The organism is Micromonospora sp. NPDC005367 (assembly GCF_040606825.1).
Lineage (GTDB): Bacteria > Actinomycetota > Actinomycetes > Mycobacteriales > Micromonosporaceae > Micromonospora.
In genome coordinates this window covers 111980-227322 of sequence record NZ_JBEXFP010000005.1, presented here as the reverse complement: position 1 = coordinate 227322, position 115343 = coordinate 111980, and the positions used below count along the sequence as shown (strand labels likewise).

The window sequence follows — 115343 nt, the reverse complement described above, 5'->3', positions numbered from 1 at the left end:
CCAGGTGCTGACCGGCCCAGCGCAGGTCGGCCGTCCGGGCGGCCAGCCACGGCGTCGGTTCCGGGTGCGGCGGGACCAGGAGCCACTCCTCGTCGCAGCCCACGCCGAGCGCGTCGAGCACCTGGCCGGCGACCCGCCGGTGCCCCGCCGGTGAAAGGTGCAGTCGGTCGGTGCCCCACAGCATCGGATGCAGGTACGTGTCGTCGGCGTAGAGGTCGACCATGATCGCACCGTGCCGTTCGGCGGTCTCGCCGACCGCCCGGTTGAGCACTTCCACCCTGGGCTTGACCAGACGCTGCCCGGGCAGCCGGGCCATCACGTCGGCGAACCGGAAGATCAGCACGTCCGCCCCGATCGCCCGGAACTGCCCCACGATCTCGTCGAAGTGGGCGACGAGCCGCTCCCCGTCGAAGGTGCGGCGCAGCACGTCGTTGCCACCGGCGGCGAAGCTGACCAGGTCCGGCTTCATGGCGAGCGCCTCGGGCACCTGGTTCGCCACGATGTTCGGGAAGAGCCGGCCGCGGATGGCGAGGTTCGCGTAGCGGAAATCGGGCCCGGCCTCGGCGGCCAACCGGGTGGCCACCAGATCGGCCCAGCCGCGGAAGGTGCCGTCCGGGTACGGGTCGTCCATTCCCTCGGTGAAGCTGTCGCCCACCGCCACGAAGCTGCGCCAGCGCACTGCCGCCCCCTCACGCTTCTCGTTGCCTGCGGCGACCAGTTTTGCACCGTGCCCCGCGGCGGCGTTGCCCCCAGGGGTGAACGTGGCAGACGTCCCTGAAGTCGGGTGGCTGGGCACGGGCACGCCGGGGCTCGCGAAGCGGTGTTCATTGATTCCTCTCAGATCCGAAACCCGTCGCCCGGTCGACGGCACCGGACGTACGCTGCGCCAATGCTGCTGCGCATGTCGACCCTGCTGCTCCGGACCCTGCGCGAGGACCCGGCGGACGCGGAGGTGCCGAGCCACCGGCTCCTACTGCGTGCCGGCTACATCCGCCGCGCCGCACCGGGCGGCTACACGTGGCTGCCGCTGGGCAAGCTGGTGCTGGACCGAATCAGCGAGGTGGTCCGGTCGGAGATGGCGGCCATCGGCGGCCAGGAGGTGCACTTCCCGGCGCTGCTGCCGGCGGAGCCGTACCGGGCGAGCGGCCGGTGGACGGAGTACGGGGACGACATCTTCACCTTCGCCGACCGGAAGGGTGCCGAGCATCTGCTCGCCCCGACCCACGAGGAGATGGCGGCGCTGCTGGTCAAGGACCTTTTCACGTCGTACCGGGACTTCCCGGTGACGCTCTTCCAGATCCAGACGAAGTTCCGGGACGAGGCCCGTCCCCGGGCCGGACTGCTGCGCGGGCGCGAGTTCCTGATGAAGGACGCCTACTCGTTCGACCTGGACGAGGCGGGCCTCCAGGCCGCGTACGAGCGGCAGCGAGCGGCGTACCGGCGAATCTTCGACCGGCTCGGCCTGGACTACACGGTGGTGCACGCGATGTCCGGTGCGATGGGCGGCTCGGCGTCGGAGGAGTTCCTCGCCGCCACGCCGGTGGGTGAGGACACCTTCGTGGGCTGCACGTCCTGCGACTACGCGGCGAACACCGAGGCCGTCACGACGCGCGCCCCGGCGTCCGGCGACCCGCACGCCCACCCGCCCGTCGAGGTGCACGACACCCCGGAGACGCCCACCATCGCCGGCCTGGTCGAGATGGCCAACACCCGACGGCTCGGCGGCCGCGACGACTGGACCGCTGCCGACACGCTGAAGAACATCGTGCTGACCGTACGACGGCCGGGCGTGGACGAGGCCGAACTGTTGGTGATCGGCGTACCGGGCGACCGGGAGGTCGACCTGAAGCGGGTCGCTGCCGCGCTGCACCCGGCCACGGTAACCGTCTTCGACGACTGGGCGGGGCACCCCGAACTGGTCCGCGGCTACCTCGGCCCGCAGATCCTCGACAAGCTCGACCTGCGCTACCTGGTCGATCCGCGAATCGCGCCCGGCACCGCCTGGTTGACGGGGGCCAACGAACCGGGCCGGCACGCCACCGGAGTCGCCAACGGCCGGGACTTCACCCCGGACGGCACGATCGAGGCGGCCGAGGTGCGCCCCGGCGACCCCTGCCCGGTGTGCGAAGCCGGTGCGCTGACCATCCGGCGCGGCATCGAGGTGGGGCACATCTTCCAGCTCGGCCGCAGGTTCACCGACGCGTTCGCCGTCGACGTGCTCGGCCCGGAGGGCAAGCCTGTCCGGCCGACCATGGGCTGCTACGGGATCGGAGTGTCCCGGGCGGTCGCCGCCGTCGCCGAACAGCATCACGACGAGCGGGGGCTGGTCTGGCCGGCGGCGGTCGCACCGTGTGACGTACACCTCGTGGCCGCCGGTAAGGGGCCGCAGCTGGAGGCGGCGCTCGACCTCGGTGCGCGGCTCTCCGCGGCGGGCCTGCGGGTGCTGGTCGACGACCGGTCCGGCGTCTCCGCGGGGGTGAAGTTCACCGACGCCGAGCTGATCGGCGTCCCGCGCGCCGTCGTGGTCGGCCGCCGGCTCGCCGACGGGTACGTCGAACTGCGCGACCGGGCCACCGGCGAGCGGGCCGAGCTGCCGCTCGACGGGTTGGTTGAGCGGCTCGTCGACTCGGTACACCCCGCACACCGGGTATAACCAAACCGTGACGGGGTACGGAATCCGGATCGGCGTATGCGTTTGTGGAGGACTCCCATGACCGGTTACCGGGTCAGCGATGTGATGACCAAGCGGATCGTCTACCTGCCGGCGGAGACCACCCTGGACGAAGCGGCAACGGTGATGCGGGAGGCCGACATCGGAGACGTCGTCGTCACCGACGGCGCCAGCCTCGCCGGGATGCTCACCGACCGGGACATCGTGGTCCGCGCGGTGGCCGAACGCGCGAACCCGTCCAGCACCACGATCGGCTCGATCACCACCCGGGAGGTCGTGATGATCGAGCAGCACGCGACGGCCGGGGAGGCGGCGGCGTTGATGCGCGAGCGCGGAATCAGGCGGGTGCTGGTCTGTGACAGCGATCGCAAGCTGGTCGGCATCGTCTCCCTCGGCGACCTGGCGATGCAGCTCGACCCGCAGTCCGCCCTCAGCGAGATCAGCGAGCAGTCGCCCACGGTGTGAGGAGGGGCCCCTTCACAGCGGAGGGCCCCTCTGCACCGGGGTAGCCTCGACCGCATGTCCGCCATGCCGGCCAGGTTGGCCGAGATCGTCGACGAGTTCGCCGCCGCACCCCGCGACGTGGTGCTGGAGATGCTGCTCGAGTACGCCGATGTCATTCCACAGCTCCCGCCGGACGCGCCGGAGCGGGAGGGCATGGAGCAGGTACCGGAGTGTCAGACCGCGTTCTTCCTGCGCGCCCGGGTGACACCGGAGAAGACGGTGGAGACGATCTTCGACTGCCCGCCCGAGGCCCCCACCACCCGCGCCTTCGCCGGCATCCTCGCCGAAGGGCTCACCGGGGCGACGGCGGAGGAGGTTCTCGCCGTTCCGGACGACCTCTACCAGCGGATGGGCCTGGCCCAGGCGATCAGCCCACTGCGGGTACGCGGCGGCACGGCGATCCTGGCGCGGCTGAAGCGCCAGGTGCGGGAACAACTGGGCTGACCTCGGAGTTGCCACCGATCATGGAGATCGAGATCTACGGCGATGTGGTGTGCCCCTGGTGCTACATCGGCAAGCACCGGCTGGAGCAGGCCCTCGCGTCGTACGACGGCGAGGTGACCGTGCGCTACCGGCCGTTCCAGCTGGATCCGTCGCCGGTGCCCGAGCCGGTGCCCCTGGTCGAGGCGCTCAGCGCCAAGTTCGGCGGCCCCGCCAACGCCCGGCAGATGGTCGCGCGGGTCACCGAGGCGGCGGCCGGGGCCGGGCTGCGGCTCGACTACGACCGGGCGATCGCCGCGAACACCTTCGACGCGCACCGGCTCATCGCGTACGCCACCGAACGCGGCCGGGCCAGCGAGATGGTGGACGCGCTCTACCAGGCGCACTTCGTGGGCGGGATCGACATCGGCTCACGGGACGCGCTCGCGGAGCTCGCCGTTCAGGTCGGACTGGACGGCGCCGACGCACGCCGGTACCTCGACTCGGACGAGGGCACGAAGACGGTCGCCGCCGAGCTGGCCAAGGCCCGGGATCTCGGCATCAGCAGCGTGCCGACGTTCGTGCTCGCCGGCAAGTACGGGATCAGCGGCGCGCAGGAGCCGCAGACGCTGCTCGCCGCGCTGGCCGAGGTCGAACGCCTCGAGTCGGGCAAGGACTGAACCCACGCCGCCGCGGCCGGCGGCCGGCTCGCGCAACCGGCAGGCATCGACACCGTTGATGTTTCACGTGCAACGATATCGACACCGATGAGCGCGCGGCTTCGCGACCGATCAGCCGCCCGGACCGCCGGCCGGGTCAGGCCGGGCCGGACCGCCGGTCAGGCGGGCCGCGCCAGATCCTCGACCACTCGTGCGTTGGGCAGCGCGCCGAGCGCCGGACCAGGCAGCGCGATCTTGCTGTGCCGTACGCCGGAGCCGATGATGACGTGCGGCGTGGCGATCACCCGGGAGTCGACCAGGATCGGCCACGCGGCCGGCAGGCCGATCGGGGTGATCCCGCCGTACTCCATGCCGGTCAGCTCGACCGCGTCCGCCATCGGCGCGAAGCTCGCCTTGCGTACGTCGAGCGCCCTCCGGGCCACCCCGTTCACGTCGGCCCGAGTGGTGGCAAGGATGATGCAGGCCGCGTAGCGGACCACGCCCTCCCGTTTACCGGCCACCACCACGCAGTTGGCCGAGACGTCCGGCCCCACGTCGTACGCCGCGCAGAACGCCGCGGTGTCGGCGAGTTCGGCGTCGATCGGCGCGACCAGCACCTCGTCCACGTCCACCGGCGCGTCGACGGGCCACTCTGCGAGCGCCGCGGCGACCGGCGGGGCCAGCAGGTCGGGGCGGGTGCGGGCCGGTTCGGTCTTCGGCGTCCCCATCACGGGTGTGATCCTTCCACCCACGGCACCGAGGCGGCCAGCCGGTCGCCGGCTGCGGCCGTCCGCGGTGCCACTCAGCCTCCGGCGAGGAAGGCGTTCTCCTTGAGGAACGTGCGGTCCCGATTGGCCGCGAGCTCTTCCGCCCGCAGCGCCTGGGCACGGCGGACCTCGAGGTCTTCCAACGCCTGGCGTACGGCGAGCCGGATCACGCCGTAGAGGAAGACGAATCCGAAGCAGTAGAGGATGACAGCAACGACGACAGCGAACATGGTGGTCACGCTAGGTCGAATGTGAACCAGACAGGTTCTCATCTCCACCCCGTTCCCCCGTACGTGTCTGCGTGCTGACCGCCCCCGGGGCGGGGCTGTGGTGACGGGTCCACCGCCTGGCCGATCGACCCGGAAGGCGTACCGGCAGCGGCGGTCGACCTGCCCGCCGAACGGCCCGCCCGCAGTCTCAGCTCAGCAGATCGAGCACCGTCACCAGCACGTAGAACACGATCACGATCTCACTGATCACCCAGGAGTTCCGGTCGGACCAGGTGCGGACGCGGGGCAGCGCCGTGGCGGCGCGCCGGCCGGCAATCAGCAGGGCGAGCAGCGGCAGGGCCAGCAGTCCGACCGTCAGCGCGACGAACGGCAACAGGTGCCACCACGACAGGTCGTGCCGGGCGACGCTCGCGCCGACGGCCGCCATGGTCAGGTCGTCCGACGGCGAGGTGGCGACGAGCACCGCGCCGAGCCGGGCGGCCCCACCCGGGCCGGCGTGCTGGAGGGTGGTCAACCAGCGTGGCGTGCCGGTCTGGTGGCGGCGCAGGTAGACGACCACCGCGAGTACGGCCAGCAGCACCAGCACCGCCCAGTCGACCCGGTGGGCGGTGCGCTCCAGGTGGCCGACGTCGGTCTCCGCCCGGTCGGCGAAGCCCCGCAACGCCCGGGTGACCAGCCAGCTGACCGTCACCCCGACGGTGACCACACCTCCCACCGCGGCCAGATATCCGAGGAGCGCGGCGCGCGGACGATCGGCCGAGGGAAGCAGCACCGCCGCGACGAACTGCGTCCCGGCGACCATCACCACGGCCAGCGGCAGCACGGTCAGGAAGTTCATCCTCCGCCCATCCTCGCGGCCCAGACCACGCATCGGGCCGGGTTCGCTCCACCCCGAGCTTGGATCAGGAAGTTGTCGCCGCTCGCGGTCCACCGCGCCGGCGGCAGCTTCACGGTCGACGGAGCGCGCTGGGGGTCACCCGGGTGGCGAGGAGGGTGCCGCTCAGGGCCAGGGCGGTCGAGATCGCGAGGGCGACCAGGAAGCTGCCCGAAGCGGGACCCGAGCCACTGGCGAGTACGGCGCCGGTCAGCGCCAGCACGGTCGCCGCGCCGAGCGAATCGCACAGTTGCAGCGACGAGCTGCTGCGGCCCTGCTCTCCGGGCGCGGACAGCTCCAGGGTGAGAGCGGACAGCGACGGGTAGAGCAGCCCCATGCCCAGCCCGGCGACGGCCCAGCCGAGCACGGCCACGGCGATCGGTGTACCGGGCAGGAGGGTGAGCGCCACCGTGCCGATGCCGGCGGTCACGCAGGCCAGCCCGGCACGCGGGAGGCTGGCCCGGGAGGCCGGTGCCCGCATTCGCCCCTGTATCCAGGAGCCCGCCGACCAGAACAACGCACCAGTCGTCAGCACCAGCCCCGCCGCCGTCGGCGAGAGTCCACGTTCCCGGGAGAGCATCAGCGGGACGACCACCTCGGCACCGACGAACGCCGCCGAGGCGAGCCCGCGCAGCCCGATCACGGCGGGCAGTCCCCGGGCGGCCCGCAGCGAGCCCGGCGGCAGCAGGCGCGGCGCGCAGAACAGCAGGCCACCGATCGCGACCGCCGAAAGCGCCAGGGCGTACACGCCGTGCTGCTGACCCCCGATGTGCAACAGAGCGGCGCTCACCCCCGCCCCACACGCCCAGCCGATCCGCGCCACCGCGCCCACCGACGGGCGGGTCACCACCGTCGCCGCGACCGATCGCAGACCGGGGCGCATGAGCAACGCCGCCGGCACGGCCACCGTCGGCACCGCTAGGAAGACGAAGCGCCAGTGCAGATGCTCCACGACCAGCCCGGCCACCGCCGGCCCGACCAGCGACGGTACGACCCACGCGGCGGCGAAGGCCGCGAAGATCCGCCGGTGCAGCTCCTCCGGGTACGCCTGGCCCACGATCACGTACAGCGCCACGGAGAGCAGCCCGGAGCCGAACCCCTGCACCACCCGTCCGACGACCAGCACTTCCATCGTCGGCGCGGTGCCGGCGACCACCAGACCCGCCACGAACCAGAGCAGCCCGTGCCACATCGGGGAGCCCGGTCCGCGCGTGTCGCACCAGATGCCGGAGAGCACCATGGCGAGCACGCCCGTGGCGAACGGGCCGCCGAAGGCCAACCCGTACAGGGCGAGCCCGTCCAGGTTGCGGGCGACCGTCGGCATCGCCGTGCCGACCGCCAACGCCTCGAAGGCGAGCAGTGAGATGAGTGCGACGCTGCCCACCGTCATCGCGCGCAGCCGGGGGGCGAACAGTCCCGGTGCCGGCGCGAGGGTGGCGGTCACTTCCGACCCGGACGGTGGAACCTGAGCGCTTCGAGCGACATGCGCTCAGCCTGCGACCTCAACCCCGATTGAGGTCAACCCACCCGTGACGGATCCCGCGTCACGCAAGCTCCAGCGCCTGGCCGACCCCCTTCGCGAGTCCCGAAAAATGCTGGTCGGCCAGGAGATGACCGGCGGTGATCACCAACGCCACCGGCCACTCGATGATCTGGAGTGCGGCGAGCACGCCGAGCCCCCCGTAGTAGGCGATCTTGTCGGCGGGCGGAACCGCCACCTCGCCCAGCAGCGGCAACTGCACCCGCCGGTTGTACATCTGCACCGTTTCGCGGACCCCGTTGAGATGCCGGGTCAGTGTGCTCATTCCAGCCTCCCCGTTGACTTCTGCCGCCGTGTGATTTCCACGGGCGATGCCTCCCATGCGCCGTCGCCAGCGGAAACTTCCCCTGCTCAGGGGGCATAACGGACGGCACTCCGGGAAGCCAGGCCGCCGGAAGCGACGCGTGGGGGGCGAAATGGCGTACGGCAGGGACAGCTGCGCATTGGAGTCACGCCGGCACCAGTCCGGCCGTACGCCTCGATGACGCCGCCGGGCCACGCCGCCGCCCGCCTCTTAGCGCCGGCCGGTGTGCCGAAGCTCGTCGGCGAGGCGTCGCGGACGGTGGGCTCCGCCGCGGCACGGATGGCCCGGATGGTCGGCCTGAGCAGCAGGCGGGTGTGGTCCCGGCCGGGACGGCACCACATCGAGGTGCACGGGGTCTGCCAGGAGGGCGGCGATTCCCTGGCCCGGCAGGTCGAGTCGGCGCTGGAACGGATGCCCGGAGTGGCCTGGGCGCGGGTGAACGCGCCGTCCGGGCGGGTGGTGGTGGCCGTCGAGTCGCCCGAACCGAAGCTGCGCGACCTGACCGCCACGATCGCCCGAGCCGAACGCGCCTGCCCGTACGAGCCGGACCCGGAGTTACCACCGCCGCATCCGCCCGAGGAGGGACCGCGCACCCCGCGTACCCTCGGCGCGCTCGCCTCCGACGCGTTGGGCCTGACCATCTCCGCGGCCACCCGCATCCTGCCGTTCACGCCCGTGCCGGGCGAGGTCGCCGGGCTGCTCGGCGCGGTGGACCTGCACCCACGGCTCCACGCGCTGGCCGGTCGTGGGCTGCGTGCCGATCCTCGGACGGACCTGATCTTCCCGCTCGCCGAGGCGGTGGTGCAGGGCCTCACCGGCGGCTGGGCCGGCATCGTGCTCGACGGCGCTCAACGGATCCTCCAGTGGGGTGAGGATCGCGCTCAGCTGAGCGTCTGGGAGAAGGCCGAACCGCGGCTGACCGGCGACCCGGAACGGGCTGCCGCCCGGTGGTCGGCCGTCGACCGGCCCCGGCCGAAGCCGGACGGCCCGCTGGAGCGGTACGCGATCCGGATGCTGAGCGCCGGAGCGGCGGCAGCGCTGGGCGCCGCCCCGGTCGTCGGCCGGAAGCGGGCCTCGGCGCTCGGGCTCGCCGCGCTGCCCAAGGCGCCCGGGAGCGGCCGCGAGGGGTACGGTGCCCAGCTGGGCCGGCTCCTGGCCCGCCGTGGCGTGATCGCGATGGACCGCAGCGTGCTGCGCGAACTCGACCGGATCGACACGCTCGTGCTGGATTCCGCAGTGCTCGGCTCCGACCGTGGCGTCCTGGCCGACCTGGCCCCGCTACCCGGCGCGGACACCGGACAGGTGGCCGAGCGGGCGTTCGCGCTCTTCGACCCGGCGGACCCGGAACGCCGGCACGAGGTCGACGGCTGGCGGATCGGTCCGCTGGACCGGCTGGACGCCGAGGACCCGGGTGACACCGAGGAGAGCGCCCGGCTGCGCTCCGCAGGCGGTCGGCTGCTCGGCCTCGCCGCGGGAAACACCCTCGCCGCGTTGCTCCGGGTGGACGCCGAGCCCGCGCCGGGCGTCGACGGGCTGCCCGCCGCGGCCCGCGACGCGGGTCTGCGGCTCGTGGTGGCAGGCGACGACGAGCACCGGTACGGCTTCGCCGACGCCGTCCTGCCCGGTGGCGACCGGCTGGCCGACTCGATTCGCTCGCTCCAGCGCGACGGCGCCACGGTGATGCTGGTCTCCGGGGACCGGACGGCGCTCGGCGCCGCCGACTGCGGGCTCGGCATGTACGGCCCGGACGACCTGCCGCCGTGGGGCGCTCACCTGCTGATCGGCACCGACCTGCGGGTGGCGGCGCTGCTCATCGAGGCGGCCGGGATGGCCCGCCGGATGACCCGGCAGAACATCCGGCTGGCCATGGCCGGTACCGGCATCGCCGCCTTGAACGCGTTCACCGCCCCACCCCAGCAGTTGCCCGGCAGGAGCCTGCTCGCGGTGAACGGCGCCGCGGCGTTGGCCTTCGGCAACGGCGCGTGGCGGGCCGGCCGGTTGCGCATGCCGGACGACTCCCCGACACCGACGGCCCCCGCCTGGCACCTCATGCCGGTACGTACCGTCCTCGACCGGCTCGGCACCACCCCCGACGGGTTGACCGCCACGGCAGCGGAGCAGCGGCACGGCGGTGCGCAAGGCGACGACGCGCCGGGGCCGGGCGGGCTGCTCCGAGCTTTCGTCGACGAACTGTCCAACCCGCTCACCCCGGTGCTGGCCGCCGGTGCGGTGCTCTCCGCGTCGTTCGGTTCGCTGGTCGACGCCGCCCTGGTGGGCGGGGTGGTCGGCGGGTCGGCGTTGATCGGCGCGGTGCACCAGCGCAACACCGAACGGTCCCTCGCGGAGTTGCTGTCCCGCTCGGCGGTCACCGCCCGGGTGCGGCGCGACGGCACCGACCGCGTGCTGGCGGCCGACGCGCTCGTGCCCGGCGACGTGATCCGGCTGGAACCCGGGGACGCGGTGCCCGCCGACTGCCGGGTGATCGAGGCGGTGGGCCTGGAAACGGACGAGTCCTCCCTGACCGGGGAGTCGCTACCGGTCGCCAAGAGCCCGCAACCGGTCGTGGCCGCCGCCGTCGCGGAGCGGCATTCCATGGTGTACGAGGGCACCACGATCGCCGCCGGGCACGGCACCGCCGTGGTGGTCGCCACCGGCGCCGACACCGAGGCCGGTCGCAGCCTCGCGTTGGCCCGGCAGGCGCCCCCGTCCGGCGGTGTGGAGGCCCGGCTCGGCCGGCTGACCCGGGCGGCGATCCCGCTCGCGGCCGGCTCGGCGGTCGCGGTGGCCGGGGCCGGCCTGCTCCGGGGCGTACCGCTGGCGCAGACCGCGGCGACCGCCGCGAACCTGGCGGTGGCGTCGGTGCCGGAGGGACTGCCGTTCCTCGTCAGTGCCGCACAGTTGGCTGCGGCCCGGCGGCTGGCCGAGCACGGCGCGCTGGTCCGCAATCCCCGCACCATCGAGGCGCTCGGCCGGGTGGACGTACTCTGCTTCGACAAGACCGGCACCCTCACCGAGGGGCAGCTGATGCTGGCCGGCATCGGTGACGGCGACGCCAGCCGGTACGCCCCGCTCGACCGGCTCGACGACCGGCTGCGGCTCACGCTGGGCGCGGCGCTGCGCGCCACCCCCGGAGCGGACGACCCGAAGAAGCTGACCCACCAGACCGACCGCGCGGTCCGGCACGGCGCCGAGGCCGGGGGCGTCGTCGAGCAGACCGGTGCGACCGGCTGGCGGGCGGTCGGTGGCCTGCCGTTCGAACCGTCCCGGGGTTACCACGCGACCGTCGGCGACACCGACCAGGGGCTGCTGCTCAGCGTCAAGGGAGCGCCGGAGTCGGTGCTGCCGCGTTGCGCTTCCCGCCGGGTCGACGGGCGGGAGGAGCCGTTGGACGATGCCGGGCGGGCCGAGCTGCACCGGCTGCTCTCCGACCGGGCAGGCGCCGGGCACCGGATCCTGGCGGTCGCCGAGTGCCGGGTGAACGACCGTACGGTCACCGACGAGCAGGTGCGGAACCTCAGCTTCGTGGGCTTCCTGGCCCTCGCCGACGGCGTACGCAAGAGCGCCGCTCCCGCCGTACGCCGGATCCGGCAGGCCGGCGTGCACACGATCATGATCACCGGTGACCATCCGGCGACGGCCGAGGCGATCGCCGCCACCATCACCGAACACGACGAGCAGCGCGTGGTGACGGCTACCGAGCTGGACCAGCTGGACGACGAGACCCTCGCCGAACGGCTGGCCCACACCGACGTCGTGGCCCGCTGCACGCCCGCCCACAAGGTACGGATCATCCAGGCGTTGCAGAAGTGCGGCCGTACCGTGGCGATGACCGGGGACGGCGCCAACGACGCGCCCGCGATCCGCCTGGCGGACGTGGGCATCGCGCTCGGCCAGCGGGGCACGCCCGCCGCCCGGGCCGCCGCAGACCTGGTGGTCACCGACGACCGGCTGGAGACCATCATCGCCACGCTGGTCGAGGGGCGGGCCATGTGGTCCTCGGTCCGGCACGCGCTGAGCATCCTGGTGGGCGGCAACCTCGGTGAGATCGCGTTCAGCGTCCTGAGCGCGGCGGCGACCGGCCGGTCCGCGATCAACGGTCGGCAGTTGCTGCTGGTCAACCTGCTCACCGATCTGGCGCCCGCGCTCGCCATCGCGGTCCGGCCGCCCGCCGCCGACCGTACCGAGAGTCTGCTGCGGGAGGGGCCGGACACCTCGCTGGGCGAGACGTTGAACCGGGAGATCGGCCTGCGCGCCGCCGCCACCACTCTCGGCGCCACGGCCGGGTGGACGCTGGCCCGCTACACCCCCGGTGGACCCGCGCGGTCCGGCACGGTCGCTCTGGTGTCCCTCGTCGGTACGCAGCTCGGGCAGACCGTGCTGGCCGGCGGTACGAGCCCGGCGGTACTCGCCTCCACGGCGGTGTCCGTCGGCACTCTCTTCGCCGTGGTGCAGACGCCCGGGCTCAGCCAGTTCTTCGGCTGCACGCCGCTCGGACCCGTCGCCTGGAGCATCGCGGCGGGTTCGGCGTTCGGCGCCACCTTCGCCAACGGCGCGCTGAGCCGGCTGGTGGAACGCCTGCCAACGGCGAAGGGCCCCGACGACGCCGAGCGTCCCGAGGCGGACCAGTCCGACGCGGGCTCGCAGGCCGGCCGTCCCGAAGACACACGGGCGGAGTGAGCGGTCCGCATGGCTCGGCCCTTCCCGGGTACCGAGGCCGTGGAGGTGGGCGCGTTGGCTGAGCAGGCGGAGGTCACGTTCATCGGTACGGCCACCACAGTGCTCCGGATCGGTGGGTTCACCCTGCTCACCGATCCGAACTTCCTGCACCGGGGGCAGCGGGCGTACCTCGGCAAGGGTCTGTGGTCGCGCCGACGCACGGATCCGGCGCTGCGGATCGCCCAGTTGCCGTTCCTGGACGCGGTGCTCCTCTCCCACCTGCACGGGGACCACTTCGACCGGGTGGCCCGGCGGGAACTCGACCGGCAGCTGCCGATCCTGACCACGCCGGCGGCGGAGAGGAAGCTTCGCCGCTGGGGCTTCCGCTCGGCCGAGGGGCTGCCCACCTGGCAGTCCCACGAGCTGCACGGCGACGGCGAGTTTCTGCGATTGACCTCGCTCCCCGGCCAGCACGGGCCCGGCCTGCTGGACCGGCTGCTTCCCGACGTGATGGGCACCATGATCGACCTGGTCCGCGGCGGCACCCGGGCGTTCCGCCTCTACGTCACCGGCGACACCCTCAACCGTCCGCAGCTCGCCCGGATCCCGGAGCGGTACCCGGAAATCGACGCGATGCTCATCCACCTCGGCGGCACGAAGGTCGCCGGCATCCTGCTCACCATGGACGCCCGGCAGGGCGCCGACCTGGTCGAGTTGATCAGGCCGCAGCTGACCGTGCCGATCCACTACGACGACTACCCGGTCTTCCGCTCGCCGCTGTCGCACTTCGTCGCGGAGGTGCGGCGGCGGGGCATCGTCCGGCAGGTACGCACCATCGAGCGTGGCGAGACGGTCCCGCTCACTCCGCCCGCCTGACCTCGCCCACCTGAGCGCCGGCCAGCCGGCCGGGTCCGTCACGCCGCCACCCGCACGGCCCACGGCCCCAGCACGGCCGGACCGTCACGAGCGACGCTGTACGAGTTCGATCGGGTTGTCGTCGAGATCAGCCACCCAGGCGACGCGCAGCGTTCCGAGCCAGTCGTGCGGTTCCGACAGCACCCGGGCCCCGGCCGCCACCAGCCGGGCGAAGGCGCCGTCCGTGTCATGCGTCCAGAGCGCGATCTCCATGCCTCGGCCCGAACCGGCCAGGTCGATGCCGAGGCCGTGGTCCGCGCGCGCCGACTCCACGGAGGCGATGCCGAGCTTGAATCCGTCCAGCTGCAACTCGACATGGATCGGGGGGCCCTCGTGGGGCGTACGGAAGGTTTCGGCGAAGCCCACGCTCCGGTAGAACTCGACCGCGCGGACGACGTCGGCCGAGTAGATGTTGACCTGCGGCGCGGAGAACATTCGCCGACGCTAGCAGCCGCGCCGCCCGGGTGACCCGTCCGCTCACCGCGATTGCGGGCGGTGTTTTCGGGGTAGCCGCCGCCGGTGAACGGAGGGCGGCAGGGAAGGGGTGGCCGACGCGGTTCGAGGCAGCGCGCGGGCCTCGACGAAGAGCGGTTCGACGAGGCGCTGGAGCGCGTGAACAAGCGTAGCCGCAGCGCGGGCCGAACCAGGATCCAGCAACTGCAGATCAAGTTCCTGCTCGCCATCCAAGCCGGTCTGGCGGCCGCGCTGGCCTGGGCTGCCGCGCGTTGGCTCACCGGCATGCCGAGTCCGATCTTCGCCCCGGCCGCCGCGGTAGCCGTGATCACCTCTTCCCTCGGGCAACGTCTGACCAACACCATCGAACTGCTCGCCGGGGTGACGCTGGGCATCTTCGTCTCGGACCTGCTGATCGAGGTCACCGGCGTGGGCGTGTGGCAGACCGGCGTGATCGTGGCGGCGGCCATCCTGGTGGCCCTTGCGCTCAGCCCGCGCGGTGGCGTGGTCGGCAATGCCAGCGGCACCGCGGTGCTCCTGGGTGCCCTCTCGTCGTCGCGGCACACCCTCGAGTTCCCCCGCTTCATCGACGCGGTCATCGGTGGCGGCGTCGGGCTGGCGGTGACCTTGCTGCTGTTGCCGATCAACCCGCTCCGGATCATGCGACGGGTGGCCGCGCCGACCCTGCGGGAACTCGCCGAACAGCTCAGGCGGACGGCGTCCGCGCTGCGTAGCCGCGATCACGAGCTGGCCAACCAAGCGCTGACAGAGTCGCAGGGAATCGGCGCCGAACTGGGAAGGTTCTGGGACGCTTTCGGAAGCGCGAAGGAGACGGTCAACTTCGCTCCGACCCGGTGGCCCTGGCGGCGTGCCGTCCGGCACTATCAACTGGGCGCACCCGAGGTGGATCAGACCGTCTGGAACACGAGGGTCCTGGCTCGGCGGGTGGTCGTGCTGATCGAGGACAAGGAGCCGATCCCGGAGGGCCTGCCGAACGCCGTCGAGGAACTCGGGGCGGCCGTGCACGCCCTGCAGAACGAGGTGCTCTCCGGCTGGGGCCCCGAAGCCACCCGACGGCACGCGATGCGGGCGGTGGCCGAGGCGACACAGGCCGAGATCGCCGGGACCCGGCTGTCCGGCACGGTGATCGTGGGGCAGGTCCGTACCGCCGCCAGCGACGTCTTGCAGGCGACCGGTATCGACCGGCCGGAGGCGTTGCGGAGGATCCGTGAGGTGGCGTCGGCGCAGTCGGACCCGTACGGACGCCAGCCGACCGAGTGAGACATCGCCGCCACATCCGGCTGGCACCTCGACATACTCGCCCAGCTCCGCGACCAACGGCACACCATGGCCGGGTCATCACTGGGACCCCACCCTCCCCGAATGCGGTGCGGGCAGCCAATCGTGTCCGGTCACGGCTGGCGTTCGACATCGGCGTCCCGCCTGATGTTTGGCATGATCCTGGGAACATCGACGTCATCAGTGGGACGGTGAAGGTGGCTCGCACGTTCTTGTACCTGGTCCGCCATGGTGAGCAGGATTCAACGCTCGGCCATGCGACAGATGGTGGCCTGTCCGAACGGGGCCGCTGGCAGGCGGATCGGCTCGGCCGACGGCTGAAGGGCGCGACGTTCGCGACCATGCATTACAGCCCACTGTCCCGGGCAGCCGAGACCGCTGAGATTCTTGCTGATTACCTGCCCGATGTCCCTCGACACGCGTGTGACTTCGCCATGGACCGAACGCCGGTGCCCTCTGCCGAACAGAGAAGCGAATACCCGGAGCGTTTCCTCTCCTGGCTGGACGGGATCCCGAGTCAAGAGCGCGACGAGGACGCTGTCGGTCTGCGGGCAGCAGTGGAGCACCTGGGTACGGCCGACGTCGAGGACCGGCGTGAACTCGTGGTTACGCACAACTTCGTGATCGGCTGGTTCGTCCGGCACGTCTTGGACGCTCCGACGTGGCGCTGGATGAGCCTCAACCAGGAGAACTGCGGGCTGACCGTCGTGCAGTGGGACACCGAGCGAGCTCCCGCCCTGGTCGCCTTCAACGACACCGGGCACCTCTGATCCACCTCGGCACAGGCCGGCAGCTCGTGGCGGTCCACTCGTCGGTCTGCTCGGCGCGTCGACATGACCGGACGTTGAAGCCTGCCATCGCCGGCAGCCGGCTGCCTGGTCTCGGGACCTACGTGACGTCGAAGGGCTACTGGCGCATGGGGACGGACGAGGCATCACCGAGCAAGCGGTTCAGTTGGTCGACCCAGTCATCATCGGCGAACCCCACGCCAACCAAGACATCGCGCCGATCCTGCTGTGCCAGGGCCGCGGCGGCGAGGCACTGTTGGCTATCTCTGCGGGACAGGAAGAGCACCGCAGCTTGAACGCGCTCGGCGCTTTCGGCGGTGCTGCCCGGGGTCACCGGCACGAGATATGTAGAAGACGCCGTCCCGGAACCCGCCGATGCTCAGCAGGCGGTGGTTCCGCCAGACGCCTCCACGGACTGCCCATAGCTTGGCGATTGCCCGCTGTGATCGTTCCTCGCTCCAGCGCTACGTCGCCAGATGCAGGAGCACCCACCGACCGAGGTCGGATTGATCGACGTCAATCAGGAAGTTCGATGCGCCGCCGGGTTCCACTGCTGTTCACCACCACCCATGAAAACCCGTTCATCGAACACACCTGGTCGGCCGAGTGGGTTGAGTGGCGGGAGAAGGCGGGCTGGCCAAAGGAAACGGCGGCCTCCATGCCATGCCAGAGGCGGTAAGAGTGGAGCCCGGGGGACTTGAACCCCAAAAACGCGATCATGGGACATCGGGAGCGTAGGCATGCTTTGACCTGCTATTACCTCGGATCGACTTCCGTTGCCTGACACCAGTTTGCGACCTCAGGTGGTCCCGATGTGGTCCCGATGATCTTGCCTGGCCTTGCGCCCTGAATCAGCGGCCGAGGGCCTGGGATTAGAAGAAGATCGCGAATGACTGGTCAGGTGATCGCGCTCCTGGGCAGCCTGCCCGTCGTTGTCGGGTAGCGTCGGCGTTGACAGGCAGGGTTGGCTGTACGGATGACTGTACGGGCTACGTAGGCCGGCTAGCTGCCTTCCCTGTCAGACTCGCCAGCGGTCGCCCGACGCATGATCTCGGCTACGACATCGCTCTTCGCGTCGGCGTATTGCTGGACGTACTTCCAGTCACGTCGGGCAAGTTCCCGCTTGGTGGCGGCATAGTGGTCACGATCGGTTGCATTTGACCGCAGCCAGTCGCGGAAGAGCAGCATTCGGTCGGTTTCCGGGCAGCCAGCGGAAAACGTGTGCAGGTTGATATTGGTGTCTCGGCCTTTGAAGAGGCGATGCTCGAACCATTCCGGCTCGCGGATGCGCAGCACGTAACCAGCCGCTTCCAGGGCTGGTACGTACGCCGACTCGTCGGCGGAGTCACGCACCTCCTGCACCAAATCGATGATGGGCTTGGCCGGGAGACCCGGAACCGAGGTAGAGCCGATGTGCTCCAAACGCACCACGCGGTCTCCGAGGATCTGTCGGATCCGGTCGGCCTCCCTGGCGTAGAGTTGCGGCCAGGTCGAATCGTAGTCGCGGATGTCGATAGGCGCGTTCAATGGCTGAAGATCGCCGATGACTACCTGCGCCAAGGCTTCGTCGTAGGCGGCCACGTTCTCTGGATCCCCGGACATGGGGGGGGGGAGGCTAGCGCACTTGACGCAGCCAGAGCCGCTGGTAGCTGACGATGAACAATCTATGGCCACGCAGGTAGCGGTAGGAAGTCTCGCTGTTCTAGCGGATCTCCTCGTCGGGCAGTCGTAGACCATCCAGCCTCCCCAGACGGGGACAAGGTGGAGCGCCCTACCGGATGGCCCGGCCGATCCGATCCCATGCACGGTAGCCTCGGCGACCCGAGTACGGGCCGGCCGGAGAGCGGGACTGCGCTTGGTCCTAGTGTCCGTGCATGAACCTGACGCAGTATTTCGTCGCCATGAGCATCGATGGGTACATCGCCGAACCCGCCGAACAGCTTGACTGGCTCTCCCAGTTCAGCAATCTGGAGGGTAAACGGCGGCGCTACGAGCGGTTCTTCGATCAGGTCGGTGCCATCGCGATGGGGGCGCGGTCGTACGAGTTCATCTATCGCCATAACGCCCCCTGGTTCTACGGCGACCGACCTACCTGAGTCTTCACCCATCGCAAACTGCCGCACCACGACGGCGCTGACCTACGCTTCACCGACAGCGACGTAACCGAGGTACACCCGCAGCTCGTCGAGGCGGCCAGGGGAAAAAACGTCTGGATCCTCGGCGGTGCGGAGCTTGCGACCCAGTTCGTGCAGGCCGACCTCGTCGACGAGCTTCACATCGGCGTCGCACCAGTCCTGGTCGGCTCCGGCACCCGACTGCTGCACGCAGAGGTGTACACGCCGTGGGCCTTGGCAGAGGCCGACCAGTACGGGTCATTCCTTGCGTTGCGCTACGTCGCGCCCGGCCGTAACTCCTGACCGCTGTCAACACCGGCTGAACTTTGACCCCTCTGTTCCGGCCGAATGTTGACCCCCTCGCTGGTTGTTGATGTTCAGTCGTTGGTCTTGGTGGCTGCGGGGACGCGGCCGAGGTCGCGGTCTTTGAGCCGGTAGCTGTCGCCCTTCATCGAGATGACCTCGGCGTGGTGGACGAGGCGGTCGATCATGGCTGCGGCGACAACGTCATCGCCGAACACTTCGCCCCAGCGGCCGAAGGGCTTGTTCGACGTGACGATCAGGCTGGCTCGTTCGTAGCGGTTGGAGACGAGCTGGAAGAACAGGTTCGCGGCTTCGGCTTCGAAAGGGATGTAGCCCACCTCGTCGACGATCAGCAGCGGGATCCGGCCGAGCTTGACGAGCTCGTGTTGCAGGCGGCCGGCGTGGTGGGCGTCGGCCAGGCGGGACACCCATTGGGCTGCGGTGGCGAACGCGACCCGGTGTCCGGCTTGGCAGGCCCGGATGCCGAGGCCGATGGACAGGTGAGTTTTGCCGGTGCCGGGCGGGCCGAGGAAGACGACGTTCTCTTTCGAGGCCACGAAGTCGAGGGTGCCGAGGTGGGCTATCGTTTCCCGCTTCAACGACCGCTGGTGGTCGAAGTCGAACTCCTCCAGGCTCTTGCGGGCCGGGAAGCGGGCGGCACGGATGCGTCCTTCACCGCCGTGGGCTTCGCGGGCGGCGACCTCGCGTTGCAGGCAGGCGGCGAGGAACTCCTCATGCGTCCAGGACTCGGCCCGGGCCCGATCCGCCAGGCGTTCGACCGATGCGGCCAGGGACGGCGCCTTGAGGGCACGGGTGAGGAACGCGATCTCGGATGCCACGTTGCGGCTGGTCTTGGCGGCCATCACGCAGCCACCTCAACATCCGGGCCGAACAGGCGGTCATAGTCGCTCAACGGCCGACGTTCGACCTGCTCGTCGACAGCGGTCGCTGGGGTGCGTTGGGCGGCGATGCGCAGGTCCGCGGCGGCCCGGCGGTGGGCGGGGTCGGTGATGCTCTGATGCTTGGCCCAGCACCGGTCGTGCCGGGCCGCCGGACGGCCGTCGCAGAACACTTGCACCTGGTCGCAGTCGGCGGTCACCTCGACCCGCCGGCCGACCACGGATGGGTGCACCGAGTAGTCGTTGCCGTCCAAGCGAACGTAATGATCGCGGGGCAGCCGGGTCGTCTGCCGCCAGCCGACCACCGGCGCAACCGGTGGCAGTGGCAGCATCGCCGCCCGGTCGGCGTCCCACCGCTCGACCGGGCGGCAGCCCAGCATCCGGTGCTGCCGCTGGTTCGCCCGCACCAGCCACTCGGTGAGTTGGGCGTTGAAGTCGCCGGGTGAGGCGAAGCGGCGGCCGGGCAGGAACGAGGTTTCCAGATAGCCGTTGGCCCGCTCCACCAGGCCTTTGGCCTCCGGGTCCGCGGGCCGGCATTGAATCACCTTGATCCCGAGAGTGCCACGGAAGGCGTTCATCGCCTCCGTCAGTTGCGGCCTGCCGGCCCGCCACTGCCCGACGGCGGACTCGTTGTCCCACACCAGAGCCTTAGGCACCCGCCCCCAGCCCGAGATCAGCGTCCAGTGCCCGACCAGCAGATCCGGTGACTGTCGGGACGGGATCATCACCGCTGACAGCCACCGCGAATACCCGGACACCATCACCAACACCGGCGGCCGGCCGACCTGCCCGAAGCCCAACGGCACGTCCGCCGGCGGGAACCACAGGTCACACTGCGCCAGCTCACCCGGCAGATACTCGGTGCGCTGAGACGGGTCCGGGCGGCGGAACAACGGCCGCAGCTGCTGCACCCGATCGGCGAACACCGTCTTGCCCCGGGTCCACCCGACCCGCTCCATGATCACCGTCGTCGGCATGTCCGGAAACTCCGCCAACAACGCCCTGATCTGCGGCTCAACCGCATCCACGATCGAACCCTTCGCCGCCCGCTGATAGCGAGGCGGCTCATGACTGGCCAATGCCTTCCGCACCGTGTTCCGCGAAACCCCCAGCCGGCGGCAGATGGCCTTGATCGCCATCTGCTCCGCCCGGTGCAACCGACGGATCTCCGCCCAGTCCTCCACGCTCAGCACCTCCCGATGCTTCCGGAAGGGGTCAAAATTCAGCCGGAACCATAGGGTCAGTTTTCAGGCGGAGCCGACAACCGCTCTGGTTCAGCCGCGTCGCGCAGTGGTCGGCCATTCGTCTCTCGGCGGAAGGTGGCCGCAAGTTTCCCCCATCCCCCGGATAGGTGCCAAAGACTGCGGCGCCCGGTCGGGGTCAAGGGTGGCCGCAGACCATCGGCGTGCCGACGCGCAGCGCCCTTGACGCCGTCCGGGTGGCGTAGAGGATCGAGCACCTGGAGGATGAATCACGCCCTGGTCCTCGTCGTCACCGAACCGCGGGCGGTACCCACGAAAGTCCGGGGGCAAGCAGCTCTGCTGCGCGGCAGCGATCGCCCCGCCCTCGATGGAGAGCAACCCCGATGGCGATCGTCCCGTCTCAGCCCTTCGCGCCTTTAGTCTCCGCCAATATGGCCGGCCGGCCCGGCCGATGCCGGCCGGAGGTCGCCAGCAGGCCGGGGCCGGGCCGGCGCGACCCGCTTGCGGGCCGCCTTGAATCGCTGTTCGTCCTGGCGCTGGCGACCGGGCTCCGGCGGGCTGAGCTGTTGGGCCTCCGCTGGTCGGATATCGACCTGTCCGGGCGGGCGCTGTTCGTTCGGCAGACGCTCCAGCGGACCGATCGCGGCCTGGAGTTCGTGCCGCCGAAGACGCACCGGTCTAGCCGGCCGGTGCCGCTGTCTGCGTTGGCTGTGGCGGCGTTGGAGTCGCAGCGGGTGCGCCAGGCCAGGGAACGGCTCGCGGCCGGGGAGGTGTGGTCGGATCTGGGCCTGGTCTTCGCCAGCACCATCGGTACCGCGATGCAGCCGCGGAACGTCAACCGGCGCTTCGAGCAGCTCCGCGCGGCGGCCGGCCTGGACTGGCTGCACCTGCACGACCTGCGGCACGCCTTCGCCACGTTCCTGCTCGACCAGGGCGAGGAGCTGCGGACCGTCATGGAGCTGCTTGGGCACTCCACGATCCGGATGACGGCCGACACCTACGGCCATGTCCTGCCGGCGCGAGCTCGTCAGGCTGCCTCGGCCATCGATCGGCTACTGGGCGAGGAGGTAACGGCGTGACCGCTTGGCTGTACGAATGGCTGTACTCGGACCGAGATCAGCCGATGAAAGTGCTGGTGGAGCCCAGGGGACTTGAACCCCTAACCCCTGCCTTGCAAAGGCAGTGCTCTGCCAGTTGAGCTAGGGCCCCGAGAGCGGACGAAGCCGCTGGTCAGTTGTGGCTGACGGCGTTCTCAGCGCAGGTCGGGCGCCGTCGTCGCCTCGTGCCAGAGGGCGCGCTCATCGTTGGAAGCCTTGATCTTGCGGGCCACAACTGCGGCCACGCCGACAACGCCGACCAGAATCAGAAGCTTCTTGACCATTGGGGCGACCCCTTGCGCTCGGCTGCCGTCGGAGGACGTGCGGTGGGGCTAGCTGGAATCGAACCAGCGACCTCAGAGTTATCAGCTCTGCGCTCTAACCGACTGAGCTATAGCCCCGCGTAGCGACGAGCAAGGTTAACCCATCAGCGCGCGCCGCCCCAAATCGGGGGGTGGCTCTGCGTGCCGCCCGTCGCCGTCGAACCTACCGGAGTACGGAACGCCGGGACGACCGCTTTCCGCGGCGCCCCGGCGTCCGGTGGATCTAGTCCCGCTCGGCGAGCGTCAGCTCGACCCCGCCGACCAGGTCGGCGCAGACGTTGTAGACGAACGCCCCGAGCGTGGCCAGCGCCGTGAAGAGCACGACGTTGACCAGGCCGATCAGCGCCGAGCTGAGGATCACGCCCTTGGCGGTGATCTGGAAACCGTCGGCGCTCTGGCCGCCGGCGTTCACCAGGTCGGTCAGGCTGTCGTTGACGCTCTGGAAGACACCCATGGCGTCCAGCGCGAGGTACAGCACCGAGGTGGCCACCACGACCACGATGAAGAGCACCACCGACACGGCGAATGCGAACTTCATCACGGACCAGGGGTCGATCCGCTTCAGGTTCAGCCGGGCCCGGCGCGGTCCACGCGACGCGGCCGAGCTCACGGACGAACGGGCGGCGCGCACGGCGTCACCGACCCGAGCGGCCCCGACAGCGGACGGGTTGCCGAGCCCTGCCGGGAGGCCACCGCCGTTGGGTGCCCGGCCGGCCCCCGACCGGGAGGCGTCCGGCGTCGCTGCACCGCTGACCCGAGGCTGCGTGCCGGTGGCGGACACGCCAGCGCGGACCGGAATCTGCTGGGTGCTGCTCGAAGACCGGGCGGCGCCGGCCGCCTTCGCCGCGGCGTCGGCCGACACCGCCTGTGTCTTCTCGCTGGCCCCCTCGTCTTCGGTCGGCTTCTCTGGAGGTGGTGTCATCCCGGGGGCCCGGGTGAATTTCGGGGCAGGCGCGTCTGCGGGGACCGTCGCCCGGCCCACGGCCGCTCGGCCGGTCGCCGATGCGCCGCCTCCGGCGGCCTCCTCGTCGACCGGGTTGGCCGAGGACCCCGCGTTCCCCGACTTCGCCTGTGTCTCCGTCATTCAACTAGTCCTGTTCGTCAGGCTCGTCGGCATTGCGAGCAATCGCCACGATAGTCACGCCGTCCGGAAGGTCCATCAGCTTGACCCCCATTGTGTTCCGGTCACGCGTACGGCGTACAGGCTTCACCGGAGTCCGGATGACACCACCGTTACTGGTGATCGCGAACAGCTCGTCGTCCGGATCGATCACCACCGCGCCGACCAGACCACCCCGGCGCTCTGTGATCTTCGCAGTCAGCACGCCTTTACCTCCCCGGCCCTGGACCGGGTATTCCTCGATGGGGGTACGTTTCGCGTATCCACCATTCGTCGCCACCAGTACGTCCAGGCCGGGCCGGACGACCTCCATGGCCAGCAGCACGTCGTCCTCGGCGAAGCGCATCCCGATCACTCCCGAGGTGGCCCGGCCCATCGGCCGCAGCGCCTCGTCGGTGGCGTTGAACCGGATCGCCTGTGCGTTCTTGGAGACCAGCAGCAGATCGTCCTCCGGCCCGGCCAGAGCAGCACCGACCAGCTCGTCCTCATCGCGCAGGTTGATCGCGATGATGCCGCCGGAACGGTTGGAGTCGAACTCCTCGAGCCGCGTCTTCTTCACCAGGCCGTTCTTCGTGGCCAGTACCAGGTAGGGAGCCACCTGGTAGTTCGGAATCTCGATGATCTGTGCGATCTGCTCGTCCGGTTGGAAGGCGAGCAGATTGGCCACGTGCTGACCCTTCGCCACCCTACTGGCTTCCGGAAGCTCGTACGCCTTCGCCCGGTACACCCTGCCCTTGTTGGTGAAGAACAGGATCCAGTCGTGCGTCGAGCAGACGAAGAAGTGGCTGACGATGTCGTCCTGGCGCAGGCTCGCGCCGCTGACGCCCTTCCCGCCTCGGCGCTGAGAGCGGTACAGGTCGACCTTGGTGCGCTTGGCGTACCCGGTGCGGGTGATAGTGACAACCACGTCCTCGCGGGCGATGAGGTCCTCCATCGAGACCTCGCCCTCGAACGGGATGATCTTCGTCCGCCGGTCGTCACCCCACTTGGCGACGATCTCGCCAAGCTCGTCCGAGACGATCTTCCGCTGCCGCTCGGGCTTGGCCAGGATGTCCTTGAGATCGGCGATCTCGACCTCGAGCTTCGCCAGGTCGTCGAGGATCCGCTGCCGCTCCAGGGCGGCGAGGCGGCGCAGCTGCATGTCCAGGATCGCGGTCGCCTGGATCTCGTCGATCTCCAGCAGCCGGATCAGGCCTTGCCGGGCGTCCTCGACCGTGGGCGAGCGCCGGATCAGGGCGATCACCTCGTCGAGGGCGTCCAACGCCTTGGACAGACCGCGCAGGATGTGCGCCCGCTCCTCCGCCTTGCGGAGCCGGAACGCGGTGCGCCGGCGGATGACCTCGATCTGGTGCTCGACGTAGTACCGGATGAACTGGGCGAGGTTGAGCGTGCGCGGCACCCCGTCGACCAGCGCCAGCATGTTGGCGCCGAAGGTCTCCTGGAGCTGGGTGTGCTTGTAGAGGTTGTTCAGCACGACCTTGGCCACCGCGTCGCGCTTGAGCACGAGCACGATCCGCATGCCGGTACGCCCGGAGGACTCGTCCCGGATGTCGGCGATGCCGCCGAGCTTGCCTTCCTTGATCAGCTCGGCGATCCGCTCGGCGAGGTTGTCCGGGTTGACCTGGTAGGGCAGTTCGCTGACGACCAGCGCGGGCCGGCCGCGCTTGTCCTCCTCGACCTCCACCACGGCCCGCATCCGGATCGAACCGCGACCGGTCCGGTACGCGTCCTGGATGCCCGCCTGGCCGACGATCAGGCCATGGGTCGGGAAGTCGGGGCCCTTGACGATCCCCAGCAGCGCCTCGAGGGTCGTCGCCTCGTCCGCGTCCGGGTTCTCCAGGCACCACTGCACCGCCGCGCCGATCTCGCGCAGGTTGTGCGGCGGGATCTTGGTGGCCATGCCGACCGCGATGCCTTCGGAGCCGTTGATCAGCAGGTTCGGGATCCGGGACGGCAGGATGGTGGGCTCCTTGGCCCGGCCGTCGTAGTTGTCCTGCAGGTCGACGGTGTCCTCGTCGATGTCCCGCAGCATCTCCATGGCCAGCGGATCGAGCTTGCACTCGGTGTACCGCATGGCCGCGGCGGGGTCGTTGCCCGGCGAGCCGAAGTTGCCGTTTCCGTCGACGAGCGGGTAGCGCAACGACCAGGGCTGGGCCATCCGCACCAGCGCGTCGTAGATCGCCGAGTCGCCGTGCGGGTGGAACTGACCCATCACGTCGCCGACGACGCGAGAGCACTTCACGTAGCCGCGGTCCGGCCGGTAGCCGGAGTCGAACATCGCGTAGAGGATCTTGCGGTGGACCGGCTTGAGCCCGTCCCGGACATCCGGCAGCGCACGCCCGACGATGACGCTCATCGCGTAGTCGAGGTAGGAGCGCTGCATCTCCACCTCGAGCCCGACCGGTTCGATCCGGTCGTGCGCGACCACGGCGCCGGCGGCCTCGGCGGCCTCGGGCTCGTTCGGTGTGGACTCGGGGGAATCGGTCACTGTTTACCCTTATCAGACTGAGAGTCGTTTTCGTGCTGTGGATAACCGCTGTGGATACCGGCCCGGCTGTGGATAACTCTGTGGATCGGCGGGTCGGCCGGTGGATGACCGGCCGACCCGCCGACCACCGTCAGATGTCCAGGAACCGAACGTCCTTGGCGTTTTGCTGGATGAACGACCGACGCGCCTCGACGTCCTCACCCATCAGAACGCTGAACAACTCGTCGGCGGTTGCCGCGTCGTCGAGCGTCACCTGACGCAGGGTGCGGGTCGCCGGGTTCATCGTCGTCTCCCACAGCTCGGGATAGTTCATCTCGCCGAGACCCTTGAACCGCTGGATGTCGTCCGGCTTCGCGTTGGGCTTCTGCTGCTGGCGCAGCGCGATCAGGCCGTCGCGCTCCCGGTCGGAGTACGCGTACTGCGCGTCGTCGCCCTTCTTGTTCCACTTGATCTTGTAGAGCGGCGGGGCCGCCAGGTAGACGTGACCCAGCTCGACCAACGGCCGCATGAAGCGGAAGAGCAGGGTGAGCAGCAACGTCTGGATGTGCTGGCCGTCGACGTCCGCGTCGGCCATCAGCACGATCTTGTGGTAGCGCAGCTTCTCGATGTCGAAGTCGTCGTGGATGCCGGTGCCCAGGGCGGTGATGAGCGCCTGGACCTCGTTGTTCTTCAGCACCCGGTCGATCCGGGCCTTCTCCACGTTGAGGATCTTGCCGCGGATCGGCAGGATCGCCTGGGTCCGCGGGTCGCGGCCCTGCTTCGCCGAGCCGCCCGCCGAGTCACCCTCGACGATGAAGACCTCGGACTCGCGCGGGTCGGTGGACTGGCAGTCGGCCAGCTTGCCGGGCATCGAGCCGGACTCCAGCAGCGACTTGCGCCGAGCCAGCTTGCGCGCCTGCTGGGCGGCGATCCGGGCGCGGGCCGCCTGGGACGCCTTCTGGATGATGGTCTTGGCCTCGGCGGGGTTGCGGTCGAACCAGTCGACCAGCCGGTCGTTGCAGACCCGCTGCACGAAGCTCTTGACCGGGGTGTTGCCGAGCTTGGTCTTGGTCTGGCCCTCGAACTGCGGGTTGGCCAGCTTCACCGAGATGATCGCGGCGAGCCCCTCGCGGATGTCCTCGCCGGAGAGCTTCTCGTCACCCTTGAGCAGCTTGCGGTCGGTGCCGTAGCGGTTGACGACGCTGGTCAGCGCGGCCCGGAAGCCCTCCTCGTGGGTACCGCCCTCGTGGGTGTTGATCGTGTTGGCGAAGGTGTAGACCGACTCGCCGTACGACTCGTTCCACTGCATGGCGATCTCGACCGACATGCCCTCCTCCTCGGCGCCGAACTCGACCACCGTCTTGTGGATCGGGTTCTTCGAGGCGTTGAGGTGCCGGACGAAGTCGGCGATGCCGCCCTTGTAGAGGAAGGTGACCTCGCGCGGCTTGCCCTCCTCGCCGTCGTCGACCCGCTCGTCGAGCAGGTGGATGGTGAGGCCACGGTTGAGGAAGGCCATCTCCTGCAACCGGCGGTAGATGGTCTGGAAGTCGAAGTCGACCGTCTCGAAGACCGCCGGGTCGGGCCAGAAGGACACCGCCGAGCCGGTGCTGTCGGTCGCCTCACCCTTCTCCAACGGGCTCGGCTTCGAGTTGGCGTACTGCTGCCGCCAGAAGAAGCCGTCCTTCTGGATCTCGACGGCCATCCTGGTGGAGAGGGCGTTCACCACCGAGACGCCGACGCCGTGCAAACCACCGGAGACGGCGTACGCCTTGCCGTCGAACTTGCCACCGGCGTGCAGCACCGTCAGCGCCACCTCGACACCCGGCTTCTTCAGTTTGGGGTGCAGGTCGACGGGGAAGCCGCGGCCGTTGTCGGTCACCTGGACGCCACCGTCGGCTAGCAGCACCACGTCGATGGTGTCGCAGTAGCCGGCCAGGGCCTCGTCGACCGCGTTGTCCACGACCTCCCAGACGAGGTGGTGCAGACCCCGCTCGCCGGTCGACCCGATGTACATGCCGGGCCGCTTGCGGACCGCCTCAAGTCCTTCGAGAACGGTGATCGATTCTGCGCCGTACTGCTGGTTGTCCTGCGCTGCCACCCTCGGCCACTTTCTCGCGCCGTGAGCACCGGGATGGGCGCTTCGGGCGCGGGGTTCGGCGGACAGGACGCGACGTCGGCGCGGACCGGCACCGGAGGAGTCCGGTCACGGGTCGGTACGCGCCGGTCGCCGCGGTTGCCCGCGGATCGCGATCGGCTCGACCCGACGTGAACAATGATCGCGGGCCCTTTCGGGGCCCGTGTCTCCTCGCTCCGCACCGGGTCTTCGTCTCTACACCAATCTTACTGTGCGTCGGAGACAGAACCGCCACTCGGCACCCTCGCAGAAGGGCTGAGAACTCCGTAGCGGGCCGAATCGCCGCGTCCACGACTCCCCCCACGCGCAAGGCCAAGATCGACGGGCCGTGCCGCTCGCGAGTGCACCCGGGTCGGGCGATTCGAGGGGTCGCGGAGCCGCCGGTGGTGCCGTACGTTGGCGGCGGTCCCGACCGGACTTGATCTTTCTCGGTTGGAACCGGACGATCGACCCGATCAACCCCCACACGTGCCGTTAAGAGGTGACCCCAGATGGGGCTGGACAACGTCGCGGTCCACTGGCCGCGTACCGGCCGCTTCTACGACCCGGTCGCACCGGCCGAGTTCGTCGACTTCGGCGAGATCGTCGATCTGCCGAGGATCTCCGCGCCGACAGCCGCGCTGGCCGAATTGATCGCGAAGACCGGCACGGTCCGGGCGACGGTGTACACCGAACTGGTCGACCTGCTGCTCGGCCTGGAGGGTGTGCTCTACGCCACGGACGCCGCGGCGGAGGACGAGGATCCGGTGATCGACCCGGACGGCTGCGGTTGGATCGCCGACGGCATCGAGCGTTTCGTCGCCGGGCACCGGCCGCACGGCGAGACGGTGACGTTCGAGTCGGTGAGCGCGGTGTTGCGCGAGCTGCTCGGCGACGGGCGCCTGGCCGAGCAGCAGCTGCGCTGGTTGGACGGACGGCTCGACGGCCTGCGCGACGAGAGCGGCGAGCCGCCGCAGTGGAACTTCACCTGCGCCGAGCTGGGGGTCCTGGCCGCCTTCTACCGGCGCTGCGCCGACCGCGGCTTCGCCGTCTACGCCGAGTCGGCCGCCCCGCGCCGGGCGACGCACTCCTGACCGGGTCCCTGCCGGGCCCACCTCCACCGGATGGCCCGGCGGGGAAGGCTCCTCCGTCAGGAGAGCGGCGCGGCCTCGGCGCGGTTAGCGGCGGCGATGACGGTGATGAGCGCGGCGTGCAGCTGCCGCAGCTCCGCCACCGGCAGTCCGAGCCGCTCCACGATCGCGGCCGGGATCTGCTCCGCCTGCGCCCGCAGCGCCTCTCCGGCCGCGGTCAGCGTGACGGCGAGGCTGCGCTCGTCGGCGGCGGCCCGCTCGCGGTGTACGTAGCCGGTCGCCTCCAGCCGCTTGAGCAGCGGGGAGAGGGTGCCCGGGTCGAGTTGCAGGAGCCGGCTGAGCTCGCGCACGGAGAGCGGGGCGTACTGCCAGAGCGCCAGCATGACCAGGTACTGGGGATGGGTCAGTCCCATCGGCTCCAGCAGTGGGCGGTAGACCGCGACGACGCTGCGCGCGGCGACCGAGAGCGCGAAGCAGACCTGTTCCTCCAGGGCCAGCGGATCCCGGTCGGCCATCTCGTCGCGCACTACTCGCCCCCCTCGTAGACCGGTGCTATCGTACCGGCATTTGGTGCCCCAACTATTGGTACACCAATTGTTGGTAGTCCAACCATCAGGGAGGTGGGATGGCGATGGGCGAGGAGAAGCCGGCCCAGAAGCCGGGCGAGGGCGGCCGGCTCATGAGGTGGGCGTACAAGCACCTGGCCGGTCCGGCCGAGGTCCAGGGCGCCGTCCAAGGCGGCTCGGCGGTGGCCCGGGAAATGTGGAAGCAGGACCTGGAGAACCGCAAGCGCTACAGCCGGGAGCAGCGGGAACGCAAGCGCGCCGCCCGCGAGGCCCGCGACGGCAACTGAGCTGACGCGCGAACCACGATCAACCGTACGTGTCCCGTGGGCCGCGACCACGGACCCGGCGCGGCCCACGGGACCACGACGGTGCAGCCGGGCCATGGATGTGCAGCTTGCGCACCACGTTGTGGCCGACCTCGCGAGCGATCTGCTTCAACAGTGAACCGGCGAGCAGACGCAGCTGGGTCGCCCAGGCGGTACTGCGGGCCTCGACGGTCAGCTCCCCGTTCTCCAGCTTCACCGGGCGGCTGTGCTGCGCCACCTCCGGCCCGACCACCCGCTCCCACGCGCCGAACACCGTCGCCTCCGCGGCCGGCTGCTGCCAGCCCCGGGCCTTCACCAGCCGGTCCAGCACGGCACCGAGCGGCTGCGGGTCGCGCGGATCCGGACCGGGACCCGAGTAGCCGCGCATCCGCCGCTCGCCGGCACCGCCACCACCGGTCGAACCCCGCCGGCGGTTCGTGGGCTTCGCGTCCCGCCGCGCCTTCGCCGCATCGAGCACCGCACGCGCCAACTGCGGCCCCGACGGTGCGTCCGGGTCGGCGCCACCGACGGCACCGGTCGGGCCGGGACCGTCGGGCCGGAGCCCGCCGTCACCGGCCGCGGCGTCCGAGCCGGTCACGCCCCGACCGGCAGCCTGGTCACGCCGGTCGGTTCCGCCATCGGCGGGAGTACGCGCACCCGGGCGCCCGGTCGACGCGGCGCGGCTTCGTCCACCCGTGCCCGCCCCACCGGCCCCGGTGGCCTCCGGGTCATCCGACACGACTCACCGTCCCGTCGCCCACCGCGTAACGCACGCCCCGCAGCGCGGCGGGCACGTCGTCGTCGACCGCGCAGGTCACCAACAGCTGGCTGGCCCCGCCGACCAACTCGGCCAGCCGTTCCCGGCGCCCGGCGTCCAGCTCGGCGAAGACGTCGTCCAGCACCAGCACCGGCTCGATCCCGTCGGCGCGTAGCAGGTCGTACCCGGCCAGGCGGAGCGCCAGCGCGAACGACCATGACTCGCCGTGGCTCGCGTACCCCTTCGCGGGCAGCGGACCGAGGGTGAGTGCCAGCTCGTCCCGATGCGGACCGACCAGCGTGGTGCCCCGTTCGATCTCTGCCGACCGCGACTCGGCCAGCGCGACCGTCAGCGCCTCGGCGAGTGCGGCCCGGTCCAGGGTCGGCTCGGCCAGCTCCACAGACGGCCGGTACGCGATCCCGGCGGCCCCGCGCCCCGCGGCGACCGCGTCGTACGCCTTCGCCACGTGTGGGGTCAGCGCCGCGATCAGCTCCAAGCGGCCGGCGAGCAGTTCCGACCCGTGGCGCGCCAGGTGCGTGTCCCAGACGGCGAGGGTCGACAGGTCGCCGCCCCGCGACCCGCCCGTCTTGCGGGCCAGGTACGCGGTGCGCAGCAGTGCGTTGCGCTGTTTGACCACCCGCTCGTAGTCGGCCCGCACCCCGGCGAACCGCGGCTGCCGGCTGACCAGCAGGTCATCCAGGTAACGGCGGCGCTCGGCCGGATCGCCCCGGACGAGTTCGAGGTCCTCCGGAGCGAAGAGCACCAGCCGCAGCGCGCCGAGGACGTCCCGGGCCCGACGAGCCGGGGAACGGCCCAGCCGTGCCCGGTTCGCCTTACCCGGAACGATCTCCAGCTCGACCAGCAGCTCCCGCTCGTCGTGCACGATCGCGCACCGGATCACCGCCGATCCGGCGCCCATCCGTACCAGCGGCGCGTCCGTGGCGACCCGGTGACTGTCCAGGGTCGCCACGTAGCCGAGCGCCTCGATCAGGTTCGTCTTTCCGACGCCGTTGGCGCCGATCAGGACGTTCGCCCCCGGCTCCAGGTCCACACCGACCTGCTCGTACGAGCGGAAGTCGACCAGTTCCAGCCGGCGGACGTACACAGGTTGTGGATACCGCTCAGCGCTTGTGGACGGCGTGCCCGCCGAACTGCTGACGCAGCGCGGCCACCGCCTTCATCGCGGGCGAGTCCTCCTGGCGCGAGGCGAACCTGGCGAAGAGCGAGGCGGTGATGACGTTCAGCGGCACGGCCAGCCGGACCGCCTCGTCCACCGTCCACCGGCCCTCGCCGGTGTCTTCGGTGTAGCCGCTCAGCTCGGCCAGCTCCGGGTCCTCGTCGAGGGCCCGGTCGAGCAGGTCGAGCAGCCAGGACCGGACGACGGTGCCCTCACGCCACGACTTGAAGACGCCCGGCACGTTGGTGACCAGCTCGGAGGCGGCCAGCAGCTCGTAGCCCTCGGCGTACGCGTGCATCAGGCCGTACTCGATGCCGTTGTGCACCATCTTCGCGTAGTGACCGGCTCCGACCGGGCCGGCGTGCACGAAACCGAACTCGCCCTCCGGCTTGAGCGAATCGAAGATCGGCATCAGCCGGGCGACGTGCTCCTCGGCGCCACCGACCATCAGCGCGTAGCCGTTCTGCCGGCCCCAGACGCCGCCGGAGACCCCGACGTCGATGTAGCCGATGCCCTGCTCGTTCAGCCGCTCGGCCCGCGGGCCGTCGTCGCTGAACCGGGAGTTGCCGCCGTCGATGATGATGTCGCCCTCACCGAGTACCTCGGCGAGCGCGTCGATGGTCTCGTCGGTCACGCCGGCCGGGACCATCACCCAGACGGCCCGCGGCGACTCGAGCTTGTCCGCCAGCTCCGCGAGGGACGCAACGTCGCTCAGCTCCGCGTTGTGGTCGAAACCGACCACCTCGTGGCCGGCGGCGCGCAACCGCTCGCGCATGTTGCCGCCCATCCGGCCGAGTCCTACCAGGCCGAGCTGCATTTGTTCTTACCTCCGGTGCGTGGGTGTTGCGGGCGCGATCAGCGAGACACGCGGATCGGCATGATGAGGTAGCGGTACCCCGGCACGACCTCGCCATCCTCCCCGGCGGGCGAGATCACCGCGGGTTTGAAGGCGTCGACGAACGAGAGTACTGCGGTCTGTACGCCCAGGTTGGCCAGGCCGTCGATCAGGTACTGCGGGTTGAAGCCGATGGTGAGCGGGTCTCCGGTGAAGGTGGCCTCCATCGCCTCGCTGGCGCGCGCCTCCTCGGACCCACCGGCCTCGACGACGAGCCCGTCCGCGCTGAAGCTGAGCAGCACCGGGGTGGTCCGCTCGGCGACCAGTGCCACGCGCTTGACGACCTCGATCAGGGTGCTGACCAGCACCCTGGCCTCGGCGTTGTGGCTGCTCGGGAAGAGCGAGCGGACCGGCGGGTAGTTGGCGCCGTCGAGCAACCGGCTGGTCGTACGCCGGGTGCCGCCGGCGAAGCCGATCATGCCTTCGCCGGCGCCGCCCGCGGCCAGCGCCAGCGTGACCTCGCCGCCGATCGGGCCGAGGGCCTTGGCGGTGTCGTGCAGGGTACGCGCGGGCACCAGGGCGTTGATGCTCACGTCCGCGTCGTCCGGGTTCCACTGGATCTCGCGCAGCGCCAACCGGTAACGGTCGGTGGCGAGCATCGCCAGGGTGCTGCCGGACAGCTCGATCCGGACACCGGTCATCATCGGCAGGGTCTCGTCCCGCCCGGCGGCGATGGCGACCTGGGCAACCGCGGCGGCGAAGGTGGCCGCGTCGACGGTGCCGGCGCTCTCCGGCATCTCCGGCAGGGACGGGTAGTCCTCCACCGGCATCGTGGGCAGGGTGAACCGGGCGCTGCCGCAGACCAGCTCGAGGTGGGCGCCCACCGCGGCGATGTCCACCGGCTTGGCCGGCAGCGCCTTGGTGATCTCGGCGAGGAGCCGGCCGCTGACCAGCGCCGCACCGTCGGCGTCTCCCTGGACCTCGACGGTCACCTGGCTGGAGACCTCGTAGTCGAACCCGGAGACCTGCAGGTTCCCGTCGGTGACCCGGAGCATCACGCCGGCCAGCACCGGGACGGACGGCCGGTTGGGCAGGCTCTTCGCGGTCCAGGCCACGGCCTCAGCGAGCGCGTCGCGCTCCACTCGGAACTTCATCAATGCCTCCGCGTCGACGTCGACAACAACTCTCTCATGCCGACCGCTGCCTGCCGACCCGCCCGACGGGGCGGGTACTCATCGCACCTTAAGACGCGACGACATCGGCTGTGTGCCCGACCCCACGGAGGGAGTCCCTGCTCACCGCTGCCTCGGCAGCGTTCGGCCCGATCCACAGAAAGTCCAACGGTGATGATTGGTTTTTGTTCTTTCAGAAGAGATAACTCATCGTCTTCATCGCACCTGTGCAAACTGTGGAGAACCGGCGTTTGCGCAGGTGAGACAGGTTATCCACCGGTGAGTTGGCTGTGGAGAACCGGGGGGTAAACCCGGCTCGCAGTCCACAGGCCGCGGCTGCCCCCAGGTTGTCCACCGTTGTCCACCGGTTATCCACCGTCAATCCACCGACTTTCTCCCCAGGTCTGTGGATCGTCCGGACCATCGGATCCGCCGTTATCCCCAGAACCTTCAACAGCTTGCCCACAGGTCGACCGCCATCGGTGGATGACGGCCCAGTTGTCCCCAGCCGTCCACACCCTGTCCCCAGGAGTTGTCCACAACCTGTGGGTAATCGGGAGCGGACCTAGCGTAGTTATCCACCGTCGGTGGACAACGGGATGTGGACAACGATCGCGAGCGGTGGACGGACACGGCCCCGATCCTGTGGGTTCGACCGGCTCGAGGGTCAATCGACCGGGCTGTGGAAAGCGTCGAGCCCCGCCGTGGGCGGGGCTCGGGTCACTCGGCCGCGCGTGCGGCCCGCGTACGACTCAGGTGTTCTGCTTGATCCGGTTGGTCAGCTCGGCGATCTGGTTGTAGAGCGAGCGGCGCTCGGCCATCTGCTGCCGGATCTTCCGGTCGGCGTGCATGACGGTGGTGTGGTCGCGTCCACCGAACGCCTGCCCGATCCGGGGCAGCGAGAGGTCGGTCAGCTCCCGGCACAGGTACATGGCCACCTGGCGGGCGTTGACGAGCACCCGGGACCGGGAGTGCCCGCGCAGATCCTCCAGGCTCACCCCGAAGTAGTCGGCGGTCGACGCCATGATCTGGTCGGCGTTGATCTCCGGGCCGGCGCCGTCGGGCATGAAGTCCCGGAGCACCTCCTCGGCCAGCGACAGCTCGACGGTCGACCGGGTCAGGCTGGCGAACGCCGTCACCCGGATCAGCGCGCCCTCCAGTTCCCGGATGGAGTTCGACACCCGGGAGGCGATGAACTCCAGGACGTCCGGCGGGGCGTACATCCGCTCCTGCGCCGCCTTCTTCTGCAGGATCGCGATCCGGGTCTCCAGGTCGGGCGGCTGAATGTCGGCCAGCAGCCCCCACTCGAACCGGGTACGCATCCGGTCCTCGAGGGTGGCGAGCTGACGCGGCGACCGGTCGGAGGTGATGACGATCTGCTTGTTGGCGTTGTGCAGGGTGTTGAAGGTGTGGAAGAACTCCTCCTGGGTGCGCTCGCGGTTCTCCAGGAACTGGATGTCGTCGATCAAGAGGATGTCGACGTCGCGGTAGCGCCGCTGGAACGCGCTGGTCTTGTCGTCCCGGAGCGAGTTGATGAAGTCGTTGGTGAACTCCTCGGTCGAGACGTACCGCACCGAGCGGGCGTTGCCGAGGGTCGTGGCGTAGTGCCCGATGGCGTGCAGGAGGTGCGTCTTGCCCAGCCCGGAGTGACCGTAGATGAACAGCGGGTTGTACGCCTTCGCCGGTGACTCGGCCACCGCGACCGACGCGGCGTGCGCGAAGCGGTTCGACGAGCCGATGACGAATGTCTCGAACATGTACTTCGGGTTCAGCCGGTTGCCGCCCGTGTCGGCCCCCGGCAGCCGGCGCTCGTCCCGGAGCCCCGACCGGTGATCCGCGCCACCACGGCCGGGGCCACTGTCGGTTCCCCCGTCGCGGGGCAGCGCCCGGATCACGTGCTGATCACGTGGGGACGGGGCGTCCTCGCGGTATCGGGGTTCGTAGGGGCGGGCGTCCGGACCCGGCGGGTCGAGCCGGGCGGACTGTTCGTCGAAGCCGCGCCGCTCCGGTGCGATCCGAGGGGCCGGGGCCGGCGACGGATCGGCGAACGCGGTGCTGAACAGCGCTTCCTGCGCGTCCCGGCCCATGCCGAAGTCCGGGTGGTGCGGTTCGCCGAGCTGCGACGAATGCTCCAGCGAGCGTTCGGGCTGCGGCTGATTGGGGATCGGCGGGTCCGGCCGGGTGGCGGGGTGGGACGCGTCGAGCAGATCCGCCGGCCCGACCTCCAGATCGACCGGCCCGGGTTCCGGGGCGCTGCGGTAGACGGTTCCGGCCGGTCGCCCGGCCGGGTCCTCGGCGACCCGTACGGTGACCGCCACCTGGATCGGCCGGCCGAGACGGCGGGTGAGCGCCTCGGTGATCGCCGGGCGCAGCCGCGACTCGATCACGTCCCGGGTGAACGCGTCCGGTACGGAGAGCAGCGCGGTGTCCTCGACTATCGCGCGCAGTCGGGTCAGCCGGAGGTAGGCCCGCTGCTGCGCGGAGATGATCTCGTCGGCGAGTTCGTCGGTCGTCGCCGTCCACACCGCGGCAAGGTCGGTCGAACCGGCCACCGTCGTGCCACCCCCTCGCCTCTGCTCCCCGGCCGTCGCTGTCTGCCAGCCGGCCGTCGCTGTCCCGCCGCGTGAGCGCGGATGGCGCTTTACCACCCGAACGGCCGACCAGTCGTCGTCCACAAGTTATCCACAGCCTGTGTACCGACCGATTGTGGCCGTTCGTCGGACGCGGGTGGGACCTGCCCCTGCCTGATCGGGCGCTGAAGCGGGTACACCGTGCCGAACGATTCACTACCTTGTCCGGTCTTGCCGGTCGCCGACGATCCAACCCCCGACGTCGACCGCAATCGGGCACGGTAACAGCGTTGTCCCTGCGCCATCAACCGGCGACGCGGCCCCCGCGTTCTCGGTATGAGCGAAAACCGCCGCTTCGGTCGTCGGTGCGTCCGTGTGGGCCCGGGCGATGCTGTTTGACGGTCATTGCCTCCGTGCGTAGGCTGGAGCGGCTGCTCTCACGCCCTCTGCTAGGGTGATGGGTGCTTGCTGCCCGCGTAGGTCTCCCCGAATCGGTGAGGTGCCACGTCGTCGGGCAGCGCCGATTGGAGGCCACCGCGTAGTGGCCTGGACCACCACACGATTCCCGGGTCTTCACCGTCTCGGGACGTAGGACAACGGAGAGCCTGACGTGAGCAAGCGCACCTACCAGCCGAACAACCGCCGGCGCGCCAAGACCCACGGCTTCCGGCTGCGCATGCGCACCCGGGCCGGGCGGGCCATCCTCTCGACCCGTCGCGCCAAGGGCCGCGCCCGCCTGTCGGCCTGAGGCCGACCGGGCAGGTCCGGGGAGACGTGAGGCAGTCGTGCTGGCCGCCGCGCAGCGACTGCGGCGCAGCACCGACTTCGCCGCAGCGGTCCGGGGTGGCCGACGCGCCGGCCGTGGCGCGGTCGTGGTGCACCTGACCCTGCCGACCCCTCCCGAGACAGCGACACCGACCTCGTCGGAGCCGGCGCGGAACGCCGGCGCGGAGCAGCCGTCCGCGCCGACCCGCGCCGGCTTCGTCGTATCCAAGGCCGTCGGGCCGGCGGTCGTCCGTAACCGGGTCCGTCGCCGCCTGCGGCACCTGGTCCGGGAACGGCTGGGCGAACTGCCCGTGGGCAGCACGTTGGTCGTCCGCGCACTGCCCGAGGCCGCCGACGTGGCCTACCCGCGGCTCGGCGCCGACCTGGACGCCGCGATCGCCGCCGCCCAGGTGCCCCGGAGGCGGCGCCGGTGAGTTTCAGTTCGGCCGCTCGCCGGTCCAACAGCCTGGCCGCCCGTGTGCTGATCGGGCCTATCATCGCGTACCGTCGTTGGATAAGTCCGGCACTGCCGGCCCGCTGTCGGTTCTACCCGTCGTGCAGTGCGTACGCGCTAGAGGCGGTGGCCCGGCACGGCGCGGTCCGCGGGACCGGGCTGGCGGTCCGGCGGTTGTTGCGCTGCCACCCCTTCCACCCAGGTGGACATGACCCGGTGCCGGAGCCGGGCGGTCGCCGCCGTGCCGATGTGACTGGAGCTCCGAATTGAGTCTCGACTGGATCTACTACGCGATTTCGTGGATCCTGCTGACCTGGCACTCGGCCTGGGATGCCATCGGAGTGCCCGTCGACGCCGTCATCGGCACGAACTTCGCCTGGATCCTGGCCATCTTCTTCCTGGTGGTCACCGTCCGGGTGATCCTGTTCCCGGTCTTCGTTAAGCAGATCAAGTCGCAGCGCGCGATGCAGGCGTTGCAGCCCCAGGTCAAGGCGCTGCAGGAGAAGCACAAGGGTGACCGGGAGACGCTCCAGAAGGAGATGATGGAGCTCTACCGGAAGGAAAAGGCCAACCCCCTCATGGGCTGCCTTCCGATGTTCCTCCAGATCCCGGTCTTCCTCGGCCTGTTCCACACGCTCAAGCGGCTCAACCCGGACAATCACCTCAAGACGCTGTACGGCTGGTCCGTCGACCAGTTCAACAGCGCCTCGAGCGCGAAGCTCTTCACCGCCCCGATCTCCGGCCGTTTCGGCTCGACCCCCGCAGAACTGGCCAACCTGGGCGCGAACGGCACCACCGTCAAGATCATCGCTGGCGTCCTGGTCCTGGTGATGATGGGTACCACCTACCTCACCAGCCGACAGATGATCCTCAAGACCGGTTGGGCCGAGGACCCGCAGCAGCGGATGATCCAGCGACTGATGCTCTACGGCATCCCGCTCTCGCTCCTGGTGTCTGGCTCGATCTTCCCGATCGGTGTGATCATCTACTGGGTCACCAACAACCTCTTCACGCTCGGCCAGCAGCAGTGGGTGCTCCGCAAGTACCCGCCGCCGCCCACCGCCTCCAAGGCCACGACGTCTACGTCGACCCGCAAGACGGTGCAGCCGGCCAAGACGAGTGGCCTGTTCGGTCGCAAGCCTGCCCCGCAGGTGCCGACCAAGGCCACCGCCCCGAAGGTCGCCGCGCCGAAGCCGGGCGCGAAGCCGGCCAACCCGAAGAAGGGGCGCCCCGCCAAGCGGCAGGGCTGACGTGATCCGGGCCGCCGCGGGAGACCGTCGGCGGCCCGTTCCGCACCGTGCAGCCGCCGTACGGCCGGCGCCGGGTGGAACACACCGCGCGCGACGCGGGCACGGGCGAAACTGCCCGTACAGACGTGCCCGTGGCACCGGCGACCTCCAGCCGGGCCCGGGAGACCAGCGGACCCGACGGTCCGGCCGAGCGAGTACGGAGATGACACCGTGACCGATACCAGCATCCCCCGCGCCGACGAGTCCCTGGACGAGGAGGGGACGGCTCCCGTCGCGTCCGGCGACGACACCGAGGTCGAGGCCGAGGAGGCCAACGGCGCGGGCCGGGAGAAGAAAGCCCCGGCCGAGAGTGACCTGTTCCGGCAGAGTGAGATCGCTGCCGACTACGTCGAGGGTCTGCTCGACATCCTCGACTACGACGGCGACATCGACGAGCTGGTGTCCGGTGGGCGCCCGATGGTCGAGGTCGTCGGCGCCAGGCTGCAGAGCCTCGTCGGCCAGCGCGGTGCCACCCTCGAAGCGCTCCAGGAGCTGACCCGGCTCGCCGTCTTCCGGCAGACCGGTTCGCCGAGTCGGCTGCTGCTCGACGTCGGCGGCTACCGCGCCACCCGGCGCAAGGAACTCGCCGCGGTGGCCCGCAACGCGGTCGAGAAGGTCAAGGAGTACGGCGAGTCCGTCCGGCTGGAGCCGATGTCCGCCTTCGAGCGCAAGTGCGTGCACGACGTGGTCAACGCGATCGCCGGAGTGGAGAGCGAGTCGGAAGGCGTCGAGCCGAACCGTCGTATCGTCGTCCGGCCGCTGGACTGACCGGGTGACCCACGAAGACGCTCCGACCGGCCCGGGTGGCACCTCACCCGGGCCGTCGGCTGTCCGGCCCGGCGACCCCGCGGAAGACTTCTCGCGTTCCTCGGGTACGACGGACACCCCCGACCCCGCCGTCGCCACGTTGCCGGTGGAACTGGCCGATGCGGCCCGTGCACTCTTCGGCGACCGCCTCGACATCGCCGCGGCGTACGCCGAACTGCTCGCCACCGACGGGGTGGTCCGCGGCCTGATCGGCCCTCGGGAAGCGCCCCGGATCTGGGATCGTCACCTGCTGAACTGCGCGGCGGTGGCCGAGCGGATCCCGGAGGGCGTCGAGGTGCTGGACGTCGGCTCCGGCGCCGGCCTGCCCGGTCTCGTCCTGGCGATCGCGCGTCCCGACCTGGCGGTCACCCTGATCGAGCCGCTGGCCCGACGCACCTCATTCCTGATCGAGGCGGTGGACCGGCTCGGGCTGGGCGAGTCCGTTCGGGTGTTCCGTGGCCGGGCCGAGGAGGCGGCTACCGGTGCGCCCGGCATCGCCCCGCTGCGCGGGGACGTGGTCACCGCTCGCGCCGTCGCGCCGCTGGACCGGCTCGCGGCCTGGTGCCTACCACTCGCCGTGCCGAACGGACGGCTGGTCGCGCTCAAGGGCGCCTCGGCGGCCGAGGAGATCGCCGAGCACGAGGCCGCGGTCGCGAAGCTCGGCGGCGGGGAGCCGACCGTGTACCTCTGTGGCGTCGGTGTGATCGACCCGCCGGCCACCGTGGTGGAGGTCGTACGGGAGCGGGTTGTGGGCCCGGCCCGCGCGGCGGCCGCCAAGACGAGGTCCCGGGGTGGCCGTTCGCGCCGTCGCTGACGGCGCGAACGAGCTGTCGCCGCGCAAGTGGCGGGCGCCCTGCTGTGATACCGATCGCGTTCGCCGCAGCAGGGCTCGCCGTGGTCCCCGCCCGCGCTGGATGACCAGCGGTTCCGTTGCGGCACAAGCCTTTCCCGGTAGGTGCCTGGGTCGTTGAAACCGGTGCGGGTGGAGGAAGGGATGAGAACCCGACGTGGACCGGCCGCGCCTGTGCGCCGTAGGCTGACCGCGCGTCGATAGTGTGGAGCGGATGGCGACGGACGTTGACGGTCCCGGCCGCTCCCGCTGGCTACGGGCACCGTGAAAGGCGTGTGCGGACGTGGCCAGTTGGCGGGTGCGGACCGACCATCCGAAGCGGGCAGGGATGACAGGTGCATGACGACGGCAGGTACGACGACCCACGAACGAACAGGTCGGCCAACGACCACGTTTCACGTGAAACCAGCTACCCCGCCTGGTCCCCCGACGGGTCCGGGCCGGAGCAGCAGGCGACCCGCCCGCCGGACTCCGGACCGCGGCCGGTGAACGCACCGTCCGAGGCGCGGTCGGCCGCGACCCGGCGCAACACCACAGCGTCGGCGCGATTCGAGCAGGCCGTCCCGCACCAGCCCACGCCCGACGCGGTACGGGATGCGACCGCAGCCCCCGACGCCCCCGCTGTCCCGGCCGAGCCGTACGAGGCCGCGCCGGTTGACCCCTCGGCCGTTTCACGTGAAACGGCCGAAGATGATGACCCACCGTTGGCAATGGAGGCGATGCGCGCCGTGCAGATCCTGAACCCCAGTGGCGAGGTGACGATGCCTCGACCGGAGCGGACCCGGGTCATGTGCGTCGCGAACCAGAAGGGCGGCGTGGGTAAGACGACCACCACCGTCAACCTGGCCGTGGCGCTCGCGCTGCACGGCAATCGGGTGCTGGTGGTGGACCTCGACCCACAGGGCAACGCCTCCACCGGGTTGAACGTGCCGCACCACACCGGTGTGCCGGACGTCTACGACTGCCTCATCAACAGCGTGCCGCTGGAGGAGGTGGCGCAGGCCGTGGAGGGCATCCCCAATCTCTGGTGCGTACCGGCGACCATCGACCTCGCAGGAGCCGAGATCGAGTTGGTCTCCGTGGTGGCCCGGGAGTCCCGGCTCGCCCGAGCCATCGCCGCGTACCCCGGCCACTTCGACTACGTCTTCATCGACTGCCCGCCCTCGCTCGGCCTGCTCACCGTGAACGCGCTGGTGGCCGCCCAGGAGGTGCTGATCCCCATTCAGTGCGAGTACTACGCGCTGGAAGGGCTGAACCAGCTCATCAACAACATCAACCTGGTCCGGCAGCACCTCAACCCGCGACTCGAGGTCTCCACGATTCTGCTCACGATGTACGACCGGCGTACCCGTCTGGCTGACGCGGTCGAGCAGGACGTCCGCAACCACTTCGGCGACAAGGTCCTGCAGGCGGTCATTCCGCGGAACGTACGCGTCTCCGAGGCGCCCAGCTATGGGCAGTCCGTGATGACCTACGATCCCGGATCGCGGGGTGCCACGAGCTACTTCGAGGCAGCCCAGGAGATTGCCGAGCGCGGCGTCAAGGAACCGGTGGGCCGGAATGCGTAGTGCGGACGAGTCGTCTGGAGGCATGGCATGAAGAACCGTCCTCGGGGCGGCCTGGGTCGAGGTCTGGGAGCACTCATCCCGACCGGGCCGGTGCCGGGTGCCGGAACGGAGGTAGTCGAGCCGCCGGGCAACCTGCCGTCCGCGGATGCGGGTGCGGTGGCCGCCGTTCCGCCGGCTGCGGACGCACCGGGCGCGCCGCCGGCGGAGCCCGAGCCGGCGCTGAGCCCGGTGCCGGGAGCCCGGTTCGCCGAGATCCCGGTCGACGCGATCATGCCGAACCCGAAACAGCCCCGACAGGTCTTCGACGAGGAGGCGCTCGAGGAGCTGAAGACCTCGATCCAGGAGGTCGGCTTCCTCCAGCCGATTGTGGTCCGCCAGCTCGACGACGAGAAGTACGAGCTGGTGATGGGCGAACGCCGCTGGCGGGCCGCCCAGGCGGTCGGTAGGGAGAGCATCCCGGCGATCGTGCGGGACACGCGAGACGACGCGATGCTCCGGGACGCACTGCTGGAGAACATCCACCGGGCGAACCTCAACCCGCTGGAAGAGGCGGCCGCGTACCAGCAGCTGCTGGAGGAGTTCGGGGCCACGCACGAGGAGCTGGCCCGCCGGATCGGGCGCAGCCGCCCGCAGATCTCCAACACCATCCGACTGCTCAACCTCCCCGCCCAGGTGCAGCGGCGGGTCGCCGCCGGGATTCTCTCCGCCGGGCACGCCCGCGCTCTGCTGAGCCTCGACGACGCGGAGGCGCAGGAGCAGCTCGCTCTGCGGATCGTCGCCGAGGGTCTCTCCGTACGTGCGACCGAGGAGATCGTCGCTCTGGCCCTGAACGACGGACCGGCCAAGCCCTCGGCCGCCAACCGGCGTCCGAAGCCGCACGCGCCGGCCCTCAACGATCTGGCCGATCGGCTGTCGGACCGCTTCGACACCCGGGTGAAGGTGGACATCGGCCGGAGCAAGGGCAAGATCACGATCGAGTTCGCCACGGTCGACGACCTGGAACGGATCGTAGGGATCATCGGTGTCGGCGAGGAGTCGTCCGAGTCCTGACTGAACGAGACCGACGGCCGCGCACCCGGGGGGTGCGCGGCCGTCAGTCTGTCAGGGATGAGCCGAGTCGTGGCCGTGCTGCGCCGCCCCGCGTCGCTGGCGGGCTGTCGCGACCCACGATCACCCGGAGGGCCCCAAGGCCTCGGTGTCGATCGTCGGGAGGTCCGTAGCGAGCTTGAGCCGATCTCGGCCGGCGTCGCATGCCCCCACGGCCCACGGCAAGATCGCGCTGTTTCCTGGATCGAGTGGCATCCCGGGCGCGTTGAGGCCACTGAATCCAGGATCGAGCACGATCTTGCGGCCGGGCGCCCAGGGAGAGGACAGGGGGACACCGCGGCGAGACGGGGAGAGGCAGGGACAGGACGCGACAGGCCGGCCGAGCGGTCGCGTCAGCGATCCCTGTTTCACGTGAAACGCGGCCCGACGGGGCACTGCGGGGACGGTGATGGCAGTGTCGAACTTATCCACAGCGGTTATCCACAGGCACCCCCCGTTTCACGTGAAACAGCGCGTGAAACCGCCTACCCGCCTGTGGATGACGCCCCGTTCCTGAGTCGCCGGAGCCCTGTGGATATCTCTGTGGCCGGACCGCCGGCGACATCGGGATGGTCCGCGACAACGGTTGGTGCGGAGTAGGGACAGCGGTCCCGGACTCGACTAGGGTCACCCTCGTGCACGACACCCCTCCCGCAGTCCCGGACTTCACCCAGTGGCCTTCGTTCCCCTTCGAGGGCGACCTTCGCGTCAAGCAACTCGATGATCCGGTCCCGGTCGAGCCGCCCCGCAAGGGCGAGGGCAACCGGGAATGCATCGCGTGCAGTGCGCCCGATGAGGCGTACATCTGGGTCGGCGAGCGGTGGCGGGTACGCGCCATGGACCGCCCCACGGGTCTGCCCATGGTCCTCATCCTCGAGTCCCGGTCCCACCTCGATCTCGGGGATCTGCCGAACCTGCTCGCTGCCGAGCTGGGTGTGATGACGGTACGGCTGGAGCGCGCGATCCGGTCACTGGACGACGTGGCCCGGGTTCACGTGAATCGCTGGGGCGACGGCTCCGCGCACCTGCACCTGTGGTTCCTCGCCCGCCCGTACGGCCGCCTTCAACTGCGTGGCACGTTTCTGTCGCTCTGGGACTCGATCCTGCCGCCGATCCCCGAGGCCAAGTGGCGAGAGAACCTTGCACTGGTCGCCGCCTGGCTGGCGGACTTCGGTGGGCGTCCGCTCGCGGAGCCGCCCCGGATTCAGTGGCAGGCACCATCCAGCCTCTCTGCGCCGATCCCCGTCGCCGACGCGGACCCCGGCCCGGCGACCGAACCCGCGTCGGTCATCGAGGCAGCAGAGGAGGTTCCGGTCGACTATCCGGCCGTCGACGATGCTCCCGCTGGTGGTGGCAGTCCGGCCCTCGGCGGGAACCCCTCCGCAGACGGTGACGGCTCAGCCGCCGGGAGGGCGGAGCAGGTGACCGACGGGCGGGGCGCCGGAGAGCCAACCAGCACGACGGAGAGCTCGACGCCTTCGGAGCGCAGCAACGCGGTGGAGAGCACGCCGCTCCGGGACAGGTCGACGGATGAGAATTCCGGGCAGCGACCGAAGGTGCCTTCCCCGCGACGCCCCGACGAAGACGTCACCACACGGACCGTCGGCGACTGAGGCGTGCCTCGGAACCAGAACCCGAGCCGCAGGGCTGGGTGGGCCGGCCCTACCCGATCCTCGCCGCACGCAGCGAGTAGACCTGAGGAACGGGCAGTCCTGCGGGGAAGCGGAAATGACCGCTGTCGTGCTCGTGCAGGAACTCCAGGCGGAGGCCGGCGGCGGCCAGGGCACTGACCACCTCGCCGATGCCGTGCAGCCATTCGACCGTCAGGGACGCGGTGATCGGCGCGTCGGGATCGGCGTAGGTCCCTGGCGCATCCACGACGATCGGGCCGCGCTGGAAGTAGTTCCCCTCGATGGTGCGGCCGTCGTCGGCGAGGACATCGGCAACGGGATGGAACTCGGCCAGATAGAGGAAGCCTCCAGGAGCCACCAGCTTGGCCGCCGTCTGCGCCCACCCGGCGATGTCGGGGAGCCAGCACAGCGCGCCGAAGCCGGTGTAGACGATGTCGAAAGTGCGCCCGTCCAGCGCCTGGACGGCGTCGTACACGTCGGCGGCGATGAAGCGGGCGGTGGTGGCGCCGATTCGCGCGGCGAGAGCGTTGGCCATGTCCACGGCGGGTTCGGAGAAGTCCAGGCCGGTGACGGTGGCTCCGCGCCGGGCCCAGGACAGGGTGTCCAGCCCGATGTGGCACTGAAGGTGCAGCAGGCCCTTGCCGCGGACCTCACCGATCTCGTCGAGTTCAAAGTCGCGGAGCGTGTTCCTGCCTGCGATGAAGCCGGGGAGGTCGTAGAAGGGGCTGGCAACGTGGACCGGAACGCGTTCGTCCCAGTTGGCGCGGTTGGCCGCACGCCAACCGGTGGCGTCCGGAGTCGTCGTCATGGTGCGCAACGCTGCCAGGCGAAGGGACGACGATCAACCGGCTTCCGCGCCGCGGTGGAGGTCGATCGCCTCCGCCGTCACCGCGGACAGCTTGCCGACGTCAGGGACGCCGGGCGGCGGCGTGGGCGACGAGCTTGCCGAGCACCTGCCCGAAGTCCAGGCCGGCGGCCGACACGGCGAGCGGCAGCAGCGACGTCTCGGTCATTCCCGGGGAGACGTTCACCTCCAGGACGTGCGGCTGCCCGTCGGCGTCGACGATGAGGTCGACCCGGGACAGGTCCCGCAGGCCCAGGGCCGTGTGCGCGGCGAGCGCCACGTCCGCCACGTTCGCCGCAACCTCCTGGTCGAGGCGCGCCGGCGTGTGCCAGGTGGTCCGTCCGGCCGTGTACCGGGCGGCGTAGTCGTACACACCGTTGCGCGGCACGATCTCCACGGCCGGCAGTGCCTTCGGGCCGTCGCCGAGGTCGAGGATGGACACGGCCACGTCCATCCCGGGCACGTACCGTTCGACGAGCGCCGTCGAGCCGTACGCGAAGCAACCCACCATCGCGGCCGGCAGCGCCGCGCTCTCCCGGACCACCGCAGCACCCAGGCCGGAACCGCCCTGCGCCGGCTTGACCATGAGCGGTAGGCCGAGCCGGTCGACAATCCGGTCCAGTACCGCGACGGCGCCCAGTTCGGAGAAGCGGTCGTGCGGCAGCGCCACCCAGTCGGGAGTGGGGATGCCCGCCTCGCGGAGGACGGTCTTCGCCGAGGGCTTGTCCCAGGCCAACCGGGACGCCCGCGCGTCGCATCCGACGTACGGAACGTCGCAGAGGTCGAGTACGCCGCGCAGCGAGCCGTCCTCCCCGGGCGCGCCGTGCAGAGCGATGACGACGGCATCCGGCGGGTCGGCGGCCAGCGCCGGCAGCAGCGCGGTGTCGGCGTCCCGGAGTTCGACGTCCATGCCGACGTTTCGTAGGGCGTCGAACACCCGGCGGCCGGAGCGCAGCGAGACGTCCCGTTCGTACGAGAGCCCGCCCGCCAGTACGAGGACGTGCAGGTCGTCGTGGCCGGCTGGTTCGGTCAGCTCGGTGTGGTCGGCAGCGGTCGTACCCATGCCGGAATCATGCCAAGGCCGGCCCTGGCGCATCCGAACCGGTCCGGCGGCGGGGACCCTCGCCACGTACCGCACCGAAGACGTGCCGTGTCGCGATCTCCTGCTCCATCACTCCGGCAAGCCGGCGCACACCCTCCCGGATCCGCTCCGGCGGCGGGAAGCTGAAGTTCAGCCGCATGTGGCCGGCACCGGAGCCGTCCGCGTAGAAGCCGGTACCCGGCACGTACGCCACGCGGGCGGCCACCGCGCGCGGCATCATCGCCTTGGAGTCGAGGCCGGCGGGCAGGGTGGTCCACACGAAGAGACCCCCGCCGGGCCTGGTCCAGCTGGTGCCCTCCGGCATCAGGTCGGCGAGCGCGTCGAGCAGCGCGTCCCGACGCTCCCGGTAGACCTCCCGGTAGACCTTCAGTTGCTCCCGCCACGGCATGGTGTTGAGGTACGTCGCCACGGCGGCCTGCGCGTAGCCGCTGGGACACAGGATCTGCGCCTCGCTCGCGATGACCAGCTTGTCACGGACCGCGTGCGGCGCGAGGATCCAGCCGACCCGTAGGCCAGGGGCGAACGTCTTGGAGAAGGTGCCGAGGTAGAAGACGCCCTCCCGCCGACGGGCCCGCAGCGGCGCGGGCGCCTCGCCCTCGAACCCCAGCTGACCGTACGGGTCGTCCTCGATGACGAGCAGGCCGGCGCGCTCGCAGATGTCGAGGACCCGCTCCCGTCGCTCCTCGGTGAGCGTGACGCCGGTCGGGTTCTGGTAGGTGGGGATGGTGTAGAGGAACTTGACCCGCCGGCCGGCGCGTGCCTGCTCGGCGATGGCGGCCTCCAACGCCTCCGGGATGAGCCCGTCGGAGTCCATCGGTACGTGCACCACCTGGGCCTGGGCAGCCTGGAACACCCCGAGCGCACCGACGTACGTCGGGCCCTCGGCGAGCACCACGTCGCCCGGATCCAGGAAGAGGCGGGCCACCAGGTCGAGCGCCTGCTGCCCGCCGACGGTGACCACCACGTCGTCCGGCGACGCGCCGCAGGAGGCGTCGATCCCGGAGAGGGCCATCACCTCGCAGATCCCCTCGCGCAGCTCCAGCGTGCCCTGGCCGATGCCGTACTGCAGCGTGGTCGCGCCGTGCTCGGAGCCCAGCCGGCCGAGCATCTCGCCCACCGCGTCCAGCGGCAGCGCCGTGATGTAGGGAGCGCCGCCGGCCAGCGACACGACCTCCGGACGACTCGCCACTGCGAAGAGGGCTCGGATCTCCGAGGCCTTCATGCCCCGTACGCGCCGGGCGTACCGGTCGGTGTAGTCGTCGAGCGTCGTGCCGGCCATGACATCACCTCGATCGCTGGAAGGCGGACTTCCGCCCTGGGCGTACCCCGGACACCGGCGACCATGGCGGCACGGGGCGCCGATTTTCGATCCTAGACCGCTTCCGTCTGGTCGGTCATCGGACATCGGGTGCGTCCATTCCCCGGACGGTCACCCGCACCGGCGGGCGTTCGCGCGTCCCCTCCCGTACGGCCGGACGGCGGCGTACGATCGCTCGTCGGGGGCAGGAAGGCGGCGCTGTCGTTCCGTGCCGGTTCACCACCGAGCCTAGTGTGGGGTGCGCCAATGTCGCGACGTCTGGTCAACCTGACCCTGGACACGCTGGAGGACCTGCCCCGTCCCTGCCGGCAGTGCGTCTACTGGGAGCTGGATCCGGTCTCCGCCGACCGGGCCTGCGCCGCCGGTGATCCGGGCCTGGAGAAGGAGGCCTGGGTTTCCCAGACCCTGCTCGAATGGGGATCGTGCGGCAAACTCGCCTACGTCGACGGCATGCCGGCCGGCTTCGTCATGTACGCCCCGCCGGCGTACGTTCCCCGTTCGATGGCCTTTCCCACCTCGCCGGTGTCGGCCGACGCCGCGCTGCTGATGACGGCGAACGTGGTGTCGTCCTTCGCCGGTGGCGGGTTGGGACGGATGCTCGTGCAGGGTGTTGCGCGGGACCTCACCAAGCGCGGGATCAAGGCGATCGAAGCGTTCGGCGACGCCAAGTTCGGTGACGCGGCCGACGACTCCCGCGCCTGCGTCGCGCCGGCCGACTTCTTCCTCTCCGTCGGTTTCAAAACCGTACGTCCGCATCCCCGCTTCCCGCGGCTCCGGTTGGAGCTGCGTACCGCGCTGAGCTGGAAGTCCGACGTCGAGTACGCGCTGGAGAAGCTGCTCGGCTCGATGAGCCCGGAAAGCCTCCTGCGCCCGGTCCGGCCGGCCGCGGCCACCCGGTCGAGCACGAACTGAGCGGTGTACCGGGGCGGTGGGCGATCAGTCCACCACCGTGCCGGCCGCCACCACCGCCCGCAGCTCGCTGACGTCGATCGAGCCGGTCGGCACGTCCCGTTCGATGGGGAAGTACATCCGCTGCACGGCGGCCACGATCGCCTCGGCGACCCGGTCACGGAACCGCGGGTCGACCAGCCTGGCACGGTCCGTCGGTGAGGTGAGGTAACCGACCTCCACCCGGACCGCCGGCATCCGCGTCAGCCGGAGCAGGTCCCACGCCTTGGCGTGGGTGCCGCAGTTCCGCAGCCCGGTACGCGCCACGATCTCCCGCTGTACGAGCCCCGCCAACCGCTCGCCGGTCGCCGAGGTCACCCCGTTGTTGGTGCCGTAGTGGTAGGTGGCCACGCCGTCGGCGTCGGGATTGAGGTGCCCGTCGGTGTGCAGCGAGATGAACACGTCGGCGCCGAGCGCGTTGGCCAGCTGAGCCCGGTCGGTGTCCGGCAGGCACTCGCCGGGGGCCGGGCCGCGGGTGAGCTGCACCCGCACACCGGAGGCCGCCAGCCGACCTTCCAGCCGGCTCGCCAGGTCGTGCACCAGATCCGCCTCGGTCCAGCGCAGCGTCCCGTCCGGCACCACCACACCGGGGTCGGTGCCGCCGTGGCCCGGGTCGATCACCACCGTCCGGCCGACGAGGGTCGGCCCGGACTGCCGTATGGCGTCGGACTCACGCAGCCACTGGGGGCGACCGCCGACCACCTTCCGGCCGAGCCGGCGCAGCGCGTTCATGGTGTGCGGACCGCACGCGCCGTCCGGGGTCAGGCCGACCTCACGTTGGAACTGGGCCACGGCCCGGGACGTCCGGATGCCGTAGATGGCGTCCGCGCGGCCCGCGTCGTACCCCATCTCCAGCATGCGTTCCTGCAATGAGCGGACGTCCTCGCCGGTCAGTGGCTCGGGCACCGCGTGGTAGAGGGTGCGCGCACCGAGCCGCCAGCGGGCCGCCTCCAGGGCCCGCCACGTCTCCGCACCGACGCGACCGTCCACGCTCAGCCCGCGGGACTGCTGGAAGGCGCGTACCGCCCGCTCGGTCGCGGGGTCGAACTCGTCGATCTGTGCGCCGTCCGCAGGCGGGAGCAGGTTGAGACCGGCCAGGATCGTACGGATCTCCGTGACCGCGGGTCCGCGGTCACCGGGACGGATCGGACGCACGCACGACCCCCTCTGCACGGGTGCTGGCTGGCCGGGCGGCCCGTGCTTGAGGTTATGCGGTCCGGCCGGGTCAGGTGGCTCGCCCGGCGAAAAAACGCGACCCCGCAACCGGATGGACCGGTCGCGGGGTCGCGGCGTAGGCGTCGGTCAGAGGGCCGATTCGATCAGCTTGACCAGCTCACCCTTGGGCTTGGCACCGGCGATGGACTGCACCGGCTCGCCGTTCTTGAAGATCGTCAGGGTCGGCACGGACATCACCCGGTACGCCCGGGCGGTCTCCGGGTTCTCGTCGATGTTCAGCTTGACGATGGTGACCTGGTCGCTCATCTCACCGGCGATCTCCTCGAGCAGAGGCGAGACCTTGCGGCACGGCCCGCACCACTCGGCCCAGAAGTCGACCAGCACCGGCTTGTCGGACTTCAGCACGTCGCTGGCGAAGCTCGCGTCGGTGACAGCCTTGGTTGTTCCCACTATGGCCCTCCTCCAGGGTCGTTCGGGTTGTTCAGCCCTGCAAAGTCGCGATGAAGCGCTCGGCGTCGAGGGCGGCGGCGCAGCCCGTACCGGCGGCGGTGATCGCCTGCCGGTAGGTGTGGTCTACCAGGTCGCCGGCCGCGAAGACGCCAGGCACGCTGGTCCGGGTGGTGGGAGCCTCGACCTTCACGTACCCCTCGCCGTCGAGTTCCACCTGCTCGCGGAAGAGCTCGCTACGCGGGTCGTGGCCGATCGCCACGAAGACGCCGGTGACGTCGAGTTCCTTGGTCTCGCCGGTGTGCACGTTGCGGATGCGGACACCGGAGACCTTGCCGTCGGAACCGAGGATCTCCTCGACCACGGTGTTCCACTCGACCTTGATCTTGTCGTTGTTCAGCGCCCGGTCGGCCATGATCTTGCTGGCGCGGAACGAGTCACGGCGGTGGATGATGGTGACCGAGTCGGCGAAGCGGGTGAGGAAGCTGGCCTCCTCCATCGCCGAGTCGCCACCGCCGACGACGACGATGTGCTGGTTCCGGAAGAAGAAGCCGTCGCAGGTGGCACACGAGGAGACGCCGTGGCCGAGGTACTCCTGCTCGCCCGGCACGCCCAGCGGCCGCCACGCGGAACCGGTGGAGAGGATGACGGCGCGGGCGCGGTAGGCGGTCTCGCCGACCCACACGGTGCTGACCGCGCCGGAGCCGGCGTCACCGGTGTCCACCAGCTCGACCCGGGTCACGTCGTCGGTCAGGAACTCGGCGCCGAACCGTTCGGCCTGCTTACGCATGTTGTCCATGAGTTCGGGCCCGAGGATGCCGTCGGCGAAACCGGGGAAGTTCTCCACCTCAGTCGTCGTCATCAGCGCGCCACCGGACTGCACGCCCTCGATGATGAGCGGCTTCAGGTTGGCGCGCGCGGCATAGACCGCCGCCGTGTAACCGGCCGGCCCGGAGCCGATGATGATCAGGTTGCGGACCTCGTCCACTGCCGTCTCCCGAGTTGTGTGTGTTTCGGCATCGGCGCGCGCACGATACCGATCCTGTGCCGACGCCTGGAGGAGCCGGCAGCTACTTCAGAAACGTCATCGTACGAACCGGGAATTCCCGTACCAGGCGTCCGGTGGGTCACGTCACGCGGATGCCCGAACGCCCGGGTGACCGCGATCTCACCCTACCCGCGTCCGATAACGGGTGTCCGCGCCGGAGCCCGGCACCCCACACTCCGGGCCGCTCACCCAGGCCCACCGTGCGCCCGTCGCGTCGGTGAAGCGTACGACCAGCGCCTGCTCGCCCTGGAAGGCGGCGTAGTCGACCAGATCGGCCACGAGGGCGCCGCCCCGGTGCTCAGCGGCGATCTCTGTCAGGCAGGTGTTGAGCGCCGCCGGGTCGGTCAGCCGGGCGAGCCGGTCCCGCCCATCCGGTGCGGTCAGCCGGCCGCCCTGCGCTTCGGCGGCGCTCCGGCCGCTCGGGAACGGGCTGCTCCCCAGCGTTCTGGGCAGCTTGGACGCGAACGTTGAGCCCAGGTCCGGGGGCGAGTAGTCGGTGCCGCTGTGCATCGACGGGCCGGTGGTCCGGACCGGTGCGGCCGCGGCCTCGGGAGCGTCAGCGGGCGCTTCCAGCGCGGTACCGGAGGTCCGAGCTTCGTCGGCTCCACCGGCGAGCCGGTCGACCCCGAGACCGACGACCGCCACGGCGACCGCGGCCAGTGCCACCGGCCCGGCCACCCGCGCCAGGCGCCGCCGTCGCCGACCGGGCCCGGTGGGGGCACCCCGTTCCGAGCGCGGTACGCCGACAGCCGACCGCCGCCGACCGCCCTGGGCCGGCACGAGCGGGCTGCCGCTCGGGTCCGCGTCCGGGTCGGACGGCTTCTCCGTGTGCGCACCGGGCGTCCCGCGCCCGCCGAACCCGGTGTGCGCGCCGGCGGCGCTGCCCGCGTCGTCGTCGGCAGTCGCCGCGTCCACGTCGGTGCGGTCGAGAGCGGCGTCCCGGACCGGGGCCGGACCGGTCGCGGTCGGAAGCTCACCGGGCACCGGAGGCAGCGCGGCGAGTGCCGAGATGATCCGATCGGCGACGTCCAGCGGCATGTCGGCAACCGGCTCTCCCCCACGGGCGAGATCCTCCTCGACGGCGGCCACAGCCGGCGCCAGCTCCGCGTACGCCTCGGCCCAGGCAGCGTCCTCGGCGACCAGGCGCGCGACCACCGCCTGCTCCGGCGTGCCGTCCAGCGCCCCGCCGAGGTAGTCGGCGAGCAGATCGTGGTCGACCTCCCGGAACCGCCCGACCGTCACGTGTCCTCCTGCTTGGCGTCGCGCCGGGATCTCCCCGACCCTGATCCGACGCCCTCCACCCGGCGCCGGTTCCCGAGGGTGACGGGCGGCACGCCGGAGCCGCTACCGGTCGGCGTCGCCGGGGCGCCCGCTGTCGGGCGGAGGTGGCCCAGGAGGACGGCCAGCCGGGCCCGGCCCCGGGCACACCGGCTCTTCACCGTCCCCTCGGCCACGCCGAGGATCTTCGCCACCTCGGCGACGGGGTAGCCCTGTACGTCCACCAGGACGAGTGCGGCGCGCTGCTCCACGGGGAGTGCGGCGAGCGCCTCCCGGACGACCAGCGCGGTGTCGTGATCGTGCGTCGGAGCGGCCGGCTCGACACCTCCCGTGGCGGAACCGCCGTCGGTGCGTACCCCGTCGGGCAGCGGCACCGTCGGATGCGCCTGCCGCCGGCGGATGCGGTCGAGGCAGGCGTTCACCACGATCCGGTGCAACCAGGTGGTGACCGCCGAGTCGCCGCGGAACCGACCGGCGGCCCGGTGCGCGGAGAGCAGCGCGTCCTGGAGCGCGTCAGCGGCCTCCTCGCGGTCGCCCATGGTCCGCAGCGCCACCGCCCAGAGGCGGTCCCGGTGCCGCTGGAAGAGCTCAGCGAAGGCATCCCGGTCACCGGCCGCGTGGGCGCGCAGCAGAGCGAGGTCGTCAGACAGGTCGGCGGGCCCAGCCGGGGTAGGCAGGCCCGCCGTCGTACGGGTCTCGCGCTCGTCCATCACCACGTCCGGTGGAGGCGGTGCCGGGAGCGCGGCGGCCGGGTCACGACCCCTGGACCGTGATTTCCTGGACGTCGATCTGGTAACCCCGGTCATTCGGAGGCAGCTTGGTGATCCAGAAAAGCAGGTAACGGTACTGCGTGTCGGCGTTGAAGCCGTCGAAGGCCATCGTGGTGCCGTCGTGCTCTTCGAACGGCTGCCCGATCCGGGTCTTCTTGTAGTCCTGCACCAGTTGTTCGTCGCCGTTGGACGTCGACGGCGGGTCCGTGGTGCCGGCGAGCAGTTCGGCGGTGACGCCGGTGCTGGAGAGACTGACCTGGACGGACTTCACCGTGTGCGGGCTGCCGAGGTCGATCCAGACCCCCATGCCGGACTTCCGGTTGCCGAAGTTGGCGGTGGTGTAGGTGTCGGTGCCCCAGCCCTTGTCCCGGTCACCGTCAATGACCTTGTCCGCGTCGTCCAACTCATCCCGCAGTTTGCTGTCCGGGTCGACGATGCGTACGTCCCGGACGCGCAGCGGGCCGACGGCCGGGGCCGTCGGCCCGGCCTGGGCGGGTGCGCTGGAACTCGGGGCGGCAACCGGATTGGTCTGCGGGTCCTTGTCGTCGCCGCCCAGGGTGCTGATGCCGATCAGCAGCCCGACCAGGGCGACCGCCAGCAGGCCGGCGATACCGATGGCGACCTTGCGGCCACCCGCGGCGGCCAACGGCGAGGGCTCTTCCCCGGGCTCGGCCGCGAAGCGCAACGGGCCGCTGTTGTCGAGGAACTGATCCTCGGCCGGTATGTCGAGGCGGGCCAGTTCGGCGGCGAGCACGTCCGACGACGGTGGGGCGATCTCGGCGTCGAGCAGGTCCATGGTCAGATCGTCGAGGTACGCGGGCACGCCCGCACGGACCTGCCGGGGCGCGGCGAGCGCGCCGTCGGCGTCCCGGACCGCGTCGGGGATGGCGGCACGGCCGTGTCCGGCGGTGGCGCCCCGCAGCGGAGCCTCGGTGTGCGGCCAGTGCCCGGTCAGCGCGAAGTAGAGGATGCCGCCGACCGCGCGGACGTCGCTCTCCTGGCTGTCGTTACCGTCGGTACGCGCGTCGGCCAGCACCACCCGGCCGTCGTCGGAGATCATGACGGTGCCGGGGTGCACGTTCCCGTGCACCATGCCGGTGGCGTGGACGGAGGCCAGCGCGCTGGCGACGGCGGAGCCGATAGCGGTCGCCCGGGCCGAGTCCAGCGGTTCGTCGGCAACCATCTCCCGCAGGGACCGGCCGTCCACCCACTCACGGACCACGTACGCCCGCTCGTCCTCGTCGATCGCGTCGTAGACGCCGACGAGGTTGGGGTGGATGACACGGCTGGCCGCGACGGCGGCCTGGAGCATCTCGGTGGCGGAGTCGCCGCCCGGGTAGCGCAGCACGACCGCGACGGGGCGACGCAGGATGACGTCGACACCTCGCCAGACCAACCGCCCGGCACTGTCGTTGTTGATGTGTTCGACCAGCTCGTACCGCTCGGCGAGGATCTCACCGGTCGTGGGAGCACCGAAGGTCATGACCGGCGGAGCGCTCTCGTCCGCGTCCTGACCCTCGCCGACCTGGGTCACCCGTCCTCCCTCGGTGATCGTGTCGATCGATGGACCCGCGCTGCTGGGCATGTGGCTTCCCGCTCTGCCTTCGAAGGAACCGGCCGACCGGTGTCGACGCGAGCGCCGCCGCCTGCCGTACCCGTCGAAAGCGACCTTACCCGGGTTGCCCGCCTCCCCGACATGTCATCTTCCGGCCGTACCCGCCGGGGTGCCGGGGGTAGGACATGTCGTCCGGTTACGACCGTTGTCAGCCACGATGCTGGCACATGTACTAACCAATCTACGGGTTCGCCGCAAGAGGCCGCCGGAGGGGCTAGGACCGGGGTGGTGGTGCGCGCCCCCCTCCGTCCTTCCCACCGTACGGCCTACCACGCTCAGCCGTACGGTTGGTTATCCACAGGCCGATCCGCCGGTTGGCCGGTGAATCGCTGAGTTATCCACAGCCGCATCCCCAGGCTGGTGATCCACAGTGCTGCACCGTACCGACGGGTCCGATGTGGGGTCAGCGGCCCAGGCGGCGGCGGACCATGCCCACCACCTCGGTGATCTCACCGATCCGCAGCGCCATGGCGAGGCCCAGGTAGGTCACGCCGATCACGCCGCCGCCGATCACCAGCTGGAGGACCGCCTCGCCCCGATTCAGGTGCGCCGAGTCGCCCGGAAGCAGGGTGACCACGAGGAAACCGACGAGGGCGGCCCCGAGCGCCGCGACGACGACCCGCCCCATCGTGCGCATGATCGCGCCGATCCCGATACGCCCGACCCTTGGCCGTAGCAGGATCGCGGAGATCACCGCCGCCGCTACGTAGGAGATCGCGTTGCCGAGCATCATGCCGGCCGCCGCGAAGGTGGCCGAGAAGGCGAGGTAGAGGCCGACCTGGAGCAGCACCCGCAGCGCCACCACCGGGATGTTCATCAGCGCCGGGGTGCGGGTGTCCGGCAGAGCGTAGAAGGCGAACGTGAAGAGCTGACTGATCGCGAACGGTACCAGTGCGAGCGCGGCGACCAGCAGCACCGTCGAGGTGGCCACCGCGTTGTCGCCGCTGAACGCGCCGTACTGGAAGACCACCACCGCGATGGGCGCGGCCAGCACCGCGTAACAGACGGCGATCGGCGCGAGCACCGCGGTGACCATCCGGGTGCCTCGGGACAAATCGGCGGTCACGTCGTGGAGTCGTCCGTCCGCCGCGGCCGCGCTCATCCGAGGCATCAGCGCCGTGATGATCGAGACGGCGATGATGCCGTGCGCCATGTACAACAGCAGGAAGACGTTGTTGTAGATCAGCAGGCCGGCGCTGTCCTGACCCGCCGCCCGGGTGAGCAGGTTGACGATCACGAACAGGCCGAGCTGGTTGACGGCCACGTAGCAGAACATCCACCCGCCGAGCTTGGCCAGCTCCCGCAGCCCTAGTTCGCGGAAGTCGAACCGCAGCTTCCACCGGAATCCCACCTTGCGCAGCGCCGGCAGCAGGCCGGCGGCCTGCACCGCCACACCCAGCAGGGTGCCCCCGCCGACGAGCAGGATCTGGCCCCAGCTCATTTGGTCCGGGCGGATGGCCTCCGCGCCGTAGAACAGGATGTAGAGCCCGAACGAGCCGATGACCACCAGGTTGTTGAGGATCGGCGCCCACATCGGCGCGGCGAAGTGCCCCCGGGTGTTCAGCACGGCGGCGATCAGCGCGCTCACCCCGGTGAAAAAGAGCATCGGCAGCATCAGGTACGACAGGTCGGTGACCAGGCTCGTGTAGTCCTGGTCCTTGCCGCTGGCGTAGAGGGTGGTCAGGGCCGGTGCCAGGATCACGGCGATCAGCGCCGCGGCGGCCAACGCGATCACCGCGAGGGTGAGCAGCCGTTGGGCGTACGCCTCACCCCGGTCCGGGTCGGCCTTCCTGCGCCGCACCAGCACCGGGATCAGCACGCTGGTCAGCACCCCGCCGAGCAGGAACTCGTAGACCTGGTTCGGGAGGAACTGCGCGGTGGTGTAGACGTTGCCGACCATGTTGCCCAACGCCGCGCCGATCATCAGGTTCCGGAGGAACCCGGTGCCCCGGCTGACGAGGCTGCCGGCCGCCATCACGGCGCTGTTCGCGGCGGCGCTCGTCTCCGCGACGACCTCCTGTGGAGGCGCCACCGCCTCCGCCCCGGGCTGGTTGAGCGGTTCGGCGGAGATGAAGGTGGCACCGTCCACCGACGGCCGCCCGTCGTATCCGCCGGGGTCGCCGCCCTGTGCGGCGTTCGCGCTGCGGTAGAGCCCGCCGCTCATCTCCAGCCTCCCCGGGGTACGTCAAGCAGGGCACCTGCCCGCACGTCACAGACCTTAGTCAACGCGAACCCGCTACCCGCGCCCGCCGCAGGAGATCCAGACCCGGCCCGATAGGCTGGCGATCCCATGTCCGAAGCCTCCGCACCGCACGCCGCCGACCGCCGCGAACTAACCGCCGCGCAGCGCAACGCCGTCGCCGAACTTCTCCGGGTCTCCCCGGTCGCCGACGAGCTTGGCCGCCGGTTCGCCCGCGCCGGTCACGAGCTGCACCTTGTGGGCGGTTCCGTGCGAGACGCCCTGCTCGGGCGGCTCGGCGAGGACCTCGACTTCTGCACCGACGCCCACCCGGACGAGACCCTGCGGATCGTCAAGGGCTGGGCGGAGGCGGTCTGGGAGACCGGTCGTGAGTTCGGCACCATCGGTGCGCAACGCGACGGGCTGCGACTGGAGATCACCACCTTCCGCGCCGAGGCGTACGACCAGGTCAGCCGGAACCCGGTCGTCGAGTACGGCACCAGCCTGGTCGAGGATCTGAAGCGGCGCGACTTCACCATCAACGCCATGGCGGTGAGCGTGCCCGAGCACCGGTTCACCGACCCGCACGGCGGTCTCGACGACCTTGCCGCCAAGGTGATCCGTACGCCCGCCTCGCCCCAGGAGTCGTTCCGCGACGACCCGCTGCGGATGCTGCGTGCCGCCCGGTTCGCCGCGCAGCTGCGTTTCGCGGTGCACCCAGACGTACGCGCGGCGATGGTCGCGATGGCGGCCGACCTGGACCGGATCACCGCCGAGCGGATCCGGGACGAGTTCACGAAGCTGCTCTGCGGCGCCGACCCGATCACCGGGCTGCGGCTGCTGGTCGACACCGGGCTGGCCGAACGCTTCCTGCCCGAGCTGACCGGGCTGAAACTGGAGATCGACGAGCACGCCCAGCACAAGGACGTCTACGAGCACACGCTGACCGTGGTGAGCAACGCGGTCAGCCTCGAGGAGGAGGGCTGCGACTTCATCCTCCGCATGGCCGCGCTGATGCACGACGTGGGCAAGCCGGACACCAAGGCGGTCGGCTCGGACGGCCGGGTCAGCTTCCACCACCACGAGGTGGTCGGCGCGCGGATGACCAAGGCGCGGATGAAGGCGTTGCGCTACCCGAAGGAGGTCACCTCCAAGGTGACCGCCCTGGTCGCGCTGCACCTGCGCTTCTACGGGTACGGCCGGGGCGAGTGGACCGACTCTGCGGTGCGTCGCTACGTCACAGACGCCGGCGACCTGCTGCCCCGGCTGCACAAGCTGACCCGCTCGGACTGCACCACCCGTAACCGTCGTAAGGCGGCGCAGTTGGCCGCGGACTACGACGCGCTGGAGGAGCGGATCGCCCGGATCGCGGCGGACGAGGACCTGGCGCGCGTACGTCCCGACCTGGACGGCAACGCGATCATGGAGTTGCTCGGCGTATCGCCGGGGCCGGTGGTGGGCCGGGCCTGGAAGTATCTGAAGGACCTGCGCCTGGAGCGCGGCCCGCTGGACCGTGACGCCGCGGAGGCGGAGCTGCTCCGCTGGGCCCGCGAAGAGGGCGTCGTCTCCTGACGGGCAACGGAAAAGGCCCCCACGACAACGCCGCGCGTTGACGTAGAGGCCCTTCCCGTCGACTCAGGCTTCGACGGCAGGCTTCGACTTGCCGTTTTCGGCGGCCGCGCCGAGCCGGGCGAGTAGCCCGGGCAGGTCGATGCCGGTGAGGTCGCTGCCGAGCTGCAGCCCCTGCGCCACGTTGCCCGCCACCGACTTGGTCAGCGACGACGCGCCGTCGGTGGAGATGACGGTCATCTTGTCGATCGCACCGATCGGCGCGCTGGCCGCCTCGACCACCTGGGGCAGCACCTTGACGAGCAGGTCGAGCACCGCGGCCTCCCCGTACGCGGCGAACGCCTCGGCCTTGCGCGCCATCGCGTCGGCCTCGGCCTGGCCCTTGGCCAGGATCGCGGCGGCCTCGGCCTGACCCTCCCGCTCGACGGCCTCGGCGATCGCCGAACGCCGCCGCTGCTCCGCCTCACCCTCCTTGGCGCCCTCGATCGCGTTCGCCTCGGCCAGCGCGGCCCGGCGGGCGCGCTCGCCCTCACCGGTGAGCCGGGCCTGCTCGGCGGAGGCCTGAGCGGCGGCGATGACCGACTGCCGCTGGGCGTCGGCCTGCAGCACCGTTGCGTTGCGGGCCGCCTCGGCCTCCTGCTCCACCTTGTAACGGGCGGCGTCGGCCGGCTTGCGCACCTCGGTGTCGAGCTGGCGCTGCTTCAGTTCGGCGTTGCGCTCGGCCACCTTCTGCTGCTCGGAGAGGATCGCCTGGTCCCGTTCCGCCTGGGCGAGCGGCCCGGCGGCCGCGGACTTCGCCTTCGCCGCGTCGATCTCGGCCTGGATCCCGGCCTGCTTGAGGGCCAGGTTCCGGTTGGCCTCGGCGATGGCCTCCTCGGCGAGCAGTCGCTCCTGCTCCGCCTGCTGGCGGGCCCGGGCCTCGGCGATGGCCGCGTCCTTGAGGACCCGGGCCGCCTCCGGCCGGCCCAGGTCCTGGAGGTACGAGCCCTCGGCGAGGATGTCCTGGAGCTGGAAGGTGTCCAGTACCAGGCCCTGGTTCGTCATCGAGTGCTCGGCCTCCTCGGCCACCGCGCTGGCGAACGCGGCCCGGTCGCGGATGACCTCCTCGACGGTGAGCCGGCCGACGATCGAACGCAGCGCGCCGGCGAGCACCTCCCGGGTGAAGTCCTCGATCTCGTCCTGTTGGTGCAGGAAGCGCTGGGCGGCGGCCCGGATGGCGTCCTCGGTGCCGCCGACCTTGACGATGGCGACGCCGTGCAGGTCGGCGCGGATGCCCTGCTTGCTCACCGCGCCCTTGATGCCGACGTCGATGCGGCGGCTGGACAGGTCGAGCGACTGGAGTTTCTGCACCACCGGCAGGACGAAGACCGACGCACCGAGCACCACCTTCTGCCCGGACATGTCCGTCGATCGGCCGCCGTCGGCGGTCTGCGTGGTGCGGCCCTTGCGGCCGGTGACGATGAACGCCTCGTTCGGCCCGGCGACCTTGATCCGCGAGAGCACGAAGAGCACGAGCACGAGGACGAGGAGGACGGCGCCTCCGATGGCGATGAACAGGGGCATGCAGGTTTCCTGTCTGCGAGGGGGTTGGATCAGTAGGGCTCGACGTGCACGCTGGTCTCGCTGAGCGCCTCGACCACGAAGATCCGCGTGCCGACGGCGATGGCCCGGTCGGCGCGGGCGTTGAGCTTGACCGGTTGACCGGCCAGGCGTATCCGGACCTCGCCGTAGCCGTTCACCGGTACCGGGGTGACTACCAGCCCCACCGCGCCGACCAGGTCGTTCCGGGTCGGGGTGGCATCGGTCCGCATCCGGCGGGCGGCGCGGCCCAGCCGGGCCGCGACCCAGGCGACGGGAACCGCGGCGAGCGCCCCGCCGATCGTCGCTGAGGCGACCGCGCCGGTGGTCCGACCACCGACGAGCTCGTTGACGATCGCGGCGCCGAAGCCGAAGGCGCCCGCGAAACCGGCGACCGTCTCCAGCGAGACCGGCCCGTCGACGTCGGCGCCGCCGAAGTGGAGCAGTTCCGTGCCGAGCAGGGCGAGCGCCAGCACGCCGACACCGGCCCCGCCGATGATCAGAAAGGTGAGGGTCCCCGTGGCCACGCCCGGAACGGTATCGATGTTCCGCAACGCATCAGACCGGCCCGACGGTCAGCGTCAGGTTGTCCGGCGGGCTACGGAATTTTGCCTCGATCTAGTCATTGACAAGTTGCATCCAGGCGGTCAATCTTTACGGCGACAAGATGGAGGTCTCCATGTCTTCGGCAACCCTGACCACCGCCGGCATCCTGCTGATCACCGTCGTCGCCGTCGCGTACGGCGGTCTGACGCTGCTCACTCACCTCGCCCGCCGTAAGGGCGGCTACCTCGACAACCCGGTGCGCCGCGGCCTCTGGACGGCCGGACACGCCCACGCCGGCGTGCTGGTTCTGTTCGCGCTCGCGGTCCTGCCCTACATCGACCAGGCCGACGCGTCCGAGAGCACGCGCACCGTGATCCGGTCATTGCTGGTCGCAGCGCCGATCCTGATGCCGCTGGGCTTCTTCCTCTCGGTGGTGCGCCCTCAGGACACCCGACCCAACAAGCTGATCTGGTTGACCGTCCTCGGCGGCGGCTGTCTGATCGCCGGCTCGCTGCTGCTCGGCATCAACCTGGTCTGATCGGGTCGGAGCCGTGCCGGGGACCCCGGCCTGGCGAAGGTGTCGTACGGCCACGGAGAATGGACGGATGCGCTGGACCGTGCTCGACTCACCGATCGGCGAGTTCTCCCTGGCCACCGATGGCGCGAGCGTGTGCGGGACGCACTTCGGGCGGGTCGATGCGGCCGCGGCCGAGCCGGAGGACGACCTCGCCCGGCAGGCGGTCGCCGAGCTGCGCGCGTACTTCTGCGGCGAGCTCACCGACTTCACGGTGCCGGTCAGGATCCCGCGCGGCTCAGACTTCGAACGGGCGGTGTGGCGGGAGATGACCCGCATTCCGCACGGCGAGACGCTGACCTACGGCGAGGTGGCGCGGCTGGTCGGCGAACCGGGGGCCGCTCGGGCGGTGGGCGTGGCCTGCAACCGCAATCCGGTGCCGGTGATCGTGCCCTGCCACCGGATCGTCGGCGCCGGCGGCAAGCTGGTGGGCTTCGGCGGCGGGCTGGACCGCAAGGTGCACCTGCTGGAGCTGGAGGCCCGTATCGCCCTGCAACGCGCCTGGTCCTGACCACGACGGCGGGCACCCCCCCCCGGTCGCGGCTTCAAGTGTTCCGGATCGTCGTCCGAGGGCCGGATGCAGCGAGGGCCGGGTCCACCCGGACCCGGCCCTCGCTGCTTTGCTGTGGTCAGCGCGTCAGCGCTCGACCTCACCGGCGATGAACGCCTCCACGGCGGCGTGCGCGTCGTGGTCGGCGTACTGCACGGGCGGGGACTTCATGAAGTACGACGAAGCCGACAGGATCGGGCCACCGATCTTCCGGTCGAGCGCGATCTTCGCGGCCCGGACCGCGTCGATGATGACGCCGGCCGAGTTCGGGGAGTCCCACACCTCGAGCTTGAGCTCGGCGTTCAGGGGGGTGTCGCCGAAGGAACGGCCCTCCAGGCGGATGTACGCCCACTTGCGGTCGTCCAGCCACGGCACGTGGTCCGACGGGCCGATGTGCACGTCGCTCTTCTGCATCTCGTGCGGGATCTGGGAGGTCACCGACTGGGTCTTCGAGATCTTCTTCGAGACGAGCCGGTTGCGCTCCAGCATGTTCATGAAGTCCATGTTGCCGCCGAAGTTGAGCTGGTACGTGCGCAGCAGCTCGACACCGCGGTCCTCGAAGAGCTTCGCCAGCGCGCGGTGCACGATGGTGGCACCGACCTGGCTCTTGATGTCGTCACCGACGATCGGCAGACCCGCGTCCTCGAACTTCTTCGCCCACTCCGGGTCGGAGGCGATGAAGACCGGCAGGGCGTTCACGAACGCGCAGCCGGCGTCGATCGCGGCCTGGGCGTAGAACTTGTCGGCCTGCTCGGAGCCGACCGGCAGGTAGGAGACCACGACGTCGACCTGAGCGTCACGCAGCGCCTGGGCCACGTCGACCGGCTCGGCGTCCGACTCCTCGATGATCTCGCGGTAGTACTGGCCCAGACCGTCGAAGGTCGGACCGCGCTGCACGGTGACGCCGGTCGGCGGCACGTCGCACAGCTTGATGGTGTTGTTCTCGCTGGCGACGATCGCCTCGGCGAGGTCCATGCCCACCTTCTTGGCGTCCACGTCGAACGCCGCGACGAACTGCACGTCCGAAACGTGGTAGTCGCCGAAGGTGACGTGCATGAGACCCGGGACGCGATCGTTGGGGTCGGCGTTCCGGTAGTACTCGACGCCCTGCACGAGGGACGAGGCGCAGTTACCCACACCGACGATGGCGACGCGGACGGAGCCCATAGCGTCTGCCTCCTTCTTCTTCATCACGGCCGCTCTTTCCTGGACTCTCCAGTTGGGGGCGGGCTGAACTCTTCTCGTCGGCCGCCGGCCGTCCCGAGTTGCGGGACCGTCGGGGCACGGCCGGAGCGCTCGTTTGCAATGAGCTCCTCCAGCCAGCGGACCTCGCGCTCACAGGCTTCAAGTCCGTGGCGCTGCAGTTCCAGGGTGTATGCGTCGAGGCGCTCGGCCGCCCGTGCCAGTACGTCGCGAAGTCCCTCGCGACGCTCCTCGATCTTGCGTCGGCGACCTTCCAGGATGCGGAGTCGGGTCGCCTGGTCGGTCCGGGCGAAGAACGCGAAGTGCACACCGAAGCCCGTGTCGTCGTACGTCTCGGGCCCCGTCTGTGCGATGAGCTGGGCGAAGCGTTCCTTGCCCTCCGCGGTGATTTTGTAGACCACCCGACCACGTCGGCTGGTCAGCGCGGGAACCTCCTCGGCGGTGGCGGGTGTTTCAGCAGCTTCGGTGATCCAGCCCGCCGCCTGCAGCCGGCGCAGGGTCGGGTAGAGCGAGCCGTAGCTGATCGCCGCTCGGATTGCGCCGAGCTTTGCAGCCAACTCCTTGCGCAGCTCGTAGCCGTGCATCGGAGACTCCTGCAGCAGGCCGAGGATGGCGAGCTCGAGCACGGGCCATCCCCTCTTACCCTCTGCGCGGAGCGGTAACCGCCGCGATGTATCGGACCGATACATCGCACGTTAGTCGCTCGCCCCGATCAGGGCAAACCCCGAAAACGAGGTCCCCCGACTACGGATAGTCACCCCGGTCGCCTCGTTCGGCCGGAGCGCGTACCCTTCTCCGCATGCGTACGCAGCGCCAGGTTGTCGACTACTCGCTTCGGAAGCGAGCGGTGCTGCGTGAGCTCCTGGCCGGCCGGGTCGGCACGTACGACGTCTGCGACGCCTCGCCGTACCTCAAGAACGCAGCTCGGTTCCATGGCGAGCCGACCGACGAGCGCTGCCCGATCTGCCGGAGCGAGAACCTCATCCACGTCCACTACATTTACGGCGACGAACTCAAGCAGTCCGCCGGTCAGGCCCGCACACTGGCGGAGCTGCCGGTGCTGGCGATGACGCTACGTGAGTTCCAGGTCTTTGTGGTGGAGGTGTGCCTCGGCTGTGACTGGAACCATCTTGTCGAGCAGTACCTGCTCGGCCGGGACGGCTTGGCCGAGGCCGGGTCGGAGGGCGACGCAGTGGGTGGCGACGTCTCCGGCACGGTACGGCGAAGGCGAGAGGCCCAACGGTGAGTCCATACCGGTCGCCCGGTCCCGGTGTCCTGCAGGAGCGCCAGGACGGACGACGGTGATTGGTCTGATAAGCCCGATTAATCGGGAAACGGTGTTGCGCGTCCGGCACTCGTGTGTCGTGCAGACGCGTGAATCGGCTCACGGCAACCCGGTGGTGGCGCAATCGTGCCCCATCGCGACCGGCAGGGTGTGAGGAATGAACTCGTACGGCGATCCCAGTTCGCGCGGGCGGGCCCAGATCCCGAATCCGAGCGGAGACCCCGGACGTGGGGGGGACGGCTCATACGGCCGCCCCGGCGAGGACGCGCGCGCAAACGGCTGGACAGGCCAGGAGGCCTCGGCCCCCGCCGGACGCGCCTCGGTGGCGTCCCGAGGCACCGGCTCGGGCGGGCGCGCAACCGTCCCGTCGCGTGGCGGCGCCTCCGGTGCGGCGTCCGTCGGTTCGGCGTCGGCAGGTGGCCCCGGGCGGGCGTCGGTGCCGGTCTCGCCGGCCCCGGGCGGTACGTCCGGACGCGCGGGACGGGCCTCGGTCCCGGTCTCCCCGGCCGGTCCGGCCGGTCGCGCCTCCGTCGGCGCCGCAGCGGTGGGCGCGGCCTCCGCCGGCCGGGCGAGCGTCGGGTCCGCGTCGGTCGGCGGTCGCGCCTCGGTGGCCAGGGCGAGCGTCCCGCCGGGGGCGGGTGGGCCGGGTGGCCCAGGCGGACCGGGTGGACCCACCGGACCACGCCGTGGTCGCGGTGCGGGTGACTCGGCGGGCGCGGCGCGGGCGAAGAAGCGCAAGCGGATGAACTTCATCATCGCCGGGTTCGCGGTTCTCGTCATGCTCGCCGGTATCGGCGTCGTCGGCTTCACCTACTACTCCACCAACGTGGTGCTGCCGCAGTCGTTGCCGCTGCCGCTGTCCACGACGGTCTACATGAGCGACGGAACGACGCCGATCGCCAAACTCGGCGAGGAGAACCGGCAGCTCGTAAAGATCGATCAGATCCCGCAGTACGTACGGGACGCGGTCGCCTCCGCCGAGGACCGCAACTTCTACGAGCACTCCGGCGTCGACTACAAGGGCATCGTCCGGGCCGCTTGGAACAACTTCACCGGCGGCGACAAACAGGGTGCCTCCACGATCACCCAGCAGTACGCCCGCAATGCGTACGAGAACCTTCAGGACGACACGTACGCCCGCAAGGTGAAGGAGGCGATCTTCGCCTCGAAGCTGAACGACCAGTTCAGCAAAGACCAGATCATGGAGCACTACCTCAACGTCATCTACTTCGGCCGTGGCGCGTACGGCGTCCAGGCGGCGGCACAGACGTACTTCGGCAAGGACATCAACAAGGTGACCCCGGCCGAGGGCGCGGTGCTCGCCGCGCTGATCAAGCAGCCGGAGGCCAGCGCCACCCACAAGGGGTACGACCCGGCGGTCAACCCGACCGACGCCAGGAGCCGCTGGGACTACGTCATCAACGGGATGATCGAGAAGGGCTGGCTGAACGCCGCGGGCAAGGAGCCGGCGCCGACCGAGTACCCGGAGGTGCTGCCGCCGAAGAAGGGTGGCGCGGGATTCGGTGTCGACACGCCACGCGGCAACGTAATCAACTATGTCCGGAAGGAGATGGATGCCATGGGCATCTGCTCCGACTCGGGCGCGGCCGGCAAACCGAACTGCGTGGACGAGTTGCGGGACGGCGGCTACCGCATCACGACCACGATCAACCCGAAGATGCAGACTGCTGCCGAGAAGGCCGCACGGCAGTCGGTGAAGGGCTCGGAGCTCTACGGTCAGCCGAAGAACCTGATGGCGGCGGTGGTGTCGATCGAGCCGAAGACCGGCCGGGTGCTCGCCTACTACGGTGGTGACAGCGGTGTCGGCTTCGACTACGCCGGCAAGAACATCGACAAGAACGGCGACCTCACCGGCGGACACCCGCCAGGCTCGTCGATGAAGGTCTACACGCTGGCCGCCGCGATCGACGATGGTATCTCGGTGAAGTCGCACTGGGACGCGACGCCGTTCGTTCCCGAAGGCGAGCCCAAAAAGAACGAGATCGGCAACGCCGGCCGCGGCGACGGCATTTGCCACAAGTGGTGCACCCTTGAGGTCTCCACCGTCCAGTCGTACAATGTGCCGTTCTACTGGGTGGCAGACACGATCGGTGCGGACAAGGTCGTCAACATGGCCAAGCAGGCCGGCGTGACCACCATGTGGGGCGTCGACCCGCCGCGCGCCTACGACCTGTCGAAGAAGGAGCGCAACCCGTTCGACAACCGGACCGGGTTCGGCAAGTACCCGATCACCGTGCTGGACCACGCCAACGGCATGGCGACGTTCGCCAACGACGGCAAGTACATCAAGGCGCACTTCATCCGCAAGATCCAGAGGCAGGACCGGGACACCGGCAAGTGGGTCAACGTGCCCGGCACCGGCGAGCAGATCAAGCCGCAGCAGCGGATCAAGGCGGAGGTCGCCAAGGAGGTGACCGCGGTGCTCAAGGAGATCCCGGGCAAGAACAGGGCGTCGCTCGACGGCGGCCGCGAAGCCGCCGGTAAGACCGGCACCTGGGAGTACGACAGCGACGACAACGCGCACGCGTGGATGGTCGGCTACACACCGCAGGTGGCGACCGCCGTCTGGGTGGGCAGCCGGGACCAGAACAAGCCGCAGATCCGACTCAAGGACGGCACCCACATCGGTGGTTCCAGCCTGCCCGGGCCGATCTGGAAGCGATTCATGGACGCCGCGCTCAAGGGCAAGGACAAGCTGGACCTGCCGAGCATCACCGGCATGGGCGACGACAAGGCCGGCAACGGGGTCGAGCCCGCACCGCCGCCCACGCAGCAGCCGCCCCCGTGCGCCGACCCGTTCGGTGTGCTGTGCCCGCCCAGCGGTGGCGGAAACCCGGGCGGGGGCAACCCCGGTGGCGGAAACCCGGGCGGTGGCGGTCCCGGAGGCGGGAATCCGCTGTTCCCCGGCGACGGTGGCCGTGGCGGCGGACTGCTACCGAGCACATCACCCGAGCGAAACTGACCTCACCTTCTGACGCCGCCGGCGGCCGGACAAGCGTCCGGCCGCCGGCGGCGTCAGATTATTCCCTGGTAGTCCTCAGCTCAGGTCCGAACTCCACAGAGCGCTAGCGGTGTGACCCGAACGTTTGGCTTCGCTCAGCAGGCCAAGACCGTGGCCAGGATCGCCAGCGCACGCGTCGTTTCGCTCAGTGCCCGGCGCAGCGCCTCGGCCGCCTCCCGGTCAAGGTGGATGCTTGCTGGTGGTAGTGCCTCCTGGCTTACGAGAATGCGTCGCTCCAGCTCATTGACCGCGGCACCCGGTGCGATTCCCAATTCCAGATCGAGCCGGTGCCGTAGGCCCCGGATGGCGGCTAGCGATTCGACCGTTCGCCCCGCCTCGTGCAAGGCCTCAGACAGGCGGCAGTGCAGACCCTCGTGATAGGGATATTTAGCGACCCAGGACTGCAATTCGGAAATGATGGAAACTCCGGCTCCCCGTGCGAATTCGAGAGCCACCAGGCTCTCGATGGCGCGGAGGCGGGACTCCTCCCAATGAATGGCATCCGCTTGTAAGGCGTCCGAGTGGATGTCCTGGAGCGCATTTCCGCGCCACAATGTCAGCCCTTGGCGGAATAGAGCGGTCGCGTGCGCCGCATCACCGGACCGGTGGGCGATCTCCGCCTCGGCGCAGAGCCGGCGAAACCTCAAACCGTCGACGTGCTCCTCGGCCGACTGCAACTGGTAGCAGTTGCCATGTCGGACGATCTGTTGGCCCGAGGCATTTTGCGACAGCAGGGCGCGGAGTCGGCCCAGGCGATTTTGAATCTGCTGACGCGCGGTGGCTGGCGGATCGGCGTCCCATACGGTGTCGATTAGACGGTCGATGGTGACGTCGCGGTTGACGTCGATTACGAGGCGGGCAAGCAGTTTGCGACCGCGCTCTCCCGAAATGTGGAAAGAGGAATTGCCTGATCGCATGGTCAATGGACCGAGAAATTGAAATTCCACAACTGCCCCCGTGGCTTTCTCCTGGCCGTGGGACGGCCGCGCTCAGCATAGCCGTTCCTCCATGTCCGTCAAGGACTGAAGAAGGGGTGAACGGGACAATATGTGCGTTGCTGTGGGTACAAAAGGTCACACGGAGGGAGAGCAGCCGTCTCGGGCGGACACCTTGACATGGGGCATGTGCTCGTTCTTCTCGCGGGGTTGCGGCAGGATGCCTCTTCATGAGCACCCAGTCGACGCCCGGCCTCGGCGATGCCCCCACCAGCGATCACCCATCCCGCTCCGACGGGTTCGTCCGGGGACTCTCCGGGCTCATCGGCGGCCCGCTGGGCGACCACGCCGTGGCCCTCGACCGGCCGGCAGGCCGTGAACGGCGGTTCTGGACGGCGGCCCGGATCGTTCTGGCCCTCGTCTGCCTGACGCTGGCGCTGCACTGGGTGCAGAAGTCCCCCTGCCAGGACGGCGCCTGGCAGAACAACGTGCAGTACACGCGGTTCTGCTACACCGACGTGCTCGCCCTCTACTACGCCGAGGGGCTGAACGAGGGCAAGGTGCCCTACCGGGACCATCCCGTCGAGTACCCGGTTCTGACCGGTTACCTCATGGGCGCGCTCGGTCTGCCGGTGCACGCCCTCGGCGACGAGGACCCCGGCATCAACCAGGGCCAGTGGTTCTACAACCTGAACGCCTTGGTGCTCGGCGCGCTCGCCGTGGCCACGGTCGCGGTGATCCTGGCCCTGCGCCGCCGACGACCCTGGGACGCCGCGCTCTTCGCACTGTCGCCGGCTCTGCTGCTCACCGCCACGGTGAACTGGGACCTGCTCGCCATCGGAATCGCCGCGTTCGGCCTGCTCGCCTGGGCGAAGCGGCGGCCCGTGCTGGCCGGCGCGCTGCTCGGGCTGGCCGGCGCGGCCAAACTGTGGCCACTCTTCCTGCTCGGCCCGATCCTGGTGCTCGCCGTCCGCGCGAACCGGCTACGCGCCGCGTTCACCTCGGTCGGTGCCGCCGTGGTGGCGGCGGTCGCGGTCAACCTCCCTGCCGCGGTGCCGTACTGGGAGAACTGGGACCGCTTCTTCGAACTGAACAGCACCCGTCCCATCGACTGGGGGACGCTCTGGTACATCGGCCGTTACCTCGACGGCAAGGTCGGCGGGCAGGGGCCGTTCGAGTGGCTGAACGGCAACATCCCGACGCTCAACCTGCTCTCGTACGCCCTTTTCGGGCTGGTCTGCCTCGGGGTGGCCGCCCTGGCCCTGCTGGCACCACGCCGTCCCCGGCTGGCGCAGCTCGCGTTCCTGGTGGTCGCTGCCTTCCTGATCTTCAGCAAGGTGTGGTCCCAGCAGTTCGTGCTCTGGCTGCTGCCGCTCGCCGTGCTCGCCCGGCCGCGCTGGGGGGCCTTCCTCGCCTGGCAGTTGGCCGAGGTCTGCTACTTCGCGGCGTTCTACGGAGAGCTGCTCGGCGCCTCGACCGGGCGGGCGGTCTTCCCGGAGGGCGTGTTCGTGCTCGCCGCCAGCCTGCGGTTGGTCACCGTGGTGGTGATCTACGCGCTGATCGTGCGCGACATCCTCCGGCCCGAGCGCGACGCGGTCCGGGCCACGTACGCCGACGACCCGGACGGCGGGGTGCTCGACGGCGCTCCTGATGCGCCCTGGATCGCGAGGCGGATGCTTCGACCGTCTGCCGACCTGGCCCCTCCCGGTCTGACCGGGAGCGCGAATGCGAACCGGGCAGCGATGGCCGGTTGATGGGAAAGTGATGACGACGGGGCGGGCTGGGAGCGTCGCTCCGGGCCCGCCCCCACGGCCGGGATGGGGTCAGTTCGCGCAGGACTCCAGGTAGTCGCCGGTGGCGTACAAGAAGAAGAGACATGCGCGCGGACTCTGGTTGGCCGCCGCCATCGGCGTCCAACCAGTCTCACCGGCATATGCGGCGAGGGTCTTCTTGTACGTCACCGAGTTGCCCTTGATGCGGGCCTCGCCGGTCGAACCCGGCGTGTTCGTGTAACGGGTCCAATATGCCTGGCAAGACGTCGAATAGCGGAGTTCGATGTAGACGCCGTTCTTCGACACCACCGAGGCCTTCGTCGAGACGCCGGTGCAGCCTAGAGCATTTGGGTCCTTGCCGTTGCAGGACAGGTAGCCCGACCCGCCACCGTTCCTGCATAGATCTGGATCCACCATCGGCGCTGCAGAAGCTACGCCAGGCGCCGCCAGGAGAGTGCTGAACGTCAGCAGGGCCGTCGCCACGAGGTTGCGGGCTCGTCCGGAGTTGATGAGTTTCGCCATGTCCTTCATCCGTTCTAGAGAGGAGATGGAAAACCGTAGGCAGCATGCTCATCATCTCGTCATCGTTTGGCAAGCGCGGGGCGTGCACTGCTGTTCCCGGTCGAGGCAGGTGGACGGACTCGGGGTGCGCCAGCCGCCGCGGGGTCGGGGATGTTGTGTCGACGCACTGATCCGCGCGGACGTGGTGATGTTCAGCCATTGGGGGTACCAGGGTGCCCGCCGGCAGTGTGGGCGCCACCGTTCGGTCAGCTGGCCAAGGTCGTGGCCAGGAGGGCCGGCGCCCGCGTCGTTTGCGGACTACTCCGGGGCCTTGGGGCTCCGGCGGCCCGAGCTGGCATGAACCGCTTAGGCCCCGGCCTGAGTCGAGGCCCGTACGGCCCGGGCTAGCGGAAATTTCTTCCGCGGCCCGGGCCGCGGCCCTAATCGCTCACCGGCGTGTGGTACCCCACGAGACGATGAGCGCCACCAGCCGCACGAGGGCGATGGTGCCGCCCCAGCCGAAGATGAGCAGGGCAAAGGCCAACGGGGCGTCCTGGGCAATTACTAACCACACGGTCAGTGCGATGGACAGGACGAGGTAACCCAGCAAGGCACCCGGCCACCGCGCCGGTATCGCCGAGCCTGCCGTCCACGCGATTGCGAAGACCAGGCATGCAAGCACGAGGAGGAACATCGTTCGTTGCCTCCTTCGAATCAGCTGCTGTAGTCCGGATCATACGCGAGATTCCGGTCGACGCAGAAGTGCGCTTCGGACGGGTTGACGCCCGGATCCCCAAGCGGGAATGCCGTGATGTCCCATGGATTGCCGCTCTTATCCGTTGCTGGGCCGCACGGACCGTATGGATTGGTCCATAGCGGAGAGTCAACGTTGGGGTCCGGAATCCTGCTGAAGGCTTTGAAATCTCCAGTCCACACGGGACTTGCGGAGGCCCGCGCCGCGCCGTTGGTGTCGATTGCTCGGCCGTCGGCGTAAAGGTACTGGCTGGGCATGTGGCTGGCTCGCAGGATCGGCCGATCGCTGTTCTTGCGAATCGTGCCGTCAGCGCAGTACCGGAAGTTCAGCTCCTGCCAGATCGGTGGGGCTTGGCCGAAGATCGACCCGGTAGCCCCGTCCTTGAAGAACATGTTGTAGATGTTCTCCACCAGAGTGCCAACCTCAGTCGGCACTCTGGCGTCATTCCGGACCCGTGCACTCCAAGCCCGGTAGTTGGCCGGCACCGACGTGCTAAGGGCCGGCCGGTACCCAATCGATCCGCCCGCGGTGAAGAGAGCGGCGACACAGCTGCCATCGGCGGTAGGAGCGCCAACGAGGTCGGTAATCGTCGGTTTCTTGCCAGCGTATGCGTATGCCCGGCCGGGCAGGATGCCGTCGAGCTGAGGCTCCGCGAGCCGGACGCCTCCGTCGTGCGAGTTCAGGTCGGGCAGCCGGTACGACAGGTCCGGCAATGGGATGCCGTAATCGGATTTGATGGCCTTGAAGGTTTGCAGGACGAAATCCGGAAGGTGTGTGTCGCCGGTGCGGTGGTCGTAGGCGACCGACTCGCTGCCTTGAACGACCTTGCCGGCTGAGGTCTTGACGAACGAAACTTGCGCCCGGGCCCGAATCTTGAAGGCGGAGTCATCGGTTTGGAGAGCCGTCGGCAGTGTGTCGGTCGTCGGACGCTGGGTGTATTTGTTTGCGAAGTTGATCCAGGCTGCCACCGAAGATCCGGCCGGATGGTCGGTGGCGCTGGTTCCCGAAGCCAGCACCCAATTCTGCCAAGTGTCCATCGCGCTGCGGACGCTCGGGGTGACGCAGGTCGGGTTGGTGCTGCCGGCGCAGGGTGCCATGCGGGTCAGCGGAATCGACATCGACATCGCCCAGTCGTAGAGCGACTGGTGTGACGCGAGTGGGGTGTCGAGCCAGGATGACGGGGCCGAGGTATTGATGTCCTGGTTCTCGTCGAAGTACGCCACGGCGTCCACCGTTTTCTCGACATACGTCCCGGAAATGGGCACGACCGCGATGGCGTCCCAAGCGATCGCCCTGTCTCCGGTACCTCCGTCGATCAGATTTCCTAGCGTGACCTCAGGTTTGGCGTCGAAAAGGAAGGCGCCCAGAGAGACCCACCTGTTTGTCTCGCTATCCTGGTTGACAACGCGGGACCGAATCCCCTTGGCCGTCTTGATGTCGTACCGGACTCGGGCATCGGAACCGGTGTTCGGTACGTGTACCAGAATCTGGGCCGGCCCATTGACCGCAGTGTCCAGAGTCCATCTGCCGGTGACGCCGAACGGCATACCCTCGGCATCTGGAGCGTGTGTAAAGCTGTACCAGAGGTGTCCCCCATATCCCGCACCCCGCTGGTGGAAGTCGACCTTCGAACGGAACATGCCTGCGCCATCGCGGTTGAAGGTCAATTCAAAGGTACCTGCCGAAGGAGCCCGAGTACACGGGGATCCGTCGTTGAGTCGGCGGACTGCGGGAACCGAGTCCGGCAGATTGTCGATCACCTTGGCCCCCGTAGGTAGGCCGACGATGGAGCAGTTCGGTTCGTCGTTCGTGCCGTCGGGCTGTTCGGGGTAGGTGGTGTCGAAGCGCAACAGCTCGTTACCACAGTTGTCCCGGGAGCAGTCCCGATAGTTAGCGATGGACGAGTGCCACCAGCAGTGCAGGTCGTATTTTCCGGAGGCGTTCTTGCTGACACAGGGGCCGGCAGGCTCACCGGACACGGAGGGGTCGTCAGGAGTGACGCTACGGTTGATGTCACACTTGTTCTCCTCCGGGAAGCAGAAAAAGCTCCGCGGTGGCTGCGCCGCGCTCCGATCCAGCTCCGTGACCCACCAGGAGGGACGGAATCCGGGGCCATCGATCGTGGCTATCGAGTACGCCGCCCAGCCAATGACCTTCTCGGGGTACGGCCAGTCCTGCGGGTGGGCGGCATCGTGCGGGTCCTCGTTGAAGAACAGCCGGCTCGGCGGGTACTTCGGGTTGACCGGATTGTTGCTCCAACCGAGTCCCCAGTTACCTTGGCCGTCGGTGCATGCCGGCCCAGGGTCGCAGCCCGTGGTGTTGCCGTTGGCCGCGTTGGGCTGCAGACCGGAGTTGTATGCCCAAACGGGCATGAACCAGCTCTCCAGCCACTGCGGGTCGAAGCGGTCCTTGGGCAACATGTTCTTGGACTTGAGTAGGTTCCACTTCGACTGGAGGATACGAAGCCCGCCCGCTATGTTTGCTGTGTAATCGAGGGCGGCGGCACGCTGCTGCGTGGCGCTGAGTATTTGCTCACCCGGCTTGGGATGCTCGGCTTTCCGCATCCCGTCGGTGATCTGGGTCAACCCGTAGCCGCAGTCGCTGTCCGCGAAGTTGATTACCCAGTCGTCGCTCGGGTCGTCGTTGTACGTGTCCCGGCCGTAATAGTTACCGATTAGCGCGTTTCCGGTGCTGCCTGATTTGACGTGGCCGGACGCCTGCCAGAGGTTCGACTCCTGCGCCATGATGCCGAGGAAGACCTGGACCGGCACGCGACCGCCGTCAGTCAGGTCGAGAGGCGGAAACAACTCTTGTGGCTTGTATGACGGTAGCCCGGATTCCTTCCAGTTCGCCGGGCGGGATAGGTTGAGATTGCCCACGACCGCTTGGTCCGCAGCCCATTCAACCTGGCGCGCCGTCGGCTGGTAGGTCTGCGCGCGGGCATCGTTGCGGGCGACCGAACACCAGGCGTCGGTATCCACCGGGTCCGTGGCCGACGAGGTGGAACTGGATGCCCGCTCACCGGACGCCGGAGAGGAGTTCAGCGGGTGCGGAGCGGATCCTTCAGCAATCAGTGGTGCTGACCGAACCCCCGGCCTGACCGTGAAGGTGGCCTTCTGGCCGGTAGCGATGATTCGAGTGGAGAAGGACAACGGCTTCGGGCCCTGCGCACCGCCGGCACTGCGGTCGGTCATTGCCTCCACGTACGCCTTCGACAACGTTCCGGCCCCGGCACCTGGTTTAGGGCGTGCTGAGTGCAGAATCGCCAGCTCGCCAGCGGTGGACGGCTCCGAGGTGGCGGGGACGTTCAACCGCTTCACACCAACCGGCAGGTGTCCCGTCAGCCTCGCCTCGCCAAGGAGAAACGCTCGCCGCCCAGTGCCGGGCCGAAGGTCGAAGCCGGTTACCGGACCGGAGGCAACTGTGGTTGGTCGTCCGGCAGCGGTGAGGCTGGGCAGGCGACGGAGGGTGCTGGTCCGCTCGCCCGGATCGAGGTAGAGCAGCCCACCAGCACCGTCGAACGTGAGCCGGAACGGTACCGATGAGGTCCGGGTCAACATGTGCCGGGCTCCGCCCGGCTCGATCGAGACCACGCTCATCCCACTTGCCGCGACGATGAGGTCAGCGGCCGCAGGGATCGCCGACGTTGCCTGGCCGGGCAGTTCCTGGGTGCGGACGACCTTCCCGGCCGCCGCGTCGACCGTGACCAACCGGGTAGCCGGCGGCGCTCCCGAGGGATCCGATTCTCCGCGTGCCTGCGTGATGATGGCACGTTCTCCCGCACCGCAACCCGGGTTGAAGTAGGCCAAGGATCCACGAACGGGCAGCTTGGTTACGGCACCCGTGGAGGTGTCGACGACCGCGGTGAAGGCCCCCCGGTCGAAGAGTTGATCGCGGTTGGTGAAGGCGCGGGGTGCGTAGGCCACTACCGCCTTGCGGCCGGACTCGGTCAGGCAGACGTTGCCAATCCACTGATCGGTCTCGACGCCTGGCTCCCGCAGGGTTGCCACCGTACGCCAAGCGTAGGCATCGGCCGCCGGAGCCATCAGCAGATGAAATCCCGTCTCATCGCCTGCGGTTGTCCAAGCGACATCCGACGACCGTTGCCATTCGCTTGCCAGGACCCGAGAGCGGTCACCGGGCTTTACCACGGACTCGGTGAGCGCCGCCTGTTCTGATGCGTCCGGCTGGCCCGCCGACGGGACGCTGGACAAGTTGCGTGCGGAGGGGACGGCGGCGGCCGCCGTTGGTGGTGTACCGAGGAGTGAGGCGCTCACTGCGAGGGCCGCTATCCCCCCTAAAGCGGAGACGAATACCCTTTTTTGCATGCGTCTTCGTACCTTTGCTTGTTCTTTCCGTGCGTACCACGGAACCGCGGTGCCCATCACCCGGCAAGGGTGGTCCGGCATCGGGAGGCGGATATCGGGGTGGCCCGGCAATGATTAATTCGCAGTCCGAACTGCGAATTAATGCAGGGGGCGTTGTTTGAAGTAGCTCGCAGTGATCCCTCTATAGGTGACCTCCGATTCCTGGATTTTGGAGGCGGATAGGCGTTGTGAGTGGACAGGGTGGGCTGGGTCAGCCTGGCATCGGCGGTCATCACCGCACCATCGACCGCTCATCGCTCCGATCGAGTTGGATACGCGCTGTGGCGGATCGGGAGAGGGCGCCAGTGCCCTTCATGATTCGACAGATCCGCTGCCGATGCGGTACGTCACTCTCGCGGCGTCGAAACCCGCGGACCGGGTACCGATTCACCCAGGAATTGAGGCTTGGTTTCCGGAGCATCCAGCGCGTACGAGCAGGCCACTTGCCCGAGAGCGCCATGCTGTGGCCCGACAGCGTCCATCGATCGTGCACAGCGGTTCTGGACAGCGACGAGGAAAGCCTGGCCCTGGCCTGTCTGACCCAGACAGCTGATGGCGTTGGTGTCCTGCCATGAGGATGGGGCGGAGCGTGGTGGCTGGTCGATGGGGGAATGATGATCGCGATGATTACGGTGGGCCGATCACCACGAGTGAGAGGGGAAATCGCTTTGTCTCGGTTATTGAACTTTGCGAAAACGCGGAATTTCCTGGCGGCGACAGTGCTGGCCGCCGGTGCCCTCGTGGCTTCGCCGAACGCGGCGTGGGCGGGCATAGCAGCCGATCCCGACCTGTGCCGGAACGGTGGCGGATCCGGTTACCTTTCCTGCAACGGTAAGGATCCCAACTCGTTGGGCTGCACTGGAACGACGGTGGCGGACGGCGTGGCGAAGAACGGTGTCTACATCGAGCTGAGGTATTCCGCCGGCTGTCAGGCATACTGGACCCGGTACACGAATCAGTACGGATCGACGGGCGAGGCCCGCATCAAGGGCAACTCGGTGACGTACAAGAAGACCTTCGCCGCGTATGCCGGCGAGACTGGGTGGACGCCGATGGCGGCCGCCAACCAGAGCCCGCGTGGCTGCCTCTACTTCTACTACTCGGCTCTGGGTGAGTGGATGGAGTACTGCGTCAACTGACATCAAGAACGCAAACGACGACGGCATGCCGCTCCATTCGAAGCGGCATGCCGTCGCGTATGTGCCGGCGGACCCACCGGCGCGCCCGGCCCTCACAGGATTCCAGGTATTCGCTAGCACGCGAAGAAAAGAGATAAGCGCGCGGCCCTGGTTAACAGCCGCCATCGACGGCCGACGCGACTCACCCGCACAACCAGCCAGCGTCTTCCTGCGGCGGATCTGGCGGCCCGGTGGCGGCTCGACGCTTTGCCGAGCGGACCGCTAGCGGTGGCCGGCTGACCCCCGACGGAACGCCGCTGGGGGTACGCGCCTCACGTACCCCCAGCGCGTCATCGGTCAGACGCCGCCCGGCACGAATGCCACCGCGTCCATGCTGATCGACTTCTCGCTGGCTCCTGAACGCGACGTGTCCAGCTCGACGTAGGCGTTGGGCCCGAGCTGGAAGTTGCCCAGGAACACCCAGGAGCCGCGATACGCCTCCTGATCCACCTTCACCATCCTGGTTCGGCCGTCACCGGTGACGACCGCGTAGATCGCGTCGTTTACCCGCCCACCCGTAGGCGGGATGTAGACGAAGATGCCGCTCCGCCCGGTGTGACTGGTCGGCGGCCACCAGGTGGCAAGCACTCGGAACGGGCCGAAGCCTCGCGCCCGGGTGAACCAGTGATGCCCGCCAAACCCGTTATCCAGCTGATGAGTATCAATTTTCGACGTCAGCTCGCCGTTCGCGTCCTGCCCAAACCAGATGCGGAAGGTGCCGTCGTTGCGCGGCGCGTTGTCGCACCGCGGCATGGTGACGCCCTCAGTGACGCTGTCGACGATCAGAGCGTTGGACGGAAGCCCGGCCGCGCTGCACTGGGGCTGGTTGTGCGTCCCATCCACCGGCTCAGAGTAGTTCTCCGGGACGTCGTACCGGATCCCCTCGAAACCACAGCTCTCGTCGCAGTCGTCCTTCCAGGTGACCGGTTCGTGATACCAGCACTTCAGGTCGTACTGGCCGGCACTGTTGCTGTGCATGCACGGCCCCGGTGGTTCCTCCTCCGTGCCCGGCTCGGTCGGCTTCACCTCAACCCCAGGGAAGCAGTTGTTCGTGGTGTTGCAGAACAGTTCCGGCCTTGGCTTCTGCCCGGTGCGTCGCAACCTGGCCACCAGCGGGTCGCCGATCCAGTAGGCGGTGCGGAAGCCCACCCCGTCGTCGCCCGTGTCGATCGACTGCGCCGCCCAACCGATGACCTTCTCCTGGTAGGGCCAGTCCTGGGGGTGCGCCGCGTCGCTGAACACCGGAACGTTGTCGTCGAGGTCGCGCGGATCTGCCACGTCCAAAAACGGGTGGCGGGTCGGGTCGTACCGAGGGTTGATTGGGTTGTTGCTCCAGCCCACGCCCCACGGCGAACCGTCACCCTTGGAGGGGTAGAAGCCGCTGTTGTACGCCCACGCCGCGAAGTACCAGTTCTCGATCTTGGTTGGATCGCCGTTGTTGATGATGAGGCCGTTGGAGTAGGTCTGGTTCCACTTCTCCTGAAGGATCTGTAGCGACGCGGCGATGTTGGCCGCGTAGTCCAGTGCGATGGCCCGCTGGTGGATCGGCGGTCGCGCCTGCTCGCCCGGCTTTTCCTTGCCAGCCATCCGCATGCCGTCGGTCACCTGCCCGATACCGTAGCCGCAATCCGCCTCGTCCCAGTGGATCCGCCAGTCGTCGCTGGTGTCGTCGTCGTAGTAGCTGCGTCCGTAGTAGTTGCCGATGAGCGGGTTGCCGTACTCTCCGGACTCGGTCTGCGACGCCTGCCAGAGGTTCGACTCCTGAGCGAGAATACCGAGCATGACCTGGGCCGCGACGTGCCCGCCGCTGACCAGCGTGTGCGGCTCGAAGAGCTGTTGAGGGGAGTACGCCGGCAGTCCGAACTTCTTGAAGTTCGCCGGACGGACCTCGGTGAGTGCATCGAAGATGGCGTAGTCGACCGCCCACTCCACCTGGCGAGGACGAGGATGGTAAGCGAGCGTCCGCATGTCGTTGCGCGGCACTGCACACGTGGGGTCCGGGTCCTGTGGGTCGAACTCGGGAAAGTCGACGTCCGTGGTCGCACCCCTGGGAACAGCCGTCCGGGAGGTCGCGTTCGCCTGGCGTGCGGTGGCCGGTCGGGGGCTGCCCAACGCCGGGCTGGCTTCGGCCGACCCTGCTGTAGCGACGGGGGCGGGCGCCACCTGGAAGGAGACCGACTTCTGGGTCTGCGGCACCACCGCCTGCAGCCGGACCGGGACTCCACCCGCGGGAGGGATGCTGCCCGGAAGTGTCTCCTCGGCGGTCATCGTCCGCTCGAAAGCGAGCCGGCCGGTAGTGGAAACCTCCGCCCTGGCCGGTACGTCGAGCTGTTGCACGATTCCGGGCAGTGATCCGACGTTGGCCGGTTCACCGGTCAGGAAGACGCGCCCGCCAGCACCGCGTTCGAGCCCAAAGGAGCCCAGACCGCCCTCGGCCAGTGTGACCTGCCTGCCGTTGGCCAGCCGACGGGCCCGCATCGAGGCGCCGTCGAGTTCGAGGTAGTTGACGCCACCCGCACCGTCGGGCCGGATCGCGAAGGGTACGTTGCTCGCCTCGGCGAGCTTGGTGGTGCCCCCCTTGCCGTCGACCTTCGTCAGGTAGGCACCCAGCGCACCGACAAAACCGTTTTCGACCGGAACGGCCGACGTCATCTGGCCCTTCACCGTCACCTTCGGCCCCAGCTCCACCTGATCTGCGTCCAGCCGCAGCAGCCGGGTGCCGGGCCGCGCCTCATCACCTTCTTGCGTCAGTGCCACCGCCTCTCCCGCGCCACAGCCCGGATTGAAGTAGGCGAGGCTGGTGGTGACCGACAGTTTCGTCACCGCGCCGGTCGCCAGGTCGACGATGGCGGTGAAACCACCGCGCGCACTGAGCTCGGCCTTGTTCGTAAAGGTACGGGGTGCGTACACGACCACGACACGGCGCCCCGAGCCGGTGACGCAGGCGTTGCCGATCCAACGGTCGGTGTCGAACCCGTTCTCGCGAAGGGTGGCGATTCTGTGCCACGTGTAGCCGTCGGCCGCCTCCGCGACCAGAACGTGGAAGCCCTCCGCATCCCCGGCGGTGGTCCAGGCCCGGTCCGGCGACGAATGCCACCCCGTACCGATCACCCGGTCCCGTTCTGCAGGAGCCACCGCCCCGACGGCCGTCGCCCGAGGCACCGGCTGTGGCTTCGCCTGCGCTGGCGGGACCCACAACAGCGCAAGGCCGACCGCAGTCGCCGCAAGCACCGCCATAGGCTTACCCGGACGGCGTCCGAGCCTGCCGATCACACTCATCGCTCTCTTCTCGTTCGTCACGGCCGGTCATTCCTCGAGGTCAGCGGGGTGACGTCGTAAACGGCGGCGATCCTGTCGGACCCGACCATGTGATAGCTGTACGGGTTTTGGCCGTCACCGTCGTGCTGATGAACGAGGATGCCCTTGATGGTCACGCCGGTCGTGGTGCCGGCGGCCAGTGTGAAGACGGCGGCGCCCATGTCGCCGGGCCCGAGCGGCACTGCGCTGCAGCCGATCTCGTCAACTTCCTTCAGGTACTCGTACGCATTGCACTCACTGCCATCGGCGAGTTTGAAGGGGCGCCGACCGTCCCAGATCGGTCCGCCATGGTAGTGAGTGCTGATGTTGGTCATGTTGTGGGTTTCATTGGAGTCACCCTGGGAGGTCGGGATGTACGCGGTTTCCGTGCCGACCTCGTCGTCGATCTCGGCCTCGCAGAAGACTCCACGCTCGGCACCGGAGATGCAGACGCTCTGGCCGGCGACCGGAGCCTCCCAGCCACCGATCTGCCAGCCTGTCTGGCTCCACGGGTCATCTATGTAGAGGTACGGCTCGGCTCCGCCCTTAGGGATGGTCAACGAGACGCCGGAGGTGGCATCGACCCCGATGCCGGTCGTCGGAGTGTTCACGACGTCGCCGCTCGGATCGACGAATGTGCGGTGAGGACCTCCGCAGCTCAACGCCCCGACCATCAGCTCCTGGGTGCCGAACAGCACCGGGAAGCTGGAGGTGCAGTGGTACCGGTTGTCGACATCGATCACTTCGTTGGTGCCTGCGGCCCGGGTCTTCCAGCCGTGGTTCCCGCCGGTCGCGTCGGAGTTGATGACGTGCGCCCCGCCCCAGGCGGGGACGGCGTCGTCCTGTCGGCTCGGGTTCGGCCAGTTGCCGAGGGCAAGCGCGCTCACCCGGTCGCCGGCGCCGGTCGTGCGGGCAGTGCCCGGCACCGCTGGTGAGCCCGCCCGGGGGCGCGGCGCTGTGCTCTGCGAAGCAGGCTTGACGATCTTCGTCGCGGTCCGGGCCAACGTCACGGGCACCTGGGCGTCCGCGAGGGCGGTCGGAGTCTTCGTCCCGGCCACCGTGGCGGTGATGCCGGCTCCGGTCACCGGATAGCCGATCGAGACGACCGAGCGGTCCCCGGCAGCGCGGAGTTTCCGGCCGATCTCGTCGGCGGCCCTGGACAACTCCTGAGCGGAGTGTGCGGCCGGCCGTACCGCGACCGGCACCTTGGCCGCCTCCTGGTCGATCATCTTCCGACTGGCCGACGGCAGAGGTCCCTTCCAGTAGACGGTCACCGTCCCCTTGCGCAACGCTACGCCGGCGAATCCGGAACCCTTGGTTGCCTGGGCAGCCTGGCGGATCCGCAACGCCGCCTGGACCAGCGGCTCCTCGCTGGCCATGCGCGCCCGCTGCGCGGGCGTGACGCCTCCGTGGTCGCCGGACTCCGACGGTGCCTCTGCGGGCCGCCCGGCGGGTTCCGGTGTGGGCGCGCTTCGCTGCTCGGCGTGCACCGACGTCGGCTGAACGGCCAGGACGGCGGCGGCGAGGCATGCCGCCGTAAGCCATCGTCTTGTTACTACCCGCTGCTTCAACCTAATCCCCTCTTTTCGAGACCGGTCGCGCCGCGATGTGTTGACGGCGCTACCAGTGAGGCAGCATCAACCACCTGCTCATTGCGGGATCATGATCGCCACATCACCGGACCACGGCCGTGGATCCGATCAGCCGGAGCGCGTCTGGAAGTCCCGGACGGATGACGAGGGACCGAGCGGCGCAGAGTTGCGCCGCCTGGTCCGGTGTTGCCCGCTACCGACTCAGTACTTGTCGGTCCACCAGGTCGTCGGGCCGGCCGAGGCGCGCGCCTCGGCGAGCAGGTTCGCGTCGTTGACCATCTGCGAGTAGTAGGCGCCCTCGAAGCCGTTGTACTCGACGCGGAGCCGGCCGTCGGGGTAGTAGCTCCGGATGTACGGGTAGTAGAAGTCGTTGGGGACCCGGGTCCAGGCTGTGCGGCAGATTGCGCTGTAGCGCAGTTCCAGGTTGATGCCGTTGGTGTTGACCCGCGCGGTGATCGCGTCGGCCGAGCAGGTAGTGATTCGGCCGTTGTAGTAGATGGCGTACACGGATGGGTCCTTGCCGTCGCAGCTCGATCCGCAGCCCGAAGTGGCCGAGACGGTGAACGGGTTCGCGGCGGTGCCGAGGGGAGCGGCGGTTGCCGCCTCCGCCGGGGTGGCGACGGCAAGGGCGGCCAGCGTGGCGAGCCCGGCGAGGATGGTTCGGATTCGCGCTTTCATGGTGGTTCCTCCCGCTTCGCGGGGCCGTCTTGGTGCCGGCCCCGTTCATTGCAGGAAGCTTCACATCACCTGGCACCATGTCCGCACGACCGGATCACCGGATCGTCATCGCCCGCCAGACCCGGTCGGTAGGTTCGTGGGCAGCGCCGTCGGCAGGTTCGTGGGTAGTCCGCTCGGGAGGTTCGTGGGTAGTCCGCTCGGGAGGTTCGTCGGCAGTCCGGTGGGTAGGTTCGTCGGCAGTCCGGGCTGGCCGGACGGGGTCGGTTGCGGCTGGGGAGTGGCCGACGACTCGCCGGGCGAGAGCCGGTAGACCACCGCGTCGCCCATCTCCTCCCGAGTGATGCCGAGCCAGTCCACCGGACTGTCGACGGACATCTCCCACGGCGTGCCGGCGATCTGGTCGCGTAGCAGCACCACGTTGCGTACGCCCAGCGTGCGCAGGTAGTCGACGCTGGTCTGGTCGGGGAACGTCTGGGTCACCCGCCGGACTTCGTCCAACTGCTTCGGGGTGAAGCCACTGCCCCCGTTCACGATGTCCTGGAAGTGCGTGGTGGACCAGAGCATGACGTGCTGGTCGAGGCTCTGGTTGCTCGGTAGCACGAGCATCGGGCCGTCGACCAGGCGCATGGCGGCAGGCTGGGTCGGGGCCACCGGGTGCGGCGTGGTGTTCAGACCCTCGACCGCCACCAGCAGCAACGGCAGCAGGGTGGCCAGCCGCAGCCACGGGCCGGGCCAGGACGGGATCCGCTGCCTGGCGAGGTCGTACACCCGCTCGGTGAGAGCCGTGACCGCGCCCGCCGCCAGCAGGCAGAGCAGCAGCGTGGCCCAGAGCATCAGCCGGCCCGGCGTACGCAGCCCGTTCCAGCCGGGCAGGTGCTCGAACAGCGGCACGTAGGTCCAGGTGCCCCCGAAGAAGCGGGTGCCCATGGCGAGCACCATCGTGCCCAGCACACCGGCGAGCAGCAGCAGACGGTGCCGCAGCTTCCAGACCGAGAACAAGAGGCCGCCCGCGGCCAGGGCGTAGAGCACGAAGCCGGGTAGCAGCGTCATCTCCGGGTGCCAGGGCAGCGCCGCTCGCGCCCCCTCGTGCAGCCCACCCCAGATCCGCGACTCCGCCGGCGCGGTGACGAAGCCGGAGGCGGGCGGGGAGAAGAGGGCGATGTCGCCGATCGACCGTTCGGCGTTCGAGTGCAGCTCGGTCACCTTGAAGTAGGGGATCGCCATCAGCACGCCGACGGCGGCGAAGAGCGCCCCGCCGACCAGGTCGGCGACGAGCAGCCGGGTACCGAACGGTCGTCGTACCGCCCAGAACCAGGTCCGCCGGACGTACCAGATGACCGCGGTGACGAGCACTGCGGCGCCGAGGAAGTACACGAACGGCAGGCCGATGCCGAAGCCGAGGCTCAGCTGCCAGGCCGCCACGAGCCAGCCGACGTAGACCCAGCCGTCGTGTCGTAGCTCGGGCCGGTAACCGTGCCGGAGCGACCAGCCGTGGCCGCGTGCCAGCATGGCGAGCGCCAACGGAATGCCGCCGTTGGAGAGCACGTGCAGGTGGCCGGCCTGGGACAGCAGCCAGGGGGCGTACGCGTAGGCCACCCCGGCCACCGCCGCGCCCGTGCGCCCCGAGCCGAGCTGCCGCGCCAGCGCGTACGCCCCGAACGTGGCGAGCGCGTGCGCCAGCACGAACATGATGTTGTAGCGGAGGACGGCGGCCTCGGGGCCGGTGCCGATCATGCCCGCCGGGGCGTAGCCGAGCAGCGTGTCGGAGAACGCGAAGCTCCACAGCTCCGGGAAGAAACTGTTGGACTGCCACAGCTGGGCCGGGTTGGCCAGCAGGATGTGCCCGGACCAGGCCATCTGCCAGGCCTGCAGGCTCGGATCCCAGGTGTCCTGCGGCAGCGTGTAGAGCGGGTAGCGCAGCGTCGGCCACGTCATCAGCACCGCGAGGGCGAGCGCCCCGAGCGTCGCCAGTGTCCACTCGTGGATCACGAAGCGTCCGACGGCGCGGACCGCCCGGCGCGGTCGGCTCGGCACCACCTCCGGCGCGGGCCCGAAGGCGTTCCACGGGTCCTTGGCCTCCTCGGCCGTCTCGCCCGCCTTCTCGTCGGCCTCTGTGGCGGCGGCCTTGTCCGTCGGTCGGTCGCCTGCCTCGCCCCCGGCACCGGGGTCGGCCGTCTCGCCCGCCTTCTCGTCGCCTGCCTTCTTGTCGGCCTCTGTGGCGGCGGCCTTGTCCGTCGGTCGGTCGCCTGCCTCGCCCCCGGCACCGGGGTCGGCCTTCGTGCCGGTCTTCTCATCGGCGCCGGCCTTGCCGGGCGTGCCGATCCCCTCGGTGCTGCCGGGCTCGTCGGCCCGATCAGCCGTGGCCTTGCCGTTCGCGGCGGTTCCGTGGCCCGCGTCAGCCGCGCCGACGGTTGCCATGCCGTTCGTACCGGCCCTGGGGGCATCGGAGGCCGAGCCGACGGTCGTGAGCCCGGCCGCGGCGGCTCCCGGGCCACCCGCGGTCGCCCCGGCCGCCCGGTCGGTTCCCCGCGCGGTCCCGTCCCCGTTGTCGGCCGCGCCCGTGCGGCCGTTCCCCGTTCCGGCATCGCCTGCCGGGCGCGGCGCGGAGCCGCTCGTGGGTCGTTGGCTGTCGCCGGCCGGCGCGGGCGCGCCACCGGTTTCCGACTGTCCGGTCGTCATGCCGCGGGGCGCTCCGTCCCGAGCTGCTCACGAAGGAAGGCGATGTCGTCGGCCTGGCCGGCCGTACCGCCCGGAGTCTCCACCACCACAGGTGCTCCGGCCGCCCGGATCACCGCCACTACCAGGTCGGGGTCGATCGTGCCGCCCCCGAGGTTGTCGTGCCGGTCCTGACCGGAGCCGAAGCTTCCCTTGGAGTTGTTGGCGTGTACCAGGTCGATCCGTCCGGTGATCGCCTTGACCCGGTCGACCAGGCCCAACAGCTCCTCACCGCCGGCGTGCGCGTGGCAGGTGTCCAGGCAGAAACCCACCTCGTAGTCGGCGACGGCGTCCCAGAGCCGGGCGAGCGTGTCGAGCCGGCGCGCGCAGGCGTTCTCGCCACCGGCCGTGTTCTCGATCAGCACCGGCACCTTGAACCCGCCGGACTCCGCCGCGTACGCGAAGGTCTTGCGCCAGTTGTCGAAGCCGACCGCCAGGTCGTCGCCGGAGTTGACGTGCCCACCGTGTACGACGAGCCCCTTCGCGCCGACGTCGGCGGCCGCGGTGGCGTGGGCGAGCAGCAGCTTGCGGCTGGGAATCCGGATCCGGTTGTTGAGGGTCGCCACGTTGATGACGTACGGCGCGTGTACGTAGATGTCGACCTCGGCGCTGCGCAGCCGTTCGGCGTCCTCTCGGGACTTCGGTGCCTTCCATCCCTGAGGGTCGGAGAGGAAGAACTGCACGGCGTCGGCTTCTCGGGCGGACGCCTCCGCGAGCGGGTCGGTCGAATCGACGTGGGCTCCGATACGCATGCAGGCGAGCCTACGTCGAGCGTCCGACGGGGGGAATCACGGCGGGAGCGAGTCGGTGTCTCGCGTCGTCACCGGAGGGTCCGGCGATCGTTGATGAGGTGGGATGGAAGGTTGGATCCCGCCGCTCCGGCCCGTCGGCTCGCCGCCGGTGAAGGCCCGGACCGCGACGGACGACCCGCCGTCCCTGGTGTGGGGCTCCCTCGTCATGCGGCCCGGCGTGGCGGGGGTTTGCCCTGAGCGAAGACGGAAGCATCGGAAGTTCGCCGAAAATTGTGCCAATCCCCCCAACAAGTGACGAGAGCCGTTGTATCGTCAGGTAACAACACGATAAAGCTCCGCGGGGCGTCTCCGGTCCAACCTCATCGGTGTGGTCGTTCCTCCCCAGGTCCCACCCAAGGAATGCGGACGGGACGCCCCGCGGCCTCGTTGACGGGGCCCGCTGCCAGCCTGGTGCTCGGCGCGGGCCCCGTCGGCGTTCACCCGGCGGGAGCCGGCCGCCGGCCGGACGGCACCGGTCGGCCGGGCCGGGTGCGGAGCATGCGGCATGGTCCGGGTCGCGCTGGGTCGGTACCTCGCCGCGCATACGACGCGCGCCCGCGGCGGCTTCGGCTCGACGGCCGTACTACCACCCCGGGCTTGATCGTCCGGACCGGGTATCCTGGTCCGGTTGTCCGCGTCCGGACGGGTTCCCCCGATCCCGGAGCGGTCCACGACGCACGACCTCCTGCCACGGAAGGACCGTGGCCGCTTAGCCCACAGGAGGTGAGCACGTCTTGCGTCATTACGAGATCATGGTGATCCTCGACCCCAGCCTCGAGGAGCGCACCGTCGCCCCGTCGCTCGACACGTACCTGAACGTGATCCGGACCGCGGGTGGCTCGGTGGAGAAGACCGACGTGTGGGGCCGCCGGCGCCTCGCGTACGAGATCAACAAAAAGGCCGAGGGCATCTACGCCGTCATCGACCTGCAGGCGACGCCTGCGGCGGTGGCCGAGCTGGACCGTCAGCTGCGACTCAACGAGTCCGTGCTGCGCACCAAGGTCATCCGGCCGGAAATGCGCTGAGCGTATCCAACCCGGTTCGCCCGGATCAGCCTCATCCACGCTGTCGTACGGCTCTGAGAGCCTGTACGACGAGACGATGAGTGCGCGAGGAGATGGTCATGGCAGGAGACACCACCATCACGGTCATCGGCAACCTGACCGATGACCCCGAGTTGCGGTTCACCCCCTCCGGGGCGGCGGTCGCCAAGTTCCGCGTCGCCTCGACGCCCCGGTTCATGGATCGGGCGTCCGGCGAGTGGAAGGACGGCGAGCCGTTGTTCCTCGCGTGCACCGTCTGGCGTCAAGCCGCCGAGCACGTCGCCGAGTCGCTCCAGCGGGGCGCCCGAGTGATCGTGTCCGGCCGGCTGCGGCAGCGGTCCTACGAGACCCGCGAGGGCGAGAAGCGCACCGTCATCGAGCTCGAGGTCGACGAGATCGGCCCGTCGCTGCGCTACGCCACGGCGAAGGTGCAGAAGATGGCCCGCTCCGGCGGTAGCGGCAGCGGCGGCGGCTTCGGCGGCGGTGGTGGCGGTGGTAGCCAGGGCGGCGGAGGCAACTTCGACGACCCCTGGGCTTCGGCTGCGCCCGCCCCCTCGCATTCCGGTTCGGGCGGCGGATCTTTTGATGAGGAGCCCCCGTTCTAATGGCGCCGAGCGCCCGTGATCGCAAACCAGGAGCAAGAGCAATGGCCAAGGCTGCGGCACTTCGCAAGCCGAAGAAGAAGGTGAACCCGCTCGACAAGGACGGGATCACCTACATCGACTACAAGGACACCGCGCTGCTGCGGAAGTTCATCTCCGACCGCGGCAAGATCCGCGCTCGGCGGGTGACCGGCGTGACCTCGCAGCAGCAGCGGCAGATCGCCCGTGCGGTCAAGAACGCCCGTGAGATGGCGCTCCTGCCGTACACGGCCACCACCCGCTGAGAGGAGGCGCCGAAATGAAGATCATCCTTACCCAGGAGGTTTCCGGCCTCGGTGCCCCTGGCGACATCGTCGAGGTGAAGGACGGCTACGGCCGTAACTACCTGCTGCCGCAGGGCTTCGCGATCGCCTGGACCAAGGGCGCGGAGAAGCAGGTCACCCTGATCAAGCGGGCCCGCTCGGCCCGGGAGATCCGCGACCTCGGCCACGCCAACGAGGTGAAGGGCCAGCTCGAAGGCCTGAAGGTGAGCCTCAAGGCCCGTGCCGGCGACGGCGGGCGACTCTTCGGCTCGGTCACCCCGGCCGAGATCGTCGACGCGGTCAAGGCCGCCGGCGGTCCGGCCCTCGACCGGCGTCGTCTCGAGGTGCCCGGTCACATCAAGTCGACCGGTGCCTACCCGGTGCGGATCAAGCTGCACCCGGAGGTCACGGCTTCGTTCAACCTGAACGTCGTCGAGGCCTGACGCGCCACGCACCACGACCAGGGCCCGCACCGAGCGATCGGTGCGGGCCCTGGCCTTTTCAGACCGCTAACGCACCGCGGCCCACCCGCCGAAGCGGGGCCGGCGGACACGGTGCGGCGCGGGCCAGCCGGCGGCTGTGCGTCGAGGGTCAGCAACCAGGCGAAGATCAGAACGGCGGGGATCAGGTAGCACGCCGTGGTGTAGAGCAGCGGTCGGAGCGTTCCGCCCCGATCCGGGTCGAGCAGGTCGTCTCGATGCGCCGCGTCCAGTCGTTCGACGCGACCGTATCGACCCGCCGGCGCGGCGGCGTTCGCCCCGTGCCTCGGGGTGCGCCGATGGGATCGGTACGCCGCCGGCTCGGCCCGTACGCGCCCGGCCTGCTCCGCGGCCGCGGTGCGCTGTACGTCACCGCCGGCGAGCGCGGTGCCGACGTCGCCGGATCCATCCAACGCGGATCTTCACCCGTCGGCCCGGTCCCCGGCCGGAAGCCCTCGTCCCGCCCTGACCAGCCCGGGCTCTCCGGCCCCTCGACGGCCAGTGGGGAGCGGGGTGACTCCGTCCGGTCCCATCGGTCCACGTCGGCGTACCGCTCCCATTCGCCGGTGTGGTCCGGCTGCGCCCAGCGGCCGGTGCCGTGCCCACGGTCACCGCCCACCGCCGGCCACACATGCACTCCCGAGGCGTCCCACGGGTCAACCTCGGCCGCCGGGACGACTTGTACCCCGGACGCGTCCCACGGGTCGACCGCCGGCTGGAGCGCCGGCTCCGCCTCCTCGCCGCGTCGCGCCGTCCGGTCCCACGTGTCGACGGCCGGCCGCGGCTCCCCCTTCGCCGCCCGCCGCGTCCGTCGGCCCGGTCGGTCCCGCTCCCGATGCTCGGTGGGGTCCCGCGTCGAGAACTCCTCGCCGCCGGACCAGCTCACCTGCGGCCGTCCGGCCGGTGAACGTCGAGGTCGGCGAGCCGCGATCGCGCCGGGAAACGACCCGTCGTCCGCCGGGTCGGCGCGCCGGCTACCCACGTATCCCTGCTCCTGCGGGCGGTCGAACGTCCACTCGGCGGTGTGCTCTGACTCGGGAGACGGCGCATCCCGCCAATCGATCTCGTACGCCCGTCGTCGGCTGCCCGCGCGGCCGGTGCGCCAAGCTCCATCGAAGTTCGGCCGAGCCGCGCCGTCACCGTCGTCGTCCGGTGCGGCATGGCGCCCGCCGCCGTCCGGCCGGCGGATCCCGGAGTCGATCGCCCACCGTGGCAGGTAGGCGTCGACGGGCTCGTCCTGCTGCCGGTCGCACGCCTGGCGGCGGCTCGGCGTACTCGGGCTTTGATCGGGAAGGTATGGATCGGCCGGGGCGGGTGCGAGGGCTTCGTCCCACGAGGCGATCGGCTCACGCGCGTGCGGGCTGCTCTCCCCGCGTCCCCAGTCCCGGTAACTCACGGCCGGAGCGTGACCCTTCTCAACCCGTAGGCGCAATCCGCTGCCCAGGTGTGGCCGTCCGGTGGAGATAGTACGGGACGGCGGGTGTGCCGATCCGACCGAAAACTTCTCGTCCACAGCCTGGGGATCGCATAATCCCAGCTCAAAGCCGGTGAGTGGGGGAATTCCCCAACGGTTGTCCACAGCCTGTGCACACGCTGCGCACATGCCCGCCCTTCGGTGTCCACAGGTTGTCCCGAGGCTCGTCCACCGCCGGTGTTGAGTCGCTGAGCTCGGGTTCCGTATCGTTGGCCCCCGACCACCCGTGCGATGACCCCCGATCGCCCGGCCCGGTCGGCAGGAGTGTCGCACCCGGACGATGGAGCCGGGGCGAGGATCCGACGCAGCGGAGGGGGGAACCGTGTCGGTCACCGACGACAGGCGGGCGGAGCCGCGAGCCGAGCGGCAGCCCCAGGTGCCCACCCAGCAGGACGGCCAGTTCGAGCGCACCCCACCGCAGGATGTGGCCGCCGAGCAGTGCGTCCTCGGCGGCATGCTGCTCTCCAAGGACGCCATCGCCGACGTCGTCGAGATCCTGAAGACCAACGACTTCTACCGGCCGGTGCACGCCACGATCTTCGACACGGTCCTCGAGATCTACGGCCGGGGCGAGCCCGCCGACGCGATCACCGTCGCTGCGGCACTGGCCGACTCCGGTGACCTGGCCCGCGTCGGCGGTGCGCCCTACCTGCACACCTGCATGGCTGCCGTGCCGACCGCCGCCAACGCTGCCTACTACGCCCGCATCGTGAGCGAGCGGGCCGTGCTCCGTCGACTGGTCGAGGCCGGCACCAAAATCGTCCAACTCGGCTACGGCACGGCGGCCGGCGGCAGCCGCGAGGTCGACGACATCGTCGACCTCGCCCAGCAGGCCGTGTACGACGTCACCGAGCGTCGGGTCAGCGAGGACTTCGCAGTCCTGGCCGACATGCTCCAGCCGACGCTCGACGAGATCGAGGCGGTGGGCGCGCAGGGCGGAGTGATGACCGGTGTGCCGACCGGCTTCACCGATCTGGACCGCCTGCTCAACGGCCTGCACGGCGGCCAGTTGATCATCGTTGCCGGCCGGCCCGGTCTGGGGAAGTCGACGGCGAGCATGGACTTCGCCCGGAACGCGGCCATCCGCGCCAACCAGGCATCCGCGATCTTCTCGCTGGAAATGAGCAAGGTCGAGATCGTCATGCGACTGCTCTCGGCCGAGGCTCGCGTCCCGCTGCACGTGCTGCGTAGCGGCCAGCTCTCCGACGACGACTGGACCAAGCTTGCCCGCTGCATGGGCGAGATCAGTGAGGCCCCGCTCTTCGTCGACGACACGCCGAGCATGAACCTGATGGAGATCCGCGCGAAGGCCCGTCGGCTCAAGCAGCGGCACGACCTGAAACTGATCGTCGTCGACTATCTCCAGCTGATGACCTCACCGAAGCGCACCGAGAGCCGCCAGCAGGAGGTCGCGGACCTGTCCCGGGGCCTCAAGCTCCTGGCCAAGGAGGTCGAGTGCCCGGTGATCGCGGTAAGCCAGCTGAACCGTGGCCCGGAGCAGCGCACGGACAAGCGGCCACAGCTGTCCGATCTGCGTGAATCGGGCTCGATCGAGCAGGACGCCGACGTCGTGATCCTGCTGCACCGCGACGACTACTACGACAAGGAGTCGCCGCGGGCGGGTGAGGCGGACTTCATCGTCGCCAAGCACCGGAACGGGCCGACCGACACGGTGACCGTCGCCGCTCAGCTGCACCTGTCGCGCTTCGTCGACATGGCGATCGTCTGAGCGACCGGTTCGCCGGGCTCAGCCGAGCAGCGGAAAGCGGTCGGCCAGGTCGTCCAGCTCCGACCGGTCCCGGTCGCTAAGCGGGAGCCGACCCGTCGCCGGCCCGCCGATCACGACCGGACGGCCGGCCCGGATCTGTCGGGCCGGCCGCCGAACCCCTATCGGGGCGGGTTCAGCCGAAGAAGCCGCCTCCCTCGCAGGGCGGGCTCAGCCGAAGAAGTCGTCGAGGAAGCTCTTGTGCTTCTTCTTCCGGTAGTGCCCGTGGTAGCCGTGGTGCTGCTGCCCGTGGCCGTACGCCGGTGCCGGCGGGTAGCCGTGCGCAGGCGGCGGAGGCGGCGGTACGGCGCCGTAACCGGGCTGCTGCGGGGCGGGTGGGGGCGGCGGGTAGCCGGCCGGCTGGTGGGCCGGCTGGGCGTGGCCACCCGCACCGGCCGGAGCGGTGGCGGCCTGCTGGCGGTTCCAGTTCGCCTCCGCCTCGAACAGCTTCTCCAGCTCGCCGCGGTCGAGGAAGATGCCTCGGCACTCGCTGCACTGGTCGATGACGACGCCGCTGCGTTCGTACTGGCGCATTTCTCCGTGACACTTGGGACAGGTGAGACTCATCACCCGAAGGTACCTGGTCAGGTCACGCAGTTGCCGTCAACGTCTGCACGACTTCCTCGTCCTCCACCTCGTGGAAGTCCTCGTAGTAGGCGCTGACGGCGATGAACTCCGGCGGGCACTGCACGCAGACGACCTGGTCCGCCTCGGCGGCCAGGGCCTGCTTCGCCTCGCGGGAGCCGACGGGTACGGCGACGATCACCCGCCGGGCACCGAGCTGACGGGCGACCTCGACGGCCGCGCGGGCCGTGGCGCCGGTGGCCAGACCGTCGTCGACGATCACGGCGGCGCGACCGGCGAGGTCCAGCGGTGGACGCCCGGTGCGGTAGAGCTCCTCGCGGCGCTCCAGTTCGGCCTGCTCGCGGCGGTTGGTCGCGGCGATGTCCTCCGCGCTGAGCTGGCTGGCCACGTGCTCGTTGAGCACCTGCACGCCGTTCGGGCCGAGCGCTCCGAACGCGACCTCGCGGGCCCAGGGCATACCGAGCTTCCGGATGACCAGCACATCCAGTGGCGCGTCGAGTCGTTCGGCGACCACCTGCGCCACCGGTACGCCACCGCGTACGAGGCCGAGGACTGTGACGTCCGGTTCGCCGATCAGTCCGGTGAGCTGGTCGGCGAGCATCCGGCCCGCCTCGGCGCGGTCGCGGTAGGTCGTCATGACTCAGGTCTACGCCCTGCCACGCTCCACTGCCTGCCAGTTCACGGAAAGAGCCGGGTTCGCGGCCGGTGAGTCCAGGTTCCGCAGGGCGGGCGCCCAGACGAGCAGGGCGATCGGGTAGAGCAGGTACCCGAACCGGGTCGACGGCATGAGCGCGATCGCCACGAGCAGCCCGTACCCGCAGACGAGTGCGGCGGCGAAGGCGGTGCGCGGCGGCCGGCGGACGAGCCGTACGGCGATCGCGACACCCGCGGCGACCAGCAGCCCGGCGGCGATCACCCGGCCGCCGGGCAGCCCGGCCGCGATCAGCTGCCCGGGGAAGGGCGACTGCGCGGGGCTGGTCACCAGCCCGTGCCCGAGAGGGAAGCGGAGCACGTTCTCGACGAGGGCGTCCCGGTCGACCAGCAGGGCGGGCAGCAGGGCCGCGACGGGCAGCCCGATCGCCCCGGCGGTCACCCGGAGACCGGCCCGCCGGGTCGCGCCCCAGACGATGAGGACGAGGGCGACCGGCCAGGCGAAGAGCTTGAGCGCGCCGGCCAGGCCGACGGCGACGCCCGCGAGACCCGCCCGGCCGGTCGCCGCGAGAGAGAGCGCGAGCAGGCAGAGCGCGAGCACGGGAAGGTCGTCGCCGCCGGTGGCCAGGGTGAGGGCGCAGATCGGCAGTACGGTCGCGGCATGCACGCCGCGGAGCAGGGCGGCGGACCGCTGAGCGGCGGCAGTGTCCTGTCGACCGGCGGGCCCGATGCCCGTGGTGCGCCCGCGCAGGGCGGCGACGGCGAGGGCGAGGGCGACCGCGGTGCCGAGCGCGAACCAGACCCGGGCGTCGGTCCACCACGCCGCGGCCGCGGCACGGGGCAGCCCGAAGAGCGCCATGCCCGGCTGGTAGGGGGTGTAGCCGAGTAACCGTTCGTCGGCGGGCAGTGCGGCTATGGCGTCGTGGCCCAGGTACGGAGTGCCGTGCTCGGCGAGACGGGTGCCGGCCTGCTCGACGACGAGGACTTCCTCCTGTGCCCGGTCGGTGCGTCCGGCCACCCGTTCGGCGCTCTGCCACAGCAGTGGCAGCAGGGTGGCCGCCGCCCAGGCGAAACCGGTGACCGTCCAGCGCGCCGCCAGGCCGGTGAGTGGCGAGTCGGGCCGGCGGCGCCGGAGCAGCAGTTGGCCGATGACGGCCGACGCCGCGACGAGGTAGCCGATCGCAGCGACGCCACCCCACGCACGGTGCGGAAGCAACGTCGAGGTGACGGCGGTGATCGCGGCGAAGACGGCCGACACGGCGTACAGGGCGAGGTCGAGAGGGAGCCCGCCGCCCGCGGAGTCGAGGGCACGCCAGCCACGGGAGCGGGGGGTCGGGGCTGCGGCGGTCACGCGGGCAAGTGTGGCAGACGGTTGACGTAACACCTCCGGTCGCGCGTCGTCGCGGCCGGCGCTCGCGTACCCCGTCTTGGTCAGGCGGGCTGGTGCGGCAGCCGGTCCCGGCCGCGCCCGCCGGTACGGCGACCGGGGGCGAATCGGATCACCGCGCCGGCGTCGTGCAACGGTGGCGCGAAGAGTCCGGGGCTGCCGCCGGCGCCGCGGTGCAGTGCGGCCAGGAGCATGCCCGCGGGCATCGGCCGGGCGAAGAGGTGGCCCTGGCCGGCGGCGCAGCCGAGCTGCCAGAGCGCCCGGCGCTGTGGTTCGCTCTCCACGCCCTCGGCCACCACGGTCAGGTCGAGGCTGCGGCCGAGATCCAGGGTGGAGCGGATCACCGCGGCGGCCTCGGTCGAGCTCTCCATGGCGGTGACGAAGCTCTTGTCGATTTTCAACTCGTGCACCGGGATGCGGGAGAGCAGGCTCAGCGACGAGTAACCGGTGCCGAAGTCGTCCAGGGCCAGTCGTACGCCCTCGTCCCGGAGGCGGCTGAGCACCCGGTCGACCACGTCGAGCTGGCTGAGGGTGAGGGTCTCGGTCAGCTCCAGCACCAGCTGGTCCGGGGGAAGGTCGTGGGCGCGGAGACGGGCCAGCACCGAACCGGGGAAGCGGGCGTCGAGCAGGCTGCGCGGCGAGACGTTCACCGCGACCGGTACGTCGAAGCCGTCTTCCCGCCAGGTCTTCGCGGCGATGAGCGCCTGGTCGAGGATCGCCTCGGCGAAGGCCGGCAGCAGTCCGGAGCGCTCGACGGCCTCCAGGAAGCGCAGCGGGTCGATCAGCCCGTGCGTGGGGTGGTGCCAGCGGGCGAGCGCCTCGGCACTGGTGATCTCGCCGGTGCCCAGGTCGACGATGGGCTGGAAGTTGACCGTGAACTCGTGGTCGGCGACGGCGCGGGGCAGCTCGCCGCCGAGCGTGAGCCGGTTGAGGTCGGCCGTGTCCCGGGTCGGGGCGTACGTGGAGATGCGCTGGCCGGCCCGCTTGGCCTGGTACATGGCCACGTCGGCGCGGCGGAGCAGTTCGGGCATCCCGCCGGCGGCCGGCGCGGCGGCGATGCCCCCGCTCGCCTCGACGCTGATCCGCATCCCGTCGAGGTCGATCGGCTCGTGCAGGGCGGCGAGCAGTGTCTCCGCCCGGTGCGCGGCGACCGCTGGTGCGGGCAGGCCGCGCAGGAGCACGGCGAACTCGTCGCCGCCGAGCCGCGCCACCAGGTCGTCGCCCTGGGCGGCGTCGCGTAGCCGCGCCGCCACCTGCACGAGCACCTGGTCGCCGGCGGCGTGGCCGAGCGTGTCGTTGATCTCCTTGAAGTGGTTGAGGTCGATCAGCACCAGGGCGGTCACGCCGTCGGCGTGCTTCGTGCTGAGCTGCTCGGTGCCCTGTTCGAGCAGGTGCCGCCGGTTTGCCAGCCCGGTCAGCGCGTCGTGGCTCGCGGCGTACGCGTGCTCGTCGGCGACGCGGGCGAGTTCCGCGTACGCCTGGGCGTTGCGTACGGCGGTGCAGAGCGCCGATGCGAAGGTGCGCAGCGTGTACTGCTCCCGCTCGGAGAGCTGTACCGGGCCACGGAACCGTAGCCGCAGCACGCCGACGTCGGCGGTGCGGTCGTGTCCCTCCAGCGGTGCCGGCACCACCGTCCCGTCGACCGGTGCGGGCTCGGCCTCCCGACCGTCGTACGCGACGAGGCGGTCGGCGCCGCCGCGTACGGTCCGGGACTCTTCGCGTAGCTCGATCTCCACCTCGTCGGCGGAGAAGAGTTCGGCGGCTTGGATGACCGCGGTCGTGAGGACCTTGTCCAGGTCGACCACGTTGAGCGCGTCGGTGGCCCGGGCGAGGCGTTGCCAGGCCTGCTGCTCGGTCCGGGCGCGGATACGAGCGGAGTAGGCGAGGTGCAGGCTGAGCACGAGCGGCGGCACGGCCAGCAGGAACCGCGGGGCGGCTTGCAGGATGAGCAGGGTGCAGACGGCGACCAGGAACCGTACGGCGAAGCCGCCGAGCCGGAGGTCGAGGTTGCTCCGGAAGTTGCGGGCGATCTTCGTGCCGGAGGCGAGCGCGATGACGGGGATCGCCAGAAGGTCGTCCAGCAGCGCCGCGACCAGGTAGGCGACGCCCAGCGCGACCACCATCCGCCAACCGCCCGACGGTGGCCACGTCCAGCTCATGGCCGTCAGGGCGGTCCCGGCGCCCCAGGCGACGATGACGTTCTTGCCGACTCCGAAGGCGACCTTGATCGCGGACAGGCGCAGCGAGGCGAGGAAGATCCCGACCGCGGTGCAGAGCACCACCCACGACGTGGGGGCGATGGCGACACCGATGACTATCGCCGTCTCGTTCCAGCTGATCGAGTGGGTGGTCGACCTGATCCGTACGCGGGCCTTGACGAGAGTACCGACGACGATCATGAAGGCGACCATCACGAGGCCGGCCGCGTCGTTCGCCGACTTCGGCGCGGCACTGGTCAGTGCGGGCCGCAGCGCGGTGACGACAATGAGCGCCGCCAGAACGACGACGAGACCGATGAGCAGCAGGAGCCGCCTATCGGTCTCATTCTCGCGTCGTAGGGGAAGCGTCATACCACTCCAGGTGACTGCCTCAACCGTTCGCAGCCTACTCCCGGAGCACCGGTAAGTCCCGTGCCCAGCCTCAGTTCCAGTCGCTGCCGCGCATTGCGTCGCTCCTTCCGTGCCGATGCCATTCCGGGACCTTTCCCGTGGAGGTCTCCGTCCCTCTGGAACAGCAGCTTAGGAGCAACTAGAGACGATTAGAAGGAATAAATGTCGGTATGCGCAACATTAGCCAAGCCGAAGCGGGTTTGTGACGTTCTGTCCATGGAACCTGTGCGGAGCGCTGTCGGCCCCTTTCGCTATGCGATTGCCATGTCGCGTAACGCTGACGGTGCTGATCCTCAAGCGACGTGAGGACTTGTCCAAAGTGTGGCGAGATGGGCTCGCAAAATCATCCCGAGTTCGGACATCCGGTACACGCTCCCAGCTGACCTGCGGTGTCGCCGCCCAGAACCACATTTTCGTCCTCTCCGGTCGGGCCGCAATCGTCACCCGGAAATCCCCCGAGCCTCGACCGACGATCGTATGAACACCGGTCGGATTCGGAATCGTGGCGGACGGCGGCCCTGGATCTGGGAGCCGACGAACTGCAACTTTCCGTAGGCATCCTGCAACTCCGAAGCTCCGCGGCAGTGGATCGTGCCCGAGGTCCGGGCAATTCGGTTGCGCCCCTGGTTGCCCTCGCCGAACTCGCGGATGAACTGTCGACCCGGCGTTACCGCGGTCCACGCCCACCACCAATCAGCGCCGCTCGTACGAACCGGCCGGGTCGGGCAGCGCAATTCCCGTCCCGGACCAACCGCCGACGAACGGAAACGGCGCGCCGTGAGCGCGCTCCGGCCGGTCGTACCCAGGAGATAGGCTCGCCGCCGTGACCGAATCCGCGCAGCTCACTCACGTCGACGCCGCTGGCGCGGCGCACATGGTCGACGTCTCCGCCAAGGCGGTGACCGGACGTTCGGCGGTCGCCGCCGGCCGGTTGCGGACGACGCCCGAGGTGGTCGACCTGCTACGGCGCGACGGCCTGCCGAAGGGCGACGCGCTGGCCGTGGGACGCCTCGCCGGCATCATGGGCGCCAAGCGCACCCCCGACCTGATCCCGCTCTGCCACCCGATCGCGCTGCACGCGGTGACCGTCGAACTCGAGCCCACCACCGACACCGTCGAGATCACCGCCCTGGTGCGCACCGCCGACCGGACGGGCGTCGAGATGGAGGCGTTGACCGCGGTGGCCGTCGCCGGTCTCGCCCTCATCGACATGGTCAAGGCGGTCGACCCGGCGGCGTCCATCGAGGGGGTACGCGTCCTGCGCAAGGAGGGCGGCAAGACCGGCGAGTGGGTCCGTCCGGAGGACCGGCCGTGATCCGGGCCCGGGTGGTGGTGGCCTCGAACCGGGCCGCGGCCGGCGTCTACGCCGACACCAGCGGTCCCCTGCTCGTCGCCGGCCTGCGCGAGCTGGGTTGTGAGGTCGACGATCCGGTGGTGGTGCCCGACGGCGAGCCGGTGGGCGAGGCGCTGCGCCGCGCGCTCGCCGACGGCGTCGACGTGGTCCTGACCAGTGGCGGCACCGGCATCACGCCGTCCGACCGGACGCCCGACATCACCCGAGCGCTGCTCGACTACGAGATTCCCGGCATCGCCGAGGCGATCCGCGCCCACAGCCGGGATCGCGTGCCCACGTCGGCGCTCTCCCGGGGACTGGCCGGGGTGGCCGGCCGGATGCTGGTGGTCAACCTGCCCGGCTCGACCGGTGGCGCCCGGGACGGCCTGGCCGTGCTCGGCCCGATCCTCGCCCACGCCGTCGACCAGCTCCGCGGTGGTGACCATTGAGCCCGCGCGCCCGCATCTGGGTCCGGTTGCCGGCTCGACCGGGGCGGCGACTGACCCGGCACAGCGGCCACCACCCGGATAGGCTCTGCCGGTGAGCACGGAAACCGCAGCGGCGGCGGGCCACGCCGTCGCATCGCCCCCCGCCGACTGGGCACAGGCGCGTTCCCGGGTGCACGCCGTCGGTCTCGCCGCGGCGCTCCCCGTCACCGCCCGCCCGCTCGCCGAGACCGACGGTCTGACTCTCGCCGAGCCGCTGACCACGCGTACCGACCTGCCGGCCTTCCCGACCTCCAGCGTGGACGGCTGGGCGGTACGGGGGGCCGGACCGTGGCAGGTCGTCGGCCGGGTGCTGGCCGGCAGTACGCCACCGGCGCTGACCGAGGACGGCACCACCGTCGAGATCGCAACCGGAGCGATGGTGCCCGAGGGCACCACTGCCGTGTTGCGGATCGAGGAGTCCGACCGGACGCCGGACGACCGCGTCGTCGGCACGCCCCGTAGCACCCCGGAGTTGCGGCAGCCGGGCGAGGAGGCGTACGCCGGGGAGCAGCTCCTGCCGGCCGGGACGGCGGTGGATCCGGCGGTGATCGGCCTGGCCGCCTCCTGCGGCTACGACACCCTGCCGGTCCGACCCGCGCCGCGCGCCGCGCTGCTGGTCTTCGGCGACGAGCTGCTGACCTCCGGGCCGCCTGGGGCCGGGCGGGTCCGGGACGCGCTGGGGCCGTCGCTGCCGGCCTGGCTGCGCCGGTACGGCTGCGAGATCCGGTCCTCGGACGTGATCGGCCCGGTCGAGGACACTCTCCCCGCGCACGTGGCGGCGCTGCGCAAGGCGCTCGCCGACGCCGATCTGGTCTGCACGACCGGCGGCACCATGCACGGCCCGGTCGACCACCTGCACCCCGCGCTCGAGGAACTCGGCGCCGAGTACGTCGTCAACACGGTGGCCGTCCGGCCCGGGTTCCCGATGCTGCTGGCGCGGCTGACCGGGGCGGACGGGCGGGTCCGCTTCGTGGCCGGCCTGCCGGGCAACCCGCAGTCGGCGATCGTCGCCCTGGTCTCCCTGGTCGCCCCGCTGCTCGCCGGTCTCCAGGGCCGGCAGCTGCCTGAGCTGCCGCACGCCACCCTGGCCGAGCCGGTTTCCGGGCGCGGCGACTACACCCACCTCGCCCTGGTCCGCCTGGACCGGGTCGCCGGGACCGCCCATCCGGTGCGGCACGTCGGCTCGGCGATGCTGCGGGGGCTCGCCGGGGCGGACGGCTTTGCGGTGATCAGCCCAGGCGGCACCGGCGAACCGGGGAGCCCGGTTCCCGTGGTGCCGCTGCCCCTACGTAATGGAGAACGTGCCTCATGACAGCACCGACACTCGCCCTCGGTGAGGTCACCGACCGACCGCTTGACCTGGCCGCGCACGAGGCGGCGGTCGCCGATCCGCGGGCCGGCGCGGTCGTGTCCTTTCAGGGCGTGGTACGCGACCACGACCACGGCCGCTCGGTCACAAGCCTGGAGTACGAGGGGCACCCGAGCGCGGAACGGATCCTGCGCGAGGTCGCCGCCGAGGTCGCCACCGACCCGGAGGTCTACTCGGTCGCTGTGTCACACCGGGTCGGCCCGCTCGCCATCGGCGACGTGGCCCTGGTCGCCGCGGTCAGCACCGCGCACCGGGCCGCCGCGTTCGCCGCGTGCGCCCGGCTGGTCGACGAGGTGAAGGCCCGCCTGCCCATCTGGAAGCGTCAGGTCTTCGCCGACGGCACCGAGGAGTGGGTGAACTGCCCCTGACGCCTACCGGCCGGTCCGGCAGCCGGTGACGGCCGGCCGCCGGCTCGACTGGCTCCGGGTGGCCCGGCCGGCGGACCGTTCAGCGCTGTGTGGTCCGGCCGGCGGGTGGTTGTGTGGTCCGGCCGGCGGGCGGTTCAGCGGCGGGCGCCGGCGGGAATCCGGCCCATCCGGTCGGCGTAGAAGGCCGGTTCGGCGCCGGGCCGCCACGGCAGCGCGGCGACCAGCACGATGAGAGCCACTGCCAGTGAGTTCTCCATGAAGGCGCCGAAGAGACCGTCCTGGTAGTGGGAGACCTCCGGCAGCTGGTGCTCGTACGGCCAGATGGGAGAGACCAGGAACAGCAGGTAGAGCACGACCGCGGCGATGCCGTGACGTAGCCCGGTCAACGTGGGATACCAGATCGGCGGGCGGAGACCGTTGACATGGGGCAGCCCGGAGTTCGCGCCGCCCGACCCGGCGCGGTACGTGGGCCCTCGGCTCGCGTCGCGACGGCGTACGGCGGCGTCGGCCAGCACGATGATCGCCGGGATGACCCAGACCAGGTGGTGCGTCCAGGAGATCGGGCTGATCACGTTGGCGGTGAGCCCGACCAGGGTGAACGCGGTCAACTCGTCACCGTCGGCGTGCGAGTGCGCCGCCCGGGACAGACCCAGCGCCAGGATCAGCACGGAGAACGAGAACCAGAGCAGGCCCGGGGTTTCGATCGAGTCGTAGAGGCGGGCCAGCAGACCGGCCAACGACTGGTTCGGGGTCATGTCGGCGGCGCCCACCCGCTCGGTCTGCCAGAGGACGCTGCCGAAGTAACTGCGGGACTCGTCGCCGACGATCGCGAAGGTACCGACCGTGACCCCGATCGTGGTGGCGATCGCGGTCGTCGCCACCCGCCACTGCCGAGTGATCATCAGGTAGACGATGAAGAGCGCCGGGGTGAGCTTCACCGCGGTGGCCAGCCCGATGCCGACCCCGGCCCACGCGCCGCTGTAGACGAAGCGCAGCAGCAGGCCGTCGTCCGGGGCGACGTGGGTGCCCCGGCGGGAGCGCCAACGCAGGCCGATCAGGTCGGCCATGATGAGCGCGAAGAGCAGCAGGTTGACCTGGCCGTAGCCGAGGGTTTCCCGGGTCGGCTCGATGGCGGCGGCGAGCGGCACGGCCAGGGCTACCGTGTACCACAGTGACCAGCCCAGCCGGTCGACGATCGGGCGCAGCAGACCGGCGAGCACTACCGCCAGGGCGGCGAGGCTGGCCAGCGCGTTCACCGTCCCGGCGGCCTCGATGGGTAGGTGCGCCATGGGCAGCATGACCAGGCCGGCGAACGGCGGGTACGTGAAACCGAGAGTGGTCTCGGGCGCGACGAACTCGTAGAGCTCGTGTCCGGTCGCCCACCACACCACCGCACCGTGGTAGATCTTCATGTCGAAGAAGTTGTACGGCCGACCGAAGGCGCCGATCGCCAGCCAGGCGGCGTAGGCGACGGCGGCCACGATGCTGACCCGTACGACGATCCTGCGATCGACGCGGCTCGTCACGCGTCGGACTGTGGCGAGGCGGTCCGCCCGTCTCCCGACGGTCGCCGGCATGGCGTGGCCACCCCCGTACCAAGCTCGTCCTACCCGTCCAGGTCCCGCACGGAGCCTAGAACGGCGACTCACGTCAGTGCCTCCCGCGTTATGCGACCGTGTCCGATCCCACACATGTTTTTGACATTTCCACCGCGTTAACGCCTAGCGGGCGGTTCAGGTGATTCGCGGTGTTGGGTGGGGTGCGGCGTGTCGAGGGGGAGGTATCGACGCAGGTCAGCCCGGAAGTCGTCGAGCCGTACTCGCGGCCCGGGCAGCCGCCACCCGCGCCTCACGGCGGGCGCTGCGCACTGCCCGCCCCACCGAGCGTCGGGAATGGCCGATGCGGTGCCCGGTACGCCAACGGAGCCCCGGCTTGCCCTGGGTGTCTGCGGCGGCGAGGAGAAGCCCGCCGAAGAGTCCGACGTTCTTCAGGAAATGCAGCCGGTTGTTGGCCCGCGCCACCGGGTCGTCGTGGTCCCAGAAGCGATGTCCGGCGAGCGTCGACGGCACCAGCGTCCCGGCCAGCACCAGCGCCATCGGCCGGGTGAGCTTCCCGGTGGCGAACAGCAGCCCGGCGCCGACCTGTACCGCCCCGGTGGCGCGGATCAGCGTCACTGGGTCGGTCGGGATGCGGGGGTTCATCTGATCGAGCAGCGGTTCCATACGGTCGACGACCGGCTTGGCGGTCGTCGCCAGCCGCTCCGGATTCGTGATGTTGCGATACCCGCCGACCACGAAGATGCCGCTCAACATGGCGCGGGCGAGGGAACGTACGGGTTTCATGGCTCAGTCATACCCCGTCGCGGCCGCGGCCACCCCGGCAACGGCCGATCCGGATCGGCGTACGTCGCGCCACGCCGATTCGAGCGACCGTCGCGGATGGACGCGCTTTGGCGGGTAACGTCGCGCGGGTGACGACGCTGCGGCTTCGGCCCGAGGGTCCGGCCGACACCGGCCCGGTCCGTCGGGTGCTCGCCGCCGCGTTCGCGCGCCCGGACGTGGCCGCTCCGCCCGAAGTCGGGCTGGTCGAGGAGTTGCGCGCCGGCGACGCCTGGATTCCTGAGCTCGCCATGGTCGCCGAGTACGGCGGCGAGGTGGTCGGCTACGCGTTGCTCAGCCGCGTACGGGTGAAATCCGAACGGGGCTCCGCGTCGGCGTTGACCCTCGGTCCCGTGGCGGTCGCGCCGCATCGGCAGAAGCTCGGCCACGGCACGGCCGTGGTGCAGGCGTCCCTCGACGCCGCGACCGAGCTGGGTGAGCGGCTCGTGGTGGTGCTCGGCAGCCCGGCCTACTACCGCCGCTTCGGCTTTGGCCGCGCCGACCGGATGGGTCTCACCAGTCCCTGGTCCGGTCTGGGAGAGCCCTGGCAGGCGTTGGTGCTGCCCCCGTCGACCAGCGACGCCCCGCCACCTCCGCGGGGCGAGGTGGTCTTCCCGCCACCCTGGGCGAAGGTCTGACCGGGACGGGACTCCTCGGGTGGCTGTGATCAGGCCGGCTGGGTGCGCAGGTAGCGACCGAAGTGCGGCACGGTGAACGCGACGGTGCCCCGCTCCCCGGAGTAGATGAGCCCCTTCTTGATCAGCGCGTCCCGGGCCGGGGAGAGGCTGGCCGGCTTGCGACCGAGCGCGCGGGCGATCTCCGCGGTCGGTACGGCGGCGTCCATGTCGTCCCGGACCGTGCCACCGGCCTCGGCCTCCACCAGCGAAAGCGTGGCCATGGCGCGCATGTACTCACGCTCGGCGGGAGTGGCCCGCTCGAAGCGGGAGCCGAAGAAACCCACCGCCAACTCGGCCTCGGCCTCGGGGGCGGCGACCCGGACGTCCGCAGCGCTGATGGGGGAACGCGGCGCGTGATCCCAGGTGGCCTTCCCGTACGCCTGCACGAAGTACGGGTAGCCGCCGGACTTCTCGTAGAGCAGGTCGAGCGCCTTCGGCTCGTACTCCACCTCCTCGCGCTCGGCGGGAGCGCAGAGCGCCTGGTCGGCGGCGATCCGGTCGAGCCGGTCGATCCGCTGGTAGCGGAAGAGACGCTCGGAGTACGACTTCGCGGCGCTGAGCACGGCCGGCAGGTGCGGCAGGCCGGCACCGACCACGATCAGCGGCGCGCCGATCTGGGAGAGCTCGTGACAGGCGGCGCAGAGCGCGGACACGTCCTCGGGGCCGAGGTCCTGCATCTCGTCGATGAAAATGGCCACGCCGGTGCCCACGTCGCTGGCCACCGCGGCGGCGTCGGTCAGCAACTCGACCAGGTCGATCTCGATGTCGCCGGAGTCGGCCCGACCGGTGCTGGCCGGCACGTCGATGCCGGGCTGCCAACGGTCGCGCAGTTTCGGCGCGGCACCACCCCGCCCGGTGGGCGCGGCACGCATCGCGAACGCCTTGAGCACGCCGAGGAAAGCGTCGATCCGGTCGGGAGCGCGGTGCCGGGGCGCGAGTTCCCGTACCGCCATGTGCAGTGCGGCGGCGACGGGGCGACGCAGGGACTGATCCGGTCTGGCTTCGATCTTTCCGCTGCCCCAGAGTCGATTGATCGCCTGCGAACGCAGGGTGTTGAGCAGCACCGTCTTGCCGACGCCCCGGAGGCCGGTCAGCATCAGGCTTCGCTCCGGCCGCCCTCGGGCGATGCGCTCCAGCACGATGTCGAAGACGTCCAGCTCCCGCCCCCGCCCGGCGAGTTCGGGCGGGCGCTGACCGGCGCCCGGGGCGTACGGGTTGCGGACCGGATCCACGCATCGCACAGTATCGGGCCATCTAGCTGTGGGGCTAGACATGGATAGATGAAGCTACCGGCGTGTCGAGGATCCTCGACCAAAAACTAGGGCTGTCTAGCCGACACGCTAGACAGCCCTAGTTTTGGCTACGGGTGCCGCTCTACCGCTGCTTGAGGCAGAGGACGAAGTCGAGGGTGTTCAGCTCGCTGTCGTAGAAGAACCAGTTGGTGTAGCCCTGGACCCGGCCGCACTTCGCCTCGGCGTCCTTCTCACCGCTGGTGGTGCCGTCGAAACGGCGCAGTACCTCGTACGTGTTCGAGGTGCAGGAAGTGATCAGCAGCTTCGGCTTGCCATCCGTGTTGCCCGCGTCGCGGACGCACTGGCCGACCTTCACGAAGCGAGGATCGGCCGACGACTCCGGCGCCGCCGCAGTCGCCGGTCCCGTCGGGGCGGGCACGTCGGGATCCGCCGACGCGGTCGGAGCGGCGCTGGTCGGCGCGGCCACCGACGGAGACTCGTTCCCGTCGGCCAAGAGGTAGAGCGCGGAACCACCGGCCAGCACGAGCAGTACGGCGACGGCCAGCACCACGACCAGCGGCCGACGTCGGCGCCGTAGCGGGGTCGGTGCCCCGGCGTACGGCACCGGACCGCCGACCGGGTCCCAGCCGGAGTCGTACGCCGGCTGCGGGACCGCCTCGCGCCGGCCGTCGGTGGCACTGGACCGCTCGTCGTAGCGGTAGCCGTCGTGGCGCGGCTCCTCGTAACGAGGCTCGGCGTACTGCGGCTCGTCGGGGCGCGACCCCGGTTCGGCCGAGCGGTGCGCCCCGTGATCGTGGTACCCCGGATAAGGTCGCTGCTCGCGCCACGGCTCCGCGGGTCCGCCACCCGATGATCCGTAGTTCGCCATGAACGCCCTCCTGGACGATGGTGAGAGGCCGGCCACCAAGGCGGGACGCCGACACCGACGTCACCGTAGCGTGGACCGACGATGACCTCGACTCCGTCTCGTCCGTCCCGCGCCGGCAACCGGTCCGGTCGGCCCGCGACCGCCGCGCCCGCCCTGGTCTGGACCGCGCTCCTACTGGTCTACCTGCTCTGGGGCTCCACGTACCTGGGTATCCGGATCGCGGTGGAGACCATGCCGGCGCTCGCCTCGGCGGCAGCCCGGTTCGCCGTCGCCGCCCTGGTGCTGGCGGTCGTCCTGCGGATACGACGCGGGCCGGGAGCCCTTCGGGTCGACCGGCGGCAGCTCGGCTCGGCGGCACTCGTGGGGCTCCTGCTGCTCGCCGGCGGCAACGGGCTCGTGGTGCTCGCCGAGTCCGGGCCGCCCGGGGTCGCGTTGCCCTCGGGCATCGCCGCGCTGCTGGTCGCCACGGTGCCGCTGCTGGTGGTGGTGCTCCGTGCGGTGACCGGGGACCGGCCCCGGTTCTGGACGGTCGCCGGAGTCAGCGTCGGGTTCGTCGGGCTGGTCCTGCTCGTCCTGCCGAGCGGAGGTGCGGACGCCGTGCCGCTGGCCGGGGCGCTCACCGTGGTCGCGGGCGCCGCCAGCTGGTCGATCGGGTCGTTCCTCTCCGGTCGCCTCCCGATGCCCGCCGACCCGTTCGTCGCCACCGTCTACGAGATGGCGGCCGGCGCGGTGGCGCTCGTCCTCCTCTCGCTGAGCCGGGGCGAACTGCGCGGCTTCCACCTCGCCGAGGTGAGTGGACGTTCCTGGTTCGCGCTCGGCTACCTGATGGTCGCCGGCTCACTGGTCGCCTTCACCGCGTACGTCTGGCTGCTGCAGAGCGCTCCGCTGTCGCTCGTGTCGACGTACGCCTACGTCAACCCGGCGGTGGCGGTGGCGCTCGGCGCGGTGCTGGCCGCCGAGCCGATCACCACGCAGGTGCTGCTCGGCGGCGCGGTGATCGTGGTCGGGGTCGCCCTGGTGGTGACCACCGAGCGTCCGGGACGCCGCGCGATCACCGAGCCGCAGCCCGCACCTTCCGATACCGGGGCCTCACTCGGGGGAACTCGCCGGTAACGTCCGGCCGGTGTCCGCCGGCCCGCTGACCGTCGTGGTCCTCCTCGGCGTGCTCGCCGGGTCGGCCACCCCGGCGCTCGCCGGTCGCTTCCTCGCGCCGGGCTCCCGTGATGTGCGGCCCGGCCTCCTCGTGCCGGGATCGCGCCGGGCCCGGCCCGGCCTCGCGGTCGCCGGTGGCGTGGTCTTCGGCGGGCTCGCCGCCGCCCACGGCGACGATCCGGCGCTGCCCGTGTTCCTGCTGATCGCGACGGTCGGCCTCGCGCTGTCCGTGGTGGACCTGGCCTGCCTGCGGCTTCCCGATCCGCTGGTGGGCACGACGGCGGCCGCGGGCACGCTCGGACTGGTCGCGGTGGCAGCCACCGGCGGCGAGCTGCTCCGGCTGCCGACGGCCGCCGCCGGCGCCGCCGTCTCGCTCATCGTGGGTCTGCTCCTGGCGCTGCTGCCGGGCTCCCAGCTCGGCTTCGGCGACGTCAAGCTCGCCACCGCACTGGGCCTGCCGCTCGGCTGGCTGGGCTGGCCGGCCCTTGCCTGGGGGCTCGCCCTGCCGCACGTGCTGGGCGGAGTCTGGGCCCTCGCGCTGCTGGCCGCCGGCCGGGTACGCCGGGACACCGCACTGCCGTTCGGCCCGGCCATCCTGGCCGGCGCCTGGCTTGCTGCGCTGATCGCCTGACCGGCAGCTCCCGGGCGCGTTGCTCGCGCCCGCCGACCGGCTCACAGCAGACGGAGCTGGCGGTCCTTGGGACGTCGGGGCTCGGCGTCACCGAAGCGTTCGAACAGTCCGGGATCGATCGACTCCAGGAAGGGCGACGGCTTGCACTCGCGTTCCGTGCCCTGCCGGGTACGGCGCGCCGCGTGGCTCAGGTAGAGCCGGTCCTGTGCCCGGGTCAGGCCGACGAAGAAGAGCCGCCGTTCCTCGGCGATGGCGTCCTCGTCCGGCGTCGAGCCCGGCCAGCGCAGCGGCAGCATTCCGTCCTCGGAACCGACCAGGAAGACCACCGGGAACTCCAGCCCCTTGGCGGCGTGCAGGGTGAGCAGCGTGACCGCCTCGGCCCGCGGGTCGAGCGCGTCGACCTCGGCGCCGGTCGCCAACTGGGACAGGAAGAGTTCCAGGTCGTCTCCGCAGCGGCGGGCGAGTGGGGTGAGCAGGTCGACGGCCGTCCGGACGTCCTCGGGGCGTACCGATCCGGCGCCGTCCAGCGTGGGGGTCGCGAAGCGCTCCGCCACCACCTCGCCGGCCAGCCGTACCCGGGCGGCCAGGCCACCGCCGAGCCCGGACGCGTGCCGCAGCTCCCGGGCGATCGCCGCCACGCCCGGACGGTCCCGGAGCCGGTCGTGTGAACGCTTCTGGACCGGGATGTTCGCCCGGGCGAGCGCGTCCACGATCGGTGCGGCCTGGGAATCGGTGCGGTACAGCACCGCGATGTCGCCGAACGAGAGTGCGGTGGACCGACCGTCGATCCGGCCGGAGTCCAGCGACCGGTGGGACAGCCCGCCGACCAGTTCATCGATCGTGCGTACGACGAAGTCCGCCTCGTCGGCGACGGAGGCTGCCGCGTACCGCCCGACCAGCGGGGCCTCCGGGTCGAGGCGGGCCGGGTCCAGCCGTCGGCCGCGTACCAGCGACGTCGGCGCGATCGCCTGTACCGCGGCGGCGAGGATCGGCGCCGACGAGCGGTAGTTGCGGTTCAGGCGGACCAGCCGGGCGTCGGTGAAGTCCTGCGAGAAGCGCAGGAAGTAGCCGACGTCGGCGCCCCGGAACGAGTAGATGGCCTGGTCCGGATCGCCGATCGCGCAGAGGTTGCCGTCCGGCGGGCTGAGCAGACGCAGCAGCTCGTACTGCACCGCGTCGACGTCCTGGTACTCGTCGACGAAGATCCACCGCCAGCGGTCCCGGTAACGCTCGACCAGCGTCCGGTCCGCCCGCAGCAGCGCCACCGGCAGGGTCAGCAGCTCATCCAGGTCGACCAACCCCTGCTTGCGCAGCAGCGCGGTGTACGCGGCCAGGTCGTCACCCGCCTCGACGCGGGCTGCCGCGCGGTCGGCGTCGTCGGCGATCCGGAAGTCCGCCGGGAGCTCGGCCGCGGCGGTGTTCTCCCGCAGGATGGTGAGCCCGAGCGAGTGGAACGTGCCGACCGTGATGTCCTCGGTCACCGGCCCGAGCAGGCCGTCGAGGCGGTGCCGCAGCTCCTCCGCCGCGCGGCGGGTGAACGTGATCGCCAGGCAGTGCTCCGGGAAGACGTTCAGCTCGGCGCAGAGGTACGCGATCCGGTGGGTCAGCGTGCGCGTCTTGCCGGTGCCCGGCCCCGCCACGATGAGCAGCGGACCGCCCGGTGCCGAGGCGGCCACCCGCTGCATCGCGTCGAGCCGGTCCAGCAGCCCGGTGCCGACCTCCTCCATCCCGGCGAGCATCGGCTCGAACGGCTCGTGCGGTGACGGCGGTGGCGCGATCGGCGGTGGGGGTGGCGGCGCGGCCTTCCGCTTCGGCTCGGCCTTGGCCGCCGCCGGGCGCTTGGCGCGTGGTTTCGCCGCCGCCTCCGCGGGCCGGCGCTGCTCCGGCACCGGTACGTCGAAGAGGGCCTCCGCCTGGGTTCCGCCGACTCGTCCGCGCAGCTCCGCCGGATCGAAGAGCGTGATGACGCCGTACTCGCCGTCGTAGCCGGGCGCCCGGCGGACCTCGCCCCGGCGCAGCCGGCCGATGCCCTCGGCGAGCAACTCGCCGCCGATCCGTCCGATCTCGTCGAGTGGCGTGCCGGTCAGGATCTCCAGTTCCGGTCCGTGCGCGGCGAGCAGCTCGTTGAGCTTCCCGTCGACCTTCTTCGAGCGCGCGCCCACGCCGTTGATCTCGCCGAGGATCTCGGCCAGCGGCACCAGGTGGGTCACCTCGCGCGCGTGCTCCGGCCGGTGCCCCTCCGGCCGGTCCGCCAGCTCCTCGACCCGGCTGAGTACGCCGACGGTCAGCGGTTTGCCGCACTCGGGGCAGCGTCCGTCTGCCGCGCGGGTCTGCTCCGGAGCCCAGTTGACCCCGCAGAGCCGGTGGCCGTCGGCGTGGTACTTCCCCTCCTCGGGGAAGAACTCGACGGTCCCGGCGAGGCCGTCTCCGCTGCGCAGCGCGTCGCGTACGGCGAAGTAGTCGCGGTCGGTGGCGAAGACGGTCGCCTCCCGGGCGAGCGCCGGGGGCGAGTGCGCGTCCGAGTTGGACACCAGCCGGTACGCGTCCAGGCTGCCGACCCGCCAGTTCATCTCCGGATCGGAGGAGAGGCCGGTCTCCACGGCGAAGATGTGCTCGGCCAGGTCCGCGTAGCAGTCCGCGATGGCGTCGAAGCCGGACTTCGAGCCGAGGGCGGAGAACCACGGTGTCCAGATGTGTGCGGGCACCAGGTAGCCGTCGGCGCTGGCCTCCAGGGTGATCTCCAGCAGATCGCGGGAGTCGAGGCCGAGGATCGGCCGGCCGTCGGAACCGAGGTTGCCGATCCGGCCGAGCGCGGTGTTGAACCGGGCCACCGCGTCCAGGTCCGGCAGGTAGATCAGGTGGTGCACTTTGCGGGTGCGATCGTCCCGCTTGTAGATCGTGGAGATCTCCACGCTGAGCATGAAGCGGACCGGGTCGCTCTCGGCCGTGCTGGCCAGCCGGGGCGGCAGCCGCCGGGCGATGTCCCGTTCCGCCTCCGGACTGAGCCGGTAGAGGCCGGGCTCGGCCGGGTGCAGGGTCTCGCGCAGGTGGTCGTACCAGGCGGGGTGGGTGAAGTCGCCGGTGCCGAGCAGTCCGATGCCCTTGCGTCGGGCCCACCAGCCGAGGTTCGGCAGGGTGAGGTCACGGCTGCAGGCGCGGGAGTACTTGGAGTGGATGTGCAGGTCCGCGACGAACGGCGGGCGGCCACCGGGGGGTACGGCGCTGAACGGAGGCACGCCGCATCCTGTCACGCCCGGACGGGACCGCGCCCGCCGCCACGCACACACGTGACAAGCGCAATCCATGCCCGCCCCCATACCCTCCCGCCCCCAGCCCCCACCCCGCGGGTTGATCATGAATTTATCGCCTGCTCAATCGGCGTGTCGTCGCAATAATTTCATGATCAACCGGCGGTTGGCCGGGGACGGGGAGAGGGGGTGGGGTCAGAGGGCGCGGAGTTCCACCAGGGTGATCTGGGGTGGGGCGCCGACCCGGACCGGTGGGCCCCAGAAGCCGGCGCCGTTGGTGACGTACACCTTCGTGCCGTCGACCTCACCCAGCCCGGAGACGATCGGCTGTTCCAACTCGACCGCCAGATTGAACGGCACCAGCTGCCCGCCGTGGGTGTGCCCGGACAGTTGCAGATCCACGCCGTACTTCGCCGCCTCCAGCGCCGCGACCGGCTGGTGTGCGAGCAGCACCACCGGGCGGGACGGATCACGATCGGCGAGCGCCACCCCGTAGTCCGGTCCGGCGGCGAGCCCGGTACCGCGTCCGGAGACGTCGTTCACGCCGGCCAGATCGAGTACGCCGCCCCGCACGGAAATCTCCACCCGGCGGTTCTGGAGCACCCGCAGCCCGAGCCGGTCCAGCTCCTGCACCCATTCCTCGACCCCGGAGTAGTACTCGTGGTTGCCGGTGACGAAGTAGCTGCCGTGGCGGGAACGCAGGCCCCGCAGAGGTGCGGCCGCCTCGCCGAGCGAGGTGACCGTGCCGTCGACCAGGTCGCCGACCACCGCCACGAGGTCCGCGTCGAGCCGGTTGATCATGGACACGATGCGTTCGGTGTGTGCCCGGCCGAGCAACGGACCCAGGTGGATGTCGGAGACGGTGGCGATGCGCAGGCCGTCCATGCCCCGGGGGAGCCTGGCGAGCGGGACGCGTACCCGGTCCAGCTCCGGCGGCCCGAAGGCGGTGCGTACGCCGTACCCCGTGATGCCGACGGCCGTGAGTCCGGCGAAGACGGCGGCCCCACGGGCCAGCAGCAACCGGCGCGACGGGTCGTGATCGGGCTGGTCGACCGCCCCGGCGGCCGGCGGTTCGGCGGGTCCGGCACCACCCACCAGCACCGGCTCGGGGGCGGCCGTGGTGGGCTCGGCGGCGACCGCCCGGCGGCGCAGCGCCAGCCGGGCCACCAGCATCGGCACCTCGAGCGCCAGCAGCAGCACCAGCAGGTAGAACATCAGCGCGAGCCAGAGGTAGCCGGGCCAGGCCAGCCAGTACAGCTCGGCCCGGGTGCCCGCCATCGTGGCCGGCACGAGCACCGCGAGCACCACGGCGACGATGCCGCCGATCCGCCGCCAACGGCCCGGCCGGGTGGTGTCCCGAACCAGGCGTTTCCACAGGTAAAGATGGAGCAGGCCGGTGATCAGGGCGAGGGTGCCCACGAACCCCAGAGCCGACAGCACACGTCCTCCCTCAGCCGCCCGCGAAGGGGGGCAGGACGTCGATCGTCGCCCCGGCCGGCAGCGGTGTGTGTCGATCATGGCAGACCACGCCGTCGACGAGGAAACTCGCCACCCGTAGTACGGCCTCGAGTCGGGCGCCGTGACGTTTGGCCAGCTCAGCGGTGATGTCGTCGAGCGAGCGCCCGGCCGGAGTCGTCTCCTCGCTCCGGCCGGCGGCGGCCCGCGCCCCGGCGAAGTAGCGGACGGTCAGCGTCGCAGTCGTGACCAGGGGCGTCCGGTCGATCATTGTCACCCTCCGATGGCGGACATGGGCCGGGCTGGCTGCAGGAAGGTCGGGTCGTCGATGCCGTGACCGGCCCGTTTGCCCCACATCGCACGGCGCCAGCGGTCCGCCAGGCCCTCGTCGTCCACCCCGGCACGCAGCGCGCCTCGCAGGTCGGATTCCTCGGTGGCGAAGAGGCAGGCACGGACCTGACCGTCGGCGGTCAGCCGGGTGCGGTCGCAGTCGCCGCAGAACGGGCGGGTGACGCTGGCGATCACCCCGACCCGGGCCGGACCGCCGTCGACCAGCCAGGTCTCGGCGGGTGCCGATCCCCGCTCGGCGGGATCGGCACGCAGGTCGAACTCGCGCCGCAGCGACGCGAGGATCTCGTCGGCGGTGACCATGGCGGCCCGGTCCCAGCCGTGCTGCGCGTCCAGCGGCATCTGCTCGATGAACCGCAGCTCGTAGCCGTGGGTGAGCGCGAAGCGGAGCAGGGCCGGTGCCTCGTCGTCGTTCACCCCGCGCATCAGCACGCTGTTGATCTTCACCGGGGTGAGACCGGCGGCCGCGGCTCCGGCCAGACCGGCCAGTACGGCGTCGAGTCGCGGGCGGCGGGTCAGCGCGGTGAACCGCTCCGCGTCCAGGGTGTCCAGCGATACGTTCACCCGGTCGAGCCCGGCGGTGTGCAGGGCCGGGGCGAGCCGGTCCAGGCCGATGCCGTTGGTGGTCAGCGAGATTCTCGGGCGTGGTTCGAGCGCGGCCACCGCGGCCACGATGTCCAGCAGGCCGGCGCGGATCAGCGGTTCGCCGCCGGTGAACCGCACCTCGGTCACGCCGAGCCGTTGCACGGCGACGCCGACCAGCCGGACGATCTCCTCGTCGGTGAGCAACTGCGGCCCGGCCAGCCAGGGCAGTCCCTCCGCCGGCATGCAGTATGTGCACCGAAGGTTGCACTTGTCGGTCAATGAGACGCGCAGGTCCCGGGCGATGCGGCCGTACCGATCGGCGAGGACGCCGTCGGACGGATGGGTGGCCTTCACCTGTCGACCGTAGCGTGGTTGAGCCCGGTGAGGGCTAATCGGGCGGTGCGGTTGACCGCATCGCGGTAAGTGACGCCGAACACCGCGGTGTGCACGAGCAGGAGATGCAGCTGGTGCAGCGGCACGCGTTCGCGCCACCCGTCGGCCAGCGGCCAGACCTGCTCGTACCCGGCGAGAATGCGGTCCAGGTGGGGCGTCCCGCCGAAGAGCGCCAACTGGGCCAGGTCGGTTTCCCGATGTCCGCCGTGCGCGGCCGGGTCCACCAGCCAGACCCGCTCGTCGGCGCCCCAGAGCACATTGCCCGGCCACAGGTCGCCATGGATCCGGGCCGGGGGCTCGTCCCCGCCGAACTCACCGATCCGCTCGACGACCTTCTCCACCAGGGCGGCCTCGGCGGCGCTCAGCGCGCCGTTCTCCACCGAGCGGCGCAGGTACGGGGTGAGCCTCCGGTGGGCGAACCACTGTGACCACGGTCCGTCGTCGGGCGTGTTGTCCTGCGGTAACGCCCCGATGAAGCCGTTCCAGGGCGCCCCGAAGTCCTGCGCGCCGGCCCGGTGCAGGGCGGCCAGCTCGCGGCCGAAGCGCTCTGCCGCCTCCGGGGTCGGCTCGCCGGGCTGTACCCAGTCGAGGGCGAGCAGCTCCGGCAGCACCGCGAGCACCTCGGGCACCGGCACCGCGTCCGCGTCCCGCAGCCAGCGCAGCCCGGCGGCCTCGGCCGCGAAGAATCCGTCCGGGGTCGGGCGGTCGGTGCGCTCCGGCCAGGACTTGGCGAAGATCGAGTGACCGTCGTCGAGTGTCAGCCGGGACGCGACGCAGATGTCCCCGCCGGGAACCGGTGTCTCCCGGATCCGCTGATGGGTGAGGAAGGCCGGCAGCTGTGCCGGATGTGCCCGCAGGTACGCGAGGTCCATTACTGCACCGTAACCCGTCCGGCCGGATTTCCGCCCGCCACCGATCAGGTGCACGGGCCGTCGTGAACGCGGCTGAGCTGGATAAACACGCTGCGTGATTGTGGACGACGGGCGTGTCGTCCACAGGGGGCTGCGGAGCGTACCCGTCCGGTTGCAGGCTGCCGACATGGCATCGACCGAACCGCCCCGCCTCGCCGTACGCTCCCCCGCCGACCTGCTCGCCGCTGTGCCGTACCTGCTCGGCTTCCATCCCGCCGACAGTGTGGTCGTGGTGGCGATGCGCGGTCGACGGGTCGTCTTCGCCGCCCGCGCGGACCTGCCCGCCCCGGCCGAGGATCCGGTCGGCCCGGCCCGGCACCTCGCGAACGTCGTCCAGCGGCAGCGCGCCGACGCCGCCACCGTGGTCGGCTACGGCCCGGTGGACCGGGCCACGCCGGCCGTGGACGCGGTCCGCGGCGCACTCGGCGAGGCCGGGCTGGTGCTGCTCGACGCGCTGCGCGTCACCGACGGTCGCTGGTGGTCGTACCTCTGCGCCGAGGCGGGATGCTGCCCGCCCGAGGGTCGGCCGTACAACCCCGGCACCAGCGAGATCAGCGCGTCGGCGGTCTACGCCGGCCAGGTGGCGCTCCCCGACAGAGGTGCGCTGGTGGCACAGGTGGCGCCGGTGGACGGGCCTGCGCGGGTGGCGATGCGACGGGCCACCGAGGTCGCCGAGCAGCGGCTGGCGCGCCTGCTCGCACCCACCGGCGGGCTGC

100 protein-coding genes, 2 tRNA genes and 1 pseudogene (2 of these 103 running past the window's edge) are annotated in these 115343 nt (G+C 70.3%); 43 read left to right on the top strand and 60 right to left on the bottom strand.

Features of this window, described 5'->3' with window-relative positions:
* Window positions 1-679, bottom strand: partial view of an SGNH/GDSL hydrolase family protein gene (locus tag ABZS42_RS06295; RefSeq protein WP_355142876.1) — the 5' portion only. 89 nt of this gene lie to the left of the window's left edge; the window shows 679 of its 768 coding nt (coding positions 1-679); its start codon is at window positions 677-679; the stop codon falls past the left edge of the window.
* Between the two features lie 210 nt (window positions 680-889).
* On the opposite strand from ABZS42_RS06295, the gene ABZS42_RS06290 reads away from it, so the two are divergent.
* Genes ABZS42_RS06290 through ABZS42_RS06275 form a run of 4 tightly spaced genes read left to right on the top strand, consistent with a single transcriptional unit; the run spans window position 890 to window position 4275 of the window.
* Window positions 890-2653, top strand: coding sequence for a proline--tRNA ligase (locus ABZS42_RS06290; RefSeq protein WP_355142875.1), 1764 nt, complete (start codon window positions 890-892; stop codon window positions 2651-2653).
* A 57-nt stretch (window positions 2654-2710) separates the two neighbouring features.
* Window positions 2711-3136 (top strand): CBS domain-containing protein, encoded by a 426-nt coding sequence (locus ABZS42_RS06285; protein WP_355142874.1) that lies wholly within the window; start codon window positions 2711-2713, stop codon window positions 3134-3136.
* A 54-nt stretch (window positions 3137-3190) separates the two neighbouring features.
* On the top strand, window positions 3191-3619 hold the full coding sequence (locus tag ABZS42_RS06280) for a SufE family protein (protein WP_355142873.1): 429 nt from the start codon (window positions 3191-3193) through the stop codon (window positions 3617-3619).
* Window positions 3620-3639: 20 nt separating this feature from the next.
* Window positions 3640-4275 carry a DsbA family oxidoreductase gene (locus ABZS42_RS06275; RefSeq protein ID WP_355142872.1) on the top strand — a complete coding sequence of 212 codons (636 nt, stop codon included), beginning with the start codon at window positions 3640-3642 and terminating at the stop codon, window positions 4273-4275.
* Window positions 4276-4433: 158 nt separating this feature from the next.
* Here the strand turns inward: ABZS42_RS06275 and ABZS42_RS06270 are convergent, their stop codons facing one another.
* The 5 genes from ABZS42_RS06270 to ABZS42_RS06250 all read right to left on the bottom strand — a co-directional run bounded on the left by ABZS42_RS06270 (window position 4434) and on the right by ABZS42_RS06250 (window position 7987).
* Entirely contained in the window at window positions 4434-4982 is a 549-nt protein-coding gene (locus tag ABZS42_RS06270; RefSeq protein ID WP_355142871.1) for a YbaK/EbsC family protein, read from the bottom strand.
* A gap of 74 nt (window positions 4983-5056) precedes the next feature.
* Complete coding sequence (locus tag ABZS42_RS06265) at window positions 5057-5251, bottom strand: hypothetical protein (RefSeq protein ID WP_355142870.1); 195 nt, start codon at window positions 5249-5251, stop codon at window positions 5057-5059.
* Between the two features lie 187 nt (window positions 5252-5438).
* Window positions 5439-6089, bottom strand: a complete 651-nt coding sequence (locus tag ABZS42_RS06260) for a GAP family protein (RefSeq protein WP_355142869.1) — start codon at window positions 6087-6089, stop codon at window positions 5439-5441.
* Window positions 6090-6198: 109 nt separating this feature from the next.
* Window positions 6199-7569: an MFS transporter gene (locus ABZS42_RS06255; protein ID WP_355142868.1), complete on the bottom strand. Its 1371-nt coding sequence runs from the start codon at window positions 7567-7569 to the stop codon at window positions 6199-6201.
* Between the two features lie 100 nt (window positions 7570-7669).
* Entirely contained in the window at window positions 7670-7987 is a 318-nt protein-coding gene (locus tag ABZS42_RS06250; RefSeq protein ID WP_355142867.1) for a hypothetical protein, read from the bottom strand.
* 159 nt (window positions 7988-8146) lie between these two features.
* Between ABZS42_RS06250 and ABZS42_RS06245 the strand changes: the two genes are divergently transcribed.
* Together ABZS42_RS06245 and ABZS42_RS06240 are read left to right on the top strand one after the other, a co-directional pair.
* Window positions 8147-12646 carry an HAD-IC family P-type ATPase gene (locus ABZS42_RS06245; protein WP_355142866.1) on the top strand — a complete coding sequence of 1500 codons (4500 nt, stop codon included), beginning with the start codon at window positions 8147-8149 and terminating at the stop codon, window positions 12644-12646.
* Between the two features lie 9 nt (window positions 12647-12655).
* On the top strand, window positions 12656-13501 hold the full coding sequence (locus tag ABZS42_RS06240; RefSeq protein ID WP_355142865.1) for an MBL fold metallo-hydrolase: 846 nt from the start codon (window positions 12656-12658) through the stop codon (window positions 13499-13501).
* A gap of 84 nt (window positions 13502-13585) precedes the next feature.
* Here the strand turns inward: ABZS42_RS06240 and ABZS42_RS06235 are convergent, their stop codons facing one another.
* Window positions 13586-13975, bottom strand: coding sequence for a VOC family protein (locus tag ABZS42_RS06235; protein ID WP_355142864.1), 390 nt, complete (start codon window positions 13973-13975; stop codon window positions 13586-13588).
* A gap of 177 nt (window positions 13976-14152) precedes the next feature.
* Here ABZS42_RS06235 and ABZS42_RS06230 point away from each other — a divergent pair, with 177 nt between their 5' ends.
* Together ABZS42_RS06230 and ABZS42_RS06225 are read left to right on the top strand one after the other, a co-directional pair.
* Entirely contained in the window at window positions 14153-15274 is a 1122-nt protein-coding gene (locus ABZS42_RS06230; RefSeq protein WP_355142863.1) for an FUSC family protein, read from the top strand.
* 215 nt (window positions 15275-15489) lie between these two features.
* Window positions 15490-16062, top strand: coding sequence for a histidine phosphatase family protein (locus ABZS42_RS06225; RefSeq protein ID WP_355142862.1), 573 nt, complete (start codon window positions 15490-15492; stop codon window positions 16060-16062).
* A gap of 136 nt (window positions 16063-16198) precedes the next feature.
* On the opposite strand, the gene ABZS42_RS06220 is transcribed toward ABZS42_RS06225, so the two are convergent.
* Both ABZS42_RS06220 and ABZS42_RS06215 read right to left on the bottom strand, forming a co-directional pair.
* Window positions 16199-16414, bottom strand: coding sequence for a hypothetical protein (locus ABZS42_RS06220; RefSeq protein WP_355142861.1), 216 nt, complete (start codon window positions 16412-16414; stop codon window positions 16199-16201).
* 668 nt (window positions 16415-17082) lie between these two features.
* On the bottom strand, window positions 17083-17661 hold the full coding sequence (locus ABZS42_RS06215; RefSeq protein ID WP_355142860.1) for a GrpB family protein: 579 nt from the start codon (window positions 17659-17661) through the stop codon (window positions 17083-17085).
* A 293-nt stretch (window positions 17662-17954) separates the two neighbouring features.
* Between ABZS42_RS06215 and ABZS42_RS06210 the strand changes: the two genes are divergently transcribed.
* On the top strand, window positions 17955-18176 hold the full coding sequence (locus ABZS42_RS06210) for a hypothetical protein (RefSeq protein WP_355142859.1): 222 nt from the start codon (window positions 17955-17957) through the stop codon (window positions 18174-18176).
* 18 nt (window positions 18177-18194) lie between these two features.
* Complete coding sequence (locus ABZS42_RS06205; RefSeq protein WP_355142894.1) at window positions 18195-18497, top strand: dihydrofolate reductase family protein; 303 nt, start codon at window positions 18195-18197, stop codon at window positions 18495-18497.
* A gap of 74 nt (window positions 18498-18571) precedes the next feature.
* Here the strand turns inward: ABZS42_RS06205 and istB are convergent, their stop codons facing one another.
* Both istB and istA read right to left on the bottom strand, forming a co-directional pair.
* On the bottom strand, window positions 18572-19360 hold the full coding sequence (gene istB, locus ABZS42_RS06200; RefSeq protein WP_355142858.1) for an IS21-like element helper ATPase IstB: 789 nt from the start codon (window positions 19358-19360) through the stop codon (window positions 18572-18574).
* Window positions 19360-20589, bottom strand: a complete 1230-nt coding sequence (gene istA, locus ABZS42_RS06195) for an IS21 family transposase (RefSeq protein ID WP_355142857.1) — start codon at window positions 20587-20589, stop codon at window positions 19360-19362. Before istA ends, istB begins: the two co-directional genes overlap by 1 nt.
* A 440-nt stretch (window positions 20590-21029) precedes the next feature.
* Between istA and ABZS42_RS06190 the strand changes: the two genes are divergently transcribed.
* On the top strand, window positions 21030-21677 hold the full coding sequence (locus ABZS42_RS06190) for a site-specific integrase (RefSeq protein WP_355142856.1): 648 nt from the start codon (window positions 21030-21032) through the stop codon (window positions 21675-21677).
* Between the two features lie 54 nt (window positions 21678-21731).
* Here the strand turns inward: ABZS42_RS06190 and ABZS42_RS06185 are convergent.
* From ABZS42_RS06185 to gyrB, 6 genes are all read right to left on the bottom strand, one after another.
* Window positions 21732-21807: transfer RNA gene (locus ABZS42_RS06185), tRNA-Ala, on the bottom strand.
* Window positions 21808-21850: 43 nt separating this feature from the next.
* On the bottom strand, window positions 21851-21979 hold the full coding sequence (locus ABZS42_RS06180) for a DLW-39 family protein (RefSeq protein ID WP_217696734.1): 129 nt from the start codon (window positions 21977-21979) through the stop codon (window positions 21851-21853).
* A gap of 43 nt (window positions 21980-22022) precedes the next feature.
* Window positions 22023-22096, bottom strand: a tRNA-Ile gene (locus ABZS42_RS06175).
* Between the two features lie 145 nt (window positions 22097-22241).
* A complete protein-coding gene (locus tag ABZS42_RS06170) occupies window positions 22242-23102 on the bottom strand; it encodes a DUF3566 domain-containing protein (protein ID WP_355142855.1) in 861 nt (286 codons plus the stop codon).
* Between the two features lie 4 nt (window positions 23103-23106).
* Window positions 23107-25626 carry a DNA gyrase subunit A gene (gene gyrA / locus ABZS42_RS06165; protein ID WP_355142854.1) on the bottom strand — a complete coding sequence of 840 codons (2520 nt, stop codon included), beginning with the start codon at window positions 25624-25626 and terminating at the stop codon, window positions 23107-23109.
* Between the two features lie 130 nt (window positions 25627-25756).
* Window positions 25757-27703: a DNA topoisomerase (ATP-hydrolyzing) subunit B gene (gene gyrB, locus ABZS42_RS06160; protein WP_355142853.1), complete on the bottom strand. Its 1947-nt coding sequence runs from the start codon at window positions 27701-27703 to the stop codon at window positions 25757-25759.
* A 527-nt stretch (window positions 27704-28230) separates the two neighbouring features.
* Here gyrB and ABZS42_RS06155 point away from each other — a divergent pair.
* Entirely contained in the window at window positions 28231-28812 is a 582-nt protein-coding gene (locus ABZS42_RS06155) for a hypothetical protein (protein ID WP_355142852.1), read from the top strand.
* Window positions 28813-28868: 56 nt separating this feature from the next.
* Here ABZS42_RS06155 and ABZS42_RS06150 read toward each other — a convergent pair whose 3' ends face one another.
* Entirely contained in the window at window positions 28869-29324 is a 456-nt protein-coding gene (locus tag ABZS42_RS06150; protein WP_355142893.1) for a MarR family transcriptional regulator, read from the bottom strand.
* 110 nt (window positions 29325-29434) lie between these two features.
* Here ABZS42_RS06150 and ABZS42_RS06145 point away from each other — a divergent pair, with 110 nt between their 5' ends.
* Window positions 29435-29662: a hypothetical protein gene (locus tag ABZS42_RS06145; protein ID WP_355142851.1), complete on the top strand. Its 228-nt coding sequence runs from the start codon at window positions 29435-29437 to the stop codon at window positions 29660-29662.
* Window positions 29663-29681: 19 nt separating this feature from the next.
* Here the strand turns inward: ABZS42_RS06145 and ABZS42_RS06140 are convergent, their stop codons facing one another.
* The 5 genes from ABZS42_RS06140 to dnaA form a co-directional block, all read right to left on the bottom strand.
* A complete protein-coding gene (locus ABZS42_RS06140; RefSeq protein WP_355142850.1) occupies window positions 29682-30278 on the bottom strand; it encodes a DciA family protein in 597 nt (198 codons plus the stop codon).
* Between the two features lie 130 nt (window positions 30279-30408).
* Window positions 30409-31542 (bottom strand): DNA replication/repair protein RecF, encoded by a 1134-nt coding sequence (recF, locus tag ABZS42_RS06135; protein WP_355142849.1) that lies wholly within the window; start codon window positions 31540-31542, stop codon window positions 30409-30411.
* Window positions 31543-31558: 16 nt separating this feature from the next.
* On the bottom strand, window positions 31559-32431 hold the full coding sequence (gnd, locus tag ABZS42_RS06130) for a phosphogluconate dehydrogenase (NAD(+)-dependent, decarboxylating) (RefSeq protein WP_355142848.1): 873 nt from the start codon (window positions 32429-32431) through the stop codon (window positions 31559-31561).
* A 38-nt stretch (window positions 32432-32469) separates the two neighbouring features.
* Window positions 32470-33603 (bottom strand): DNA polymerase III subunit beta, encoded by a 1134-nt coding sequence (gene dnaN / locus ABZS42_RS06125; RefSeq protein WP_355142847.1) that lies wholly within the window; start codon window positions 33601-33603, stop codon window positions 32470-32472.
* Window positions 33604-34373: 770 nt separating this feature from the next.
* Window positions 34374-36173: a chromosomal replication initiator protein DnaA gene (gene dnaA, locus ABZS42_RS06120; protein ID WP_355142846.1), complete on the bottom strand. Its 1800-nt coding sequence runs from the start codon at window positions 36171-36173 to the stop codon at window positions 34374-34376.
* A gap of 628 nt (window positions 36174-36801) precedes the next feature.
* Here dnaA and rpmH point away from each other — a divergent pair.
* The 9 genes from rpmH (at window position 36802) to ABZS42_RS06075 (ending at window position 44623) form a co-directional block, all read left to right on the top strand.
* Window positions 36802-36939, top strand: a complete 138-nt coding sequence (rpmH, locus tag ABZS42_RS06115) for a 50S ribosomal protein L34 (RefSeq protein ID WP_007073824.1) — start codon at window positions 36802-36804, stop codon at window positions 36937-36939.
* Between the two features lie 37 nt (window positions 36940-36976).
* Window positions 36977-37390: a ribonuclease P protein component gene (rnpA, locus tag ABZS42_RS06110; protein ID WP_355142845.1), complete on the top strand. Its 414-nt coding sequence runs from the start codon at window positions 36977-36979 to the stop codon at window positions 37388-37390.
* Between the two features lie 44 nt (window positions 37391-37434).
* Window positions 37435-37680 carry a membrane protein insertion efficiency factor YidD gene (yidD, locus tag ABZS42_RS06105; RefSeq protein ID WP_355142892.1) on the top strand — a complete coding sequence of 82 codons (246 nt, stop codon included), beginning with the start codon at window positions 37435-37437 and terminating at the stop codon, window positions 37678-37680.
* Complete coding sequence (gene yidC, locus ABZS42_RS06100; protein ID WP_355142844.1) at window positions 37677-38660, top strand: membrane protein insertase YidC; 984 nt, start codon at window positions 37677-37679, stop codon at window positions 38658-38660. The genes yidD and yidC overlap by 4 nt, the downstream gene beginning before the upstream one ends.
* Before the next feature lie 210 nt (window positions 38661-38870).
* Window positions 38871-39467 carry a R3H domain-containing nucleic acid-binding protein gene (locus ABZS42_RS06095; protein WP_355142843.1) on the top strand — a complete coding sequence of 199 codons (597 nt, stop codon included), beginning with the start codon at window positions 38871-38873 and terminating at the stop codon, window positions 39465-39467.
* A gap of 139 nt (window positions 39468-39606) precedes the next feature.
* Entirely contained in the window at window positions 39607-40320 is a 714-nt protein-coding gene (rsmG, locus tag ABZS42_RS06090; protein ID WP_355142891.1) for a 16S rRNA (guanine(527)-N(7))-methyltransferase RsmG, read from the top strand.
* A gap of 371 nt (window positions 40321-40691) precedes the next feature.
* A complete protein-coding gene (locus ABZS42_RS06085) occupies window positions 40692-41924 on the top strand; it encodes a ParA family protein (RefSeq protein WP_355142842.1) in 1233 nt (410 codons plus the stop codon).
* A 27-nt stretch (window positions 41925-41951) separates the two neighbouring features.
* Window positions 41952-42974 (top strand): ParB/RepB/Spo0J family partition protein, encoded by a 1023-nt coding sequence (locus ABZS42_RS06080; protein ID WP_355142841.1) that lies wholly within the window; start codon window positions 41952-41954, stop codon window positions 42972-42974.
* Window positions 42975-43870: 896 nt separating this feature from the next.
* Window positions 43871-44623, top strand: coding sequence for a hypothetical protein (locus ABZS42_RS06075; protein ID WP_355142890.1), 753 nt, complete (start codon window positions 43871-43873; stop codon window positions 44621-44623).
* A gap of 49 nt (window positions 44624-44672) precedes the next feature.
* Here ABZS42_RS06075 and ABZS42_RS06070 read toward each other — a convergent pair whose 3' ends face one another.
* The 3 genes from ABZS42_RS06070 to ABZS42_RS06060 all read right to left on the bottom strand — a co-directional run bounded on the left by ABZS42_RS06070 (window position 44673) and on the right by ABZS42_RS06060 (window position 47866).
* Window positions 44673-45449 carry a methyltransferase gene (locus tag ABZS42_RS06070; RefSeq protein ID WP_355142840.1) on the bottom strand — a complete coding sequence of 259 codons (777 nt, stop codon included), beginning with the start codon at window positions 45447-45449 and terminating at the stop codon, window positions 44673-44675.
* Between the two features lie 100 nt (window positions 45450-45549).
* Window positions 45550-46548, bottom strand: a complete 999-nt coding sequence (locus ABZS42_RS06065; protein WP_355142839.1) for a D-alanine--D-alanine ligase — start codon at window positions 46546-46548, stop codon at window positions 45550-45552.
* 7 nt (window positions 46549-46555) lie between these two features.
* Window positions 46556-47866, bottom strand: a complete 1311-nt coding sequence (locus tag ABZS42_RS06060; RefSeq protein WP_355142838.1) for a PLP-dependent aminotransferase family protein — start codon at window positions 47864-47866, stop codon at window positions 46556-46558.
* A 285-nt stretch (window positions 47867-48151) separates the two neighbouring features.
* Between ABZS42_RS06060 and ABZS42_RS06055 the strand changes: the two genes are divergently transcribed.
* Window positions 48152-48817: a GNAT family N-acetyltransferase gene (locus ABZS42_RS06055; RefSeq protein WP_076468486.1), complete on the top strand. Its 666-nt coding sequence runs from the start codon at window positions 48152-48154 to the stop codon at window positions 48815-48817.
* A gap of 24 nt (window positions 48818-48841) precedes the next feature.
* On the opposite strand, the gene ABZS42_RS06050 is transcribed toward ABZS42_RS06055, so the two are convergent.
* The 7 genes from ABZS42_RS06050 to murJ all read right to left on the bottom strand — a co-directional run bounded on the left by ABZS42_RS06050 (window position 48842) and on the right by murJ (window position 57351).
* Window positions 48842-50008 (bottom strand): N-acetylmuramoyl-L-alanine amidase, encoded by a 1167-nt coding sequence (locus ABZS42_RS06050; RefSeq protein WP_355142837.1) that lies wholly within the window; start codon window positions 50006-50008, stop codon window positions 48842-48844.
* A 147-nt stretch (window positions 50009-50155) separates the two neighbouring features.
* Window positions 50156-50479 (bottom strand): thioredoxin, encoded by a 324-nt coding sequence (gene trxA, locus ABZS42_RS06045; RefSeq protein ID WP_076468482.1) that lies wholly within the window; start codon window positions 50477-50479, stop codon window positions 50156-50158.
* Between the two features lie 31 nt (window positions 50480-50510).
* Complete coding sequence (trxB, locus tag ABZS42_RS06040) at window positions 50511-51464, bottom strand: thioredoxin-disulfide reductase (protein ID WP_355142836.1); 954 nt, start codon at window positions 51462-51464, stop codon at window positions 50511-50513.
* Window positions 51465-51644: 180 nt separating this feature from the next.
* Window positions 51645-52766 carry a hypothetical protein gene (locus tag ABZS42_RS06035; protein ID WP_355142835.1) on the bottom strand — a complete coding sequence of 374 codons (1122 nt, stop codon included), beginning with the start codon at window positions 52764-52766 and terminating at the stop codon, window positions 51645-51647.
* On the bottom strand, window positions 52763-53512 hold the full coding sequence (gene sigM / locus ABZS42_RS06030; RefSeq protein ID WP_355142834.1) for an RNA polymerase sigma factor SigM: 750 nt from the start codon (window positions 53510-53512) through the stop codon (window positions 52763-52765). The genes ABZS42_RS06035 and sigM overlap by 4 nt, the downstream gene beginning before the upstream one ends.
* A gap of 43 nt (window positions 53513-53555) precedes the next feature.
* Complete coding sequence (locus ABZS42_RS06025) at window positions 53556-55157, bottom strand: protein kinase family protein (protein WP_355142833.1); 1602 nt, start codon at window positions 55155-55157, stop codon at window positions 53556-53558.
* 433 nt (window positions 55158-55590) lie between these two features.
* Window positions 55591-57351 carry a murein biosynthesis integral membrane protein MurJ gene (murJ, locus tag ABZS42_RS06020; protein WP_355142832.1) on the bottom strand — a complete coding sequence of 587 codons (1761 nt, stop codon included), beginning with the start codon at window positions 57349-57351 and terminating at the stop codon, window positions 55591-55593.
* A gap of 126 nt (window positions 57352-57477) precedes the next feature.
* Between murJ and ABZS42_RS06015 the strand changes: the two genes are divergently transcribed.
* Window positions 57478-58938 (top strand): CCA tRNA nucleotidyltransferase, encoded by a 1461-nt coding sequence (locus ABZS42_RS06015; RefSeq protein ID WP_355142831.1) that lies wholly within the window; start codon window positions 57478-57480, stop codon window positions 58936-58938.
* Window positions 58939-59001: 63 nt separating this feature from the next.
* Here ABZS42_RS06015 and ABZS42_RS06010 read toward each other — a convergent pair whose 3' ends face one another.
* Window positions 59002-60498: an SPFH domain-containing protein gene (locus tag ABZS42_RS06010; RefSeq protein WP_355142830.1), complete on the bottom strand. Its 1497-nt coding sequence runs from the start codon at window positions 60496-60498 to the stop codon at window positions 59002-59004.
* 29 nt (window positions 60499-60527) lie between these two features.
* A complete protein-coding gene (locus ABZS42_RS06005; RefSeq protein ID WP_355142829.1) occupies window positions 60528-61040 on the bottom strand; it encodes a hypothetical protein in 513 nt (170 codons plus the stop codon).
* 152 nt (window positions 61041-61192) lie between these two features.
* On the opposite strand from ABZS42_RS06005, the gene ABZS42_RS06000 reads away from it, so the two are divergent.
* Together ABZS42_RS06000 and ABZS42_RS05995 are read left to right on the top strand one after the other, a co-directional pair.
* Window positions 61193-61597 carry a hypothetical protein gene (locus tag ABZS42_RS06000; protein ID WP_355142828.1) on the top strand — a complete coding sequence of 135 codons (405 nt, stop codon included), beginning with the start codon at window positions 61193-61195 and terminating at the stop codon, window positions 61595-61597.
* A gap of 67 nt (window positions 61598-61664) precedes the next feature.
* Window positions 61665-62144 carry a methylated-DNA--[protein]-cysteine S-methyltransferase gene (locus tag ABZS42_RS05995; RefSeq protein WP_355142827.1) on the top strand — a complete coding sequence of 160 codons (480 nt, stop codon included), beginning with the start codon at window positions 61665-61667 and terminating at the stop codon, window positions 62142-62144.
* Between the two features lie 126 nt (window positions 62145-62270).
* Here ABZS42_RS05995 and ABZS42_RS05990 read toward each other — a convergent pair whose 3' ends face one another.
* Entirely contained in the window at window positions 62271-63350 is a 1080-nt protein-coding gene (locus ABZS42_RS05990) for an inositol-3-phosphate synthase (RefSeq protein WP_355142889.1), read from the bottom strand.
* 23 nt (window positions 63351-63373) lie between these two features.
* The gene (locus ABZS42_RS05985; protein WP_355142826.1) at window positions 63374-64012 is read right to left on the bottom strand and encodes a PadR family transcriptional regulator; all 639 of its coding nucleotides are present in this window, start codon (window positions 64010-64012) and stop codon (window positions 63374-63376) included.
* 173 nt (window positions 64013-64185) lie between these two features.
* On the opposite strand from ABZS42_RS05985, the gene ABZS42_RS05980 reads away from it, so the two are divergent.
* Together ABZS42_RS05980 and ABZS42_RS05975 are read left to right on the top strand one after the other, a co-directional pair.
* Window positions 64186-64632, top strand: a complete 447-nt coding sequence (locus ABZS42_RS05980; protein WP_355142825.1) for a DUF5318 domain-containing protein — start codon at window positions 64186-64188, stop codon at window positions 64630-64632.
* 196 nt (window positions 64633-64828) lie between these two features.
* Window positions 64829-67654 (top strand): transglycosylase domain-containing protein, encoded by a 2826-nt coding sequence (locus ABZS42_RS05975; RefSeq protein WP_355142824.1) that lies wholly within the window; start codon window positions 64829-64831, stop codon window positions 67652-67654.
* A 134-nt stretch (window positions 67655-67788) separates the two neighbouring features.
* Here ABZS42_RS05975 and ABZS42_RS05970 read toward each other — a convergent pair whose 3' ends face one another.
* Window positions 67789-68640: an AfsR/SARP family transcriptional regulator gene (locus tag ABZS42_RS05970; RefSeq protein WP_355142823.1), complete on the bottom strand. Its 852-nt coding sequence runs from the start codon at window positions 68638-68640 to the stop codon at window positions 67789-67791.
* A 218-nt stretch (window positions 68641-68858) separates the two neighbouring features.
* Here ABZS42_RS05970 and ABZS42_RS05965 point away from each other — a divergent pair, with 218 nt between their 5' ends.
* Window positions 68859-70382, top strand: coding sequence for a glycosyltransferase 87 family protein (locus ABZS42_RS05965; RefSeq protein WP_355142822.1), 1524 nt, complete (start codon window positions 68859-68861; stop codon window positions 70380-70382).
* Window positions 70383-70451: 69 nt separating this feature from the next.
* Here the strand turns inward: ABZS42_RS05965 and ABZS42_RS05960 are convergent, their stop codons facing one another.
* The 3 genes from ABZS42_RS05960 to ABZS42_RS05950 form a co-directional block, all read right to left on the bottom strand.
* Window positions 70452-70922 carry a DUF2690 domain-containing protein gene (locus tag ABZS42_RS05960; protein ID WP_355142821.1) on the bottom strand — a complete coding sequence of 157 codons (471 nt, stop codon included), beginning with the start codon at window positions 70920-70922 and terminating at the stop codon, window positions 70452-70454.
* A gap of 427 nt (window positions 70923-71349) precedes the next feature.
* Window positions 71350-71595, bottom strand: coding sequence for a hypothetical protein (locus tag ABZS42_RS05955; protein ID WP_355142820.1), 246 nt, complete (start codon window positions 71593-71595; stop codon window positions 71350-71352).
* A gap of 20 nt (window positions 71596-71615) precedes the next feature.
* Window positions 71616-75932 carry a hypothetical protein gene (locus tag ABZS42_RS05950; RefSeq protein WP_355142819.1) on the bottom strand — a complete coding sequence of 1439 codons (4317 nt, stop codon included), beginning with the start codon at window positions 75930-75932 and terminating at the stop codon, window positions 71616-71618.
* 701 nt (window positions 75933-76633) lie between these two features.
* On the opposite strand from ABZS42_RS05950, the gene ABZS42_RS05945 reads away from it, so the two are divergent.
* Entirely contained in the window at window positions 76634-77161 is a 528-nt protein-coding gene (locus tag ABZS42_RS05945) for a DUF2690 domain-containing protein (RefSeq protein ID WP_355142818.1), read from the top strand.
* A 336-nt stretch (window positions 77162-77497) separates the two neighbouring features.
* Here the strand turns inward: ABZS42_RS05945 and ABZS42_RS05940 are convergent, their stop codons facing one another.
* The 5 genes and pseudogenes from ABZS42_RS05940 to ABZS42_RS05920 all read right to left on the bottom strand — a co-directional run bounded on the left by ABZS42_RS05940 (window position 77498) and on the right by ABZS42_RS05920 (window position 86234).
* Entirely contained in the window at window positions 77498-80335 is a 2838-nt protein-coding gene (locus ABZS42_RS05940; RefSeq protein WP_355142817.1) for a hypothetical protein, read from the bottom strand.
* A 161-nt stretch (window positions 80336-80496) separates the two neighbouring features.
* The gene (locus ABZS42_RS05935) at window positions 80497-81876 is read right to left on the bottom strand and encodes a hypothetical protein (protein ID WP_355142816.1); all 1380 of its coding nucleotides are present in this window, start codon (window positions 81874-81876) and stop codon (window positions 80497-80499) included.
* 414 nt (window positions 81877-82290) lie between these two features.
* Window positions 82291-82767, bottom strand: a complete 477-nt coding sequence (locus ABZS42_RS05930; protein WP_355142815.1) for a DUF2690 domain-containing protein — start codon at window positions 82765-82767, stop codon at window positions 82291-82293.
* Window positions 82768-83067: 300 nt separating this feature from the next.
* Window positions 83068-85185: pseudogene (locus tag ABZS42_RS05925) on the bottom strand (hypothetical protein); the annotation flags it as partial.
* A gap of 257 nt (window positions 85186-85442) precedes the next feature.
* A complete protein-coding gene (locus ABZS42_RS05920) occupies window positions 85443-86234 on the bottom strand; it encodes a deoxyribonuclease IV (RefSeq protein ID WP_355142814.1) in 792 nt (263 codons plus the stop codon).
* A gap of 773 nt (window positions 86235-87007) precedes the next feature.
* Here ABZS42_RS05920 and rpsF point away from each other — a divergent pair.
* The 4 genes from rpsF (at window position 87008) to rplI (ending at window position 88663) form a co-directional block, all read left to right on the top strand.
* Window positions 87008-87298 carry a 30S ribosomal protein S6 gene (gene rpsF / locus ABZS42_RS05915; protein WP_076468436.1) on the top strand — a complete coding sequence of 97 codons (291 nt, stop codon included), beginning with the start codon at window positions 87008-87010 and terminating at the stop codon, window positions 87296-87298.
* Window positions 87299-87378: 80 nt separating this feature from the next.
* Window positions 87379-87921 carry a single-stranded DNA-binding protein gene (locus tag ABZS42_RS05910; RefSeq protein WP_355142813.1) on the top strand — a complete coding sequence of 181 codons (543 nt, stop codon included), beginning with the start codon at window positions 87379-87381 and terminating at the stop codon, window positions 87919-87921.
* 41 nt (window positions 87922-87962) lie between these two features.
* Window positions 87963-88202 carry a 30S ribosomal protein S18 gene (gene rpsR, locus ABZS42_RS05905; protein ID WP_013289355.1) on the top strand — a complete coding sequence of 80 codons (240 nt, stop codon included), beginning with the start codon at window positions 87963-87965 and terminating at the stop codon, window positions 88200-88202.
* A 14-nt stretch (window positions 88203-88216) separates the two neighbouring features.
* Entirely contained in the window at window positions 88217-88663 is a 447-nt protein-coding gene (gene rplI, locus ABZS42_RS05900; protein WP_355142812.1) for a 50S ribosomal protein L9, read from the top strand.
* Between the two features lie 181 nt (window positions 88664-88844).
* Here the strand turns inward: rplI and ABZS42_RS05895 are convergent, their stop codons facing one another.
* Window positions 88845-90095, bottom strand: a complete 1251-nt coding sequence (locus ABZS42_RS05895) for a hypothetical protein (protein ID WP_355142811.1) — start codon at window positions 90093-90095, stop codon at window positions 88845-88847.
* Between the two features lie 400 nt (window positions 90096-90495).
* On the opposite strand from ABZS42_RS05895, the gene dnaB reads away from it, so the two are divergent.
* Entirely contained in the window at window positions 90496-91902 is a 1407-nt protein-coding gene (gene dnaB, locus ABZS42_RS05890) for a replicative DNA helicase (RefSeq protein ID WP_355142810.1), read from the top strand.
* 207 nt (window positions 91903-92109) lie between these two features.
* Here dnaB and ABZS42_RS05885 read toward each other — a convergent pair whose 3' ends face one another.
* The 4 genes from ABZS42_RS05885 to ABZS42_RS05870 form a co-directional block, all read right to left on the bottom strand.
* Window positions 92110-92508 (bottom strand): zf-TFIIB domain-containing protein, encoded by a 399-nt coding sequence (locus ABZS42_RS05885; RefSeq protein ID WP_355142809.1) that lies wholly within the window; start codon window positions 92506-92508, stop codon window positions 92110-92112.
* Window positions 92509-92527: 19 nt separating this feature from the next.
* Entirely contained in the window at window positions 92528-93160 is a 633-nt protein-coding gene (locus tag ABZS42_RS05880; RefSeq protein WP_355142808.1) for a phosphoribosyltransferase family protein, read from the bottom strand.
* Window positions 93161-93169: 9 nt separating this feature from the next.
* A complete protein-coding gene (locus tag ABZS42_RS05875) occupies window positions 93170-94525 on the bottom strand; it encodes a glycosyltransferase family 87 protein (RefSeq protein WP_355142807.1) in 1356 nt (451 codons plus the stop codon).
* 80 nt (window positions 94526-94605) lie between these two features.
* Window positions 94606-97131: a bifunctional diguanylate cyclase/phosphodiesterase gene (locus ABZS42_RS05870; protein WP_355142806.1), complete on the bottom strand. Its 2526-nt coding sequence runs from the start codon at window positions 97129-97131 to the stop codon at window positions 94606-94608.
* A gap of 862 nt (window positions 97132-97993) precedes the next feature.
* Here ABZS42_RS05870 and moaC point away from each other — a divergent pair.
* The 4 genes from moaC (at window position 97994) to ABZS42_RS05850 (ending at window position 100728) form a co-directional block, all read left to right on the top strand.
* The gene (moaC, locus tag ABZS42_RS05865) at window positions 97994-98485 is read left to right on the top strand and encodes a cyclic pyranopterin monophosphate synthase MoaC (RefSeq protein WP_355142805.1); all 492 of its coding nucleotides are present in this window, start codon (window positions 97994-97996) and stop codon (window positions 98483-98485) included.
* Window positions 98482-98952, top strand: a complete 471-nt coding sequence (locus ABZS42_RS05860) for a MogA/MoaB family molybdenum cofactor biosynthesis protein (RefSeq protein WP_355142804.1) — start codon at window positions 98482-98484, stop codon at window positions 98950-98952. The genes moaC and ABZS42_RS05860 overlap by 4 nt, the downstream gene beginning before the upstream one ends.
* Before the next feature lie 91 nt (window positions 98953-99043).
* Window positions 99044-100303, top strand: a complete 1260-nt coding sequence (locus ABZS42_RS05855; RefSeq protein WP_355142803.1) for a molybdopterin molybdotransferase MoeA — start codon at window positions 99044-99046, stop codon at window positions 100301-100303.
* The gene (locus ABZS42_RS05850; RefSeq protein WP_355142802.1) at window positions 100300-100728 is read left to right on the top strand and encodes a molybdenum cofactor biosynthesis protein MoaE; all 429 of its coding nucleotides are present in this window, start codon (window positions 100300-100302) and stop codon (window positions 100726-100728) included. The genes ABZS42_RS05855 and ABZS42_RS05850 overlap by 4 nt, the downstream gene beginning before the upstream one ends.
* 134 nt (window positions 100729-100862) lie before the next feature.
* On the opposite strand, the gene ABZS42_RS05845 is transcribed toward ABZS42_RS05850, so the two are convergent.
* Window positions 100863-102305: a glycosyltransferase 87 family protein gene (locus ABZS42_RS05845; RefSeq protein WP_355142801.1), complete on the bottom strand. Its 1443-nt coding sequence runs from the start codon at window positions 102303-102305 to the stop codon at window positions 100863-100865.
* A gap of 216 nt (window positions 102306-102521) precedes the next feature.
* A complete protein-coding gene (locus ABZS42_RS05840; protein ID WP_355142800.1) occupies window positions 102522-103070 on the bottom strand; it encodes a DoxX family protein in 549 nt (182 codons plus the stop codon).
* A gap of 128 nt (window positions 103071-103198) precedes the next feature.
* Between ABZS42_RS05840 and ABZS42_RS05835 the strand changes: the two genes are divergently transcribed.
* Window positions 103199-103744, top strand: a complete 546-nt coding sequence (locus tag ABZS42_RS05835; protein WP_355142799.1) for an N-acetyltransferase — start codon at window positions 103199-103201, stop codon at window positions 103742-103744.
* A gap of 29 nt (window positions 103745-103773) precedes the next feature.
* On the opposite strand, the gene ABZS42_RS05830 is transcribed toward ABZS42_RS05835, so the two are convergent.
* Both ABZS42_RS05830 and ABZS42_RS05825 read right to left on the bottom strand, forming a co-directional pair.
* Complete coding sequence (locus ABZS42_RS05830; RefSeq protein WP_355142798.1) at window positions 103774-105015, bottom strand: ATP-binding protein; 1242 nt, start codon at window positions 105013-105015, stop codon at window positions 103774-103776.
* A gap of 142 nt (window positions 105016-105157) precedes the next feature.
* A complete protein-coding gene (locus tag ABZS42_RS05825) occupies window positions 105158-105640 on the bottom strand; it encodes a hypothetical protein (RefSeq protein ID WP_355142888.1) in 483 nt (160 codons plus the stop codon).
* A gap of 345 nt (window positions 105641-105985) precedes the next feature.
* Between ABZS42_RS05825 and ABZS42_RS05820 the strand changes: the two genes are divergently transcribed.
* On the top strand, window positions 105986-107017 hold the full coding sequence (locus ABZS42_RS05820) for an EamA family transporter (RefSeq protein ID WP_355142797.1): 1032 nt from the start codon (window positions 105986-105988) through the stop codon (window positions 107015-107017).
* A 10-nt stretch (window positions 107018-107027) separates the two neighbouring features.
* On the top strand, window positions 107028-107687 hold the full coding sequence (locus ABZS42_RS05815) for an A24 family peptidase (RefSeq protein ID WP_355142796.1): 660 nt from the start codon (window positions 107028-107030) through the stop codon (window positions 107685-107687).
* A gap of 41 nt (window positions 107688-107728) precedes the next feature.
* On the opposite strand, the gene ABZS42_RS05810 is transcribed toward ABZS42_RS05815, so the two are convergent.
* The 5 genes from ABZS42_RS05810 to ABZS42_RS05790 all read right to left on the bottom strand — a co-directional run bounded on the left by ABZS42_RS05810 (window position 107729) and on the right by ABZS42_RS05790 (window position 114588).
* A complete protein-coding gene (locus tag ABZS42_RS05810; RefSeq protein ID WP_355142795.1) occupies window positions 107729-110923 on the bottom strand; it encodes a UvrD-helicase domain-containing protein in 3195 nt (1064 codons plus the stop codon).
* Window positions 110924-111130: 207 nt separating this feature from the next.
* On the bottom strand, window positions 111131-112375 hold the full coding sequence (locus ABZS42_RS05805) for a metallophosphoesterase (protein WP_355142794.1): 1245 nt from the start codon (window positions 112373-112375) through the stop codon (window positions 111131-111133).
* A 10-nt stretch (window positions 112376-112385) separates the two neighbouring features.
* Window positions 112386-112661, bottom strand: a complete 276-nt coding sequence (locus ABZS42_RS05800) for a MoaD/ThiS family protein (protein WP_355142793.1) — start codon at window positions 112659-112661, stop codon at window positions 112386-112388.
* A 2-nt stretch (window positions 112662-112663) separates the two neighbouring features.
* Entirely contained in the window at window positions 112664-113677 is a 1014-nt protein-coding gene (moaA, locus tag ABZS42_RS05795; RefSeq protein ID WP_355142792.1) for a GTP 3',8-cyclase MoaA, read from the bottom strand.
* Window positions 113674-114588, bottom strand: coding sequence for a fructosamine kinase family protein (locus ABZS42_RS05790; RefSeq protein WP_355142791.1), 915 nt, complete (start codon window positions 114586-114588; stop codon window positions 113674-113676). Before ABZS42_RS05790 ends, moaA begins: the two co-directional genes overlap by 4 nt.
* Before the next feature lie 166 nt (window positions 114589-114754).
* Between ABZS42_RS05790 and ABZS42_RS05785 the strand changes: the two genes are divergently transcribed.
* On the top strand, window positions 114755-115343 hold the 5' portion of the coding sequence (locus ABZS42_RS05785) for a DUF4192 domain-containing protein (RefSeq protein ID WP_355142790.1). The gene runs 452 nt beyond the window's last position; 589 of the gene's 1041 nt are visible here — the first part of the coding sequence; its start codon is at window positions 114755-114757; its stop codon lies beyond the right edge, outside the window.

Bases quoted from the DNA above. Each gene is read 5' to 3' on its own strand.
- ABZS42_RS05945 (WP_355142818.1), top strand. From the start codon at position 76,634: ATGATGATCGCGATGATTACGGTGGGCCGATCACCACGAGTGAGAGGG.
- ABZS42_RS05955 (WP_355142820.1), bottom strand. From the start codon at position 71,595: ATGTTCCTCCTCGTGCTTGCATGCCTGGTCTTCGCAATCGCGTGGACG.
- ABZS42_RS05990 (WP_355142889.1), bottom strand. From the start codon at position 63,350: ATGGGCTCCGTCCGCGTCGCCATCGTCGGTGTGGGTAACTGCGCCTCG.
- ABZS42_RS06010 (WP_355142830.1), bottom strand. From the start codon at position 60,498: ATGCCCCTGTTCATCGCCATCGGAGGCGCCGTCCTCCTCGTCCTCGTG.
- ABZS42_RS06275 (WP_355142872.1), top strand. From the start codon at position 3,640: ATGGAGATCGAGATCTACGGCGATGTGGTGTGCCCCTGGTGCTACATC.
- ABZS42_RS06265 (WP_355142870.1), bottom strand. From the start codon at position 5,251: ATGTTCGCTGTCGTCGTTGCTGTCATCCTCTACTGCTTCGGATTCGTC.
- ABZS42_RS06000 (WP_355142828.1), top strand. From the start codon at position 61,193: ATGTCTTCGGCAACCCTGACCACCGCCGGCATCCTGCTGATCACCGTC.
- ABZS42_RS05790 (WP_355142791.1), bottom strand. From the start codon at position 114,588: ATGGACCTCGCGTACCTGCGGGCACATCCGGCACAGCTGCCGGCCTTC.
- ABZS42_RS06075 (WP_355142890.1), top strand. From the start codon at position 43,871: ATGGTCCTCATCCTCGAGTCCCGGTCCCACCTCGATCTCGGGGATCTG.
- ABZS42_RS05820 (WP_355142797.1), top strand. From the start codon at position 105,986: ATGACCTCGACTCCGTCTCGTCCGTCCCGCGCCGGCAACCGGTCCGGT.
- ABZS42_RS06150 (WP_355142893.1), bottom strand. From the start codon at position 29,324: ATGGCCGACCGGGATCCGCTGGCCCTGGAGGAACAGGTCTGCTTCGCG.
- ABZS42_RS05960 (WP_355142821.1), bottom strand. From the start codon at position 70,922: ATGGCGAAACTCATCAACTCCGGACGAGCCCGCAACCTCGTGGCGACG.
- ABZS42_RS06145 (WP_355142851.1), top strand. From the start codon at position 29,435: ATGGCGATGGGCGAGGAGAAGCCGGCCCAGAAGCCGGGCGAGGGCGGC.
- sigM (WP_355142834.1), bottom strand. From the start codon at position 53,512: ATGGACGAGCGCGAGACCCGTACGACGGCGGGCCTGCCTACCCCGGCT.
- ABZS42_RS05840 (WP_355142800.1), bottom strand. From the start codon at position 103,070: ATGAAACCCGTACGTTCCCTCGCCCGCGCCATGTTGAGCGGCATCTTC.
- ABZS42_RS05850 (WP_355142802.1), top strand. From the start codon at position 100,300: ATGACAGCACCGACACTCGCCCTCGGTGAGGTCACCGACCGACCGCTT.
- ABZS42_RS06250 (WP_355142867.1), bottom strand. From the start codon at position 7,987: ATGGGAGGCATCGCCCGTGGAAATCACACGGCGGCAGAAGTCAACGGG.
- ABZS42_RS06285 (WP_355142874.1), top strand. From the start codon at position 2,711: ATGACCGGTTACCGGGTCAGCGATGTGATGACCAAGCGGATCGTCTAC.
- ABZS42_RS06270 (WP_355142871.1), bottom strand. From the start codon at position 4,982: ATGGGGACGCCGAAGACCGAACCGGCCCGCACCCGCCCCGACCTGCTG.
- ABZS42_RS06260 (WP_355142869.1), bottom strand. From the start codon at position 6,089: ATGAACTTCCTGACCGTGCTGCCGCTGGCCGTGGTGATGGTCGCCGGG.
- ABZS42_RS05995 (WP_355142827.1), top strand. From the start codon at position 61,665: ATGCGCTGGACCGTGCTCGACTCACCGATCGGCGAGTTCTCCCTGGCC.
- ABZS42_RS06070 (WP_355142840.1), bottom strand. From the start codon at position 45,449: ATGACGACGACTCCGGACGCCACCGGTTGGCGTGCGGCCAACCGCGCC.
- dnaN (WP_355142847.1), bottom strand. From the start codon at position 33,603: ATGAAGTTCCGAGTGGAGCGCGACGCGCTCGCTGAGGCCGTGGCCTGG.
- ABZS42_RS05935 (WP_355142816.1), bottom strand. From the start codon at position 81,876: ATGGCCAGCGAGGAGCCGCTGGTCCAGGCGGCGTTGCGGATCCGCCAG.
- ABZS42_RS06235 (WP_355142864.1), bottom strand. From the start codon at position 13,975: ATGTTCTCCGCGCCGCAGGTCAACATCTACTCGGCCGACGTCGTCCGC.
- ABZS42_RS06065 (WP_355142839.1), bottom strand. From the start codon at position 46,548: ATGGGTACGACCGCTGCCGACCACACCGAGCTGACCGAACCAGCCGGC.
- ABZS42_RS05975 (WP_355142824.1), top strand. From the start codon at position 64,829: ATGAACTCGTACGGCGATCCCAGTTCGCGCGGGCGGGCCCAGATCCCG.
- ABZS42_RS06015 (WP_355142831.1), top strand. From the start codon at position 57,478: ATGTCCGAAGCCTCCGCACCGCACGCCGCCGACCGCCGCGAACTAACC.
- ABZS42_RS05965 (WP_355142822.1), top strand. From the start codon at position 68,859: ATGAGCACCCAGTCGACGCCCGGCCTCGGCGATGCCCCCACCAGCGAT.
- ABZS42_RS05880 (WP_355142808.1), bottom strand. From the start codon at position 93,160: ATGACGACCTACCGCGACCGCGCCGAGGCGGGCCGGATGCTCGCCGAC.
- ABZS42_RS06055 (WP_076468486.1), top strand. From the start codon at position 48,152: ATGTCGCGACGTCTGGTCAACCTGACCCTGGACACGCTGGAGGACCTG.
- ABZS42_RS06190 (WP_355142856.1), top strand. From the start codon at position 21,030: ATGGCCGGCCGGCCCGGCCGATGCCGGCCGGAGGTCGCCAGCAGGCCG.
- ABZS42_RS05870 (WP_355142806.1), bottom strand. From the start codon at position 97,131: ATGACGCTTCCCCTACGACGCGAGAATGAGACCGATAGGCGGCTCCTG.
- gnd (WP_355142848.1), bottom strand. From the start codon at position 32,431: ATGCAGCTCGGCCTGGTAGGACTCGGCCGGATGGGCGGCAACATGCGC.
- ABZS42_RS05800 (WP_355142793.1), bottom strand. From the start codon at position 112,661: ATGATCGACCGGACGCCCCTGGTCACGACTGCGACGCTGACCGTCCGC.
- ABZS42_RS06280 (WP_355142873.1), top strand. From the start codon at position 3,191: ATGTCCGCCATGCCGGCCAGGTTGGCCGAGATCGTCGACGAGTTCGCC.
- ABZS42_RS06290 (WP_355142875.1), top strand. From the start codon at position 890: ATGCTGCTGCGCATGTCGACCCTGCTGCTCCGGACCCTGCGCGAGGAC.
- rplI (WP_355142812.1), top strand. From the start codon at position 88,217: ATGAAGATCATCCTTACCCAGGAGGTTTCCGGCCTCGGTGCCCCTGGC.
- ABZS42_RS06080 (WP_355142841.1), top strand. From the start codon at position 41,952: ATGAAGAACCGTCCTCGGGGCGGCCTGGGTCGAGGTCTGGGAGCACTC.
- ABZS42_RS06240 (WP_355142865.1), top strand. From the start codon at position 12,656: ATGGCTCGGCCCTTCCCGGGTACCGAGGCCGTGGAGGTGGGCGCGTTG.
- ABZS42_RS05920 (WP_355142814.1), bottom strand. From the start codon at position 86,234: ATGCGTATCGGAGCCCACGTCGATTCGACCGACCCGCTCGCGGAGGCG.
- ABZS42_RS06180 (WP_217696734.1), bottom strand. From the start codon at position 21,979: ATGGTCAAGAAGCTTCTGATTCTGGTCGGCGTTGTCGGCGTGGCCGCA.
- istB (WP_355142858.1), bottom strand. From the start codon at position 19,360: ATGGCCGCCAAGACCAGCCGCAACGTGGCATCCGAGATCGCGTTCCTC.
- ABZS42_RS05980 (WP_355142825.1), top strand. From the start codon at position 64,186: ATGCGTACGCAGCGCCAGGTTGTCGACTACTCGCTTCGGAAGCGAGCG.
- ABZS42_RS05930 (WP_355142815.1), bottom strand. From the start codon at position 82,767: ATGAAAGCGCGAATCCGAACCATCCTCGCCGGGCTCGCCACGCTGGCC.
- ABZS42_RS06245 (WP_355142866.1), top strand. From the start codon at position 8,147: ATGACGCCGCCGGGCCACGCCGCCGCCCGCCTCTTAGCGCCGGCCGGT.
- ABZS42_RS06210 (WP_355142859.1), top strand. From the start codon at position 17,955: ATGAACCTGACGCAGTATTTCGTCGCCATGAGCATCGATGGGTACATC.
- ABZS42_RS06025 (WP_355142833.1), bottom strand. From the start codon at position 55,157: ATGCCCAGCAGCGCGGGTCCATCGATCGACACGATCACCGAGGGAGGA.
- ABZS42_RS05845 (WP_355142801.1), bottom strand. From the start codon at position 102,305: ATGCCGGCGACCGTCGGGAGACGGGCGGACCGCCTCGCCACAGTCCGA.
- ABZS42_RS06170 (WP_355142855.1), bottom strand. From the start codon at position 23,102: ATGACGGAGACACAGGCGAAGTCGGGGAACGCGGGGTCCTCGGCCAAC.
- murJ (WP_355142832.1), bottom strand. From the start codon at position 57,351: ATGAGCGGCGGGCTCTACCGCAGCGCGAACGCCGCACAGGGCGGCGAC.
- ABZS42_RS06060 (WP_355142838.1), bottom strand. From the start codon at position 47,866: ATGGCCGGCACGACGCTCGACGACTACACCGACCGGTACGCCCGGCGC.
- rpsR (WP_013289355.1), top strand. From the start codon at position 87,963: ATGGCCAAGGCTGCGGCACTTCGCAAGCCGAAGAAGAAGGTGAACCCG.
- ABZS42_RS06155 (WP_355142852.1), top strand. From the start codon at position 28,231: ATGGGGCTGGACAACGTCGCGGTCCACTGGCCGCGTACCGGCCGCTTC.